75 protein-coding genes and 1 tRNA gene (1 of these 76 cut by a window edge) are annotated in these 83,655 nt (G+C 60.2%); 43 read left to right on the forward strand and 33 right to left on the reverse strand.

Features of this window, described 5'->3' with window-relative positions; translation table 11 throughout:
- The 5 genes in view from WA367_RS01815 to WA367_RS01835 are tightly spaced (at most 20 nt apart) and all read left to right on the forward strand, a layout consistent with a single transcriptional unit that may run on beyond the window.
- On the forward strand, window positions 1–751 hold the 3' portion of the coding sequence (locus WA367_RS01815) for an SDR family NAD(P)-dependent oxidoreductase (RefSeq protein WP_336055499.1). 8 nt of this gene lie to the left of the window's left edge; only the last 751 of its 759 coding nucleotides appear in the window; the start codon falls outside the window, past its left edge; it ends in the stop codon at window positions 749–751.
- 12 nt (window positions 752–763) lie between these two features.
- Window positions 764–1,819, forward strand: a complete 1,056-nt coding sequence (locus tag WA367_RS01820; protein ID WP_336055099.1) for an ABC transporter ATP-binding protein — start codon at window positions 764–766, stop codon at window positions 1,817–1,819.
- A 2-nt stretch (window positions 1,820–1,821) separates the two neighbouring features.
- On the forward strand, window positions 1,822–2,733 hold the full coding sequence (locus WA367_RS01825; RefSeq protein WP_336055100.1) for a MurR/RpiR family transcriptional regulator: 912 nt from the start codon (window positions 1,822–1,824) through the stop codon (window positions 2,731–2,733).
- A 4-nt stretch (window positions 2,734–2,737) separates the two neighbouring features.
- Window positions 2,738–3,796 carry a D-TA family PLP-dependent enzyme gene (locus WA367_RS01830; protein WP_336055101.1) on the forward strand — a complete coding sequence of 353 codons (1,059 nt, stop codon included), beginning with the start codon at window positions 2,738–2,740 and terminating at the stop codon, window positions 3,794–3,796.
- Between the two features lie 20 nt (window positions 3,797–3,816).
- Window positions 3,817–4,299, forward strand: a complete 483-nt coding sequence (locus tag WA367_RS01835) for a hypothetical protein (RefSeq protein WP_336055102.1) — start codon at window positions 3,817–3,819, stop codon at window positions 4,297–4,299.
- Window positions 4,300–4,339: 40 nt separating this feature from the next.
- On the opposite strand, the gene WA367_RS01840 is transcribed toward WA367_RS01835, so the two are convergent.
- Window positions 4,340–5,080 (reverse strand): SDR family NAD(P)-dependent oxidoreductase, encoded by a 741-nt coding sequence (locus WA367_RS01840; RefSeq protein ID WP_336055103.1) that lies wholly within the window; start codon window positions 5,078–5,080, stop codon window positions 4,340–4,342.
- Window positions 5,081–5,198: 118 nt separating this feature from the next.
- A complete protein-coding gene (locus tag WA367_RS01845) occupies window positions 5,199–6,266 on the reverse strand; it encodes an AraC family transcriptional regulator (RefSeq protein ID WP_336055104.1) in 1,068 nt (355 codons plus the stop codon).
- Between the two features lie 105 nt (window positions 6,267–6,371).
- Between WA367_RS01845 and WA367_RS01850 the strand changes: the two genes are divergently transcribed.
- Window positions 6,372–7,415: an efflux RND transporter periplasmic adaptor subunit gene (locus tag WA367_RS01850; RefSeq protein ID WP_336055105.1), complete on the forward strand. Its 1,044-nt coding sequence runs from the start codon at window positions 6,372–6,374 to the stop codon at window positions 7,413–7,415.
- 8 nt (window positions 7,416–7,423) lie between these two features.
- Window positions 7,424–10,477 (forward strand): efflux RND transporter permease subunit, encoded by a 3,054-nt coding sequence (locus WA367_RS01855; protein ID WP_336055106.1) that lies wholly within the window; start codon window positions 7,424–7,426, stop codon window positions 10,475–10,477.
- Window positions 10,478–10,538: 61 nt separating this feature from the next.
- Here the strand turns inward: WA367_RS01855 and WA367_RS01860 are convergent, their stop codons facing one another.
- Window positions 10,539–11,549 carry a LacI family DNA-binding transcriptional regulator gene (locus WA367_RS01860; protein WP_336055107.1) on the reverse strand — a complete coding sequence of 337 codons (1,011 nt, stop codon included), beginning with the start codon at window positions 11,547–11,549 and terminating at the stop codon, window positions 10,539–10,541.
- 236 nt (window positions 11,550–11,785) lie between these two features.
- Here WA367_RS01860 and WA367_RS01865 point away from each other — a divergent pair, with 236 nt between their 5' ends.
- From WA367_RS01865 to WA367_RS01890, 6 genes are all read left to right on the forward strand, one after another.
- Entirely contained in the window at window positions 11,786–12,811 is a 1,026-nt protein-coding gene (locus WA367_RS01865; protein ID WP_336055108.1) for a TRAP transporter substrate-binding protein, read from the forward strand.
- Window positions 12,812–12,889: 78 nt separating this feature from the next.
- Window positions 12,890–14,905, forward strand: a complete 2,016-nt coding sequence (locus WA367_RS01870; protein WP_336055109.1) for a TRAP transporter large permease subunit — start codon at window positions 12,890–12,892, stop codon at window positions 14,903–14,905.
- Window positions 14,906–14,907: 2 nt separating this feature from the next.
- Window positions 14,908–15,810 carry an L-threonate dehydrogenase gene (gene ltnD / locus WA367_RS01875; protein ID WP_336055110.1) on the forward strand — a complete coding sequence of 301 codons (903 nt, stop codon included), beginning with the start codon at window positions 14,908–14,910 and terminating at the stop codon, window positions 15,808–15,810.
- Between the two features lie 94 nt (window positions 15,811–15,904).
- Window positions 15,905–17,176 (forward strand): 3-oxo-tetronate kinase, encoded by a 1,272-nt coding sequence (gene otnK / locus WA367_RS01880; protein WP_336055111.1) that lies wholly within the window; start codon window positions 15,905–15,907, stop codon window positions 17,174–17,176.
- On the forward strand, window positions 17,173–17,823 hold the full coding sequence (gene otnC, locus WA367_RS01885; protein ID WP_336055112.1) for a 3-oxo-tetronate 4-phosphate decarboxylase: 651 nt from the start codon (window positions 17,173–17,175) through the stop codon (window positions 17,821–17,823). The genes otnK and otnC overlap by 4 nt, the downstream gene beginning before the upstream one ends.
- Window positions 17,820–18,575 (forward strand): hydroxypyruvate isomerase family protein, encoded by a 756-nt coding sequence (locus tag WA367_RS01890; RefSeq protein ID WP_336055113.1) that lies wholly within the window; start codon window positions 17,820–17,822, stop codon window positions 18,573–18,575. Before otnC ends, WA367_RS01890 begins: the two co-directional genes overlap by 4 nt.
- A 7-nt stretch (window positions 18,576–18,582) precedes the next feature.
- On the opposite strand, the gene WA367_RS01895 is transcribed toward WA367_RS01890, so the two are convergent.
- The 7 genes from WA367_RS01895 to WA367_RS01925 form a co-directional block, all read right to left on the reverse strand.
- Complete coding sequence (locus WA367_RS01895) at window positions 18,583–21,789, reverse strand: PAS domain S-box protein (RefSeq protein WP_336055114.1); 3,207 nt, start codon at window positions 21,787–21,789, stop codon at window positions 18,583–18,585.
- A gap of 167 nt (window positions 21,790–21,956) precedes the next feature.
- A complete protein-coding gene (locus WA367_RS01900) occupies window positions 21,957–23,837 on the reverse strand; it encodes a CocE/NonD family hydrolase (protein ID WP_336055115.1) in 1,881 nt (626 codons plus the stop codon).
- A gap of 4 nt (window positions 23,838–23,841) precedes the next feature.
- Window positions 23,842–25,413: an ABC transporter substrate-binding protein gene (locus WA367_RS01905; protein WP_336055116.1), complete on the reverse strand. Its 1,572-nt coding sequence runs from the start codon at window positions 25,411–25,413 to the stop codon at window positions 23,842–23,844.
- Window positions 25,410–26,453: an ABC transporter ATP-binding protein gene (locus WA367_RS01910; RefSeq protein WP_336055117.1), complete on the reverse strand. Its 1,044-nt coding sequence runs from the start codon at window positions 26,451–26,453 to the stop codon at window positions 25,410–25,412. The genes WA367_RS01905 and WA367_RS01910 overlap by 4 nt, the downstream gene beginning before the upstream one ends.
- Entirely contained in the window at window positions 26,450–27,421 is a 972-nt protein-coding gene (locus WA367_RS01915) for an ABC transporter ATP-binding protein (protein ID WP_336055118.1), read from the reverse strand. Before WA367_RS01915 ends, WA367_RS01910 begins: the two co-directional genes overlap by 4 nt.
- Window positions 27,418–28,317 (reverse strand): ABC transporter permease, encoded by a 900-nt coding sequence (locus tag WA367_RS01920; RefSeq protein WP_336055119.1) that lies wholly within the window; start codon window positions 28,315–28,317, stop codon window positions 27,418–27,420. Before WA367_RS01920 ends, WA367_RS01915 begins: the two co-directional genes overlap by 4 nt.
- Complete coding sequence (locus WA367_RS01925) at window positions 28,314–29,285, reverse strand: ABC transporter permease (protein ID WP_336055120.1); 972 nt, start codon at window positions 29,283–29,285, stop codon at window positions 28,314–28,316. Before WA367_RS01925 ends, WA367_RS01920 begins: the two co-directional genes overlap by 4 nt.
- A gap of 135 nt (window positions 29,286–29,420) precedes the next feature.
- Here WA367_RS01925 and WA367_RS01930 point away from each other — a divergent pair, with 135 nt between their 5' ends.
- Window positions 29,421–30,341 carry a LysR family transcriptional regulator gene (locus WA367_RS01930; protein ID WP_336055121.1) on the forward strand — a complete coding sequence of 307 codons (921 nt, stop codon included), beginning with the start codon at window positions 29,421–29,423 and terminating at the stop codon, window positions 30,339–30,341.
- A 119-nt stretch (window positions 30,342–30,460) separates the two neighbouring features.
- On the opposite strand, the gene WA367_RS01935 is transcribed toward WA367_RS01930, so the two are convergent.
- From WA367_RS01935 to WA367_RS01965, 7 genes are all read right to left on the reverse strand, one after another.
- The gene (locus WA367_RS01935) at window positions 30,461–31,291 is read right to left on the reverse strand and encodes an aldo/keto reductase (RefSeq protein WP_336055122.1); all 831 of its coding nucleotides are present in this window, start codon (window positions 31,289–31,291) and stop codon (window positions 30,461–30,463) included.
- On the reverse strand, window positions 31,260–31,943 hold the full coding sequence (locus tag WA367_RS01940) for an HAD family hydrolase (RefSeq protein ID WP_336055123.1): 684 nt from the start codon (window positions 31,941–31,943) through the stop codon (window positions 31,260–31,262). Before WA367_RS01940 ends, WA367_RS01935 begins: the two co-directional genes overlap by 32 nt.
- The gene (locus WA367_RS01945) at window positions 31,940–33,427 is read right to left on the reverse strand and encodes a xylulokinase (RefSeq protein ID WP_336055124.1); all 1,488 of its coding nucleotides are present in this window, start codon (window positions 33,425–33,427) and stop codon (window positions 31,940–31,942) included. Before WA367_RS01945 ends, WA367_RS01940 begins: the two co-directional genes overlap by 4 nt.
- Window positions 33,428–33,429: 2 nt before the next feature.
- Complete coding sequence (locus WA367_RS01950; RefSeq protein WP_336055125.1) at window positions 33,430–34,506, reverse strand: ABC transporter ATP-binding protein; 1,077 nt, start codon at window positions 34,504–34,506, stop codon at window positions 33,430–33,432.
- A gap of 74 nt (window positions 34,507–34,580) precedes the next feature.
- Window positions 34,581–36,020: an extracellular solute-binding protein gene (locus tag WA367_RS01955; RefSeq protein ID WP_336055126.1), complete on the reverse strand. Its 1,440-nt coding sequence runs from the start codon at window positions 36,018–36,020 to the stop codon at window positions 34,581–34,583.
- Window positions 36,021–36,048: 28 nt separating this feature from the next.
- Window positions 36,049–37,065, reverse strand: coding sequence for a carbohydrate ABC transporter permease (locus WA367_RS01960; protein WP_336055127.1), 1,017 nt, complete (start codon window positions 37,063–37,065; stop codon window positions 36,049–36,051).
- Entirely contained in the window at window positions 37,065–37,949 is an 885-nt protein-coding gene (locus tag WA367_RS01965) for a carbohydrate ABC transporter permease (RefSeq protein ID WP_336055128.1), read from the reverse strand. The genes WA367_RS01960 and WA367_RS01965 overlap by 1 nt, the downstream gene beginning before the upstream one ends.
- A gap of 296 nt (window positions 37,950–38,245) precedes the next feature.
- On the opposite strand from WA367_RS01965, the gene WA367_RS01970 reads away from it, so the two are divergent.
- Genes WA367_RS01970 through WA367_RS01995 form a run of 6 tightly spaced genes read left to right on the forward strand, consistent with a single transcriptional unit; the run spans window position 38,246 to window position 43,113 of the window.
- Entirely contained in the window at window positions 38,246–38,866 is a 621-nt protein-coding gene (locus tag WA367_RS01970) for a glucose-6-phosphate isomerase (protein WP_336055129.1), read from the forward strand.
- 12 nt (window positions 38,867–38,878) lie between these two features.
- Window positions 38,879–39,523 carry a bifunctional 4-hydroxy-2-oxoglutarate aldolase/2-dehydro-3-deoxy-phosphogluconate aldolase gene (locus WA367_RS01975; protein WP_336055130.1) on the forward strand — a complete coding sequence of 215 codons (645 nt, stop codon included), beginning with the start codon at window positions 38,879–38,881 and terminating at the stop codon, window positions 39,521–39,523.
- A complete protein-coding gene (locus WA367_RS01980) occupies window positions 39,520–40,479 on the forward strand; it encodes a shikimate dehydrogenase family protein (RefSeq protein ID WP_336055131.1) in 960 nt (319 codons plus the stop codon). Before WA367_RS01975 ends, WA367_RS01980 begins: the two co-directional genes overlap by 4 nt.
- Window positions 40,476–41,411: an NAD(P)-dependent oxidoreductase gene (locus WA367_RS01985; protein ID WP_336055132.1), complete on the forward strand. Its 936-nt coding sequence runs from the start codon at window positions 40,476–40,478 to the stop codon at window positions 41,409–41,411. The genes WA367_RS01980 and WA367_RS01985 overlap by 4 nt, the downstream gene beginning before the upstream one ends.
- Window positions 41,401–42,225 carry an MBL fold metallo-hydrolase gene (locus WA367_RS01990; protein WP_336055133.1) on the forward strand — a complete coding sequence of 275 codons (825 nt, stop codon included), beginning with the start codon at window positions 41,401–41,403 and terminating at the stop codon, window positions 42,223–42,225. Before WA367_RS01985 ends, WA367_RS01990 begins: the two co-directional genes overlap by 11 nt.
- 12 nt (window positions 42,226–42,237) lie before the next feature.
- Window positions 42,238–43,113: a MurR/RpiR family transcriptional regulator gene (locus WA367_RS01995; RefSeq protein WP_336055134.1), complete on the forward strand. Its 876-nt coding sequence runs from the start codon at window positions 42,238–42,240 to the stop codon at window positions 43,111–43,113.
- A gap of 88 nt (window positions 43,114–43,201) precedes the next feature.
- Here WA367_RS01995 and WA367_RS02000 read toward each other — a convergent pair.
- Window positions 43,202–43,291: transfer RNA gene (locus WA367_RS02000), tRNA-Ser, on the reverse strand.
- A gap of 270 nt (window positions 43,292–43,561) precedes the next feature.
- On the opposite strand from WA367_RS02000, the gene WA367_RS02005 reads away from it, so the two are divergent.
- The 11 genes from WA367_RS02005 (at window position 43,562) to WA367_RS02055 (ending at window position 53,087) form a co-directional block, all read left to right on the forward strand.
- Complete coding sequence (locus tag WA367_RS02005) at window positions 43,562–44,215, forward strand: 50S ribosomal protein L21 (protein ID WP_336055135.1); 654 nt, start codon at window positions 43,562–43,564, stop codon at window positions 44,213–44,215.
- A 90-nt stretch (window positions 44,216–44,305) separates the two neighbouring features.
- The gene (gene rpmA / locus WA367_RS02010; protein ID WP_036485495.1) at window positions 44,306–44,575 is read left to right on the forward strand and encodes a 50S ribosomal protein L27; all 270 of its coding nucleotides are present in this window, start codon (window positions 44,306–44,308) and stop codon (window positions 44,573–44,575) included.
- Window positions 44,576–44,694: 119 nt separating this feature from the next.
- Complete coding sequence (locus WA367_RS02015) at window positions 44,695–45,282, forward strand: GNAT family N-acetyltransferase (RefSeq protein ID WP_336055136.1); 588 nt, start codon at window positions 44,695–44,697, stop codon at window positions 45,280–45,282.
- A gap of 147 nt (window positions 45,283–45,429) precedes the next feature.
- Complete coding sequence (gene obgE / locus WA367_RS02020; RefSeq protein ID WP_336055137.1) at window positions 45,430–46,470, forward strand: GTPase ObgE; 1,041 nt, start codon at window positions 45,430–45,432, stop codon at window positions 46,468–46,470.
- Window positions 46,471–46,483: 13 nt separating this feature from the next.
- On the forward strand, window positions 46,484–47,638 hold the full coding sequence (gene proB, locus WA367_RS02025; protein ID WP_336055138.1) for a glutamate 5-kinase: 1,155 nt from the start codon (window positions 46,484–46,486) through the stop codon (window positions 47,636–47,638).
- A gap of 3 nt (window positions 47,639–47,641) precedes the next feature.
- The gene (locus tag WA367_RS02030) at window positions 47,642–48,931 is read left to right on the forward strand and encodes a glutamate-5-semialdehyde dehydrogenase (protein ID WP_336055139.1); all 1,290 of its coding nucleotides are present in this window, start codon (window positions 47,642–47,644) and stop codon (window positions 48,929–48,931) included.
- Between the two features lie 38 nt (window positions 48,932–48,969).
- Window positions 48,970–49,560 (forward strand): nicotinate-nucleotide adenylyltransferase, encoded by a 591-nt coding sequence (locus tag WA367_RS02035; protein ID WP_336055500.1) that lies wholly within the window; start codon window positions 48,970–48,972, stop codon window positions 49,558–49,560.
- A gap of 153 nt (window positions 49,561–49,713) precedes the next feature.
- Window positions 49,714–51,036 carry an MFS transporter gene (locus WA367_RS02040; protein WP_336055140.1) on the forward strand — a complete coding sequence of 441 codons (1,323 nt, stop codon included), beginning with the start codon at window positions 49,714–49,716 and terminating at the stop codon, window positions 51,034–51,036.
- Window positions 51,037–51,313: 277 nt separating this feature from the next.
- A complete protein-coding gene (gene rsfS, locus WA367_RS02045; protein WP_336055141.1) occupies window positions 51,314–51,688 on the forward strand; it encodes a ribosome silencing factor in 375 nt (124 codons plus the stop codon).
- A 228-nt stretch (window positions 51,689–51,916) separates the two neighbouring features.
- Window positions 51,917–52,396, forward strand: coding sequence for a 23S rRNA (pseudouridine(1915)-N(3))-methyltransferase RlmH (gene rlmH / locus WA367_RS02050; protein ID WP_336055142.1), 480 nt, complete (start codon window positions 51,917–51,919; stop codon window positions 52,394–52,396).
- Between the two features lie 88 nt (window positions 52,397–52,484).
- The gene (locus WA367_RS02055) at window positions 52,485–53,087 is read left to right on the forward strand and encodes a hypothetical protein (protein WP_336055143.1); all 603 of its coding nucleotides are present in this window, start codon (window positions 52,485–52,487) and stop codon (window positions 53,085–53,087) included.
- Window positions 53,088–53,149: 62 nt separating this feature from the next.
- Here WA367_RS02055 and ppa read toward each other — a convergent pair whose 3' ends face one another.
- The 5 genes from ppa to WA367_RS02080 form a co-directional block, all read right to left on the reverse strand.
- On the reverse strand, window positions 53,150–53,683 hold the full coding sequence (ppa, locus tag WA367_RS02060; protein WP_036485519.1) for an inorganic diphosphatase: 534 nt from the start codon (window positions 53,681–53,683) through the stop codon (window positions 53,150–53,152).
- Between the two features lie 142 nt (window positions 53,684–53,825).
- The gene (locus WA367_RS02065; RefSeq protein ID WP_336055144.1) at window positions 53,826–54,332 is read right to left on the reverse strand and encodes a GNAT family N-acetyltransferase; all 507 of its coding nucleotides are present in this window, start codon (window positions 54,330–54,332) and stop codon (window positions 53,826–53,828) included.
- A 71-nt stretch (window positions 54,333–54,403) separates the two neighbouring features.
- On the reverse strand, window positions 54,404–55,045 hold the full coding sequence (locus tag WA367_RS02070) for a TPM domain-containing protein (RefSeq protein WP_336055145.1): 642 nt from the start codon (window positions 55,043–55,045) through the stop codon (window positions 54,404–54,406).
- On the reverse strand, window positions 55,045–55,890 hold the full coding sequence (locus WA367_RS02075) for a TPM domain-containing protein (protein WP_336055146.1): 846 nt from the start codon (window positions 55,888–55,890) through the stop codon (window positions 55,045–55,047). The genes WA367_RS02070 and WA367_RS02075 overlap by 1 nt, the downstream gene beginning before the upstream one ends.
- Before the next feature lie 22 nt (window positions 55,891–55,912).
- A complete protein-coding gene (locus tag WA367_RS02080) occupies window positions 55,913–56,524 on the reverse strand; it encodes a LemA family protein (RefSeq protein ID WP_336055501.1) in 612 nt (203 codons plus the stop codon).
- Between the two features lie 103 nt (window positions 56,525–56,627).
- Here WA367_RS02080 and WA367_RS02085 point away from each other — a divergent pair, with 103 nt between their 5' ends.
- Genes WA367_RS02085 through WA367_RS02095 form a run of 3 tightly spaced genes read left to right on the forward strand, consistent with a single transcriptional unit; the run spans window position 56,628 to window position 58,431 of the window.
- The gene (locus tag WA367_RS02085; RefSeq protein WP_336055147.1) at window positions 56,628–56,888 is read left to right on the forward strand and encodes a hypothetical protein; all 261 of its coding nucleotides are present in this window, start codon (window positions 56,628–56,630) and stop codon (window positions 56,886–56,888) included.
- Entirely contained in the window at window positions 56,885–57,748 is an 864-nt protein-coding gene (pdxY, locus tag WA367_RS02090; RefSeq protein WP_336055148.1) for a pyridoxal kinase PdxY, read from the forward strand. The genes WA367_RS02085 and pdxY overlap by 4 nt, the downstream gene beginning before the upstream one ends.
- 41 nt (window positions 57,749–57,789) lie before the next feature.
- Entirely contained in the window at window positions 57,790–58,431 is a 642-nt protein-coding gene (locus WA367_RS02095) for a carbonic anhydrase (protein ID WP_336055149.1), read from the forward strand.
- 4 nt (window positions 58,432–58,435) lie between these two features.
- Here the strand turns inward: WA367_RS02095 and WA367_RS02100 are convergent, their stop codons facing one another.
- Together WA367_RS02100 and WA367_RS02105 are read right to left on the reverse strand one after the other, a co-directional pair.
- Window positions 58,436–59,650, reverse strand: coding sequence for a multidrug effflux MFS transporter (locus tag WA367_RS02100; RefSeq protein ID WP_336055502.1), 1,215 nt, complete (start codon window positions 59,648–59,650; stop codon window positions 58,436–58,438).
- Between the two features lie 85 nt (window positions 59,651–59,735).
- Window positions 59,736–60,206, reverse strand: a complete 471-nt coding sequence (locus tag WA367_RS02105; protein ID WP_336055150.1) for a MarR family winged helix-turn-helix transcriptional regulator — start codon at window positions 60,204–60,206, stop codon at window positions 59,736–59,738.
- 136 nt (window positions 60,207–60,342) lie between these two features.
- On the opposite strand from WA367_RS02105, the gene WA367_RS02110 reads away from it, so the two are divergent.
- Entirely contained in the window at window positions 60,343–62,397 is a 2,055-nt protein-coding gene (locus WA367_RS02110; protein ID WP_336055151.1) for a M3 family metallopeptidase, read from the forward strand.
- Window positions 62,398–62,400: 3 nt separating this feature from the next.
- Here WA367_RS02110 and WA367_RS02115 read toward each other — a convergent pair whose 3' ends face one another.
- Genes WA367_RS02115 through WA367_RS02125 form a run of 3 tightly spaced genes read right to left on the reverse strand, consistent with a single transcriptional unit; the run spans window position 62,401 to window position 65,531 of the window.
- On the reverse strand, window positions 62,401–63,477 hold the full coding sequence (locus WA367_RS02115; protein WP_336055152.1) for an ABC transporter substrate-binding protein: 1,077 nt from the start codon (window positions 63,475–63,477) through the stop codon (window positions 62,401–62,403).
- Entirely contained in the window at window positions 63,474–64,859 is a 1,386-nt protein-coding gene (locus WA367_RS02120) for a sensor histidine kinase (protein WP_336055153.1), read from the reverse strand. The genes WA367_RS02115 and WA367_RS02120 overlap by 4 nt, the downstream gene beginning before the upstream one ends.
- Window positions 64,860–65,531: a response regulator transcription factor gene (locus tag WA367_RS02125; protein ID WP_336055154.1), complete on the reverse strand. Its 672-nt coding sequence runs from the start codon at window positions 65,529–65,531 to the stop codon at window positions 64,860–64,862. It lies immediately after the preceding gene.
- A gap of 105 nt (window positions 65,532–65,636) precedes the next feature.
- Here WA367_RS02125 and WA367_RS02130 point away from each other — a divergent pair, with 105 nt between their 5' ends.
- From WA367_RS02130 to typA, 5 genes are all read left to right on the forward strand, one after another.
- The gene (locus WA367_RS02130; RefSeq protein WP_336055155.1) at window positions 65,637–66,623 is read left to right on the forward strand and encodes a Bug family tripartite tricarboxylate transporter substrate binding protein; all 987 of its coding nucleotides are present in this window, start codon (window positions 65,637–65,639) and stop codon (window positions 66,621–66,623) included.
- Between the two features lie 80 nt (window positions 66,624–66,703).
- On the forward strand, window positions 66,704–67,135 hold the full coding sequence (locus WA367_RS02135; protein ID WP_336055156.1) for a tripartite tricarboxylate transporter TctB family protein: 432 nt from the start codon (window positions 66,704–66,706) through the stop codon (window positions 67,133–67,135).
- A gap of 13 nt (window positions 67,136–67,148) precedes the next feature.
- The gene (locus tag WA367_RS02140) at window positions 67,149–68,666 is read left to right on the forward strand and encodes a tripartite tricarboxylate transporter permease (protein WP_336055157.1); all 1,518 of its coding nucleotides are present in this window, start codon (window positions 67,149–67,151) and stop codon (window positions 68,664–68,666) included.
- 136 nt (window positions 68,667–68,802) lie between these two features.
- Window positions 68,803–70,368, forward strand: coding sequence for an alkaline phosphatase D family protein (locus tag WA367_RS02145; protein ID WP_336055158.1), 1,566 nt, complete (start codon window positions 68,803–68,805; stop codon window positions 70,366–70,368).
- 96 nt (window positions 70,369–70,464) lie between these two features.
- On the forward strand, window positions 70,465–72,288 hold the full coding sequence (gene typA / locus WA367_RS02150; RefSeq protein WP_336055159.1) for a translational GTPase TypA: 1,824 nt from the start codon (window positions 70,465–70,467) through the stop codon (window positions 72,286–72,288).
- 1,456 nt (window positions 72,289–73,744) lie between these two features.
- Here the strand turns inward: typA and WA367_RS02155 are convergent.
- From WA367_RS02155 to ccmA, 5 genes are all read right to left on the reverse strand, one after another.
- Window positions 73,745–74,329 carry a DsbE family thiol:disulfide interchange protein gene (locus WA367_RS02155; RefSeq protein WP_336055160.1) on the reverse strand — a complete coding sequence of 195 codons (585 nt, stop codon included), beginning with the start codon at window positions 74,327–74,329 and terminating at the stop codon, window positions 73,745–73,747.
- Window positions 74,326–74,496 (reverse strand): heme exporter protein CcmD, encoded by a 171-nt coding sequence (ccmD, locus tag WA367_RS02160; protein WP_336055503.1) that lies wholly within the window; start codon window positions 74,494–74,496, stop codon window positions 74,326–74,328. The genes WA367_RS02155 and ccmD overlap by 4 nt, the downstream gene beginning before the upstream one ends.
- Complete coding sequence (locus tag WA367_RS02165) at window positions 74,490–75,254, reverse strand: heme ABC transporter permease (protein ID WP_336055161.1); 765 nt, start codon at window positions 75,252–75,254, stop codon at window positions 74,490–74,492. Before WA367_RS02165 ends, ccmD begins: the two co-directional genes overlap by 7 nt.
- A 79-nt stretch (window positions 75,255–75,333) precedes the next feature.
- Window positions 75,334–75,999 carry a heme exporter protein CcmB gene (ccmB, locus tag WA367_RS02170; protein WP_336055162.1) on the reverse strand — a complete coding sequence of 222 codons (666 nt, stop codon included), beginning with the start codon at window positions 75,997–75,999 and terminating at the stop codon, window positions 75,334–75,336.
- Window positions 76,000–76,198: 199 nt separating this feature from the next.
- The gene (gene ccmA, locus WA367_RS02175; protein WP_336055504.1) at window positions 76,199–76,804 is read right to left on the reverse strand and encodes a heme ABC exporter ATP-binding protein CcmA; all 606 of its coding nucleotides are present in this window, start codon (window positions 76,802–76,804) and stop codon (window positions 76,199–76,201) included.
- A gap of 281 nt (window positions 76,805–77,085) precedes the next feature.
- Between ccmA and acnA the strand changes: the two genes are divergently transcribed.
- The 3 genes from acnA to WA367_RS02190 all read left to right on the forward strand — a co-directional run.
- On the forward strand, window positions 77,086–79,782 hold the full coding sequence (gene acnA, locus WA367_RS02180) for an aconitate hydratase AcnA (protein WP_336055163.1): 2,697 nt from the start codon (window positions 77,086–77,088) through the stop codon (window positions 79,780–79,782).
- A gap of 160 nt (window positions 79,783–79,942) precedes the next feature.
- Window positions 79,943–80,695 carry a DUF1223 domain-containing protein gene (locus tag WA367_RS02185; protein WP_336055164.1) on the forward strand — a complete coding sequence of 251 codons (753 nt, stop codon included), beginning with the start codon at window positions 79,943–79,945 and terminating at the stop codon, window positions 80,693–80,695.
- Between the two features lie 188 nt (window positions 80,696–80,883).
- A partial coding sequence (locus WA367_RS02190; protein WP_336055165.1) for an Ig-like domain-containing protein occupies window positions 80,884–83,655 on the forward strand: 2,772 nt, incomplete at its 3' end.

Here is an 83,655-nt window from a genome sequence, read left to right on the forward strand (position 1 = left end):
TCTGAGAGGAAAAAGGATCGTGGTGACGGGCGCCGCCGGTGGTATCGGCAGCGCCATGATCGATGTTCTGGCCGGGTTCGCGGCAGAAGTCGTGGCCTGCGACCTCAAGGCAGAGGATGTTGCCGGCCCGAAGGTGAGCGAGGCTCATGGCTTCGACCTTCTTGATGATAATGCGGTAGAGGCCGCAGCGAAGGCGATATGCAGCAATGGTACCCCTGACGCGGTGATCTCCAACGCTGGTTGGACGCGGGCTGAAACGCTGGCCGACGTAACACCGCAGGCGCTTAGTCACGAGCTTGATCTCAATCTGCGAAGTGCAGCGCGGCTTTCGCAAGCCTTTCTGCCTGCCATGCGCAATCGTAAGGGCGGAGCGGCTTTCGTGTTTATCTCTTCCGTCAACGCGCTATCGCACTACGGCAACCCAGCCTATGCAGCCGCAAAAGCCGGTCTCAATGCATGGATGCGTGCCATTGCCACCGAAGAGGGCCGACATGGCATTCGTGCCAATGCCATCACGCCGGGTTCCGTGCGCACAATGGCCTGGGATCATCGCATCGAGCGTGATCCCTCAATCCTTGAAAAGGTGAAGCGCCTCTATCCGCTCGGGCGCATGGTCATGCCGGAGGAGGTGGCGCGCGCGGCTGCATTCCTGGCTTCACCGCTTGCCAGCGGCATTACCGGCACGGTCCTTCCCGTCGATGCCGGGATATCCGCCGGAAATCTTCCATTTCTTGAACAGATAGCCGGATGAGGAGCGCCTTTCATGGCTGAACTCGTACTCAAAGACATCTCCAAACGTTACGGCACGCTCAAGGTAATCGAGAGCCTTTCGCTGTCGATCACTGACGGCGAGTTCGTGGTGCTTGTGGGGCCGTCCGGTTGCGGAAAATCCACGCTCTTGCGCATGATTGCCGGGCTTGAGGAGATATCGGGCGGCGACCTGATCATCGGGGGAGCCCGGGCAAACGACATTCCGCCGCAAAAGCGCGACACTTCAATGGTGTTTCAGTCCTATGCGCTGTTCCCGCATATGACGGTTCGGGAAAATATCAGCTTCGGTCCGCGTGTGCGCGGTGAGCCGAAAGATGACACGGAGCGGCGTATCAAGCGCGCTGCAGAAATTCTCAATCTTGGCGATTATCTCGACCGCAAGCCGGGTCAGCTTTCCGGTGGCCAGCGCCAGCGCGTTGCGATGGGGCGCGCCATCGTGCGTGACCCGAAGGTTTTCCTGTTCGATGAGCCACTTTCCAATCTGGACGCGAAGCTGCGCATCCAGATGCGAACGGAAATCAAGGCGCTGCATCAGAAGCTGGGTACCACCATCGTCTATGTCACGCATGACCAGATCGAAGCCATGACCATGGCTGATCGCATCGTGGTCATGAATGGCGGGAATATCGAGCAGGTAGGCACGCCGCTTGAGCTTTATGATCGGCCGGCGAACAAATTCGTAGCCGGCTTCATCGGTTCGCCCGCAATGAGCTTCCTTGAAGCGCGCACAGATGGCGCGGTGGCAGTTTTGGGCGACGGCTCACGGTTGCCGATTGCAGCGCGCGAACACGATCGGTCGGTGACCGTCGGTATCCGCCCCGAGTGCTACCAGCGCGACAGTGCCGGTCCGCTATCGCTTTCGGTGGAAGTGGTCGAACCGACGGGACCGGAGATCCACATCTTCGGCAAGATCGCCGGGGAGGATGTGCGCGTGGTTCTGCGCGATCGCGATCTTCCTCGCCCCGGCGAAGAATTGCGCCTGTCGGTCCCTGTCGAACATGTGCATCTATTCGACCGTGATAGCGGCGTGCGGCTTCAGGCGGGATGACGATGGCGAAGGGCATGCAGGACGAGAACTCCCGCACGGTGGATATCATCGCCCGGCTTCAGGATCGACTGGAGCGCGGGCGTGGAGCGGAAATCCGTCTTGTGGAAAGCATTCTCGCCGATCCGCATTTCGCTGCCCATGCGCCCATTGCCCAGATTGCCGAGCGTGCCGGCGTCAGCGAGCCGACGATAACACGGCTGGCCCGTGCGCTTGGCTTTCCCGGAACGCGTGAGATGCGCTTTCACCTGGCGCAGGCGCTGGCTATTGGAGGCGCATATCTGCGCGAGCCGAGTGCGCCGCCGGAAGATCTTCCGATGACCGCCCAGGTCGTCGCCAAAATCTCGTCGGGCGCCCATGCCGCGCTTGATCTCATGTCCATGGCGCTGGCCGAGATCGATCTGGAACCGATGGCCCGCCGCATCAGCAAGGCCAGCCAGATTCTCATCTATGGTACGGGCGGCAGCTCCTCCTTTGCCGCGGTGGAGTTGCAGAACCGCCTTTTTCGGCTCGGGCTTCACGTGACAGCGCATACGGATCCGCAACTGCAGCGCATGAGTGCTTCGGTGCTGGAGCCGCGCGCGGTTGTCATCGGGTTTTCGGTCTCGGGACAAGCGTCATCGGTCACGGACGCAGTGAATATCGGCCGCCAATATGGCGCAAGTGCTTTGGTCGTCACCTCCCCCAACACACCGCTGGCTGAGGCTGGCGATGCGCTTCTGCCACTGACCTTCAAGGAAGACGGCAATCTCTACAAGCCGTCCTCAACGCGCTACGCGCTTCTGGCTGCGGTCGACATCATTGCGATGACGACGGCGCAGACAATCGGGCCCAAGGTGCTGGAACCGCTGCGCCGGGTCCGCCACAGTCTTGCCAGCCAGAACATCCGCAACCCTGATCTACCCATCGGAGACTGATGCCGTGCGCATAACCGACCTGGAAACGCCAGCGGTCGTCATCGATCGCGCCAAGGTGGAAGCCAATCTTGCCCGCGCGCAGGCCTATGCGGACAAGCATGGGATGAAGCTTCGCCCGCACATCAAGACGCACAAGCTGCCGCTCTTCGCCCGGCGCCAGGTGGAGCTTGGAGCAATCGGGATCACCTGCCAGAAGCTGGGTGAGGCGGAGGTCATGGCCGATGGTGGCCTTGATGACATCTTCATCCCCTACAACATTCTGGGAGAGGTCAAGCTTCAGCGGCTGGCGGACCTGCATGACCGCATACGTATCTCGGTGACGGCAGACAGTGCCACGACGGTCGAAGGCTATGCCAAACATTTCACCGATCCAGCGCACCCGCTTCCGGTCCTGATCGAGTGTGACACGGGCATGGGTCGGTGCGGGGTGCAAAGCGTCGATGAGGTCGCTGCACTGGCAAGGCAGATCTCCAACGCTCCGGGTTTGAGTTTCGAAGGGCTGATGACCTATCCGCCACGCGGCAAGGTGACAGAGGTCGAAAGCTGGCTTCAGCAGGCAAAGAGCGCGCTTGAGGCGGAGGGATTGGCAGTCAATGTCGTGTCCAATGGCGGCACGCCCGACATTTACAGTGTCGGAGGGGTAACCACTGCCACCGAGTATCGTCCTGGTACCTATATCTATTCCGACCGGATGCAGGTGGCATTCGGGCATGGTCGGCTGGAGGACTGTGCGCTCACCGTTCTGGCCCAGGTCATCAGCCGGCCCACCGAGGATCGTGCAGTGATCGATGCTGGTTCCAAGGCGCTGGCAGCCGATACCGCACCTGTACCCGGTTACGGCCATGTCGTCGGCTATCCCGAAGCAATCATCACCACGCTCAGTGAAGAGCATGGCGTCATCGATCTCACCCAGTGCAGCAGGAAGCCCGCAATTGGCGAGAAGCTGCACATCATTCCCAATCACGTCTGCGTCGTTTCCAACCTGTTTGACGAGGTCAATCTGGTTGAAGGCGACGAAGTGACGGAAACACTGCCTGTCGCCGCGCGTGGACGGCTGAGCTGAACTCAAAAAAGGACGACACGATGAGCTACGACAAGAATCCGTTTCCCGAAGGTGATGCCGATCGTCACTATTTGTGGGAGATGCTCGTTCACCGCGATATCGATGCTTTTCTCGCACAAGACTGGTCGATGGTTGAGGGTGATTTCGCCTATGACCGCTTCTTCGGCATGCATGCGCAGTTCCTGAAGAATCCGGATTCCTGGCGCCTGCAGTTCCCTGATGTGGACAGCTACCGGGATGTCTGGCTGCAGCAGGCAAAGCGCACGGCAGAGACGGAATTTGCCGAGCCGCTGCGTGACGCCCTTTTCCGGGCGACAAACATGCGCGACATCGACATCAATGGAGACCGGGCGGTGCTTCACAAGAAGTTCGACGGAACGGTTGCCAAGGCCGATGGCGGCATCGATCGCATCAATTGGCAGACGCTCTATTTCTGCGCGCGCATTGATGGTCAGTGGAAGATCACCGGATTTGTCGGCTACATGCCGCATCCGCTGAGCTGAGATCGAAGCCGGCGCATTCGCGCCGGCATTCCCTTAACCATCAGTAGGTTGCGCGACCGCCGGAGAGATCAAAGACCGAACCGGTCGTGAAGCTGTTTTCTTCCGAGCATAGCCAGGTGATCATGGCTGCGGCCTCATCCACTTCCAGGAACCGGCCACGGGGGATCTTGGAGAGCATGTAGTCGATATGCTCCTGGCTCATCTGGTCGAATATGCGCGTGCGCGCAGCCGCCGGCGTCACGCAGTTGACCGCGATGTTCTTTCCCGCGAGCTCCTTGCCAAGTGACTTGGTCAGTCCGATCACGCCAGCCTTGGATGCAGAATAGGCGGATGCATTCGGATTGCCTTCCTTGCCGGCAATGGAGGCAATGTTGACGATGCGCCCATAGTCGTTTGCGACCATTGAAGGCACGACAGCTCGATTGACATGGAAAGTGCCAATGAGGTTGATCTCGGTGATCTTGCGAAATTCCTCGACAGGATAGTCGGCAAGCGGAGCGTTGGAGCCCGCGACACCTGCGGAATTTACCAGAATGTCGATCCTGCCGAGCGCCGCTAAAGTCTCTGTTGAAGCCTTTTCGACGCTCGACCAATCGGCAATATCGACCTCGACAGCTTGTGCATGCTCGGAGAGGTCGTTTGCAGCGCGTCTGGCCAATTCGCCGTCGCGATCCCAGATCGACACTCTTGCCCCGGCTGCCACGAGCCTTCGCGCAACAGCAAGACCTATGCCCTGCGCGCCGCCGGTTACAATTGCAGTCCGACCGTCAAATCCCCCCATTCGCCTTCCTCCTCGCAGTTCAAAATGGCAGCGGGGACGTACCCCGCTCAGGAGGTCATGCCAGCGATGGTCCAGACAGCCCAGCCTCCAGGTTACGATTGTTTATGACCCAGAGCGATCAGGCATCCAGTTTGCGGCGAAGGGCCGTGGGCGCCATGCCGAACCAGCGACGGCAGGAGCGGGTAAAGCTAGATTGATAGGGAAAGCCGAGCATCAAGGAAATCTGGTTCAGCGAAAACCGGGTTTCGCGCAGATATTTTAGAGCCTGCTCGCGCAGCATCTCGTCCTTGATGTCGTCGAAGCTGGTGCCTTCTTCGCGCAGTCTGCGGTGCAGGGTGCGCGGATGCACTGCGAGGATGGCTGCAATATCGTCGCGATTGGCCTGCGGGGTGCCGAGTACCGGCTTCAGTACCGTGCTCACCTGCTCCCTGAAACGGCTGGATGGGGTGGGATAGTGCCGCGCCAGATAGTCCTCCACGAACTGGCTGAATTCCGGATTTTCGATGGGAACCGGAGTGTTCCACTCGCTGGCCGGAAGATGAAGCGCGGTCACGGGAGCATTTTCGTGTACCGGTACGTGGAAATGACGCTGGAACAGTCTGTAATCATTCCCCAATTCTTGCTGAAAGCTGACGAGCTTTATCTTGGTGCCATCGGGATCCCGCACCCTGCCGCTTTGGTAGATCAGGCCGAGGAAAATCATGGCCACCTGTCGCTGACGTTCGGGCGCCATGCCGTCGACTTCAATCCCCACGCTGATCATTTGCGGATTGACGGGACTTGGTCGGTGAATGCGCAGGCGCAACGAAGTGCCCTGGATAAATATGAAGCGCTCCACGATACGCGTCGCTTCGGCCGGTGAGCGTGCATTATGGGCGGCTATACCCAGTATTCCCAGCACCCCGAAATGCTGGTGCTGGGCGATTTGCAAGCCAAGGTCAGGGCAGTTCGCCAGACGAGAGCTTTCTTCCAAAAGGTCGCAGACGGCTTCCATGGGCAACATGGCATCTTCAGCCTTCAACAGTGCCGGGCGGATGCCGAATTGGTTGAGCAACCTATCGGGTTTGAAGCCGAGTTCGCTCATCACCTCGCGGTAACCTGTCAGTGCTGCTGCCCGTATGAGATGCGCCATGTCCTCAAAAGACAAATTTTTGTCTCCTAATGTCAAGACGTGAGGCAGCATCATCCCTACATGTGCCCGGCGAAACCGCGCGGCGCTGGGCATTAAGCAGTGTGCGCGCATTGTTGTCGTTCTTTTTGAAAAGATCCCGAAACGGAGTTTCAGCAGGTCATGCGACCCAATTTTTCACGCCTCGCGCTGGCGGCTTTTTTCCTCGTTTGCGTGCCCGCCGTCGGTTTTTCCGATACGCCTTATGTCAAGATCGAGAAGGTCGCCCCGGTAGGCAACGGCCTGCATCGCGTTTTCTTCGGCCATGTCGTGGCCCGCGAAACTGTTGATCTTGCATTCCAGGTTGGCGGGCAGATCATTGAATTTCCGGTTGAGGAAGGTGCCGTCGTTCCCAAGGGCGAATTGGTGGCCAAACTCGATCAGGAAAGCTTCGAGCTGGCACTGGCCGAGGCGGAAGCCCAGGCAGCCCAGACGCAACGCACTCTAGAGCGCTACCAGAAACTGGTTGGCGGTGCGATTTCCCGCACAGAGCTTCAGGATGCGGAAACGCAGGTCGAGCTTGCGCACATCAAGGTACGCAATGCCCGCCGCTCTCTTGAAAAAGCGACCCTTTCGGCACCCTTTGATGCGCTGGTTGCGTCGCGTCTCGTTCCGAATTTCTCCACCATCAATGCAGGTACGCCCGTTGTGAGGCTGCACGACATGTCGGAACTGCGCATCGAGATCGACGTACCGGAGACGCTGTTTCAACGTGCTGGCGATGATGCCAGTCTGGAAGCTGTTGCCCAGTTTCCTTCAACGGACAAAACCTTTCCGCTTGAGGTGCGTGAGTTCAATGCCGAAACCGCCGCTGTCGGCCAGACCTACAGCATCACGCTCGGCATGGCGCCGCCGAAGGGGCTGAAAATCCTTCCTGGAAGTTCCGCAAAAGTTACCGCAAGCCTGCGCACCAATGGCAGTCATCTCGAGATACCCGCTTCCGCGGTGGTTCTCGACAATGAGGGCAACCCGAGCGTGATGGTGTTCGCCGAAAGCGAAGACAATCAGGGTACGGTTACTCGGACACCGGTCGAGATCAAGGCCACGGACAGCGGAATGGTCGAAGTCATCTCCGGTCTCGAAAGCGGGCAGGAAATCGTTGCCGTGGGGGCGTCCAGCCTCTCCGATGGCGACACCGTCCGCCGCTTTGTCGGCTTCGAGGAATAGGCACGATCATGGATATCGCACGCATTTCCATAGATCGACCGATCTATACGTGGCTTCTCATCCTTATCTGCCTTTTCGGCGGCATATGGGGCTTCTCGTCGCTTGGGCGGCTTGAGGATCCGGCCTTCACCATCAAGACCGCCGTGGTCGTCACCACCTATCCCGGTGCTTCCGCAAAGGAAGTTGCTCAAGAAGTGTCCGAACCTATCGAGTCGGAGATCCAGAAGCTCGGTGAGGTGAAGGAAATCGAGACCATGAACCAGCCAGGGCTGTCCTGGCTATCGGTCACGATGAAGGACGAATATGACGGTACGGAGCTTCCGGCGATCTGGACGAAGCTGCGCAACCGTGTTGCCGACGCGCGCCTTCCAGCGGGCGCATCACAGCCTTTCGTCAATGACAGTTTCGGCGATGTGTTCGGGCTCTATTATGCCGTCACCGCTCCGGGATATTCCGATGCGGAGATCAACGATCTTGCCGACTTTCTGCGGCGCGAAGTGCTGTCGGTGGAGGGCGTTGCCGATGCCATCGTGTCCGGCGTTCCCGAAGAAGCAATCTATGTCGAACCTGATCTGGCTCTGACCACCACGCTTGGCATTCCGCCAGCAGCCATACAGGGCGCGATCAGCAGTGCCGACGAAGTTGTCGACAGTGGCGAAGTCCAGCGCGAAAACGGCCGCATCCTGATCCAGAGACCAGATGGGTCCAGTTCGGTTTCCGAGATTGCCGCCTTGTCGGTCGGCGTTGGCGGGCAGGTCGTGAATCTGACCGATTTCGCCAATGTCTACCGCGCGCGTGAAAGCGATCCGGGTCTCATCATTCGCCACAATGGCGTGGATGCCTTCACGCTGGGTGTCGCCGGTATCTCCAGCGAGAATATCGTGGAGGTTGGTAAACGCGTCGATGGAAAGCTTGAAGAGCTTCGGGCAGAAATTCCACTTGGCGTCTTAATCCAGCCAATCTACCAGCAGCACGAGGTTGTCGAGAAAGCCTCCAACGATTTCCTGCTCAATCTGGCAATGTCGGTCTCCATCGTGATCGCGGTGCTGGCAGTTTTCATGGGCTGGCGCGCGTCCATCGTTGTTGGTGTCACACTTCTTCTGACCGTGGTCGGAACATTGTTCTTCATGGCGATCGGCTCCATCGAGATGGAGCGGATTTCTATGGGGGCCCTGATCATCGCGATGGGCATGCTTGTCGATAACGCCATTGTGGTGGCCGAAGGCATGCAGATGGCGATGGCAGGCGGACAGTCCTCGCGCGAAGCGGCCTCGGATGTCGCGCGCAAGACGCAGATCCCGCTTCTGGGCGCAACCGTCATCGGCATCATGGCTTTCGCAGGTATAGGTCTGAGCCCCGATGCAACAGGCGAGTTCCTGTTTTCGCTCTTCGCCGTGATTGCCATCTCCCTGCTGATGTCCTGGCTGCTTGCCATCACCGTGACACCGCTTCTCGGCCACTATTTCTTCCGACGGGGCACGGCCGGTGGCGGTGACAGCTATGATGGCGGGCTCTTCCGTGCCTATGCAGGTGTGCTGCGGCTCAGCCTGCGGCTGCGCTGGCTTGTCGTCGTCCTTCTGATGGCGACAACGCTGCTTTGCTACATGCTGTTCGGGCAGGTGAAGCAGCAATTCTTCCCCGACAGCAATACGCCGCTGTATTTCGTGCACTACAAGTTGCCGCAGGGCGCTTCCATTCATCAGACCTCTGCTGATCTGCAGAAGCTGGAAGAGTGGTTGGGCAAGCGCGAGGATGTGGTGGCGATGACGGCCTATGCAGGCGAGGGGGCGGCGCGCTTCATGCTGACCTATGCCGCAGAAGATCCCAATCCCAGCTATGGACATCTGATCGTGCGTGTCTCTTCGCTTGAAGTCATCGAAGAAGAGATGGATGAGCTGGAGGCCTATGCCGATCTGACACTGCCGCAAGGCGAGATACGGGTTCAGCGGCTCGCCTTTGGCCCTGGCGGCGGTGCGCCGATCGAGGCGCGCTTTTCCGGGCGCGACCCGGCAGTGCTGCGCGCACTCGCCCAGGAGGCGATGGAGCGGATTAGTGCCGCATCGCCCAACATTATCGATCCTCGTCTTGATTGGCGCGAGAAGGAGCTGGTCCTGCGTCCGATCTATGCGGAGGAGCGCGCTCAGGAAGCGGGTGTCTCCCGCTCGGATGTGGCGTCGATCCTGCGCTTTGCAACCGATGGCTTCCAGGCGGGCACATTCCGTGAAGGAAACAGGCAAATCCCGATCATTGTGCGCGCGCCTCAAAATGGCGAAATGACGCTTAGCGATCATGTCATCTATTCCGACAGCGCCAAAGGCTTCGTGCCTATGGCGCAGGTGATAGAGGGCTTCCGCTTCGAGGCCCAGGATACGCTCATCCAGCGTCGGGACCGCATCAATGTCGTCACCGTGGGAGCGGATATCCCGCGCGACATGACGGCGGCGCAGGTGTTTGCGGAAGTGCGTGGCGCCATCGAGGCGATGGAGCTTCCCGAGGGCTATCGGATGGAGTGGGGCGGCGAGTTCGAGAACTCGACCGATGCACAGGCTTCGCTTGGCAAGCAATTGCCGCTCAGCCTTTTGATCATGGTGCTGATTTCGGTGCTCTTGTTCAATGCGCTTCGCCAGCCAATCATCATCTGGTTGCTCGTGCCGATGTCGGTCAATGGCGTGGCTCTTGCATTGCTGGGTTCGGGCATGCCCTTCACCTTCACGGCACTTCTGGGTCTGCTGTCGCTTTCGGGCATGTTGATCAAGAACGGCATCGTGCTGGTGGAAGAGATTGACCTGACGCGGGAGGCCAAGCCGGACATGCCGCTGAAGGATGCGATTGTCGAAGCGTCGACTTCGCGTTTGCGCCCGGTCTTCCTGGCGGCTGCGACCACCATTCTTGGCATGCTGCCGCTTCTGGGGGATGCGTTTTTCAGGTCTATGGCGGCGACCATCATGGGTGGTCTGGCGTTTGCCTCGGTGCTGACGCTCATCGCCGCGCCGGTCTTCTACTACATCTTCTTCAAGCGCGGTGCGGAGAAAGCTGCTGCACCGGTTCCTGCAGTGGCTTGATATGGCGAAGAACGGGCCGGGTGCTCCCTTCGAGCATCCGGCCCGTGTGCCGATTGCCGGATCAGTTCTTTTCCAGCGCGCCCAGCGTGATTGACGGCTCCAGAATGATCCGCTGGCCGCCCGTGCTGCCATTGCCCTTGACCGCTTCCAGAATGATGCCTGCTGCTGCTTCGCCTATGGCACGCCGCGCGGTGCGTGAAGTAGCGATCCGTCCAGGGAAGCCTTCAATGATATCCAACCCGTTGAAGCCTGCGAGCGCGACCTGATCGGGCACCGCCACGCCCTGTTCGAGGCAGTAGCAGATACCGCCGGCCGCAAGGTCGTCATTGGAGAAGTAGATGCAGTCGAGATCGGGATGGCCGGTAAGCATCTCTTCGGCAAGCTTTCTGCCGGTCTGGATCGACGACAGGCCTGGCGCGGTGACCTCACCGATCAGAGGCAGATCATGTTCCTGGAGCGCTTTCAGAAACCCCTCGCGTCTTTTCGCGCCGCGCGTGTCCTTGTCCAGATTGGAGCCGGCATAGCCAAAGCGCGTCCGGCCGGCAGCGATGAGAGCCATCGCGATGTCATAGCCAGCCTTGGTGTGTGAAAAACCCACGCATGCGTCCAGTGGGGTGCCGTCGCAGTCCATGGTCTGGACGATCGGAATATCTGCACCGATCAGAAGTTTGCGCGTAGCCTCTGTCTGCTCCAGCCCGGTTATGATGAGGCCGGCTGGACGCCAGGACAGCATGCTGCGGATGATTTCATACTCCTTCTCGGTGTCATATTCGGTGACGCCGAAGACGGGCTGGAAACCGGTGCCGCGCAAGGCGTGCGAGACGCCGGACATCACTTCGGGAAATACAACATTGGCGAGTGCCGGCACGACGACGCCGATCAGCTCGGCGCTGGAACTGGAAAGGGAGGCGGCGAGGTGGTTGCCGTAATAGCCGATCTCACGCGCGGCAGCGAGAACGCGTTCAACGCTTTCCTTTGACACGTCCTTTTCGCCGCGCAATGCGCGCGAAGCAGTCATTTTGCTGACGCCCGCTGCTGCAGCGACATCAACAAGCGTTTTTCGCTTTTTCATCGGGTGATCCTGCTGACCGGATTATCGCGACCGGCCTTCCCGTAGGTTTTCCTTTTCCTATGCCTCAAATCAGCTGTGACGCGCAATGCGTGTGGTGTTTGACAAAGGGGATTTCTTCTGCTCATGATACCGATACCGGTATCGATACCACTCTTTGCGCAACCGGTAAACTCTTCGACAGATCAGTCGGAGGGGAGGACTGAAAACACACCGCTCATGCGGTGACGGGAGGAACTATGAAACTGAAGCTTTTTGCATCCATCCTTATGGGCAGCGCCCTGATGGCGGTCTCCGCCCCTGCAGTGGCGCAGGAATATGAATGGACGTTCCAAACCTCTGCACAGGCTGGCGACAACTTCTTTCCAATGCAGCAGGCATGGGCGAAGAGCGTCGGCGAGGCATCGGACGGCCGCATCGAGATCACCGTGGTACCGGTAGGCACGGTTGTTGCACATAACGAAACCCTCGACGCTGTAGGTGCTGGCATCCTGCAGGGTCACATTACTGATCCGTCCTATTTCTCCGGCAAGGACCCGGCATTCGCCATGCTCGGCAATCTCGTCGGTGCCTGGTCGGCGCCTGAGCAGATGTTCGGCTATATGGAAAATGGTGGCGGCAAGGAACTCTTCAACGAGCTCGTCAATCCCTACGGCCTCCAGTTCCTCGGTGCTTCGGCAACGGGCGTCGAATCCTTCATCTCCACCAAGCCCATCCACGGCGTGGAAGACCTGAAAGGCGTCAAGATGCGCGCCCCTGAGGGCATGGTGCAGGAAGTTTTCGCTGCCGCGGGCGCTTCGCCGGTGAACCTGCCGGGTTCGGAAGTTTACACCTCGCTTGAGAAGGGCGTGATCGACGCCGCGGATTACACCGTCTTCTCCACCAACCATGCCCAGGGCATGCATGACTTTGCGAAATACCCGCTCTATCCGGGCTTCCACTCCATGCCGGTCATCGAGATCTCGATGAACAAGGCGATTTATGACGAATTGCCGGATGACCTGAAGAAGGTTCTGAACGATTCCGTTCCGACCTTTGCCCGCGACATGGTCGCCCAGCTCCGCGAGCAGGACGAGAAGGCTGTTGCCGAAGCGGAAGCTGATCCGGAGATCACCGTCATCAACTGGTCGGACGAAGAACGCGCCAAGTTCCGCAGCATCGCCAAGAGCCAGTGGGCCAACTGGGCAGAACGCTCCGAAATGGCAAAGAAGGCCTATGAGAGCGTCACATCCTACCTCACCTCGGAAGGGCTGCTCGAAGAGTAGGCATACCGAAGCTTGCGGGGAGGCTTCATCAAGGCCTCCCCGAACTTATTCTCAGTAGTGGCTCTGGGAGGAGCAACGGTGTCTCAGGAAAAACTCACCGTCGATGATGTCGGCATCGCCGATCAGATTGAAGTGCTAAAATCCGCGCTTGAAGACGACAAGGGCGGTCCGCAGAACCTGCTTGACAGGAGCATCATTTCCTTTGGCGGCGCTGTCAGTTTCCTCTTTGCCATCGCCACGGTCATTTCGATCTACGAAATCGTGGTGCGCTACTTTTTCAATGCGCCCACGATCTGGGCGCATGAAACGGTCATCGCTCTAGTGGCAGTCTGCTATCTTTATGGTGGCATGCAGTGCTTTGCCGCCGACAAGCATATCCGTATCGGCCTGATCTATTTCAGCACAAGCGGCGGCACGCGCCGAATGCTGGACTTCGTCAACGCGCTCCTGGCGCTGTTTTTCGCACTCGCAATCGCCTACGCAGCCTACACGATGGTGGAGAAGTCCTGGTGGACACCGCAAGGGGATCTTCGCCTGGAAAAATCCGGTTCCGCCTGGAATCCCATTACACCCGCATTGGTGAAGATGGCTCTTCTGATCACTGCCGGGTTCCTTGCAATCCAGTCGATCGGGCAGCTTTGGACCGCGTGGCGGGGTAATGGCTTTCGTCAGAGTGCTGGCGAGCCACCGAACAAGCTGGCACTGATCGGGATCGCCGTCGTTTTCGGCATTCTCCTCATTGGCGGCTATGTACTGTTTACCGAAGGCCGCAGCCTCGGCATCCAGACCGGCTCGCTGATGCTGGTCGGCAGTATCATGGTGCTGATCCTGACCGGTATCCCGCTTGCTTTCGTTACTGGACTGATCGCGCTTCTCTTCACGATCGCTTGGTTCGGCACTATGGGCGTGCCGCTGGTCTCCAGCCGCATCTATTCCTTCGTGAACGAATATGTGCTCGTCGCCATCCCGATGTTCGTTCTGATGGCATCGCTGCTCGACCGCTCGGGCATGGCGCGCGATCTTTATGATGCGATGCGGCTTGTCGCCGGCCGGCTCAAAGGCGGCGTTGCAATCCAGACGCTGATTGCGGCGGTGTTCCTGGCGGCCATCTCTGGCATCATCGGTGGCGAGATCGTGCTGCTTGGACTGATCGCGCTGCCGCAGATGCTGCGCCTTGGCTACAACCGCGCGCTTGCGATCGGAACGGTCTGTGCTGGCGGGTCGCTCGGCACGATGATACCGCCCTCGATCGTGCTGATCGTTTATGGTCTCACCTCCAGTGTCTCCATCGGCGATCTGTTTCTTGCGACGGTGACACCGGGCCTGATGCTGGCCTCGTTCTATATCATCTATATCTATACCCGCTGCACGCTGGACCCCGATCTTGGCCCCGCCATCTCGCAGGAAGAGCTCGACATTCCGCTGTCGGAAAAGGTCGCCAAGCTGAAGGGCGTCGTCCTGCCGGTCTTCGTGGCTTTCACCGTGCTCGGCTCGATCTATGGCGGTATCGCGTCAGTCACGGAAGCGGCTGCCATGGGTGTGGTCGGCGTATTCGTCTCCGCTCTCATTCGCCGGGAAGTGACCTGGGCCCTTATCCGCGACAGCCTGCGCCAGACGCTTGAGACCTGCGGCATGATCATCTGGATCGGCCTTGGTGCGGCAGCGCTGGTGGGCGTCTATAATCTGATGGGCGGCAACCGTTTCATCGAAGGCGCGATCCTCAACAGCGGTGCCACGCCGCTCGTGATCGTGCTCATCATGATGGCCATTCTGGTCGTGCTTGGCCTTTTCATGGACTGGATCGGTATTGCACTTCTGACCATGCCGATCTTCGTGCCGATCATCATCAAGCTTGGCATGGACCCGGTCTGGTTCGGCATCCTCTTCGCAATGAACATGCAGGTCAGCTATCTGTCGCCGCCATTCGGGCCAGCAGCGTTCTACCTGAAATCGGTGGCGCCCAAGGATATGAGCCTTTCGGAAATCTTCCGTGCGCTCATCCCCTTCATCGCCATCCAGGTGGTGGCACTGGCGATCGTCCTGTTCTTCCCCGAGGTCGCACTCTGGCTGCCCAACTGGGTTAAAGGAAATTGACAATGAGTAACCGGCAAAAGGTGGCCGTCATCGGCCTTGGTTCCATGGGCTATGGCATGGCTCAGTCGGTCCTGCGCGGCGGCCACCGGGTTTGGGGCAGCGACATCAATCAGGACCGGGTTGCGCGCTTCCGCTCCGAGGGCGGCGAAGCGGAAGAGCTGGAACTGGTGGCGAGCGAGATCGATGTGGTGGCAGTCGTCGTGCTCAACGCGCAGCAGACCGAAACGGTGCTGTTCGGCGAAAACGGCATTGTTCCCCGCCTTCGCGCCGGTGCCGTGGTGCTGGCCTGCGCGACGGTTCCACCGGCATTTGCCCGCGAGATGGCAAAGAGGTGTGAGCAGCGTGGCGTGCACTATCTTGATGCGCCCATTTCCGGTGGTGCCGCGAAGGCTGCCAGCGGTGCGCTATCCATCATGGCATCGGGCACGCCCGAAGCTTTCGACGCGGCAGCAGCGGTACTCGACGCCATTGCAGAGCGCGTGTTCGAGCTCGGCCACACCGCCGGTGCAGGCAGTGCAATGAAGGCGGTCAACCAGCTTCTGGCCGGAGTTCATATCGCAACCATGGCTGAGGCTTTGACCTTCGGAATGACGCAGGGCATCCAGCCGGAAACCTTTGTCGAGGTCATCAGCAAATGCGCAGGCACGAGCTGGATGCTGGAGAACCGCGCACCGCACATCGTCGAGGGTGATTACACGCCTCGAAGCTCCATAAATATCTGGCCCAAAGACCTTGGAATCGTGCTGGATATCGCTAAATCCGCCGATTTCGATGCGCCCATCACGGCAACCGCGCTTGATCAGTTCAAGGCCGCGGCAGAAATGGGTCTTGGCTGGGACGATGATGCTGCGGTCGCCAAGGTCTATGCCCGCAAGTCCGGTCTGACGCTTCCCGGCGAAAGCTGAACACCATCGAGCTGAGAAGCCTGAGCAATTTCATTTGTGACATGTGCCGCGCAGAGGCTGCGCGGCATTCGACTTGATTGGGAGAAAAGGGACCATGAGCACGCTTTTGGGCTGCATCGCAGACGACTTCACCGGGGCGACGGACCTTGCCGGACTTCTTGCCCGCAGCGGAGTGCGTGTGTCCCTGCGCATAGGTGTTCCGACAGAGCCGCCACGCGATGTGGCAGAATTCGAGGTCATCGCACTGAAGTCACGTACAGCACCGGTGGACGAGGCGGTGGGTGAGGCACTGGCCGCACTGCGCTGGCTTCAGGCCGCAGGAGCGCCGCGCTTCTTTTGGAAATATTGCTCCACCTTCGACAGTACCCCTGAAGGCAATATCGGACCCGTTGCCGAAGCGCTGATGAAGGAGCTGGGTGTGGACCAGACCATCTACTGCCCTGCCTTCCCGGAAAACGGCCGCTCCATATTCATGGGCAACCTGTTTGTCGGGCGTCAGCCACTTGCCGAAAGCCCGATGAAAGACCATCCGCTGACGCCAATGCGCGACAGCAATCTGATGCGTTTGCTTGAGCCGCAGGTGACGCGTCCGGTAGGCTTGGCGGATCGGCTGACGGTAGCGGCAGGCGCTGACGTGCTGCACAACGAGCTTGATCGTCTGAAGGCTGAGGGCGTGGCGCATGTGGTGGTCGATGCCGTGGCCAATGATGATCTTGCGATCATTGCCGAAGCCTGCCGCGATATGACGCTTCTGACCGGCGGCAGCGCCGTCGCTATGCCGCTACCTGCGCTCTACCTGCAGGATGGTACCCTTTCCCGGGATGCGATCGGCGGGGCGAAGCCGCAGCTTGGCCGTCAAACGGTGGTGCTTTCAGGCAGCTGCTCGGCCATGACCAACAAGCAGGTCGCGCATTACCAGAAAGCGGGAGCGCCGGCATACAGGCTCGACCCGCTTGTGCTTGCCGAGGAAGGACCAAAAGCCGCGCTTGACTGGCTGGGACAGCAGGATCTGGCCAAGGCGCCCATCCTTTACGCAACTGCCGAGCCTGAGAAGGTGAAAGCATCGCAGGAAAAGCTTGGGGTGGCAAAGGCAGGTGCGCTGGTGGAAGAGGCGCTGGCGCATTGTGCCGTCGCTGCGCGCGATGCAGGTGCAAGGCGCATCATCGTGGCAGGCGGCGAGACGTCCGGAGCGGTGACGAAAGCGCTGGGCGTATCCCAGCTTGATATCGGCGCGGAAATAGCGCCCGGCGTTCCGTGGACCTATTGTCAGTCGAACGGCCAACAGATTGCGCTTACGTTGAAATCGGGCAATTTCGGCAGCGAAAGCTTTTTCAGTGATGCACAGGGAGTGCTTGATCAGTCATGAGCAGGGAAGCCCAGCTGCGAGAGCAGATCTGCCTTCTGGCAAAGTCGATGTTCGATCGTGGCCTGACCGGTGGCAGCACCGGCAATATCTCCGCACGCACGGAGGATGGCGGGCTTCTCGTCAGCCCGACCGGCACGAGCTTCGGGCGGCTTGATCCTGCGCGCCTCAGCCGGTTCGATGCGCAAGGCAATCTGATCGGTGGTGACAAGCCCACCAAGGAAATGCCGCTTCATTCGGCGTTCTACGAAACCCGCTCCACCGCAGGGGCCGTGGTGCATCTACACTCCTGTCACTCGGTGGCACTTTCCATGATGCCGGATGTGGACGAGGACAATTTCCTGCCACCGCTCACGCCTTACGCGATCATGAAGCTTGGCAAGGTCAAGCTTCTGCCCTTCTTCCTGCCGGGTGATCCGGCCATGGGCGAGGCAGTGCGAGGCCTCGCCGGCAAGCGATCTGCGGTGATGCTCGCCAATCACGGACCGGTGGTGGCGGCCAAGGATGTCGAGGCTGCCTGCAACGCAATCGAGGAGCTTGAGGATACGGCGCGTCTTGCCATGATGACGCGCGGCCTCAATCCGCGGGCGCTTTCCGATGAGCAGGTGCAGCAGCTTGTAACAAAGTTCGATGTGGAGTGGGACGCATGAGGTTCTCCGCCAATCTCGGCTTTTTGTGGAAGGACCGGCCGCTGCCTGATGCCATCCGGGCCGCGAAAGCGGCGGGCTTCACTGCCGTGGAATGCCATTGGCCCTATGATGTTCCCGCAGCCCAGGTTCTCGCCGCGCTGGAGGAGACCGGTCTTCCAATGCTCGGGCTGAACACCAGTCGTGGGGACGTGGAGGGCGGCGAAAACGGGCTTTCCGCGCTTCCCGGGCGCGAAGAGGATGCACGCGCGGCCATCGACGAGGCGCTCTCCTATGCCAGCGCCATCGGTGCCGCCAATATTCATGTGATGGCAGGTTTTGCTCAAGGCGAAGAGGCGGAAAGGACATTCCTCGCCAATCTGGACTATGCGTGCCGTAGCGCGATTGCCCATGGCATCACGATCCTGATCGAGCCTCTCAACCACTATGACGCGCCTGGCTATTTTTTATCGACGACCGAGCAGGCGCTGAGGCTGATCGAGACGCTGGGCGCGCCCAATTTGAAGCTGATGTTCGATTGCTACCATGTGCAGCTGATGGAAGGTGACGTGTCGAACCGCCTCAAGAAGCACCTGGCGCATATCGGCCACATCCAGTTCGCATCCGTGCCGGACCGGGGTGCGCCCGATCATGGCGAACTATTCTATCCCTATCTTTTCGCAACCATCGAAAAACTCGGCTATGACGCGCCTTTGGGTGCCGAGTACAAACCTACCGGCAGCACCGATGAAAGCCTGGGGTGGATGACGCGCTAAGGCGGCTTCAGGCAACCGTATCTTCTGCAATCATCGTCTGGATGCGCTCGGCCAGAATATTGATGTCGAAGGGCTTGGTGACCACCTGCATCCCATGTTGCAGATGACCGTGGTTGAACACGGTGTTCTCAGCATAGCCGGTGATGAACAGCACCTTGAGCTCGGGTCGGCAGAGGCGTGCAGCCTCGGCCACCTGGCGTCCGTTCATGCCATTGGGCAATCCGATATCGGTGATCAGCAGGTCAAGATGCTGGTCGGAGTCGATGATCTTCATGCCGGAGGGGCCGTCACCGGCTTCGAGAGCCGTGTAGCCGAGCTCCTCCAGAACATCGACCACCAGCATCCGCACCAGCGGCTCATCATCAATGACGAGAACGGATTTCGCCACCTCTGCCTCGGGCTGGCCCAGGGGCTGAGGCATCTCGTCGACTTCCTCATGCTCGCCAACATGCCGCGGCAGATAAATTTCCACCGTGGTGCCCTCGCCAAGGGCTGAGCTGATCTTCACGTCGCCGCCGGACTGGCGCACGAAGCCGTAGATCATGGACAAACCAAGCCCGGTTCCAAGGCCGATGGGCTTGGTCGTGAAGAAGGGGTCGAACGCCTTCTCCATTACCTCGCGGCTCATGCCGGTACCGGTATCCCTCACCGCCAGAAGTACATATTGGCCCGCATCGAGTTCGCATCGCCGAGCGGTCGTGGCGTCGAGCTTCTGGTTGCTGGTTTCGATCGTTATCTCTCCGCCATCCTGCATCGCATCGCGCGCATTGATGCACAGGTTGAGAAGGGCGTTTTCGAGCTGGTTGGGGTCGACAAGCACGTTCCACAAACGTCCATCGGTTACAGTGGCAACCGAAATGGAGGGACCGACACTGCGCCGGATCAGGTCCTCCATACCGCCAACCAGCTTTCCCATATTGGTCGGTTTCGGGTCGAGTGTCTGGCGGCGCGAAAAGGCGAGCAGGCGATGGGTGAGGGCTGCGGCGCGTTTTGTTGCGCCTTGCGCGCCGTCCAGCAGGCGCTCGATATCGGCGTGTCGGCCCTGGTTGAGACGCTTGGTCATCAGCTCAAGCGAGCCGGATATGCCTGCAAGCAGGTTGTTGAAGTCATGGGCCAGCCCGCCTGTCAGTTGGCCGACTGCTTCCATTTTCTGGCTTTGGCGAAGCGCTTCCTGCGCTTGTTCAAGCTCTGCAGCCGCCTCGCGTTCCCGCGTTATGTCGCGACCCGTTGCATAGGTGACCTCCCCTGTAGGCGCAGCCACCCAGGAAATCCAGCGAACCGAACCATCCTTGTGCCGATAGCGATTGACGATGCGCGGCTGGCCACCTTGGGCAGCCAGTTCGTAGGCATCAACAGTCTCCCGATGATCTTCCTCGACGACGAATTCGTTGACGTGATGGCCCACAAGCTCGTCCTCGCCATAACCGAGCACCGCTTGCCAGGCCGGGTTGACCCGACGGAAAAAGCCTTCAAAGTCGATCACGACCATCAGATCCGGCGATGTTTCCCACATCCGGTCGCGCTCGGCCGTGCGCTCGGCGACTTCGGATTCGAGATTCTCGTTCAGTTCGGTCAGTCGCAGTTCTGCAGCGCGGCGGCCGGAGATATCGTTGAACAGGATGGCAACGCGATGCTCTTCAGGGTCGCCGGTCCGGAACGCATAGACATCAAACCACCGGCCCAATGCCTCCGATCCCTGTTCGAAGCGTTCCGCAGCGCCTGTGCGTGCCACGCGGGCATAGGTCTCGAACCAGAATTCCTCAAGCGTCGGTGCGGCTTCCCTTAGCCACTGACCGAGGATTTCCTGCGGAAAGCCCGTATGCTTGTAGAAGGCAGGGTTTGCCTCCACGACGCGATAATCGATCCGTCCCTGGTCATCCGACAGGTTGACTTCGACGACGCAGAAGCCCGAATCGATCGAGTTGAACAGGGTCCGGTAACGCTCTTCGCTCTTGCGAAGCGCGATCTGGCTGCGGCGCTGCTCGGTCAGGTCGAGCATAGCGCCGATCATCCGGGTCGCACGGCCTTGCTCGTCCCGGATCACATGGCCCCGGTCGAAAACCTCGGCAAAGGTTCCGTCGGCTCGGCGAAAGCGATATTCATCGCTCCAGCTTTGCGCCGTACCGTCGATCGCCGCATGAATGCTATCATGGATACGCTGGCGATCTTCTGGATGAATCTGCTCAAGCCACCACTCGCCCGTGGGCTCCACCTCGTCCAGCTTGTGCCCGTAAGCGGTTTCGAGAGCCTCGTTCCAAAGCACGTAGTTGGTGGCGAAGTGCCAGTCCCAGATCGCATCATTGGTGGCACGTATGGCCAGCCGGTAGCGTTCATCCGTCTCGCGTGCAGCCGCCTCGGACTGCTTCTGTTCCGTGATGTCGCGAAAGAAGACTGCGAGGCCTTCTTCCACCGGGTAAACCCTTGTTTCAAGCCAGGCTTCGCGGCCATTCGCCAGACATCGATGGGTCATGGACGCGGTATGCCGCTCGCCCATTGCGCGCTTGTAGAATGCGCCCAGATCGGTTGCCTCTATCTCCGGGAAACAATGGAAATAGGACTGGCCCAGGAGCTCGTTGCGGGGCCGCTGCATGTGACGCACGAATTCGGAATTTACGTCCAGAATGCGAAAGTCGGAGTTCAGCAGAAGAAATCCTTCTGCCATGCCATCCAGAACGCCCTTCGCGCGCGCCTCGCTCTCGCGCAACCGACGCTCGGCCAGAACCTGTGCGGTGGTCTCGTTCAGTGGACAGAAAAAGCCAAGCACCTCGCCATGGCTGTCGCGTACGGGCGTGTAGGAGAAGCTGAAATGGGTTTCCTCGGGGTATCCCCTTCGGTTCAGGACAAGCTTTATGTCGTCCATGTGGACAGGCCGGCCAGCATAGGCCTGGTTCACGATGGGTATGAGGTCGTGTCGTATCTCGCGCCAAACCTCCAGAAAATCACGACCCAATGCCTTTGGATGCTTGGAGGCCAGTATTTCCGAATAGGCATCATTGTAGATGAGTGTGCGATCCTCACCCCAAACCAGAAACATTGGCTGGGTGGATGCCAGCATGATGCCGATAAGGGTCTTGAGGGCCGTTGGCCATTGATGTGGAGGGCCAAGATGGGAAGCGGTCCAGTCGTGACGGCGGACCAGCTCGCCCATCGCACTGCCGTCAATCAGAAAGTCGGCGCTGACCGACCCCAAAACGCCGCTTCCGCTATCGCTCATGCACTGTCGTCCTTCCCCTCATGGCGCCCGCGAAACGATCTCACCCGACGGTATCAGCCTTCAGCAGATTTAACGCTCAACCAGCGTTAGACAATAGGCTTTTCCCGCGCAAGGATTAACGGTTTCCAGCGCTGAGGGACGGGTCTTGATCGTCAACGGCAGTCCGTTCAGGCGCAGAGGCAGTACATCTCGATGGAAGATGGATGGTCGCGCTCGAGATGAATGCGATTGCGCGCGATATTGCTGGTGCGGGATGTCCCTTCAGGAGCACCGGTATTCGGATTCACATCATATTTGGGGAAGTTGGATGACGATATGTCGAGCCGGATCTTGTGGCCTTTGCAGAAACGGTTGGCGGTGGCGAAGGGTGTAATCTCGATCTCGAAGACCCCTTCGTCTGGTGAGACGAGTTCCGGGTACTCAAATGAGTTGCGGTAGCGCACACGGAAGATCCCATCCGTTATGTTGAGTGCGTAGCCGCGCGGGTAATCCTGCGACGGCGGATAGACATCAATCAGTTTCGCCGTGAAATCGGTGTCTGGAGCGTTCGTTGAGACAAAGAGACGGACGGTAACAGGGCCGGCGATGCAAAGGTCTTCTCCGAGAGGTTCGGTCTCGAAAGTCAGCACGTCCCTTCGGGCGCTCAGCGGCATGCCGGGATTCTTGCAGCCGTAGAAATTTTCCCGCTCGACCTGATCGAAGCCGCCGCCCCGGAATATAGGCTCGCCCGATGTCAGCGATCCACCAATGGTGGGCACGGGGTCGCGCGGGTCGAAATCATATTCAAGGTAGCGGCAGTCGGTCGATGGCGCTTCTTCTTTGAGTGCCATGTCCGGATGCAGGTAGAAGCGGCGTGGTGACGCTTCGGCAGGGGGCCAGTCCGTGCTGCGCCTCCATTCGCCACCATGCATCAGATGTCCAGCTTCGGTCTTCGCACCCCCGCCACCTCCCATCAGGAAGTAGTGTACGGGTGTGTCCAGCGCTTCAGCGGGAACATCCTTCTGCTTCAGCCATCGCTCAAACCAGCGCAATCGCAGTGTCAGCCAGTCCTGATCGACATGTCCGTCAAATGGCGCAGCAGGGCCGAAATCAACATCTCCGAACACTCTCTGGGAGCGATTACCGTGTGTCCAGCACCCCATGATGAGGATCAATGGGCGATCGCTCTTCTTGAGGCCCGCATGGTTTTCCAGCGTGGTGTGCACATAGGCATCATACCAACTCGACATCAGGATGGTCGGCACATTGTCCATCTGGTCATAATAACCTGCAGCCCAGATGCCGACTTTTTTCCAGAACGCGTTGAAGCTGCCATTCTGCCACTGGTCGAGGAGGTAGGCTTCATAGTCCGGGTCCCATCTGACCGGGCTGCGTCCCTTGGTCCAGGGCATCTGCGCAAACCAGCCGTGAAGGTCTTCCGCTTCGATGGCAGACCTGATCCGGACGTCGTTTTGCGCGAGCGGCGCTTCCATCGCGCGGTTATATGCCCAGGTTGCCTGCTTGAGCTCGAATGCGCCGCCCTGGCGGATGCCGCAGGTGAATGCGTTCGAAAACCCTCCGGAATCGATCGCCATGCAGGCCAGACCCGGCGGGTTGAGGCAGGCCATGGCCATCTGGGTGTGCGCGTCGTAGGAAAGCCCCATCGTGCCGATGCGCGAATTGTTCCAGGGCTGCGCCTCGATCCACACCATAGAGTCATAGCCGTCTTCACCTTCATTCAGATATTTCGTGAAGGTACCCTCGGACCCATATCGCCCGCGGCAGTCTTGCCAGATGACGATATAGCCCTCGCGCACGAGGCGGATTGCGAGGTCCTGCCGAGAAGCCGGTTTCGGGTTGGCCAGAGAAAGCTCGGTGCGTGGCGTTCCAGCCTTGTCATAGGGCGTGCGCTCGAAAATGACCGGCAGGGGTTCGGCCAATGGCACGCCACCCTTTGCCGGTCGATAGATATCCGTTGCCAGCCTGACGCCATCGCGCATCGGGACCATAACATCCCGATGTACGACCACATCGTCATGGAGTGCGATATGAGGCGTCAGTTCTGGCATGGGGTCAGTCCGTCTTCGTTACGTCTTGGGCAAGCGTGTATTCGGACAAGCCGCCATTGATGGTGATGCCTTCACGCGCGCCCCAGAAAACCTTCTGCCAATAGAGCGGAACGATAGGCGTTTGAGCGAAGGCTATGCGTGTCGCCTCGGCCAGCAGTTCGTTGCGCTTCTGCGGATCGAATTCCTGAAGCGCCACAGCCAGGGCCTTGTCGAATTCTTCGCTGGAGAACCTGACGCGGTTGAAGGCACCCGTGCCTGCTTCCTTGTCATAGGTCTGGATCAGGCTCGAAAGGTTGGGAGCCGAGGTGGGCGTGGATGAACCGAGCGAGAAGACGAATGCGCCGTAGTCGCCCGCACTCGCTGCCTTGGAGTAGACATTGTAGGGCAGAGCCTCCACACCCATGACCTTCAGGCCACCACGTGTGAGCATTTGTCCAAGGGCCTGAACGAGATCACCGTCTCCGGGGAAGCGGTTGTTGGAGGAATAAAGTTTCAGCGCGAATCCGTTCGGGTAGCCTGCCTCCGCCAGAAGCTCTTTGGCCTTCTCGATATCCGCTTCGTCAGGTGTCAGGTCGTCGGCATGTCCGCCCAGAACGGCCGGAACAAGCTGACCTGCCGGCACACCTGCACCCCCAAGGATACGATCGACAACAAGCTGCCGGTCGATCATAAGCGAAATCGCCTTGCGCACACGAGGATCGCGGAAAGGATTTTCCGCAAGCGGCTCGCCGTCGAGGTCAAACACCCCCGGTGCCTGGTCGAAGCGCTGGGACAGACCCAGATAGATCACGCGTCCCGATGCGGCAGACACGACATTGATGCCGTCCTGGCTCTCCAGCCTGGCAACATCAGCCGGCGGCACCGCGTCGATTAGGTCGACAGAGCCGGAGAGGAGCGCAGCAACACGTGCCGCATCGTTGGAGATGAAGCGGACTTCAACCTCCCTGAACTCCGGCTGATCGCCCCAGTAGCCGTCAAATGCCTCGATCGAAAGGCTCTCACCAGGCTTGAACGAGACGAATTTGTAGGGGCCCGTGCCCACGGTCGCATCGCCGGAATTGAAATCCTCTGACGTCTTCCCCTCGGCTGCGGATTTCGAGATGATGAAGACACGGCCGATGTCTTCGATCAGGGAGGGGGCAGGCTCCTTGGTCTTGATGCGAATGGTCAGGTCATCGACCTTCTCCATGCTGTCGATGGAAGAGACCATGTCCGAGAATGGCGCGGGGCTGTTGGGAACCTCGTCGGTCCGTTCCAGCGAGAAGATCACGTCATCGGCGGTCATTGCCGAACCGTCGTGGAATTTCACGCCGTCGCGCAGCTTGATCTCCCATGTGGTCTCGTCCACTGCATTCCATTCGGTGGCAAGCCCCGGGCTGATCTGCAGGTTCGCATCCTGTTCGATCAGGCGGCCGAACATCAGCTGCGCGGTGCCCTGATTGTTGCCGGTGCGTGAGAATTGCGGGTCGATTGAAGATGGTTCTGCTGCCCGGCCAATGGTCAGGTCAGCTGCGAATGCCGGTATGGCGACTGTCGCCATGAGAGCCGTAACGGCTGCGATACTGTAGCGCTTCATTGGTTATTCTCCCTCCGAGGTGGTTGTTGTTGTGGTGGCAGGTCATTGAGATGGCATGCGCTTTCGTGGTTGCCGTGCACGCGCTGCAGAACAGGGCGCTCGACGCGGCAACGATCGAAGGCGTGTGGACATCTCGGGTGGAAGTGGCAGCCCCTGGGCGGATTGACCGGAGAAGGGATCTCACCGCGGATGGTGGAGAAGCTGCGGTTGCGGCGGTCGATGCGCGGAATCTCATCGAGCAGAGCGCGGGTATAGGGATGGTTCGGTTCTTCGAAAATGCGTTCGACCGAAGCAGATTCCACAACCCGCCCCAGATACATGATCACGACGCGGTCACTGATATGCTGCACGACAGAAAGGTCGTGGCTGATGAAAAGCAGCGTCAGGCCAAGGCGCTGGCGCAGTTCCATGAACAGATTGATGATCTGCGCCTGGATCGAAACGTCGAGAGCGGCAATGCTTTCATCGCAGACAAGGAAATCGGGATTGACGGCCAGAGCTCTTGCGATGCCGATCCGCTGGCGCTGTCCGCCGGAGAACTGGTGGGGAAAGCGCTGTGCCATTTCGGGTTGAAGACCGACAGTCTCCAGAAGTTCGGCCACGAGTCTTGCCTGTCCAGCCTTGTCGACCAGACCATGGAAGCGAGGGGCTTCTCCAATGATGTCGCCGACGCGCCGCCTGGGGTTCAGTGATGACATCGGGTCCTGAAAGATGATCTGTGTCGCCAAGCGCATCTCGCGCTTCTTGCGGCCCTTGAGCGCTGAAAGGCTTTCGCCGTCGCGGAGTACGTCACCTTCGGTTGCTGGCAGCATGCCTGCCATGATGCGGCCCAGCGTGGATTTCCCGCATCCGCTTTCACCAACGAGCCCGACAACCTCGCCGCGCCTGATTTCAAGATCAACCTGATCGAGTGCGTGAACAACCGGCGGGGCCTGCATTGCGCCAAGAGCAATGGCCGCGCGTTCGGCAAAGTCGGTGTTTTTCTGGAACCGCTTGGTTACCTTTACCGCCTGGGCGAGCGGCGCTTCGTGACTGCTCATGATTCCGCTCCAAGTGGGTGGAAGCAGCGCCACTCGTGGCCGTGATGCTTCGAGATATCGGGTGCCAGACGACAGTCTTCGGTTGCGCGCGCGCAGCGCGGGCGGAAGGAGCAACCTGCGGGTCGGTTGAGTGCCGACGGTGCGGAACCCGGTATCTGGTGCAGCGGCACGCCGCGCCGGTTGGCCATGGGAGTCGAGGCGATAAGGCCTTTGGTATAAGGATGGCGGGAGTGATCGAGCACATGGTCGACAGGCCCCTGTTCCACGATGCGGCCCGCATACATGACCGCAATCTTGTGAGCGAGGCCGGCGACCACCCCCAGATCGTGGCTGATCCAGATGAGCCCCATGCCGAGTTCGCTGCACAGTTCCTGAACCTGCGCCAGGATCTGGCTCTGGATGGTGACATCCAGAGCTGTGGTCGGTTCGTCGGCAATGATGAGATCGGGTCCGTGAAGCAGCGCGGTGGCTATGGCAACGCGCTGGCGCATGCCGCCGGAGAATTCGTGCGGATAGGCATCCAGTCGTTCTTCCGGGGAAGGGATACCCACCTTGCCAAGGGCGTCGCGCGCGCGTTGCCGGGCTTCGCTGCGGCTTACCTTGTCATGCGCGCGCACCGTTTCAATCATCTGCGTGCCGATGCTCAAGACCGGGTTCAAGGTCATCATCGGGTCCTGGAAGATCATCGCGATACGATTGCCGCGGATGTGACGCTTCCTCTTCGGGTCGAGGGTGAGCAGGTCTTCGCCCTTGAAGCGGACGGAGCCTCCGACAACTTCACCGGGCGGGTCGAGCAGTCCCAGCAATGAGAAACCCGTTATCGATTTGCCCGACCCGCTTTCGCCCACGAGCCCCAGGACCTCACCGCGCGCAACCGTGAAGGAGACGCCGTCCACCGCTTTCACCAGACCAGCCGGTGTGGCGAAATGGGTCTGCAGGTTTTCCACTTCAAGCAGGGGGGTGCTCATTGAACCAGCCTCGGGTTGAGCGTTTCGCGAAGGCGGTCGCCTACCAGATTGATGCTGAAAACGAGGACCAGCAGGAGAAGGCCGGGAAACACGCTCATCCAGTAGATGCCCGCGAGAAGCACCTGGTATCCGTTGGCGATCAGAAGACCGAGTGACGGTTCGGTGATGGGCAGCCCGATCCCGAGAAAGCTCAGTGTGGCTTCGGCTGCGATGGCGCTAGCCACTTGTATGGTGGCAATCACGATGAGCGGGGGCAGGCAGTTCGGCAGAATTTGTGCGAACAGGATGCGGGGCGAGGAAAGGCCCAGACATTTGGCCGCTTCCACATAGTCCCGGCTGGATTCCACCAATGCGGCCGCTCTCACGGCACGGGCAAAATAGGCCCATTGCACGAAAACCAGCGCGAGGATGACCTTCCACGTGCCCTGGCCGAAAACCACCAGGATCATCAGCGCCACCAGGATGGTCGGGAAGCCAAGCATCAGGTCCACGAAGCGCATGATGAAGCTGTCGAGGCGTCCTCCTGCATAGGCTGCAATCAGGCCGAGCGAGGTGCCGACGGCCAGTGCGAAGAGGCCCGATATCAGGCCGACGCCAAGGCTTGTGCGCAGCCCGTACATCATGGCCGAGAGCATGTCGCGCCCCTGGGTGTCGGTACCAAGCCAATAGGTGATGCCGGTTGATCCCTCGCTCAGAGGTGGCAGTTTGCTGTCGAAGAAATCGATCTGCGCCAGGTCGTAGGGGTTCTGCGGTGCCAGAAGAGGCGCCAGCATCGCTGCTGCGATCAGCAGCAGGCAGACTGCCAGTGCTACCGTCGCCTTCGGGCTCATCAATATGCCCCTGATGGCGCGTGCAAAAAGGCTCTGTCCGCGCAGGAACGAAGGAGCTTTGCTCATTGTGCGCTTACCCGAATGCGTGGGTCGAGCAGCGAGTAGAGCGCGTCGACGCAGAAATTGATGACGATGAACATGGTCACCACGATGAGGATGTATGAGACGATGATCGGACGATCGAGTGCGTTGATGGAGTCTATGATCAGCTTGCCGATGCCCGGCCATGCAAAGATCGTCTCGGTCACAACGGCGAAGGCGACCAGAGAACCGAACTCGATGCCGATGACGGTGATGATGGGTATGAGGATGTTTTTCATCACATGGACGAAAAGGATCCGGGGAGACGATATGCCCCGTGCGCGCGCGAATTTGACGAAGTCGAGCGGCATGGTCTCCTGAACACCGGTGCGGGTCAGGCGGATGACGAGTGCGGTCTGGGCCAGCGCCAGGTTGATGGCTGGCAAAAGGAGGTGTTTGAGGCCGTCCCAGGTGGCGAAACTCGTCTCCACGCCAAGTATCGTGCCCGTCTCGCCGCGCCCCGTCGACGGTAGCCAGCCGAGCGTCACGGAGAAGATCATTATCAGCATCATGCCCTGCCAGAAATTGGGCAGGGAAAAGCCCAGGATCGACCCCGTCATAATCGTCTCGTCGGTCGCCGAGCCTGCCTTCACGCCAGCCCACAATCCAAGTGGAATGCCGATGACGAGCGAGAGAACGAGTGCCGTGAATGTCAGCTCGAGCGTGGCAGGCAACCGCTCAAGAATGACTTCGGTCGCCGGGCGATTATAGACAAAGGATCGGCCGAAATCGCCTTGCACGGCATCAGTGACGAAGCCGAGATACTGAACGGGGAGGGGTTCGTTCAGCCCGAGCGATTCTGCGACCTGCTCACGTTCGGCGATAGAGGCATCTGCGGGCAGAAGTATTTCGAGTGGATCACCAATGGCAAAGACGCCGGTGAAGACGATCACCGAGGTCGCGATCAGCACGATGACTGCCTGCATCAGCCTGCGTATCAAAAAGGCGGTCATTTATTCCCCCAATCCGGACCGTGGCGACGGCGCGCCCGATCTCTCTCCTGTCGAGCAATTGCATAGGCTGGAAAGATGATGCAATAATATGATGAAAATCGCTTGATATATGAAATTTATGCATAGGAAACATTGATGCGGCTTTCGCTTTTGCAAACCTATCAGGCGATTGTGGAGACCGGCACCACTCAAGGTGCCGCCGACAAGCTCAACCTTTCGCAATCGGCTGTGAGCCGACGGCTCACACAGCTTGAGGAGATGTTGCGCATCAAGCTCTTCATTCGGGACAAGACGCGACTGATCCCTACCCGCGACAGCAAGATCCTGCAGGCGCAGATGCAGCTTCTGCTTCAGCGCAACGAGAAGCTTCTCTCATTGGCCAGTGAACTGCGTCAGGGCAATTCACCGGCGATCAGACTTCGAATAGCGTTCCCGGCCAGCCTCACGCTTTCCATCGTGCCTGCGATCATCAAGCAGTTTCTGGAGCGCTCGCCGCTGGTGCAGGTGGAGCTTCACAGCGGCTCCTATGACACGATCGAACGAATGCTTCTTGATGAGCGCGCGGAACTCGGCTTTCTCCGAATGCCGGTGGAACGGTCGGGGTTGGCGGAGAACCCGCTGATCAGCGTGAACACCGTTTGCGTTATGCCGGAGGGGCATCCCCTTTCCAGCCAGGATGTCGTGGACGTGAAGGATCTGGTCGGCGAGCCGCTGATACTTCTTGGCAGGATGCGTGCGCCAAGGCATGAGATTGATGCGCTGTTTTCCCAGGCCCGTCTGCGCCCGAATGTCAAACTGGAGGCGCATTCCGTTCTCTCAGCCTGTGGTATGGCAGCGTCGGGCCTCGGCATAACCCTGGTCAACGAACTGATGGCGCGTGACTATGCTCACATGCCGGTCGAAATCAGGCCGCTGAAACAGAGCATAACCCACTCTTTCGCGATGGCTCATCCTCTGGACCTGCCACTTGGCGAGGCAGCGCGTCAGTTCGAGGAGACGACCGCGGATTTTCTGCGGACGCATTTTTCGCGCTTCGCAAGGTTTCCCGATCCTTGATCGTCAGAAAGCACCTTTCCGGAAGGAAGCCGGCACGTTCGGTCATCTGCAGCCGCATGCATTGATCGAGCAATAAACCCCACTCCGCAATTGCGGAGCGGGGGCAGGCGGACCGTCTGCTATTCGACTTCAAATGCCTGTGGGTCAGGCCCGCATCTCTCGCCGGCTTCGAGTGCTGCAATGGCGGCCATCTCCGCGTCGCTCAGTGCGAAGTCGAAGATGTCGAGATTCATTGCCAGATGTTCCGGTCTGGTGGAGCGAGGGATCACCGAATGGCCGAGCTGGATATGCCAGCGCAGAATGACCTGCGGAGCGGACTTGCCGGTTCGTTCACATACGAGGCGGATCGCTTCGCTATTGAAGTTCTTCCCATTGCCGAGCGGGGTCCACGCCTGTGTCAGCACATTGCGCTTCTCGTTGGCCAAGCGCACTGCAGGGTTCTGGAAGGAGGGGTTGATCTCGATCTGGTTGACCGCCGGGACGACACCTGTCGCGTCAATGACACGGTCGAGATGGTCCGGGTTGAAATTGGAAACGCCAATTGAGCGCAGTTGCCCGTCGGCGCGCGCGTCGATCAGCGCCTTCCATGTTTCGATGTAGAGGTTCTTTTCCGGGCAAGGCCAGTGGATGAGGGCAAGGTCGAGATAGTCCACGCCAATTCGGGAGAGCGAAGCTTCGATCGCTTTGCGTGCCTTGTCGTATCCCTGTTCGCTGTTCCACACCTTGGAGGTCACGAAAAGCTCGTCCCGAGCAATGCCGGACTGGCGGATACCCTCACCCATTCCGGCTTCATTGCCGTAGATGAATGCGCCGTCGATCAGGCGAAAGCCGAGATCGGTCGCCGAAGCAACTACGCCTGGCACCGCCGCTTCATCGATCTGCCATATGCCGATGCCCAGTTGCGGGATCGAATGGCCATCATTCATGCGGATCGTGGGGATGGCGGTCATCGGAAACTCCATTGGCTAGAAAATTCAGGATGAAGGGCTCGGGAGAGCTTTGAGGCGGAACAAACCTGGCGCCCGCAGGCGGGGCGAGCGTTTCGTCTTGCGGGTGAAAAAGTACCGTCATTCCGGCCGCAAGCCCCGCGCGCGTGCCAATGATACTGTCCTCAACGACAAGACAGTCTGTCGGCTGCAGACCAAGCTTGCGGGCCGCAAGCAGGTAGCAGTCAGGAGCAGGTTTCCCTGCAGCGACATCGTCCCGGCATACCGTTACCGAAAGTGCCGAGGAAAGCCCGCTGCATTTCAGGCCGAAGCCGACCTCAAGACGTGTGGAGTTTGAAACGATCGCCATGGGAACGCCTTTGCGCGCCAGTCGCATGGCAAGACCGGCAGATGGCTCGCGGCGCGTGATTAGATCTGAGGCGCGTTGAAAGTGCTGCCATTTGAGACCGGTCCAATGCTCGAATGTGAGGGCGGTTCCGGTCATGGCGGAAAGCGCTTCAAAGACACGGTCCCCGCTGGCGCCCAGAAGCTGATCGTGAAATCCGTCTTCGATCTCCACGCCCAACTCGGCAATGGCGCCCGCGAATGCGGCTGCATGCACCGGCTCACTGTCGACAAGCGTTCCATCCAGATCCCACAAGACGCCAAAGCTCATGAAAGCCGGTCCAGCTGCTCGTTGAGTGCGCTTGAGGCTTCATAAATGCCCGCGTAGATCGGCATCATCCGGTCGTAGATCTCTACCCATTGCGGGTTTGGAGCAATCTCACCGGAGAACCTGACCATCCGCCTTGCGGCAGTCTCGAGATCGGGCGCGTCTCCGCTCGCACGGGCCATCAGCATTGCGGCGCCGATAACGCCGCATTCAAGTTCTTCCGGCACGAGGTAAGGGACATTGTACATGCTGGCCTTTATGCGCAGCCATAACGCGTTCTTTGCTCCACCACTTGCGGCAACGATGCGCTCCGGTCGGCCATGATTGCCCTGTAGCTTGTCGAGCCTCATGCGCACCGAAAACGCTACACCCTCAAGCACTGCCCGATGAAGGTCGCTAATGCCGTGGGCGGCGGTGAGACCGAAGAACTGCGCGCGCGAACTTGGCCGAAAACGTTCGCCGGACAGGTACGGGAGGAAGAAAAGCTTGTTGGCACCCACCGGTGCCTGTTCGGCATCGAGTGCAATCTGCTCGTAGCTGCGCTCATTGGTGTGGAAGGCCCTGCGCGCCCACCGTACAGCATCGCCACCAGCATCCAGCAGCGTCATTGCGCCCCACAGCCCGTTTGCGGCGATGACATTGGAAACCTCCGCGTCGATCACCGCCTCGTCATGCATCAGGGTGATGATGGTGGATGTTCCGGTAACATCGGATCCCATCCCGCTTCGGGTCACACCTGAACCGATCAGCGCCATCGGGTAGTCGCCGGCGCCGACCAGGACGGGAATGTTGGAGGAAAGACCGATTTGTTCTGCCACCTCGGCGCGCAGATGACCCAGAATGTCGCCGGGTTGGCGTAGCGGGGGAAGAAGCTTCTGCGGGACCCCCGTCAGGTCGCAAAGGGTTTTCGACCACTCCCGTGTTTTCCAATCCATGAGGAATGAGAGAGAGGCTTCGGTATGGTCCTGCGCCCGCTCGCCCGTCAGGCAGAAATTGATCCAGTCCTTGGGCATCAGGAGGGTTGCTGCACGCTCCAGCGCATGCCGGTCGTTCTCGGCCAGCCAGGCGATCTTGAATGCCGGCCATGCGGTAGCAGGACGGTTTGCGGCAATGGGCAGTATCTTCTCGAGGGGAACCCGGTCCTCGAATTCGGACACCTGCGGCGCAGTGCGCTTGTCGTTCCATAGCGGGACGGCTTCACGCGTCAGATTGCCAGCCTCATCAATGAGAACCGTGCCGTGCATCTGCCCGCACACACAGATTGCAGCCACCCGTGCATGTGCGTTTTCAACCTTGCGAAAAACGTTTGAAATCGTTTCGAGAGTGCCGGTCCACCAGTCCGACGGGCGCTGTTCCGCCCAGCCGAAACGGGGAACGATCTGCTCATGTTCCTTGTGCGAGAAGGCGAGGATGCGGCCATTGCGAGCCACCAGCGCGGAACGCAGGCCTCCGGTGCCGACATCAACTGCAAGATAGAGGTCACGCATGTTCAGAGGCTGTGTTCGCTTTCAATGTCGAAAAAGTGGGCTTTGGACATGTCGATCTGCACCGTACAGGAATTCTGCGGCGTCACGTCGAAATGTGGTTCGACCTGCGCGACAAGTTTCTCCTGCCCGACATGGCCCAGCACGAGTGTATGGGCCCCAAGCGGCTCGAGCGTATCGCATGCGAAGGTAAAAGGTGCCGGGCGTTCGCCGCCATTCATGTGTTCGGGGCGAATGCCGAGAGTGACGCGCTCCCTTGGGCCGACACGCTGAAATGTTTCCGGGGGCAATTCAAGCCGCTGTCCGTCGAGCCAGGCTGCGCCTTCGCGGGTAGAGACCTCGAAGAAGTTCATGGCAGGTGACCCGATGAAGTTCGCCACAAAGCGGTTTGCCGGTCGCTCATAAAGGGCAATGGGTGCATCCACCTGCTCGATCACGCCTCCTCTCATGACAACGACGCGATCAGCCATTGTCATGGCCTCGACCTGGTCATGGGTTACGTAGACGGCGGTCGTGCCAAGTCGCTTCTGCAGAAGCTTGATCTCGGTGCGCATCTCCACCCTGAGCTTGGCATCAAGATTGGACAGTGGCTCGTCAAACAGGAATACCTCCGGGTGGCGCACCAGTGCCCGCCCGATCGCGACACGCTGCCGCTGACCGCCCGACAGGTTTTTGGGCTTGCGGTCTAGATAAGGTTCCAGGCCGAGAAGACCTGCCGCTTCGCCCACTCTTCTCGCTATTTCCTCACGCGGTGTGCCGTGAACCTTCATGGCATAGCCGATATTCTCGCGGACACTCATATGCGGATAGAGCGCGTAGTTCTGAAAGACCATCGCACAGTCCCGCTCGCCTGGACGCATGGCGGTGACATCGCGACCTGCAATGCGAATGGAGCCGCTCGAAACGCTTTCCAGCCCGGCCAGCATGCGTAGAGTTGTCGTCTTTCCGCACCCCGAGGGGCCTACAAGAACTATGAACTCGCCCTTCTGGATGGCGAGGTCGAGCGGAGGGATAACCTCTACCGGCCCGAACGACTTGGTGATCTTCTCGAAGGAGATATGCGGCTGGGTTGGGGAAGTCATGGATACGCAACAACCTTAGAAAGAGGTTCTGGAAATGGCCCGGCCACCTGGCCGGGCCATTTCGTGCTGTGGAGTTATTCGACAGGAGGCAGGCCCATCGAGGCACGGTAGGCCGCAAGCTGGCTTTCACGGCCGAAATCGTCCGTCAGCTTGTTCCATTCCTGGGCAATGCTATCCAGCGCTTCCTGCGGCTCAACCTGTCCGGCCAGCGCCTTGGACAGTTCGATCTCCAGAACCTCTGTATAGGAGAAGAAGCCCGGCAGACGCAGGTCAAATGCAACATTGGGGCTGTCGAGGGTCGCCCGCTGCGCACCCAGATAGCTTGCAGCCTCTTCTTCCGTGAAGATCTCCTTCCAGTTCTCCAGGTTCTCGTAGTGGCTGAGGCGGTATGGATTGACGGCGGTGTTCGCAGTCACAATAGCCCTGCCGGAAACCTCGATGCTGGTTACCTCCTCCACGAAAGACCATGCAGCTTCCTGATTGTCACTGTCGGAAGGAACAGCAAGCTGCCAGCCGCCGAATGCAAGGAAAGGCGAGGCGACAGGTTCATCAAACTTGTCCCAGCTTTCGGTCTTGTGGTTCCAGATTTCCTTGGCACCGGGCAGCACCGCTGTGCGTACATTTCCGGCAATCGCTCCTTCAGTTGCACCCAGTACCCCTGAGTCTGCCCAATCGATGTTCATGGCAACGCTGCCGCCGGAATATAGCGGACGAACGTCACCCGAACCGTTGTTCAAGGCGCCGGGCGGGTTGAACTGAAGACCCTTCATGTAGTCTTCGAGCGCCTTCAGCCAACCGGGATTATTGATCTGGGCGTCCATGGTCTCGGGATCGAAGAACATCGACCCGGGATTGGCCGGGTTGTTGGTGTAGCTGGCGGCGTGGCTGAAGAAGTACCAGAATTGCTGGCCGCCACGCTTGTAGGCTTCCGCAGTGCCGTAATCGACCTTGTCGCTTTCAGTGAAGAATTCGGCAATGTCGTAGTACTGGTCCCAGGTCACCGGAGCGGCGAGATCGTAGCCGTATTTCTCCTTGAAGGCGCTCTTGTTGGCCTCATCCTCAAACAGATCCGCCCGATAGTTGAGCATGTGCATGTCGCCGTCCATCGTGGCAGACTTGACTTCGCCGCCCCACGACATCAGGCGCTCGCGATAGACCGGATGAATGTCGTCCCAGCTTTCACCCGACTGCATCGCTTCGGGCATGACCGACAGATAGGGCGCGAAATCGGGTACCCATGCAGGGATGAAGCCGATCACGTCAAAATCGCCGGTCTGTTGGCTCATGGCCGTCAGAAATTTCGGATAAAGCTCGGAGAATGGAAATTCGACCAGCTCCACCTTGCCGCATGTCTTCTCCGACCATGTTTCTGCGGCAATCTGCAGCGCAGAGGCAATGAAGGGGCCGTTCTGCGTGGACACCGTCAGCGTGACGTCCGAGAAATCCGGTGAACATTCTGCGTGGGCCAGGCTGGCTATCGGCACGAGTGCCGTTGCAAGCAGTAACTTCTTCATGGATGTACTCCCTCCCTTGATATGGCCGCTACTTGATGGAACCGGCCAGAAAGCCCGAACGCATCATGCGTCCGAGAAACACAGCGACCGCTATCATCGGGACGATCGAGATGAGCGCGGCCACGGAAATTGCCCACCATTCATCGCCGCGGCTCGAATTCTGACCGGCCATGAGTATGGGAAGCGTCTGCCATTTCGAGGATGTCAGCAGCAGAGCGAAGAGAAACTCGTTCCAGATAAAGGCCAGCACGATCATCGATGTGGCGATGAGGCCTGGCTTCGACATGGGAAGCACGATCTGAAAGAAGATGCGCAGGCGGCCAATGTCATCGACCATCGCGGCTTCCTCGACCTCTACCGGAACATTTGAAAAGAAGTCGCGCATGAGCCAGACCGCAAAGGGCAGGCCAAAGGCGGTATATGCGGCAACGAGACCGGGGAAGCTGTCGAGAAGCCGTACACCCACCTTGTTCATCTCCGCGTAGAGCAGGAACAGCGCGAAAGCCGAGACAACGGGCGGGAACATGCGCTGTGAGACGAACCAGAAGGTGACGTCGTCGTTCTTCAGAACCGGCCCTGGCAGATCAAGCCCGTTAAGCAGGATCGCGACCGGCAAGGCCACCAGCATGACAACCAGCAATGCCATGGGTACGCCAAGCCCGATCACGTGCTTGAGCACGACGAAACCACCGATGGAGAGCACACCGAATGCAAGCCCCGCCAGAAGGCGGATGCGAAACTCGAAGCGGACCAGGGAATAGGCTGCCATGGCGCCCAGCAGGACGGACAAGGCGGTCGAAACGACAGATACCGCGATCGAACTCAGGATCGGGCCGGCAAAGTCGCCCCTGATGCCCGAGAAGGCATCGATGAATGCCTGCAGGGTTGGCTGGAAATCGATGAAGGGAAGGTAGGTTGCGCCCTGGCTGACGGCCAGTGGAGGCTTGAATGCCGTTACCAGTACCCACCAAAGCGGAAACAGGCAGAAAATGAGCCAGACGAGGGCCAGAACCAGGCCGAGGCTGCGGAAATGATGGCGCTGCATCACTGGTACCTCCTCATCATGCGTTGTGCTGCGGCGAGGTAGAGTGTCCCGAAGACGATCACCACGATGAGGAAGAGGAAGCTCAGTGCCGAGGTCATCCCGATATTGAACTTCTTGAAGCCCTCATTGTAAGCGAAAAGGGTCAGCGTTTCGGTGGACGTGCCGGGGCCCCCGCCTGTGAGCACAAATACCGTGTCGATGATCTTGAAGCCTTCGATCAGCCGGATGAAGATGACGGCGACCGAGAGAGGCAGCAGCATCGGGAAGGTGATGTCCCGGAAGCGGCGCCAAACGGAAATATTGTCCACCTGCGCTGCTTCAAAAACCTCGTTCGGCAGCCCCTGCAGGCCGGCCAGCATCAAGAGCACGACAAATGGCGTCCACTGCCAGACCTCCACGGTAACCAGGGTCGCCAGCGCGAAAGCCGGTTGCGTCAGGAATGGCAGATTTTCGAGCCCGAACAGGCTGAACATCTCGTTGACCGGGCCGAGAACCGGGTGGAAAAGCATGCGCGCGATCAGTGCCACGCTCACCGGTGCAAGAAACATGGGTAGCAAAAAGCTTACCCGGTAGAGGCTCGCGCCCGGAACATTGTGGTGCAGCGTCAGAGCCAGCGCAAAGCCCAGCACATACTGGATGGCGACAGATATGAACACGATGACGGCGGTGACCTGTACCGAACCCCAGAAGCGGGCAGACGCGAGAATATCGGCATAGTTGTCGAGGCCAACGAAACGCGGCGGCAATGGCGGCACAATCCTGATCGACTGGAAGGACACCACGAGCGCATAGATCAGCGGGAACAGTGTGACCGCCAGCACCAGCAGAAATGCCGGGAACATGAACACGTGTTTGATCCTGTCGTGCCGTGCGCCGACGCTCATTTCAGCTCCTCCCTTTATTCTGGATCGACCATGCAGCAGCTCAGGAGGCAAATCAAGCCAAAAATGTAGTATAGCTACGTTTTTGCGTCGGCGGCATTCAAGATCGGCGTTCTTGCCTGACGAATCGCGATTCGGGGTATTCTGCCAGAAAACATAGCTGAATAGCGCTCTGATGTAAGGTTGCGAAGATCATTTCGGTGGCCTGCTCACGAGACTTGGGTGTTGCGAATCCGAATCTCATATTGCAATCCGCTTCATATTTTGTAGTTTACCTACTAAATTTTTGAGAGGATCGCATGTACCAATCACCTTCTTCGCACCGCATTGATCCGAACACCGGGGAGATGAGCGGTGCTTCCGGGCGCTACGAGAAGCGGCTCAACCAGCTTGCGGGCATCTATGGGGATGAAGAGGCGTTCGCCGCCGCCAGCGCGAGGGACGGTGAGCGTGTGGTCTATTATGTTCACGAGAAGCGTCCCCAGCAGGAGCGCGGCGATCTCATTTTCGGGACAACCTTCATGGAGCCCGGACGCATCGGCGATGAGTTCTTCATGACCCGTGGGCATATCCACGCCTGCGCAAACCGTCCCGAGACCTATTATGGCGAGAGCGGCAACGGTGTCATGCTGCTGGAGAATCCGGAAGGCGAAACGCAGGTCCTGGAGATTGCGCCGCGAGAGCTTGTCTACGTCCCCCCGATGTGGATCCACCGCTCGGTCAATACCGGTACCACGCCCCTTGTCATGAGCTTCTGCTATCCGAGCGATTCCGGGCAGGATTACGAGATCATCGCTCGCTCGGGTGGCATGGCGAAACGGATCGTGGCCCGCGGCAATGGCTGGGCTGCGGTCGACAATGAGAGCTATCGGCCAAGAAGCGCCGAAGAGATCGCCCGCGTCAAAGCCAGCATCGCCTAGGAGTAATAATTCATGAGCATTTTCGACACCCTATCGGAACATGGCGTCGTGCCGGTCATCGCGATCGACGATGCGAAGCAGGCGGTTCCCCTGGCCGACGCATTGCTGGAAGGTGGACTGCCCGTTGCCGAGATCACCTACCGAACATCTGCTGCACGTGACGCGATTGCAGCTATGGCCGAAGAGCGTCCGGAACTGGTGGTTGGCGCAGGTACGGTTCTTACCGAAGAACAGGCGGACAGCGCGAAGGCTGCGGGAGCCCGCTTTGCGCTTTCACCGGGCATTGATGCGGCAGTGCTGGCACATGCGGCCAGCATCGGGTTGCCTTTCGCTCCTGGCATCATGACTCCGTCGGAGCTGCAGATGGCACTTCGTCATGACTGCAAGATGGTCAAGTTCTTTCCGGCCGTTCCCGCGGGTGGACCTGCGATGCTGAAGAATATCGCCGCGCCCTACGCTCATACGGGGATTGGTTTCAATCCGACCGGTGGTGTGACATTGGCCAATCTGGCCGACTGGCTTTCCATGCCCGCCGTGCGCGCCGTTGGCGGCACCTGGATCGCAAAGCGCGAAGACATCATGGCGGGCAATTGGGCTGCCATCAGCGAAAATGCGCGTGCGGCTGTTGCCCGCGTAAAGGAAATCAGGAGCGCATGATGCGACTGGAGCCAGCAACGCGTCCCACCTTCTACTTCATTGGGGTCACGACCGGGAAATCGTCCATCATGAAGGTTTTTCCGCGATGGGCGGAATTCCTTGATCTTGGCGATGTGGAGATGAAGGGTATCGACCTCGTGCCTCATGACACGCGCGAGAACTACCGCGCTGTGGTCGACTTCCTGAAGTCCGACCCGCTTTCCCTGGGCGCTCTTGTAACCACTCACAAGCTCGACCTTTATGCTGCCTGCCGCGACATGTTTGATGTCATAGACCCACATGCCGAGCTGATGGAGGAGACGTCCTGCCTTTCCAAGCGGAACGGCGAGCTCGTCTGCCACGCCAAGGATCCGATTTCGTCCGGTCTGGCCATCGATGGTTTTGTCCCCGCCGGTCACTTTGAGAAAACCGGAGCTGAACTGTTTTCGATGGGTGCCGGAGGGTCCACCATCGCACTCACCTGGCACATGATGCAGAAGCAAAGAGGCGCTGACCGGCCAAGTCGTATCGTCGTGACGAACAGGAGCCAGCCCCGGCTCGATCATATCCGCAAGATCCATCAGATGATCGGTTGCGACATTCCTTGCGACTATGTCCTTGCCCTTGAACCGGAAGACAATGACCGGGTCATGGAAACGCTGAAGCCGGGTTCGCTGGTTATCAACGCAACCGGTCTTGGCAAGGACGCGCCGGGGTCTCCGCTAACATTCGACGGACGTTTTCCCGATCGCGGGATCGTCTGGGAACTGAACTATCGTGGTGATCTGGTCTTTCTCGAACAGGCGCAAGCGCAGGAAAGGGAGCGCGGCCTGCAGATCGAAGACGGCTGGACCTATTTCATCCATGGCTGGACCCAGGTCATCTCGGAAGTATTCGACATAGACATTGCCACAGGCGGCGATCAGTTCAACGAGATTTCCCGCATTGCCGCAGAAGCCACGGGGCGTGGGCAATGAACAGGATTCTCATTACGCCGCGCTCCCTGTCTCGAAGCGGCCATCCCGCGCTGCACCGCCTTGAAGAAGCCGGCTACGAACTGGTGATGCCGACGCCGGGCAAAACGCCCCGCGAAGCCGATCTCCTTGCGGCAATACCCGGTTGCGTGGGCTGGCTGGCGGGGGTGGAGCCTGTTTCGGAAGCCGTGATCGATCATGCCGATGCGCTGCGCGTGATCAGTCGCAATGGAACGGGCGTTGATAATCTGCCAATGGCCATCTTGCAGCAGCGAGGCATACGGGTGCAGCGGGCCGAGGGCACCAATGCGCGCGGGGTTGCGGAGCTTGCGCTGTCACTCTCTCTGGCGGGCCTGCGCGACATCGTGTCGACCCATTGCGGTCTTCAGGAAGGCAAATGGCCACGCCGGATCGGCAGCGAAATCAGAAATGCTGATGTGGGCGTGATAGGTCTGGGCGCGATCGGTGTCGAATTTGCACGGTTCTGTCTTGCCTTGGGTGCCCGTGTGCGCGGTTTTGATCCATTCGCGCCCGAGGACAGACTGATGGATCCTTCATTCAGGCGCTGCAGTCTGGATGAGGCGTTGGACGCGGCGCAAATCGTCAGCCTGCATGCCCCAATGGCAAAAGATGGAAGTCCGCTTCTTGGGGAATCTCAGCTTTCGCGTCTCGCTCCGGGGGCAGTTCTGGTCAATACCGCGCGCGCCGGTCTCGTGGATGATAACGCGCTGCTTGCGGCACTCGAGGCAGAAAGGATTGCAGTCTATGCCACGGATGTGTTCCACACGGAGCCGCCGGAAATGACGCGGTTGCTGCGCCACCCTCGCGTTATCACCACCACGCATATCGGAGGCTTTACCAGACAATCTGTGGAGCGATCCACCGTGCGTGCCGTAGACAATATTCTTCAGGTTCTGGTCTCGCATGCGGCTTGAGCGCGGCAAGGGCTTCCCCCCACTCGGCACACCCTCGCTCTACTGGCTGGGGCAAGCGGGGTTCTGGATTGATACGGGTCGGCACAGGGTGATCATCGATCCCTATCTCTCCGACAGCCTGGCGCGCAAATACAGGGGGCGCAAACACCCCCATGAGCGGATGATGCCACCGCCGGTGACGGTCGATGAGCTGCCGGAGCCCGATCTTGTGCTCATCACCCATGCCCATACGGATCATCTGGACCCCGACACGCTCGGTCCGCTGCATGAGCGGTTTAACAAAGTGCCTGTCGTGGTGCCTGCTGCGATCGAACACGTGGCGCAGGAGCGCATCGGTCACGGTGCCAGGCTCGTTGCGGTTGACGCGGGAGATCGGCTGAAGCTTGCTGAAGGGCTTGAGCTGTCAGTGTTTCCGGCAGCGCATGAAGAGCGCGAAGTGGATGAGGAAGGCCGGCACCTGTTCGTCGGTTACGGTCTGAGGACAGACAACTTCTCCCTCTACCATTCCGGGGACAGTGTTCCGTTCGCCGATCTGGACGCTCAGATCCGGCGATTCGCCCCGCAGATTGCCCTGTTGCCGGTTAATGGCCGCGACAAACAGCGTCGCGCCGATGGCATTCCCGGGAATTTCACGCTGGATGAGGCGATCCACCTGTCCCGCGATTGCGCCTTTCTCGTCCCGCATCACTTCGGTATGTTCGCCTTCAATACAATCGACGCCGATCTGATCGATGCAGCTGCCGGCATGGTTACATCGCCCGATCCTGCCATTATCAGACCCGTTGCCGGCGATCATATCCGCATCGTCACCTGAGGAAGCCCGAGAATGGACCAGAACACCCGCGGACTGGACGACAATCTGCTTGAAACGATTGTCAGGCTGGAGGACCAGCTGCGGAAATCCGACCGCCGCGTCGCGCGCGTTCTTCTGGACAATCCGGCTGACGTCCTTTCCATGACGCTTGGGCAGCTCGCCAAGACTGCAGGTGTCAGTGAGCCGACCGTCATTCGCTTCTGCGCGGCCATAGGGTGTGACGGCTTTCGTGATCTGCGGGTCAAGCTGGCGCGTTCGATGGCTTTCGCACGCACCACCTCGCACACCGCGATTACCGCCGAAGACGATCTGGGCACCGTCATCACGAAGGTGTTTGACTACAATCTGTCCAATCTGAACTGGGCACAAAGCAAGCTCAATGAGACCTCTGTCCTGGAGGCGGTTGATGTTCTGTCCGAAGCCAGGCGCATCGAGTTTTTCGGCTTTGGCGCGTCAGGCATTGTCGCAAGCGATGCGCAGCAGAAGTTTCCGCTTTTCGGAGTGCCATGCGGGGCTCCCGCCGATTCGCATCAGATGTATATGACAGCCGAAATGCTTGGCCCGGGTGACGTTGCGGTGGGCATTTCCAATACCGGCCATACCAGAGAAGTGGTCACCTCTCTTGCCGTGGCCAGAGCCAATGGCGCGCGTACGATCGGGATTACCGGCCAGAGCAGCCCAATGCTTACCCATTGCGATGTTCATCTCATCGTCGAAACGCTGGAGAACACGGATCTCTATACGCCCACCGTCTCCCGGCTATCTCATCTCGTCGTGATCGATATTCTCTCGACGGCGGTCAGCCTTCGCCGCGATGAAGATCATCACGAGCGCATCAACAAGATGAAGTCCCGCCTCGCGCATCTGCGTTCCAATCCGTTCATCTGACACTCGAAATGCGTCCCGACGCGACATGGCGTGATGCTGAACCGTAGCTACGGGCGATATGCTCAACGGTGCTGGACTGGCGGGCTACTGGCGGAGAGGGAGGGATTCGAACCCCCGATGCCCTTGCGAGCATGCCGCATTTCGAGTGCGGTGCTTTCAACCACTCAGCCACCTCTCCGTCTCAAGGGGTCGCCCATGGAAGCGGGCGATGGTTGTGCGGGCGCCTAGATAGCGACGAATGGCACAGCTTACAAGGCCAAATATGCGCGGTGGGGCGAGTTTGTGGGCGGCGTCTGCTTGACCTTGTGGCATATCTCGTCTATGCACCGCGCGATGCGGCGTAAGGGTCTTCCCGTGCGCCGCTTATTTCGTGAACCAAGACTGATAAAAAGACGGCAGGCGCAGCATTCGCGCGTCATAGCCGGACCGGACACCGAAAGGCAAAAAAATGTTCGCAGTCATCAAGACCGGTGGCAAGCAGTACCGCGTTGCTGCCGATGATGTATTGAAAATTGAAAAGCTCGACGGCGAGCCCGGCGACATCATCCAGATCGGCAATGTTCTTGCCGTGGGTGAAGGCGAAGACGTGACTTTTGGCGCGCCCTTCGTAGATGGCGCAACGGTTGCCGCAGAAGTTGTCGAGCAGGGCCGCGGCCCGAAGGTCATCGCTTTCAAGAAGCGCCGCCGTCAGAATTCGCGACGCAAGCGCGGTCATCGTCAGCTTCTGACCACCGTGCGGATCTCCGAGATCCTGACCGGTGGCGCAAAGCCGTCGAAGAAGGCTGCCGCGAAGCCTGCTGCAAAGGCTGAAGACAAGGCTGCCGCACCGAAGAAGGCTGCTGCGCCGAAGAAGGCTTCGCCGAAGGCTGAAGCTGCCGCACAGCCGCTCTTCTCCGCACCTGAGGGTGAGGGCGACGACCTGACGAAGATCAAGGGCATCGGCCCGGTTGCCGCAGGCCAGCTCAAGGAGCAGGGCATCGCGACCTTCGCGCAGATCGCCGCACTCAGCGACGACGACGTGGCACGCATCGACGAAGCCATGCCGTTCTCCGCAGAGCAGATCAGCGACTGGCGCGAGCAGGCCAAGGAACTGACCAAGTAAGGTCAGGCTTCAAGGCTAGTAGATTGATTTCGGGCGCATCAGCGTCCATAAGGGAAATGAAGCGCCCCTGCGGCGCAAAGGAGTAAGACCATGGCACACAAAAAAGCTGGCGGTTCTTCGCGTAACGGTCGCGATTCAGAGTCGAAGCGCCTTGGCGTAAAGAAGTTCGGCGGCGAGAAGGTCGTTCCGGGCAACATCATCATTCGTCAGCGCGGCACCAAGTGGCATCCCGGCACCAATGTCGGCATGGGCAAGGACCATACGCTCTTCGCACTCGAAGGCGGCAATGTGTCTTTCGCCAAGAAAGCCAACGGCCGAACCTATGTATCGGTAAACCCGATTCTGGACGCAGCGGAATAGCCGGTTTCCGCGACATATAACACCGGCGACCCATCTCGGGGCCCGGTGTCGAAACATCCGGAAAAGTTCAGGGGAGATGGGTTGCCATCTCCCCTTTATTTTTACCCGGAGGAAGAGGAATGGTTCTCGAAAGTGAAGAGAGTGAAGACGAAAGTTACAGCATAGAATGCCCGGTCCTGGTGACCGATCGCCTGGTCCTGCGTCCACCCCACAGGGATGACGTCGAGGAGCTTTCGGAGCTGGCCAATGACCGCAAGGTGGCGGAAATGCTCTCACGCATGCCCTATCCCTACACGGTCAGCGATGCGGAAAGCTTCGTGCGCAACTACCGCTCCCGCAATCGCGGCGGCTGCAATTATGCGGTAGCGCTGGCAGAAACCGGGGCGTTCATTGGCTGCGCCGGTCTCGATACCCGCGAATACGGGCTGGAGCTTGGTTACTGGATCGGCGAGCCCTATTGGGGACGCGGCTATGCGACGGAGGTGGCGCATGCCCTGGTGGATCTGGCGTTTCGCGCGACCGAAATCGACCGGCTGAATGTCTCGTGCCGCGTCATCAATTCGCCCTCGCGCCGGGTCATCCACAAATGCGGTTTCCAGTATGTCGGCCAGGGCATGATGGACTCGGTGGTTGCCGGCAAGGTTCCGGTGGAGCGCTATCAGCTTGACCGCAAGACCTGGGTCAGCCTCAGAAGCTGGGGCGCATGACTGAGTTAGATTGAGGGCGAAAGCGGTAAACAGGACTGCTTTCGCCCTTCCTTAATCCGCCTCGCTTTATCCGGCAGGCATTTCGCTTCCCCCAACGATCATGTAGACCGTTCGGGCTGAGCATGACGAACAAGAATTGGCCGAACGATGAAATTTCTGGATCAGGCAAAAGTCTTTATCCGCTCGGGCGATGGCGGGGCAGGTTCCGTCTCCTTTCGACGCGAGAAATATATCGAGTTCGGCGGTCCGGATGGCGGTGACGGTGGCCGTGGCGGCGATGTATGGGTCGAAGCCGTCGAAGGTCTGAACACGCTGATCGACTACCGCTACCAGCAGCATTTCAAGGCTCAGACGGGCGTTCACGGCATGGGACGCAACCGCACCGGTGCAAAAGGCAGCGACGTCGTGCTCAAGGTGCCGGTGGGAACGCAGGTTTACGAAGAAGACAACGAGACGCTGATCTGCGACCTGACCGAAGTCGGCCAGCGCTATCTTCTTGCCAAGGGCGGCAATGGCGGTTTCGGCAACCAGCATTTCAAGTCTTCCACCAATCAGGCACCGCGTCGCGCTAATCCCGGTCTTCCCGGCGAGGAAGCATGGATATGGCTGCGCCTCAAGCTGATCGCGGATGCAGGGCTTGTCGGTCTGCCCAATGCGGGCAAATCCACATTTCTCGCTTCTGTCACGGCGGCAAAGCCGAAGATCGCCGACTATCCCTTCACCACGCTCCATCCCAATCTGGGTGTGGTGCGGATCGACGCTCGTGAATTCGTTCTGGCGGATATTCCGGGGCTCATTGAAGGTGCACATGCCGGTGTGGGTATCGGTGACCGTTTCCTGGGCCATGTGGAGCGCACGCGCGTGCTTCTGCATCTTGTCTCCGGACGCGAGGAAGATGTGGCGGGTACCTACCGCACCGTGCGCGGGGAGCTGGAGGCCTATGGGCACGGGCTGACGGACAAGCCGGAAGTGCTCGCGCTCAGCCAGGCCGATCTGCTTGACGAGGAAGAGCGCGCCGAAAAGCTCGCCGAACTCGAGAATGAGGCGGGTATCAAGCCGCTGGTTCTGTCATCCGCCACCCGCGAAGGCGTGGAGGAGGTGCTGCGCGCCCTGATGGGCGAGATCGAAACTGCCCGCTCCGCCGAGCAGGAAGCGAATGCCGAGCCGGACCCAAGGTGGCAGGACTGAGGGAGCTGACGCGATGGACAGGCGCTCCCTCACGCAATATCGCCGGGTCACGGTAAAGGTTGGTTCGGCACTTCTGGTCGACCGCAAGAGCGGGCTTCGGCGCGAATGGCTGACTGCTCTTGTCGATGATATCGCCTGGCTCTCCCGTGCAGGCGTAGAAGTTCTCGTGGTTTCTTCAGGTGCCATTGCACTTGGGCGGACCGTGCTTGGCCTTGGCTCGCGCAAGCTGAAGCTTGAGGAAGCCCAGGCTGCTGCCTCTGCCGGACAGATTGCGCTCTCCAGCGCCTGGGCCGAAGCGCTCTCGCGCCACGAGCTCATTTCCGGTCAAGTGCTGGTCACGTTGGGCGATACCGAAGAGCGCCGGCGATATCTCAATGTTCGCGCGACCATCTCCACGCTTCTCAAGATGAAGGCGGTGCCGATCATCAATGAGAATGACACGGTGGCCACCACGGAAATCCGCTATGGCGACAATGACCGGCTGGCCGCGCGCATGGCGACCATGATGGGTGGCGACCTGCTCGTTCTTCTTTCAGATATCGATGGGCTCTACACCGCGCCTCCCGCGCGTGACCCCGATGCGCGGCTGATCCCGTATGTTGAGGAGATCACCCCGGCAATCGAGGCGATGGCGGGCGAGGCAGCCTCTGAGCTTTCCCGGGGTGGAATGCGCACCAAGCTTGATGCCGGAAGGATTGCGACCGGCGCCGGAACCGCGATGATCATCGCTTCCGGCCTGAAGCTCAATCCCTTGCGGGCCATCGAGCAGGGTGAGAATTGCAGCCTGTTTGCGCCAAGCAAGACCCCGGTGCGCGCCTACAAGACCTGGATTGCAGGACATCTTGAGCCGGCGGGCGTCATTACTGTCGATGAGGGCGCCATGCGGGCACTAGGGGCAGGCAAGAGCCTGTTGCCGGCCGGCGTGACTTCCGTGGCAGGGGCTTTTTCGCGCGGCGACACGGTTGCGGTGGTGGGGCCTGATGGGCGCGAATGCGCTCGCGGTCTGGTTGCCTATGACGCGGCGGATGCCGTAAAGATCGCGGGCCTGAAGACGGCGGAGATTTCCGAGGCCATTGGCTATGAAAGCCGCGGCGCCATGATCCATCGCGATGACCTGGTGCTTGCGGCCTCGCTGGTGCGCGGCGCGGCAGGAATGGTGGAGAGCTAGACGATGCTGAAGGTGAAAGAGGCCGCGACCGTGGATGTCGTGCAGATCATGTCAGATATGGGTACGCGCGCCCGCGCTGCTGCACGACCGCTGGCCATCGCCTCGAGTGATCAGAAGAACAAGGCCCTTCTTGCCATGGCGGAGGCGCTCGAGGCGCGGGTCCCCGAAATTCTTGCCGCCAATGAAAGGGATCTCGAGCGCGGCCGCGCCAACGGTCTTTCCGCGGCACTCATGGACCGGCTCATGCTGGACGAAAAGCGTATTGCAGGAATTGCCGCGGGCATCCGTTCGATTGCCGCGCTCGATGATCCGGTTGGAAGCGTCATCGCAGAATGGGAACGGCCCAACGGCCTGCAAATCGAGCGCGTTCGCACGCCCCTGGGTGTCATCGGCGTCATCTATGAAAGCCGCCCCAATGTCACAGCGGATGCCGGAGCGCTTTGCCTGAAAGCAGGCAATGCCGTCATCCTTCGCGGCGGGTCGGATTCTGTGGAATCCTCCTCAGCCATTCATGCCTGTCTCGTGGAAGGGCTTGAAGCGGCCGGGCTTCCCGCCGATGCGATCCAGCGCGTGCCGGTGACGGACCGGGCTGCGGTCGGCGAGATGCTTTCGGGGCTGCAGGGCAATGTGGATGTCATCGTGCCGCGTGGTGGCCGCAGTCTTGTGGAGCGGGTGCAGCGCGATGCGCGCGTGCCGGTTTTTGCGCATCTGGAAGGCATCTGCCATCTCTATATCGACGGGTCGGCCAGTCTCGACATGGCGCGCGAGATCGCCGTCAATGCGAAGATGAGGCGTACCGGCATTTGCGGTGCCGCCGAGACACTTCTTGTCGATCGCGCGGCAGCCGGGACGCATCTGGTGCCGGTTCTGGAGGCCTTAGCCGAGGCCGGCTGTGCCATCCGTGCCGAAAGCGAAGTGCGGAAGCTCTACCCGGCTGCAGAGGCTGCGAGCGAAGAAGACTGGCGGACCGAATATCTCGACGCGATCATCTCGGTGCGGCTGGTGGATGGTGTCGGTGGTGCCATCGAGCATATCGAGACCTATTCCTCTCATCACACCGAAGCCATCGTGGCGGAGAATGAGCGCGCGGTGGAGCGGTTCTTCAACGAGATCGATTCTGCCATCCTGCTCCACAATGCCTCGACCCAGTTTGCCGATGGCGGCGAGTTCGGGATGGGAGCGGAGATCGGGATCGCCACCGGCAAGATGCATGCGCGCGGGCCGGTCGGTGTGGAACAGCTCACTTCGTTCAAATATCGCGTGCGCGGCAACGGGCAGACCCGTCCCTCATGACGGTGCAACAGGGCAATGTTCCCGGGCATTATCTGCGCATGCCCCATGTGGAAAGGGGCATGGCGGTCGGTCTTTTTGGCGGATCATTCAATCCTCCCCATGCGGGCCATGCTCTGGTGGCCGAGACGGCCATGCGGCGGCTGCGCCTCAACCAACTCTGGTGGATGGTCACGCCCGGCAATCCGCTGAAGGATCACAGTATCCTGGCGCCCCTAGAAGAGCGCATCGCGCTTTCGGAAGTGGCGGCGGAAGACCCGCGCATGAAGGTGACTGCCTTCGAAGCCGCTCATCGGGTGCGCTACACCGCCGATACCGTGGCGCTGGTGCAGGCGCGCAATCCCGGCGTCAACTTCGTCTGGATCATGGGCGCGGACAGTCTGCGCGACTTCCACAAATGGGAGCGCTGGCAGGAGATCATGCGTTCAATCCCAATTGCGGTATTCGACAGGCCGGGGGCGACGCTCTCCTTCCTCTCTTCCAAGGTGGCAAAAACCTTCGATCACGCGCGGATCGACGAGGAGGACGCGCCGCTGCTTGCGCGGTCAAATCCACCCGCATGGACCTTCATTCATGGTCCGCGCTCGCCCTTGTCCTCGACCATGCTGCGACGGCAGGCCGCGAAGGGTTGAGAAGAAAAATCTGCGGACTTGCCTGTCCCGTCATCACAATGACTCGATGCGTGGTTTTTAGCCTGCGCCAGATGCGGCCTGGACACGCAACTGCGAGTTCTTATTTGACCTGAACCGAGCCCGGCCCATCTGTTGATCGAAAAAGGGTTCAGCATGAACGATCAGGCACAGACATTTCAGCCCATGGAAGGCGAATATGGCGGTGACGCGCTGCCGACACCGGCCATCGCTGTAACATCCATTATCCTGTCATTGGGCGTTCTGGCGATTGCCAACGGGCTGATGTTTGCCTTCATTCCCTTGCGCTTGTCTGCAGAAGGCTTCAGCCCTACCTGGGCCGGTTCCATCCTCACCGCGCTCGCCGCAGGCGGCATGGCAGCGTGTTTCATGACCGGGCATCTGGTGCGCCGTGTCGGACATGCCCGCGTGTTCATGACACTGACCGCTATCATTATTCTTTCCAACGCCGTTATTGGCATGGAAACGAACCCGTATCTGTGGCTTGTTGCGCGCATGCTCTACGGCTTCGCGATGAACGGGCTCTTCATCGTGGCTCAAAGCTGGCTCAACGATGTGCTGGAAAACGACATTCGCGGCCGCGTTCTGGCGATCTTCTACGTCACCTATGTGGTTGCGCTTGGTGTCGGCTCCTATGGCATCAGCTATATCGACATTTCCGGCAATACCGCGCCTGTCATCGGTGTCGTATTCGCCGCCATCTCCATCATTCCGGTAGGTCTCACGCGCCTGCGCCCGCCACCTCCGCCCGAAACCGCGTCCATCGCGCTCAATCTTGCCTGGCAGGTGTCACCCGTTGGTGTGGCAGGCATGCTGGCCGTGGGCGGGCTTTCGGTCATGGTGGCCGGCTTTGCACCCATCCATGCGGCGGCAACGGGCCTGACACAGTCGGAAATCGCTCTTCTGATGTTCGCCATGCCCCTCGGCACCATCCTGATCCAGGTGCCATTCGGTTGGCTCTCGGACCGGATGGACCGACGCTACATGATGGTTGCCGCAGGCGCGCTTGTCTTCCTTGGCGGTCTCCTGGCGGCGCGAGCCGATGGCGGCAGCATCATGCTGCTTCTTGCCGTCTACATGATCTGGAGCGGTGCGACCGAAACCATCTTCTCGCTTTCAAGCGCTCATGCGGGGGATCGCGCGCAGAAAAAGGACCTTGTCTCGGTGTCTTCCACGCTACTGTTTGCATGGTCGCTGTCCGGCTTCATCATTCCCGGAGGAACGACTGTGCTGACCGCGGTGGTGGGAACACAGGCCTTCATGTATGTCGCGATCTTCGTCGCGCTGCTTCTGGTCGCCTTCATCATCTGGCGCATCCGTATCGCCGAAGCGACACCGGCTGATGAGACGGTGGACTTTGCTCCGCTTCCTGCCCAGGCGCCGCTGCCTGCAGAACTCGCCTATGAGTATGAGGTGGGGGACGAGGAAGAGTTTCGGGCTGCTGCCGAAAGCCGATGAGTTTTCGACAGCGGCCTGTCTTGAAACTGACAAGGTGGACTGCCTATCTTAAAGAGGCAGAACCTGAGCAGTGACCGGAACGGTAACGCTACCCAGGAAAATGCCGGAAAATGTGAATGCATAGCCGGCAACTGAACGGTGGGGATGACCGTTTTTGCTTTCGAAACGAACTGTTTTGGTTCATGCTGACGCATCGCACCGGTGAACGGCTGCGAAACGTTGTTCTTGTTGGAAAGGAAAGACACTGAGAACAGCACTTGAAAAGAAGGCCAATTCCATGCCTTCGCCGGCAGAGGCCAGCGGTAATTCCGCTTCTCGCGCCGTTGAAATCGCCCTTGCAAGTCTCGAAGACTCAAAGGCGGAAGAGATTGTTTCCATTGACATTCAGGGCAAGTCCGCGCTGGCAGACTACATGGTCGTAGCCTCCGGTCGCTCGCATCGTCACGTTGCGGCGGTCGCGGATCACCTCATCAAGGCGCTGAAGGAAGCCGGGCTCGGCACCGCACGCGTCGAGGGCCTTTCGGGCGCCGACTGGGTGTTGATCGATTCGGGCGACATCATCGTCCATGTCTTCCGTCCCGAAGTTCGTGAGTTCTACAACATCGAAAAGATGTGGTCGGCTCCCGACATGGAAGACGAGACGCTGCACTAGAGACAGTTCGCGGGCTTTTCGGTTCGCGTTCTACTGCGCCATGTCCGTGCCGCGTTTTCGGCGGCAGGAAAACGGGCTGTCTCTGCGGCCGGAAGCGAAAAGCGCCGGCTGCGGGAGCGCTCGGATTTCTTCATGGTGCAACTGCCGCATCAGAGCGGTGGGGTAGACCCTTTTTGCATCCAACGCCGTTAGACGCTATTGCCTGCAACACGAATTGCAGAGGCATCCATGCGCGTATCCATCCATGCCGTCGGCCGAATGAAAGCGGGGCCCGAAAAGGAGCTTGCCGACCGCTATCTTGAGCGGTTCCGCAAATCCGGGGGCGCTGTCGGTCTTGAAGGTGGCGGCGTGGCGGAGACCGTCGAAAGCCGTGCGCGCAGTCCAGAAGAACGCAAGCGCGAGGAAGGCCGCAAGCTTGTCGAGCAGGCAGGTGCTGCTCCGCTCATCCTGCTAGATGAAGGTGGGCGCAATCTCTCCTCGCGCGAATTCGCGCAGCTTCTTGCCGATCTGCGTGATCGTGGTGAGAAACAGCTCACACTGGCCATCGGCGGCCCCGACGGACATGACCCCGAAATGAAGGCGCGCGCGGAGCGCGTGATCTCCTTTGGCAAGGCGACCTGGCCACATCAGCTCGTGCGCGTCATGCTTGCCGAGCAGCTTTATCGCGCGGTCACCATTCTGTCCGGCCATCCCTATCACCGCGACTGAACGCCGTCATTGTGCGGCAGTCCTGCGCTGCTATCATGGCTTCCGACAGATCGCCGGCACCTGTGCGGGCCCATGATGGAGGTGTGAGATGAGACGCATTCTGGCAGGGCTGCTTGCAACGGCCGCGTTCAGCAGCACTTCGAGCGCGCAAGAATTTTCCAGCGTCTACACGGACCTTGATGCCGAGCAGAACTGCGTGGTTTATGATCAGGCTCCCGACGGCGAAGGCGACTGGAGCCAGCTTCTGTGCGAGGGCTATAAGGGCTATCCCGTCTTCCTCTCCTATTCCGACGCCCGCGAATCCGTGTTCTACGGCATCCCTCCGCAGGGCGAGAACCAGCCGGTCTGGGAAAGCTTCACGCCCTTCAACAGCGTCGGCAACAAGATCGAGTGGCGTCTGATGTCCTATGGCGGGAAAACCATCCCGCTTGCCACGATCCATCGCTGGACTGTCGTGTCCGATCTCGATGAGGAAATGGAGGTGCTGGTCGTTGAAAAAGTCGGCCAGCCGGACGCACGGGAAGGCTGCGCGGTCGGCTATGTGGCGGCGACGGGCAATGAAAACGCCAATGATGCCGCGCGGCGGATTGCCGACAATCAGGTCTTCGATTTCGCATGTGGCGCGGACCAGCCGGTCGTGGAATTCGGGGACATTCCAGTGCCGCCCATGACAGGCTTTGGCGACCAGTGACCTCATAAAAAAGCCGGCGCTGGGGCCGGCTTTTCAAAACTTTCTTGGCAGAGTGCCTGCTATCAGGCCTTGGCCTTCGCGCGATCGATCGCCTCGGTGATAAGGCGGCGTGCGGCGGAGGAATCCATCCAGTCGCCGATCTTCACCCACTTGCCGGGTTCCAGATCCTTGTAATGCTCGAAGAAGTGCTGGATCTGCTTGAGCGTGATGTCCGGCAGGTCCGAATAGTTCTTCACGTCCTCGTAGCGGCGCGTGAGATGCGGCGAGGGGACCGCGATGATCTTCTCGTCCTGACCGGAATTGTCTTCCATCACCAGAACGCCGATCGGGCGCACATTGATCACGCAGCCGGGCATGAGCTGGCGCGTGTTGCAGATGAGGACATCGATCGGGTCGCCGTCATCCGAAAGCGTGTGCGGCACGAAGCCGTAATTGCCCGGATAGGTCATGGGAGTATAGAGGAAGCGGTCCACGACCAGCGTTCCGGCTTCCTTGTCCATCTCGTATTTGATCGGCTGCCCGCCAACGGGCACTTCAACGATCACATTCACGTCTTCGGGAGGATTGTCGCCAATGGAGATGGCTTCGATACGCATCGCACTCTTCCATGCTGGTTGACCTTGCGCGGGAGGGTTAGCGGTTCTCGCAGCGTCAGGCAATGCGCAGAAGGGCGCAATTGCGCAATTTTGAAGGGAAGGATGCGGGTTTTTCCGAAGGAAGGCCGCTCAGGCGGACAGCCTATTCCCAGACATAGGCGATCTTGCGCAGCGCCTTGGAGTCGAAGACCTCCACGCCTTCGGCGAAATCACGCCCGCCTGCGCCTTCGTAGAAGGACCGCGCGCCTTCATTCTCCTCGAGTGCCCAGACCACCAGGCCGTCAAAACCGTGGGCGGCCAGCATCTCGCGGGCGGCATTGAACAGGCGGCGCCCAAGGCCGATGCCCTGATATTCCGGCGCGAGATAAAGCTCGTAGATCTCGCCGTCCTGCTTCAGCTCACGCGCGCGGTTGCGGCCAAGTGTGGCATAGCCCGCGATCTCGCCGCCGATCTCCATCACCAGCACCGTTGCCGAGCGCTTGATGGCATTGGTCCACCATGTCGGGCCGCGGCGCCCGATCATGGCGTTCAGAGCCTTGTGCGGAATGATTCCGGCATAGGCACCACGCCACGCACGATCATGGACCGATGCTATCGCGTCTGCATCTTCCACGCCTGCCCGTCTGATGTCGATCGTCAGTGTCTTCATGATTTGTTAACCATAGCTGCGTCGCGGCGCCGATGGCAAGCGGGGTGGATGAAACTGCCGATCAATGCAGATCAGATTTCCGCGAGGTGATCGGACAGCTCATTGGGATCATCCGGCTCGGGCGGAAAATGAAGGGCGAGTTCTTCTCCAACCAGTGCGATCGCCGCGGAGAAGGCCTGCGCCATGTGCCCCTGCGAGGCTTGTCCGACAAGCCTGTCCACCGCTTCATTCCATCGTTCCTGCGGCACCTTCGAGGCGATGCCGCTATCGGCAAGTACCTCGGCGTAATGCTCTTCCATGGACAGGAAGATCAGCACCCCGGTGCGCTGGCGGGTGAGATGGATATTGCGTCCGACGAATTGACGGCGCGCATTCTCATGCGCTCGGCGGTAGCGAAGGCTGCGCGGCACGAAGTGGATTCGAATGCGCGGCCAGGCGAGAAGCACGCCGAAACCTGTCAGCACCGCAGTCATCTGGGCAAGGACAAACTGGTAAAGCGGCAGGCTCAACCAATAGAGGTGTAACGCGATCGCGGCGACAAGGCTCAAGCCGATGATCGCGATGGTCAGGAAGAACGCTGCCGGCAGAAGATAGCTGTCGCTGCGTTGGGCAAGAACGCAATGGATTTCGCCGCTGGTGCGTCGTTCCGCATCCTCAATCGCCTTGCGTACGGCTTCGTGCTCGGCTGCGGTGAGATATCTTGTCGCCGTCATTACCAGCTCCCCGAAGCTCCACCGCCGCCGGATGATCCGCCACCGCCGGAAAAACCACCTCCACTCGACCAACCGCCGCCGCCGGCAAACCCGCCGCGCGACCCTGCGCCCCTGCGGCGTTGCGGTTTGGGATTGGTGTCGATCTCCATGCCCAGCCACTGGTAGCGACCGGGTCCGATCTTCCGGCCAAATATCGGCGCGAGAAGCGCCAGGCCCATGCCGCCGAAGAAGAGAGTGGCCCAGACGGCGATGAAGAGGACGAGTGGCCAGACCGGCTCTGATTGTTCTTCAGCCACACGCTTCGCGCGCGCTTCCAGCTCGGCGCCATTGCCTTCCAGCACCATGATGATGTCATCCACGGCCTTCTCGATGCCCTCGGCGAAAGCACCGCGGCGGAAGGCGGGCACCATCGTGTTTTCGATGATGAGTTTGGAATGCAGATCGGTGAGCGTGCCTTCCAGGCCATAGCCGACCTCGATACGCATCTTGCGATCATCGGGGACGACGAGCAGCAGAACGCCATTGTCCTCGCCGGTATGCCCAAGTTCCCAGCTTCTGAAGAGCCGGTTAGCAAAAGGCTCGATCGCGCCGCCATCGAGCGAGGGAATGGTGGCGACGACAATCTGGTCGCTGGCGCGTTGCTCGAAGGCCTGAAGCCGTGCAGTCAGCCGTGTCTCGGTTGCAGCGTCCAGCAGACCGGCATTGTCCACCACGCGGCCCGTCAGTGCGGGCAAATCCTGCGCAAATCCCGCAATGCCGGTGACGCAAAGAACCGCCAGCGCCAGCGTGAGCAGGCGCAGATATTGCTTCCAGCCCATGCTCAGCTGCGTGGAAACGGTCAGCATCACCTGCGCCCCGGTTTTCAGCCTAGCCGCCGCTGCCAAAGTCAACGGTCGGCGCAGACTGGTTCTCCTCTGCGATTGTAAAGGTAGGCAGCGGTTCGGCGTCGGTGAACCAGAACTTCGCCCAAAGCATGCTGGGAAGCGTCTTCAGCGAGGTGTTGTAGAGTCGCACGGCCTCGATGTAATCGCGTCTGGCGACGGCGATGCGGTTCTCGGTGCCTTCCAGTTGCGCCTGCAGCGCCAGGAAGTTCTGGCTTGCCTTCAGGTCCGGATAATTCTCCGCGATGGCCAGCAGGCGGGAAAGCGCTCCGGAAAGCTGTGACTGGCTTTCCATGAAGGTCTTGAAGGCTTCCGGGTTTTCCAGAAGGCTCGCATCCACCTGGATCTGCGTCGCCTTGGCGCGCGCCTCGACGACGCCTTCCAGCACTTCGCGCTCATGCGCGGCATAGCCCTTCACGGTCTCGACCAGGTTGGGGATGAGGTCGGCGCGGCGCTGATACTGGTTCAAAACCTCGCTCCAGGCCGCCTTTGCCTGTTCCTCGCGTGTGGGAATGGTGTTGAACCCGCAGGCGGAAAGCAGCGGCATCGCCAGCATGAGCATGAGAATGGCGCGCATGACGGATGCACGCATGGACATGGCCTGGATCATCTTTTCCCCTCTACAGCCGGTTCGACCGGCGCGAAGATTAGTGCTATTGCGCTTATAAGGAAATGCGCTCGTGTTCGGAGATACGTGAAGCATGGGGAAGGGGCAATTCGAAGAGGATGAGCGCCAACGCGAGGCGCGTCAGATCCTGGATCGCGTTGGACGGGAAAGCGACCCGCAAAATGCGATCAACCGTTTCAGCGGGCGTGTGCAGGACCATTTCAGTGCAGCCGATGCACCGAAAGGCGATCCGGTCGAGCTCTGGGGTCGTCGCATTGGCCGCATTCTCGCGCTGATCGCGCTTGTGTTTGCAGTGCTGTGGCTTATCAACCAGCTGATGGGAACGCCCGCATGAACGCGCAGAAGAACAAGACGGTGCTTGCCATTTCCAGCCATGTCGCGCGTGGGTCGGTGGGTAATCGTTCTGTGGTCTTCGTCCTCGAATATCTGGGACATCCCGTATGGTCGGTTCCTACCATCATGCTGCCCTGGCATCCCGGTCATGGCCGCTCCACGCCCATTCGCCCCGATGACGAGGCTTTCTCCCGTTTTCTCGAGGAGTTGGGAACCGCGCCGTGGCTCGGCGAGATCGATGCGGTCATAACCGGTTATTTCGGCTCGCCTGCCCAGGCAGTCGCCGTTGCCGGGCTCGTCGCCAAGGTCAAGGCTGCCAATCCCGATGCACTCTATCTGTGCGATCCCGTGATTGGTGATGATGGCGGCCTCTACGTGCTCCCCGAAACGGCGGCTGCCGTGCGGGATATTCTCCTGCCCACCGCCGATCTTGCGACACCAAACCGGTTCGAACTTTCATGGTTTTCAGGGCGCGCCATGGGTGACACCGAGACCGTAATCGAGGCTGCACGCACACTCGGTCCGCAGCGTGTGCTCGTTACTTCGGCGAATGCCGATGCACCGGAGAACATCGCCAATCTCTATCTCTCGAGGGATGAAACGCTGCTTGCAGAGCACCGCCGCATCGATCATCCGGTTAAGGGTACGGGTGACCTGACCGCCAGCCTGTTCCTTTCGCGGCTTCTCAACGGATTGCCTCCAAGGGAGGCTCTGAAGGAGACGACGGCGGCGGTCTACGAGATGTTTGCCAATGCGGCGGCTCGCGGTGCTGACGAACTCATGTTGGAAACGGATGCGAGAATCCTATGTGCTCCGACAGCGCTTGTCAGCCTGCGTGAACTTTCACCCGCACCCGCCTGAACCCTTGCCTTGGCTACCAAAAATAATTATCGGAAACCGCCATGACACATCTACCAGAACGCCTCCTTTCCGGTTACCGCAACTTCATGTCCGGCCGCTATCCCGGCGAGAGCGAGCGCTATGAGCGTCTTGCCCGCGAGGGGCAGAAGCCGCAGACGATGGTCATCGCCTGCTGTGACTCCCGCGCAGCACCGGAAACGATTTTCGATGCCGGTCCGGGCGAGCTTTTCGTCGTGCGCAATGTGGCCAATCTCGTCCCGCCCTACGCGCCGGACAGCGAGTTCCACGGTACGTCTGCCGCTCTGGAGTTTGCGGTGCAGGCTCTCAAGGTGAAGCATATTGTTGTCATGGGCCACGGTCGCTGTGGCGGGATCAGCGCCGCGTTGGGAGGCCTGTCCGAGCCGTTGTCCCCGGGTGACTTCATCGGCAAATGGATGTCGCTGGTTGCACCGGCAGCCGAAGCCATTTCGAATGCTGACCTTCTGACTGCTGCGGAACGCCAGACGGCGATGGAGCGCGTATCTGTGCGCAATCAGGTGGAAAATCTGCGCAGCTTCCCGATCATCAAGGAGCGCGAGGACAAGGGCGAAGTGTCCCTCCACGGCGCATGGTTCGACATCTCCAAGGGCGAATTGTGGGTCATGGATCCGGAAAGCGGCGACTTCGAACGTCCCGCCGTCTAATATTTCAGGCGCTTGTATCCGGGATCGAGCGGACGGCAGAAGCCATCGCCGGTTCCGGCAGACGGCGCCAGATGAGCCACGACATGATGGCCGTGGCTCCCATGGTGGGAATGATGACGCTCATGGCGAAGACGGCGTCGCCGATCATTGCCGACATGGTTCCCCCCAAAAGCCCTCCGCCCATCTGCATGAAGCCGGCCACTGCCGAAGCCGATCCCGCAATGCGCGGGAACGGCGCAAGGGATGCGGTCATCATGGCCGGCATCACGAAGGCAATGCCGAAGGCATAAAACGACACCGGCACCATCACACGCAGGAAGCTGGGCTCAAAAAGGTTCAGGACAATCAGCATGGCGATGCTGCCTGTCGCAATGCAGGTGAGGCCGATCGGTACGAGCCGGTAGGCGCCCAGTCTTCGCATCAGATACCGCACGGTGAGGGAACCGGAAAAAAAGAAGCCGGACTGCATCAGCATGCCGAGGCCGAATTGCGATGGCGTCAGCCCCACCCGATCCATCAGGATGAAAGGCAGGACGGTGGCAAGCGTGTAGAGCACACCGGTCGAGCCTGCAATGACCAGCGCCGAGCTCATGAAATAGCGGCTCGTAAGCAAGGTGCGATAGGAGTTCAGGAGCGCCTTGGGCGAGATGCGCGAGGGGTCGCGAATAACGGTCTCGCGCAGCGCGAACTGGATGGTCGTGATTATCGCCAGGCCCGCGAGCAGCATGACCAGAAAGATCGCATGCCAGCCAAAGAACTCCATTGTCAGCCCGCCAATGGTGGGCGCCAGCGCTGGACCGACCGCGAGAATGATGCCCATCAGGTTCATGATGCGGGCAGACTGCTCGTGGGTGAAAAGATCACGCACCACGGCGCGTGACACGGCTACGCCCACAGCCGCACCAACGCCCTGGATGAAGCGTGCAAAGATCAGCCACTCGATCCCCGGTGCCAGCAGGGCGATGAGGCTTGCCACGACATAGATGCCGATAAAGGCGAGCGTGACCGGCTTGCGGCCGAAGCCATCAGACAGCGGCCCACAGAAAAGCTGGGAAAAGGCAAAGCCTGCAAAATAGGCAGTCAGCGTAAGCTTCACGGCAGAAGCGGTGGTCCCGAAAGCCTGCACGATCTCCGGCATTGCGGGCGTGTAAAGCGCCATCGACACCGGCCCGATTGCCACGAGCATTGCGCCCAGCATGCCCACGCGCCTCTCGCTCATGACGGGGGCGGTGGCCGAACTTATCTCAAGGCCGCTGTCTGCTGCCTCACCATCGACGGGCTTGACCGTGCGGTCAGGCGTCATGTCATTCATCTGGGTGGAGATTGCTCCGGATCTGGCGGAGAAGTTTCATCAGCTTCTCCCAATCGCGGTCATTGATCTTGTCGCGCGCCATTTCACGCACTTCCGCACCTTTCTCGGCGATCGTTCGAAGAACGTCATAGGCTTCGTCCGTCAGCCGCACGAGCTTGGCGCGGCGGTCTGTCGGATCAGGAATACGCTCGATCAGCCCCTGCTTTTCAAGCCGATCGAGATAGGCGCTGAGCGTCATCGCCTCCAGCCCCAGCGCTTCCGCAAGAACCACCTGCCGCACCTCACCCGCACGTGCCGCATGAACCAGAGCGCGCGCTTCACCAGGAGTTACGGAGATGTCACCGTCTGCAAATTTTCGATCAAATTCCCGGCGCTGAAGCCGTGCAATATCGTGGATGAGGAAACTGAAATTCTGCGGATCGAAGGGAGGAGCTTTCATGAGCGCTACATCGTAAGGTGCCATTACTAAGTTATGCTTATAATATAAGGTTATAGGGCAGGGGAAGGGTGCGGCAAGGCGTGGCTTTGCAAAAACTTCATGTTGTGCCAGCCCGGTGCGAGCGGATAAAGCTCGGGGCAAGATATCAAGGAGCATCTCCATGAGCGATACCGCTTTCTCCGCAGCCGAAGACAATGCATTGACCTGCTGGACCGGCCCTCATGGTCTGCCGGACTTCACGCAGATCGAAGATGAAGCGTTCGCTGCGACTTTCAAGGCGGCACTGGACGACCACAGGCGCGAAATCGAGGCCATTGCAAACAATCCTGACGCCCCGGACATTGGGAACACGCTTCAAGCGCTTGAGCTTTCCGGCGAGGCACTCGACCGCGTTGCCTCCATCTTCTGGTGCAAGGCCGGTGCGCACACCAATGACGTGATCCAGAAGCTGGAGCGCGAGATCTCGCCGAAAATGGCCGCTCATTTCTCCGCGATCGCGATGAATGAGAAGCTTTTTGCGCGCATCAACACGCTCTACGAGAAGCGCGAAACGCTGGGACTTGATGGCGAAACGCTGCGCGTGCTGGAAAAAAGCTGGAAAGGCTTCGTGCGCGGTGGCGCAAAGCTTGGTGCAGACGACAAGAAGCGTCTCGCGGCCATCAACGAAGAGCTTGCCGGTCTTGGCGCTCAATTCGGCCAGAATGTGCTGGGCGATGAAAGCGAATGGGCGCTCTTCCTCGATGAGGGCGATCTTGTCGGCCTGCCGCAATCGCTGAAGAGCGCCATGGCCGAGGCTGCCGAAAGCCGCGGGCAGACGGGGCGCTTCGCCGTCACCCTGTCGCGTTCGATCGCCGAGCCGTTTCTGTCCTTCTCGGACAGACGAGACCTGCGCGAAAAGGTACTGAAGGGTTTCACCGGCCGGGGCGCAAATGAAGGTGAGCGCCATAATGGCGAGATCGTGCGCCGCATGCTCCAGCTGCGCGCCGAAAAGGCAAAGCTTCTGGGCTATGAAAACTATGCCGCTCTCAAGCTCGACGACACCATGGCCAAGACGCCTGAACGCGTGATGGAGCTTCTGGAGCCTGTCTGGCACAAGGCGCGCGAGAAGGCTGCCGAAGACCAGAAGGCACTTGAAGAGATCGCTGCCGAAGAGGGCGCCAATCACGCCATCGCACCCTGGGACTGGCGCTACTATGCCGAGAAGCTTCGCGCGCGCCGTTTCGACTTCGATGAGGGTGCCCTGGAGCCATATCTGGCGCTTGAGAACGTCATTGCAGCCGCCTTCGATGTGGCAGGTCGCCTGTTCGGCCTGCGTTTCGAGGAGATGAAGGATATTGCCGCCTGGCATGAGGATGTGCGGGTCTTCCGGGTCCTCAATGGTGACGGCAGCGAGCGGGGTCTGTTCCTGGCCGACTATTTCAACCGGCCCTCCAAGCGGTCGGGTGCATGGATGAGTGCGCTTCAGTCCTCGCACGGGCTGGGCGAAGGACAGAAGCCGATCATCTACAATGTCATGAATTTCGCCAAGCCGCCGAAGGGCAAGCCCGCGCTGCTGTCGCCTGACGATGCGCGCACGCTCTTCCACGAATTCGGCCATGCTCTTCACGGGCTGTTGTCCGAAGCGCGCTGGCCGTCCGTTTCGGGCACTTCCGTCTCGCGCGATTTCGTGGAACTGCCCTCGCAGCTTTACGAACACTGGTTCACCGTGCCGGAAGTGCTGAAGAAGCATGCCCGTCACGTCGAGACGGCTGAGCCCATGCCGCTCGACCTTCTGGAGAAGATGCGCGCGGCACAGACCTTCGATGCTGGTTTCGCGACCGTGGAATTCGCCTCATCGGCACTGATGGACATGGCATTTCATGCACGTGCGGAAGCGGTAGAAGATCCGCTTGCATTCCAGTCTTCCGAGCTTGCGCGTCTGGAAGCGCCGGAGGCAATTCCCATGCGTCATGCAACCCCGCATTTCCTGCATCTCTTTGCAGGGGACGGATATTCGGCTGGCTACTATTCCTATATGTGGTCGGAAGTTCTCGATGCGGACGCATTCGCCGCATTCGAGGAGGCGGGCGATCCGTTCCACGCGGAAACGGCGACCAAGCTTCTGGAGCATATCTATTCCGCGGGCGGCACGCGTGACCCGGAAGAGCTCTATATGGCCTTTCGCGGGCGCATGCCGACACCGGAACCGATGATGAAGAAACGCGGCCTGACCTGAAGCCTAGCGCCTGGAGGTCGGGCCGGGCAGTGCCGCACGCCACTGGCGCATGAAAATCTCTCGCTTCGCCTCGTCCAGGCCGACAAGGAGCGCCGGGGTCATGGATATCGGGCGGAAGGTTTCCAGATCATCCGCCTTCTGCCCTGTCAGCCGCTCCAGCCGTTCCGCACCATCGATGGGCGAAAGCAGCCGCATGTCATTGGAGAGGATGTCGCGGCCCTGGGATGAAAGCATGAAGTCGATGAAGCGGGACGCCGCCAGCGGGGAGCGCGCCTGGCGCGGCACAAAGGCCGCGCGGGCCATCACCAGCGTGTAATCGCGTGGCAGGACAATGCCGATCCGGTCGTCCTCCTCGATATAGTCGAGTGCGTAGGAGCCAAGCACGTTATAGCCGATGAGAAGCCGCCCATCGGCCACCCGCTCCAGAATCTCGAAGGTGCAGCAGTAGAGTTTCGCATTGTTGCGGCCCAGACTTTCCACCACACGACCCCAGGTCCCGGCCTGCAGCGCGTCCTGAAAGGCGAAGAAATAGCCAAGGCCGGAACTTGCTATGTCGTAGGTGCCGATACGCCCGGTGTAGTAGGTGCTGGAGCGCAGCAGATCGATCAGTTCGAAGCGGCTTTGTGGTGCGCCCTGTTCGCGAAACCATGCGCGGTTATAGACCATGACCGCTGGCTCGAAGGTGAAGCCGAACAGTTCGTTGCGCCAGCGCGCCCAATCCGGCAGCCGTTCGGCCTCCGCCAACAGCAAGGGCTTTGCGCAGCCGTCATTCACCAGCTTGAGCTGCTGGTCGACCGCGGAGGAAATGACGACATCGGCGAGAAACTCGCCTGACATGCAGGCCTCTTCCTGTCGTGCCGCGATCTCGTTGGAGGTCAGCTCGTGATAGGTCACCGCAAGACCGGGATTGCGCAGCTGAAACGCTTCCACCATGGGGCGGAAGACCGCCAGATCCGTGGTGCTTTCGATAACCAGTTCTTCGACAACCTGTCCGCCATCGGCGGGTGGCAGATCGAACTGTCGCGCCTCGCTGATGCTTGCTGCAAGCGCCATCGCTATCAGGGGGGCCAGTCGCTTCAATGTTCCACCCTTGGCATTTCCAGACCTATCTCGAAGCCGTTCCCGTTTCTGCATAGAATGCGTGCCTGATGCATCTGCGCGACCGAGGCGGTGATGGAAAGACCAAGCCCCGCGCTTTCAGGGCTTATTCCATCGCCAATGAAGCGCTGTCCGATGCGGGCACGCTGGCTCTCGGCCATACCCCTGCCAGCATCGCGTACCAGTATCACGGCGCGATCTTCCGCTTCCGTCGTGACAGTGACGCCGATCGGATGGGCACCATGTTTGACCGCATTTGACAGCAGGTTCTTCACGGCTTCACGCAGGCTGACCGCATCGCCCTTCACCATCACCTCGTCGTCGGGGAGGGATACCGCGATGGGCTGGTTGGCAATTGCGCGGATCTCGCGTTCCGCCTCGACGGCCACGCGGCGCAGATCGATCGCTTCCAAGGTAGCAACATCTGCCCGGTGGGAAATCAGTGCGTGGCTGAGAAGCTGGTCGGCGAGGCGGCCAAGCCCGACACTTCGCGCGTAGAGGCGGCGGTGAAGGCGCTCGAGGCGCTGCGGGTCCTTCTCACCCAGCGCAAGCTGCGCCTGGGCACGCAGTGCAGTTATGGGCGTGCGGATCTGATGGGCTGCGTCAGCCACGAAGTTCTGCATCGCCTCGATGCGCTGGTCGAGCCGGCCCATGAAACGGTTGATCGCCGAAACGAGCACGGCAACTTCCCGAGGCGCGGCAACATCAAGCGGGGAGAGGTCATTGGCCTCGCGCGCGAGAATCGCCTTCTCCACCCGTGTCAGCGGTCGAAGCGCAATTTGCAGCACAAACATGGAGATGAAGAAGAGAACAACCGCGGCTACCGCGATTATAAGGGCTGCCTGCGTGGTGATGCTGCGTGCAAGCGCGCCGCGTTCGGCGGTGGTTTGCGCCACGATGATGTCCACCTTGCCTCTCATGGAGCGCTCCGCAAGCTGCCGGGACATCAAGACCGCGCGCACCGGTACGCCCTTGAAGCTCGTGGCATAGATGGTGGGCTCTCCGGCCTTGCGCTCATCAGGCAGGGGCAGATCCTCATAGCCGGTCAGGTTGCGACCTTCGGGACCGATCACGCGGTAGAACACCCGGTCCTCCCGCGCCAGCGAAAGGAGTTCGAAAGCGGATACGGGAAGGTCGACGCCGACTTCACCCTCGCTGACATAGACGCGCTCGGCAATCTGGAGAGCCGCGCCGCGCAGCAGTCGGTCGAAGGTTTCATCACTGGCTGCCTGACCGAAACGGCTTGCGGCAAGGATCGTGGCGATCACCGCAACAACAAGAATAATCAGCATTGCCAGACCAAGTCGGAAGGCAATGGATTGGGTCTTCTGCGAAAACGGGGCGGATGATTGCAGGCTCACCATTCAGGTCCCGCGCTTGATCGCCTGATAGCCGAGGCCGCGCAATGTCTTGATCTCCAGGTCAGCTCCTTCCAGCTTCTTGCGAAGGCGCGCGACATACACCTCCACGGCGTTCAGCCCAGCCTCTCCGGTAAGGCCGTAGAGCCTTGAATAGAGATCGTCCTTGTCGAGAACGCGCCCGAGATTGGAGATGAAGGCTTCCAGAAGAACAAATTCGCGTCGGGTCAACTCGACCTCGCGCGCATCCAGATCCACGGTACGCGCGGAGAGATTGCAGCGCAGGTTTCCGATCTCTGTCACTGCATCGGCCACCCCGTGCTGGCGGCGGCTGACCGCACGCGCTCTGGCCTCAAGTTCGCGCAGGTCAAATGGCTTCACAAGATAGTCGTCCGCACCGAAATCGAGTGCGTCGATCTTGTCATCGACATGCATGCGCGCGGTGAGGACCAGCACGGGGACCATGTTCTTCGCCGCACGCAGCTGCTTGAGGAGATCAAGGCCGGAGCCATCGGGCAGGTTCAGGTCGAGAATGACCAGGTCGAAGGGATCAAGGCCCAGAAAATGCTCCGCGTCCTCACGCGTTGTCGCATGTTCGCAGACATGACCCTGGCGCTGAAAATGCGCGAGGATCGCGTCCGCCACGTCCTCCGTATCCTCGACCACCAATATGCGCACGAATTGTTGCCCTCCCGAATCTGACAGCTTGATGACAGCTTGCCGCCTTATCGTTCGCGAACCTTCGCACGAAAAGCGTGCGGCAGGAATATGGGAGGTTTATCCATGAAGAAACTCGCTGCAGCAGGTGCTGCAACCCTTTTCGCTGCGCTGGCATTCGCTGGTCAGGCCATTGCGTTCGAGCCGAAGCAGACCGAGTGCATTGCACCGGCCAATGCCGGCGGCGGCTGGGACTTTACCTGCCGCCAGGTCGGCAAGACGCTTTATGACCTCAAGCTCATTTCGTCACCCATGCAGGTGACCAATCTCGCCGGTGGCGGCGGTGGCGTTGCCTATGCGGAGGTTACCTCCAAGCGCAATGACGACAACAATCTCATCGTCGCGGCTTCCTCGGCCACCAGCACGCGTCTTGCACAGGGTGCATTTCCGGGCGCCAGCAAGGACCAGGTGCGTTGGGTGGGTTCCATCGGTGCAGACTACGGCGTGATCGCCGTTGCCAAGGACTCGGAAATCAACACGCTGCCGGAACTGTTCGAGAAGGTGAAGAACGATCCGAAGTCGGTTTCTTTCGCCGGCGGTTCTGCCGTGGGTGGCTGGGACCATCTGAAGGTTCTCATCGCCGCAAAAGAGTCCGGGATCGATGATGTCCGCTCCGTCAAATATGTCGCCTTCGAAGGCGGCGGCGAGGCCGTGACCCAGCTTCTGGGCGGCCATGTGCAGGCATTCTCAGGCGATATTTCCGAGACCAAGGGTTTCGTCGATTCCGGTGATCTGAAGGTTCTTGCAGTCCTGGCCGACGAGCGCCTGCCGGGTGAGGAGTTCAAGGATTTCCCGACCGCCGTCGAGCAGGGCATCAATGCCACGGGTGCCAACTGGCGTGGTTTCTACGCTCCCGGCGAGATGAGCGACGAAGCCTATGACTTCTGGGTCAACACCATCAAGACGACCTATGAAAGCGACGAGTGGAAAGAGGTCATGAAGAACAATGGCCTGATGCCGCTGGCCAAGTTCGGCGATGAATTCGAGTCCTTCGTTGCCAAGCAGATCGCGGACACCGAAGAGCTCAGCCGCGAAATCGGCATCCTGCAATAACAGCACCCGAAAAGGGGCCGTCGGTCGCGCATCGCCCCCGATGCGCGGCCGGCAACTCACACCATACCGGGAGGTAAACCATGAGCGATCGCGTTCTTGGCGGGACGTGCCTCGTCCTTGCGCTGCTCTACATCCTTTTTGCCACGCAGATCCGCGTCGGCTTCATCTCGGACCCGATGGGCCCGAAGGTTTTCCCGATCGTGATCGGGGTCGCACTCGCCCTTGGCTCCCTCTATGTGCTCTTCCGCCCGGATCCTGAGCCGCTTTGGCCTGCCTTCGGTCGGGTTGGCGAGATCGTGCTCGCCGTTCTGGTCATGGTTCTCTACACCTATGCCCTGCCGCATGTCGGCTTCACGATTTCCACCACATTTGCAGCCGGTATCCTGAGCTGGCGTCTGGGCGCCAGTCCGCTTGCCGCCAGCATTGCAGGCGTGGTGATCGCCGTCAGCATCTTCGTGATTTTCCGCACGATCCTCGGCCTTTCACTCGCGCTCGGCCCGATGGGCTTTTGAGGAGACCTGAATCATGGACGTTTTCTCCAGTCTTGCGGACGGCTTTGCCGTCGCACTCACCTGGCAAAATCTCGGGCTCGCGCTTGTCGGCTGCTTTCTTGGCACGATCATCGGCGCGCTGCCGGGCCTTGGGCCATCCAATGGCGTGGCCATTCTCATTCCGCTGGCCTTCACGCTGGGACTGCCCGCAACGCCTGCATTGATCCTTTTGACCTCGGTCTATTACGGCGCCATGTATGGCGGACGCATATCGTCGATCCTCTTGAATATCCCCGGCGACGAGCCTGCGCTCATGACCACCCTCGACGGTTATCCGATGACCAAGCAGGGCAGGGCCGGTGAAGCGCTCGCCCTGTCAGGCATTGCCTCCTTTGTTGGTGCGTTCTTTGCCACCTGGGGCCTGGTCTTCCTTGCGCCTCAGCTGGTCAAGGTTGCCCTGCTTTTCGGCCCGGCTGAATATTTCGCCCTCTTCACGCTCGCCTTTGCCACGCTTGGCGGCATTGCTGCACGCAATCAGGCGAAGGCGGTCATGGCAGCTGCGCTCGGTCTTGGCGTGGCCATGATCGGGGTGGACCACCAGACGGGCGTGCCGCGTCTGACCTTCGGTGAAATCCATCTCTATGAAGGCATCCACTTCCTGATCGCGATTGTCGGCCTGTTTGCGATCTCCGAGGTTTTCCTATTCCTCGAGCATGCCAATGGAACGGCACCGAAAGCATCGGATACGAAGCTCAACCGCATCACCGCACCGCTTTCCATGCTGAAGAAGACGAGCGGCACCATGGCGCGTTCCACGGTGGTGGGCTTCATCGCCGGCGTCCTGCCGGGAGCGGGCGCTTCGCTCGGCTCATTCGTGTCCTACACGATCGAAAAGCGCATGGCCGACAAGGAAGGCACATTCGGCACGGGTGATCCGCGCGGTGTTGCAGCTCCGGAAGCCGGCAACAATGCTGCTGCCGGCGGAGCGCTGGTGCCGATGCTTGCACTTGGTGTTCCGGGTTCAGGCACGACCGCGGTTCTGCTTGCCATGCTCATGGCGCTCAACATCACCCCGGGACCGTTGCTCTTCACGCAGCAGCCGGATGTGGTCTGGGGCCTGATCGCAGCTCTCTTCATCGGCAACATCATGCTGCTTCTGCTCAATGTGCCGATGGTGGGTCTGTTCGTGCGCGTGCTGCAGGTGCCGACGAAATATCTGATGCCGGCCGTGGCGATGATCTCCTTCGTGGGCATTTACGGCCTGTCCGGCTCGACCTTCGACCTGATGGTGATGATCATCTTCGGTGTCGCGGGCTATCTCCTGCGCAAGCTCGACGTGCCGCTGGTGCCGGTCATACTTGGCATCCTGCTCGGCAACGAGATGGAAAAGAACATGCGCCGTGCGCTGACCATATCGGATGGCGACTATTCCATCCTGTGGGGTTCGCCCATGGCGATCGGCATCTGGTGTCTGGCCATTCTGGGCTTCATTGCCCCGCTGGTGGTGGGCCGTTTCTTCCGCCCGAAGAAAGACGCGACCGTCGCACCATAACAAACCGCGTCCTGTCGCCCGCGCCATACCGGTGCGGGCGACATATCCTTGTCAGATAGCTGTCATGGCAGCATCAACTTCCTGAAACAGTCTGCCCTCAGAGTGCGCGCTTGCCATTCAACCGAGGGAGACTGTCATGAAACCTTACGCAGTGCGTACCCGCCGCCAGTTCCTGGCGCAAAGCAGTGCTGCCGCACTTGTTGCGACCTCCAGCCTTGCTCTTCCATCGATTTCCCGCGCAGCCTCGCGCCCCGAATTTACCCATGGTGTCCAGTCGGGTGACGTGGACATGACCACCGGCATGATCTGGACGCGCGCGGATCGTCCCGCCCGTGTCGAGTTCGAGGTCGCGACCACCGAAAGCTTTTCCAATGCGCGCCGCCTGCCCACGCTCGACGCCCTGCCTGAAAGCGATTTCGCCGTGAAGCGTCTCCTGACCGATCTCACGCCCGATCAGGACATCTTCTACCGTATGCGCGCTGTCGACCTCACCGACACGAATGCTGCTTCGGAATGGATGGTCGGTCAGTTCAAGACTGCACCTTCGGCACGCCGCGACATCCGTTTTGCCTGGTCGGGCGACACCGCCGGTCAGGGCTGGGGCATCGACGAGACCGGCATGAAAACCTACGGCACCATGGCCGGTCACCGCCCCGACTTCTTCATCCATTCCGGCGACACGATCTATGCCGATGGTCCGATGCAGGATGAAGTCACGCTCAAGGACAACAGCGTGTGGAAGAACACGGTCCTGATCGACGAGAAGCGCAAGGTTGCCGAAACACTTGCCGAGTTCCGCGCCCAGTGGAAATACAACATGATGGACGAGCATGTGCGCGCGATGAATGCCGTCTGCCCGACCTTCTTCCAGTGGGATGACCATGAGGTCGTCAACAACTGGTCGGCTGCCAAGGATCTTTCCGAAGACGATCGTTACACGGAAAAGAATGTCGCGCTCCTGCAGGCGCGTGCGGCCCGCGCCTTCCACGAGATGACGCCGATCCGCTTCACGCCCGCCGAGCCCGGCCGCGTCTATCGCAAGATCGCCTATGGGCCGATGCTCGACATCTTCTTCCTCGACATGCGTTCCTATCGCGCAGGCAATTCGGACAGCATGCAGGAAGAGCAGAGCGAGGAAACGCGCTTCCTGGGCGACGAGCAGATCCGCTGGCTCAAGCGTGAACTCGCCAATTCCCGCGCCACCTGGAAGGTCATCGCCTCCGACATGCCGATTGGCCTCGTCGTGCCCGATGGCGACAAGATCGAAGCCATTGCCAATGGCGACGATGCAGGCCCGAAAGGCCGCGAATTCGAGATCGCGGACCTGCTGCGCTACATCAAGAATGCAGGCATCGAGAATACGGTATGGTTCACGGCCGACGTGCACTATACGGCAGCGCATTACTACAACCCGGACAATGCCGCCTTCCAGGACTTCAAGCCATTCTGGGAATTCGTCTCCGGGCCGCTTCACGCGGGCACGTTCGGTCCGAACAAGCTCGACAACACCTTTGGCCCGGAACTGAAATATGTGAAGGCGCCGGCAGAGGATCAGGGCGTCAATCTTCCGCCCTCGGAAGGCTTCCAGTTCTTCGGCCTTGTCGACATCGAGGCTGCCACCGAACAGATGACCGTTCGCCTCATGGATCGTGACGACAACGAGCTATACAAGGTGACCCTCGACCCGGTCAGATCGGCCTGACCCTTTCACTTCGGTGAAAAAACCTGTATGAGCGCGGCCAACGTAACTTGGCCGCGCTTGTTTGCATCGCAGCCCGCCTGACCCCAAAGAGACAAAATGAACCTGCGCAATATCGCGATCATCGCACACGTTGATCATGGAAAAACCACCCTTGTCGACGAGCTGATGAAGCAGTCGGGCTCTTTCCGCGAGAACCAGCGCGTTGCCGAACGCGCGATGGATTCGAACGATCTGGAGAAAGAGCGCGGCATCACCATCCTTGCAAAAGCCACCTCGGTGGAATGGAAGGAAACCCGTATCAACATCGTCGACACGCCCGGCCACGCCGATTTCGGTGGCGAGGTGGAGCGCATCCTGTCCATGGTGGATGGTGCCGTGCTTCTGGTCGACGCTGCCGAAGGCCCGATGCCGCAGACCAAATTCGTGGTCGGCAAGGCGCTCAAGGTTGGCCTCAAGCCGATCGTTGCGATCAACAAGATCGACCGTCCGGATGCACGTCACGAGGAAGTCATCAACGAGGTCTTCGACCTCTTTGCCGCTCTCGATGCCACCGACGAACAGCTCGACTTCCCCATCCTTTACGGTTCGGGTCGCGATGGCTGGATGAATTACAGCCCGGAAGGTCCGAAGGATGAGGGTCTCGGACCGCTCTTCGATCTGGTCCTGAAGCATGTGCCCGAGCCGACTGTCGAGGAAGGTCCCTTCCGCATGATCGGCACGATCCTGGAAGCCAACAACTTCCTCGGCCGCATCATCACCGGCCGCATTGCAGCCGGTTCGGTCAAGCCGAACCAGGCAGTCAAGGTTCTTCATCACGACGGCACGCTTCTGGAAACGGGCCGTGTTTCCAAGATCCTCGCCTTCCGCGGGCTTGAGCGTCAGCCGATCGAGGAAGGCCGCGCGGGCGACATCGTTGCCATTGCCGGTCTTTCGAAGGGCACCGTCGCCGATACGTTCTGCGACCCGTCCATCAGCGAGCCGATGCAGGCGCAGCCGATCGATCCGCCGACCGTCACCATGAGCTTCATCGTCAATGACTCGCCGCTAGCCGGTACCGAAGGCGACAAGGTGACGAGCCGCGTCATCCGTGATCGCCTTCTGAAGGAAGCAGAAGGCAATGTGGCGCTGAAGATCGAGGAAGCACCGGACAAGGATTCGTTCTACGTGTCGGGTCGTGGCGAGCTTCAGCTTGCCGTTCTCATCGAGACCATGCGCCGCGAAGGCTTCGAGCTTGCCGTTTCGCGTCCGCGCGTCGTCATGCACAAGGATGAAGCGGGCAACCTGCTCGAGCCGGTCGAAGAGGTCGTCATCGACGTCGACGAGGAGCATGCCGGTGTCGTCGTGCAGAAGATGTCGGAGCGCAAGGCCGAGATGGTCGAGCTCAAGCCGTCCGGCGGTGACCGTCAGCGTCTTGTCTTCCATGCGCCGACACGCGGCCTGATCGGCTACCAGTCCGAGCTTCTGACCGATACACGCGGTACGGCGATCATGAACCGCCTGTTCCACGAATATCAGCCCTACAAGGGCGAGCTTCCGGGCCGCAATAATGGCGTCCTGATCTCCAACGACAATGGCGAGGCCGTGGCCTACGCGCTCTTCAATCTGGAAGATCGTGGCCCGATGGTCATTGATGCCGGCGTCAAGGTCTATCAGGGCATGATCATCGGCATTCACTCCCGCGACAACGATCTGGAAGTGAATGTGCTGAAGGGCAAGAAGCTCTCCAATGTCCGCGCCGCAGGCAAGGATGACGCCATCAAGCTCACCCCGCCGATCCGCATGACGCTGGAGCGCGCGCTTTCCTGGATCCAGGACGACGAGCTGGTGGAAGTCACGCCAAAGAACATCCGCCTGCGCAAACTCTATCTCGACCCGCATGAGCGCAAGCGCTTCGAGAAAAGCAAAACCGCAGCAGCGTGATTGATACGGGGAAGGCCATGCCTTCCCCGTTTTGCTTCCGGCAGCGTTATCGCGAAAACAGGCAAGCCAAAATCACGAACCTGGAGCAGCGTTTTTACCTCCACGTCATCCCGGAAGCCGTTAGGCTATCCGGGACCCATTGGCAGATGATAGCAGACCGCGGCCCTGTCCTCGCCCAAGCGCCCGCCAGCACCTTCAGCCCCTTCTGCGGAAACCGGCCGCGCCCCTCAATAGGTCCCGGCTCTCGCTCCGCTCGGTCGGGATGACGCCTCGGGTCGGTCTCTCCTCCACCTCGTCATCCTCGGGCCTGACCCGAGGATCCATGCCGGAACGGCGAGGATAAAACCCGACCGCCCCAGCACGCACTCCATCTCCGCCTCCAGAACCCTTCATCCCCCGCAAAGCCCTGAATCTCATGGCCAAACCATGCAATGACGGCGTTGATGAAGGCCCTCCCTATTCGCTATTCACCACTCACTATTCACCCTCTTTATCCCCGCCATCGCCACCCGCACTACACTCCAGCTATCGCCCTCACGGGAACCCGGATGCGCACCGGGCAGTCGGGGAGGGCGGCGGCAGCCTCCCCTTCGGGTTCGGTACCCGAAGCATGTGAGGGCCTGCGACAGGTCGGCGGCCGGTAGCATCGGGTGACAGACGATGCGAAAGCTGCGGAGAAGCCGCGAGGGCAGTGCTTGCCCGGCAAAGACCACCTGAAGAAGGTGCAGCCGGGGTCAACAAGCGGGGCCGGAGTGACCGACCGACAGCGGGACAGCGGCCGGACGGGCGGCCTCAGGGTCGCACATATAAAACTCAGACTGGCGTCACTGTGGCCGCCCGTCTTCCCGGTTCTTTGACAATGACCAGACGCGGTTTCGCGGGCGTGGTGATGATGGGGTGTGGGTTGTTGAGAGCGCGGTGCCAGGAACACCCCCCTCTGCCCTGCCGGGCATCTCCCCCTCAAGGGGGGAGATTGGCTAGAAGGGATGCCTCGCCTACCCAGAAAAGTAAGGCGTCGACATCACCGCGAATAATCTCCCCCCTTGAGGGGGAGATGTCCGGCAGGACAGAGGGGGGTGCGAAGGAGCGCGAACATATCCGCTTCACAAAAAGCCCATATCGAACCGCCGTCATCCTCGGCCTTGTGCCGAGGATCTGCCGCATCCCAACGACCCTGTGCCAAGCAAGTTGAGCGGACAGCAGATCCTATCGACAAGCCATAGGATGACGAACCTGGAGCGGCGCACTCCTCCACGTCATCCCGGAAGCCGCAGGCTATCCGGGACCCATTGGCAGAGCGTCATAGAACACGGCCCGGTCCTCGCCTAAACGTCTGCCGCAGCCACCTGCCCCTTCTGCGGATACCGGCCCAGCCTCTCAATAGGTCCCGGCTCTCGCTGCGCTCGGCCGGGATGACGGAAGCGGGGCTACCGCGTTGCTCCTAGCTTTACAGGTTTCACTCGCTGCTGGCTTCCAACTCCGCCAGCACCTCCTCCACACGCGGCATCAGCTCGCTTCGAATGCTATCACCGGTGAAGGGGCCAACATGTTTGTAGCGGATGGTGCCGTCGGGACCGATGAGGAAGGTTTCCGGCACGCCGTAAACACCCCATTCGATGGCGGCGCGGCCGGTGCGGTCGACGCCGATGGCATCATAGGGATTGCCAAGTTCGCCGAGAAAGCGGCGGGCGTTTTCGGGTTTGTCCTTGTAGTTCAACCCGACCATGTAGACCCGATCGTCGCTGGCAAGTTCCATCAGGAGCGGATGCTCCGCGCGGCAGGGCGCGCACCAGGAGCCCCAGACATTGACGAGGCTGACCTTGCCTTCGAAAACGGCCGGGTCAAGGCCCGGCAGATCAAGGCCTTCGAGTGGTTCCAGCGTAACCTGCGGCACGGGCTTGTCGATAAGCGCGGATGGCACGGTCGAGGTGTCGCGGCCCGACAGAAGCTGCATCAGGAAAACGCCCGACAGCGCCAGAAATGCCGCAAGAGGCAGGAGCATCAGCCAGCGGCGCGGTCTGCGGATATCCGCTTTACTCATTCTGCGTTTTCCTTGGCCTTTGCGCGCCGACGCACACCGCGTGCTTCGAGTTCGGCGATCTCGCGTTTGCGGGCGCGCTGATCGGTGATGATCCAGACGATCAGCCCGCCAATCAGGAGCGCTGCTGCGCCATAGGCGATGGCCACATAGGCTGCATGGCTCATGATGCTTGCCTCTCGGCCCGGCGTGCGGACATGCGACGCATCGCGACAACTCGACGACGCCAGATTTCGGCGCGCATGGCCATCAGGTGCAGCGTCAGGAAGAGCGCGGTGAAGCCCAGGGCGCAGATGATGAGCGGCCACAGCATGCTTGGATGGATCGTCGGACCATCGAGCCGCATCACCGAAGCCGGCTGATGCAGCGTGTTCCACCAGTCGACGGAGAACTTGATGATCGGAATATTGATGAAGCCGACCAGCGTCATGATTGCCGCAGCCTTGGCGGCCTTGGCCTGATCGTCCATGGACCGGGTCAGGGCGATGATGCCGAGATACATCAGGAAGAGAACGAAGACTGATGTCAGTCGCGCATCCCATACCCACCAGGTGCCCCACATGGGTTTGCCCCAGACCGAGCCGGTGATGAGGGCAAGCGCGGTAAATGTCGCGCCGATTGGGGCTGCTGCCTTTAGAGATACGTCAGCCAAAGGGTGCTTCCAGACGAGTGTGCCCAAGGCCGACGCCGCCATGGTGGTGTAGCAGAACATGGCAAGCCAGGCGGCAGGCACATGCACATACATGATGCGCACGGTGATGCCCTGCTGGTAATCTTCAGGCGCCTGAAATGCCAACCACAGGCCCACAGCCAAGAGCGCGGCGGCTGCGGTACCGAGCCAGGGCAGAAGCCGGTCGGTCAGCGCGATGAAGCGCGTGGGGTTGGCCAGTGCCATCCAGCGGGAAGGTTGTGCGGGCGCATTGTTCATGGCCGCCTAGATAAACCGCCTGAAACGCCTTCGCAATCGAACGCGATGTCGCGCGTTGCCTGAAAGTCTCACAATCGCGTCAATCCGCATTGCCCTTGAGCGCCAGGCTGGCCGCGAAGGGGCCGATGACGGCAAAAAAAAGCGTCAGCGCGGTGAGGATCAGGAAGGGAGGCAGAAACGGGTCGGGATCGGCAACGGCACCACGGCTTGCCGCAACGCCGAAGATGAGCACCGGTATGGTCAGCGGCAGGATGAGCACCGAGACGAGGAGGCCGCCGCGGGGGAGTGCCACCGCGAGCGCCGCACCGACCGCACCGATAAAGGTGATGGCGGGGGTGCCCACCAGAAGCGTGAGCGCGGCGGCGGCGATACCAAGCGGTTCGATATTCATGAAGAGGCCAAGCAGTGGCGAGACGATCACCAGCGGCAACACGCTTGCAGTCCAGTGGCCGAGGCATTTCACGAAGATCGCCAGTGCCAGCATGTGGCGGTGATCATTGATGAGGATCAGATCCAGCGAGCCATCCTCCCGATCTGCCTGGAACAGACGGTCAAGACCGAGCAGGCTTGCGAGCAATGCGCCGATCCAGAGGATGGCCGGTCCGATCCGCGCAAGCAGGTTGAGGTCGGGGCCGACGCCAAAGGGGACCACGGCCACCACGGCGAGGAAGAAGAGAATGCCGGTCAGCGCGCCCGAGCCGGTGCGAAAGCTTAAGCCGATTTCGCGGAGGTAGAGCGCTAGCATGGGAGGCTCATGTGGGCAGGTCGGCGCTCTGTCACACCCCCCTCTGTCCTGCCGGACATCTCCCCCACAAGGGGGGAGATTGGCTTGCTTTCACCTCCCATGTTCCTTTTGTAGGGGACACGGCGATGCCACAGTCGATCTCCCCCCTTGTGGGGGAGATGCCTGGCAAGGCAGAGGGGGGTGACCTTGGCACCCACCATCAAACCCCTCCCATCCGCAACTCCTGCATTCCGTCCAGCCCCAGCGGCAGATGGGTCGCAGCGACAATCATCCCGCCATCTTCCAGATGAGCCTTCATGAGTTCTGAGAACTGGCGTTCGGATGCGCGGTCGAGGCCGGCGGTAGGCTCATCGAGAAGCCAGACAGGACGGTAGCTGACCAGCATGCGGGCAATGGCCACGCGCCGACGCTGGCCGGTTGAGAGATAGGCAAAAGGCAAGTGGCCAATTTCGGCTAGGCCAACCATGTCGAGTGCTTCCCATGGCTCCAGATGCGGGCGGCCGCAATAGTCTTGCCAGAAAAGGAGGTTCTCCTCGACGCTTGCCGCATCCTTCAATCCGTTGCGGTGGCCGAGATAGTGACAGGCGGCTGCCAGGTCCGGCCATTCCTCACCGCCGCCATGGAGCCGAATCACGCCATGCGACTTTGGTAGGAGGCCGGCGAGAACACGCAGCAGTGTGGACTTGCCTGAACCGTTCGGGCCGGTGATCAGAAGGGCTCTGCCTTCTGCCAGCTGGAACGAGATTTCGCTGAAAACCCGTTCATCTCCGCGGTCTCCAGCCAATTCCTCCACTTCAAGCTTCAGGGCGGTCGATGCGGCGGACAAGGCGGATTCCATGATTTGAGAGTTTGAGGCGAAAATGCGCAATGGCAGTCTAGAACTCTTCTACGAAATTCTTTATATCCCGGGCAACCACGCCAGCGGTCGGCGTGTAACTCTTTGTGCCGATACCCGCGCGCGCGCCGCCTTGAACGGCCGGGACGCTTGGGGGCGGACAGCGGAAATGACCGTACCCGCACCTTTTGCGCGTGATGCCTTGAGGAGTCCGTTCCCGTTTCGGATGAACAGACTGTAAAGGATCGCTCGTGACCAAATCACTCGACAGTTTCAATTGCCGCCGCACCCTGAAAGTGGGTGACAAGGAATATGTCTATTTCGACCTCAAAGAGGCCGAAAAGAACGGCCTGGATGGCGTGTCCAAGCTTCCCTTCTCCATGAAGGTGCTGCTTGAGAACCTGCTGCGCAACGAAGACGGCCGCACGGTCAAGAAGGCCGATATCGAGGCGGTGAAGAACTGGATCGAGGACCGCGGCACAGCCGGTCACGAAATCGCCTACCGCCCGGCGCGCGTCCTGATGCAGGACTTCACCGGCGTTCCCGCCGTTGTGGATCTGGCCGCCATGCGCGATGCCATGGCCAATCTTGGCGGCGATCCGCAGAAGATCAATCCGCTGGTGCCTGTCGATCTGGTCATCGATCACTCGGTCATCGTCGATGAATTCGGCAATCCAAATGCTTTCGCGCGCAATGTGGAGCTTGAATACAAGCGCAATGGCGAGCGTTACCGCTTCCTGAAATGGGGTCAGAAGGCGTTCAAGAATTTCCGCGTCGTGCCGCCCGGCACCGGCATCTGTCACCAGGTCAATCTCGAATATCTCGGCCAGACCGTCTGGACCAAGGAAGAGGACGGTGCGGAAGTCGCGTTCCCTGATACCTGTGTGGGTACCGACTCCCACACCACCATGATCAACGGCCTCGGCGTGCTTGGCTGGGGTGTCGGCGGTATCGAGGCAGAGGCGGCCATGCTCGGCCAGCCGGTTTCCATGCTGCTGCCGGAAGTCATCGGCTTCAAGCTGACGGGCAAGATGAAGGAAGGCGTGACGGCAACCGACCTCGTGCTCACCGTCGTGCAGATGCTTCGCCAGAAGGGCGTGGTCGGCAAGTTCGTCGAGTTCTTCGGCGATGGTCTTGACCACATGACGCTGGCCGATGCTGCTACCATCGGCAACATGGCGCCTGAATATGGTGCGACCTGCGGCTTCTTCCCCGTGGATTCGGAGACGCTGAGCTATCTCAACATTTCCGGCCGCGACAAGGATCGTGTGGCGCTGGTCGAGGCTTACACCAAGCAGCAGGGCATGTTCCGCGAGACGGGTTCTGCAGACCCTGTGTTCACCGACACGCTGGAGCTTGATCTCGGCGATGTCGTGCCGTCCATGGCAGGCCCGAAGCGCCCGGAAGGCCGCATTCCGCTCGAGAAGATCGCATCCGGTTTCGCCGAATCGCTCGAAAAGGAATACAAGAAGGACCCCTCCACGCTGGAGAAGCGCTGGAAGGTTGAGGGCGAGGATTACGATCTGGGCCATGGCGACGTTGCCATCGCCGCAATCACCTCCTGCACCAACACCTCCAATCCGAGCGTTCTCATCGGTGCCGGCCTTCTGGCCCGCAATGCCAACCGCCTTGGCCTGAAGCAGAAGCCCTGGGTCAAGACTTCGCTGGCTCCCGGCTCGCAGGTGGTTGCCGAATATCTGGAAAAGTCCGGCCTTCAGAAGGAGCTCGACCAGATCGGCTTCAATCTGGTCGGCTTTGGCTGCACGACCTGCATCGGCAATTCCGGTCCGCTTCCCGCGCCTGTCTCCAAGACGATCAACGACAAGGACCTGATCGCCGCTGGCGTTCTGTCGGGTAACCGCAACTTCGAAGGTCGCATTTCGCCTGACGTGCAGGCCAACTATCTGGCATCGCCGCCGCTGGTCGTTGCCTATGCGCTCGCCGGATCCGTCACCAAGGACCTAACCAAGGAGCCGATCGGTCAGGACAGGCAAGGCAACGACGTCTATCTGAAGGATATCTGGCCTTCCAATCAGGAAATCCAGGAATTCATCCAGAAGCATGTCACGCGCGAACTCTTCGAGCAGAAGTATGCCGAGGTCTTCGAGGGTGACGAAAACTGGCGCGCGGTTCAGGTGCCGGAAGGCGAGACCTATGCGTGGGACGACAAGTCGACCTATGTGCAGAACCCGCCCTACTTCGCCGGCATGAGCAAGGATGTTACCCAGGTGTCCGACATCAAGGGCGCACGCATCCTCGGCCTCTTCGGCGACAAGATCACCACCGACCACATCTCTCCGGCAGGCTCCATCAAGGCGCAGTCGCCTGCGGGCAAGTATCTGATGGACAATGGCGTGGAAGTCGTGGACTTCAACCAGTACGGCACGCGCCGCGGCAATCATGAAGTGATGATGCGTGGCACCTTCGCCAATATCCGCATCCGCAACTTCATGCTGGGCGAGAACGGCCAGCAGGGCGGCTACACGATCCACTATCCTTCCAAGGAAGAGATGTCGATCTACGACGCGGCCATGCGCTACAAGCAGGAAGGCGTGCCGCTCGTCGTCATCGCCGGTGGTGAATACGGCAATGGCTCGTCTCGCGACTGGGCGGCCAAGGGCACCAATCTTCTCGGTGTCCGTGCGGTCATCGCGGTCAGCTATGAGCGTATCCACCGCTCCAACCTTGTTGGCATGGGCGTCATTCCGTTCGTGTTTGCCGAGGATGGCGTGGACTGGAAGTCGCTCGGCCTGAAGGGTGACGAGCAGGTGACGATCGAGGGTCTGGAAGACCTGAAGCCGCGCGCAACGCTCAACGCCAAGATTGCCTATGCGGATGGTTCGGAGAAAACCGTTCCGATCCTGTGCCGCATCGATACGCTGGATGAACTGGAATATTTCCGCAATGGCGGCATCCTCCAGTATGTGCTGCGTGATCTGGCTGCATAAGCCGGGTCGCTAAAGCAAGACAATCAGGCGCCGCGCTTTCAGATGAGAGCGCGGCGTTTTTCGTTGAAGGCATTTTCACCGCAACGTGACTTCCAAAGGAGCAGTTCTCACCGATAGAACTGATTGGACGGCCAACAGATCATCAGGAGACAGTTGCGGCATGAGCTTTGAACGCGGAATTAGAGCAAGAGGCTCCCTGGCCGCGCTCATGCTGGCTGCATATTTTTCCGCCGCTCCGATTCACGCTCAGGAGCGCCCATCGGCCGTTCTCGAGCTTTTCACGAGCCAGGGCTGCAGCTCCTGTCCCAAGGCCGATGCGCTCCTGAACGATCTGGCGGAAAATCCTGGCCTTCTGACCCTCTCCTATCATGTCGATTACTGGGATTATCTGGGTTGGAAGGATGAGCTTGCCTCGCCGGAGAACAGCCGGCGGCAGCGTGAATATAATGCCCGCGCCGACGGGTCGGTCTATACGCCGCAACTGATCTTCAACGGCGAACAGGCCCTTGTGGGGTCTGATCGCGGTGCAATCGCGTCTGCGATAAGGGACCAGGGCAACACGCCATTGCCGGTGGCGGTCGATCTGGAAGTGCGCGGAAATGTTCTGGCGCTCACGATCGGGGCCCAGGAAAATGCCGCACCCGGTCGCACCGAGATATTGTTGCTTTCTGTCGAGCCGCAGCGCGAAGTCAGGATCGAGGCTGGCGAAAACGCAGGCGAGACCATCCTCTACCGCAATATCGTGCGCGACCATCGCATCATCGGCATGTGGAAGGGCAAGGAGATGCAGCTGGAACTGCCGCTCGATGAAGTTGGCGGTTCAGCGGCCGAGGAATGCGTGGTCCTGGTTCAGAAGGTGGACCAGAACGGACATCCTGGACCCATTCTTGGTGCCGCTCGCACCCGGCTGTAGGCATCTGCCTGGACTTGCATGGCGAATGCCCAAGCGAGCGCTGCGCCATTCTCCGTTGAAAATTTACGCATAAGCGCCTGCTCTGGCAGGGTAGGCGCATATTGGCCGCGTTGGCGGCATCGTTATTTTTCGAGTGGGGGCGTTTTTCAGGCCGGGCTTTTCCGGGGCAATTTGAAGGACGTTCTTCCATGGATATTCGCGCGCAATTCATTTCATCCGATCATGCGCTTGCGCAGGAAGTGATCTTCCAGGGTGCTGCACCGACGCTTGATGCGCGGGCGATCTCGAAGATCCGGCTTGATGCGTCTTCCAGCCAGATCGCCAATTACCGGCGGGTGGGCGATGATCTTGTGATCGAGCTCACCAATGGCGAGCAGATCATTCTGGGCGGCTGGTTCGAGGATGACGAGGAACGCGGCGAACTGCAGATCATGCATGAGGATGCAAGCTGCCATGTGGCGGTGAGCTTTGCCGACGAATATCCCGGCCTCCTGCAGCCGCAGGTGAGTACCGGTGCCTGCAGCAATACGGATTTTGGCGGCGGTGCGGGTCTTGCCGGCATTGCCGGCCCGCTTGCCATTGGCGGCTTGCTTGCCGCCGGTGCGGTCGGTCTGGCTCTGGCGCTCGATGATGATGACGACAATGGCGGCGGCAATGGAGGCGGCGGTCAGCCGGGCACAAAGCCGGTGGTCAATCCGACCAATGGCAGGGAAGCCACCGGCACGGCCAAGCCCGGTACGATTGTCGAGATGGACCGGGACGGCGACGGCATTCCCGATGCCTCGGCCATTGCCGATGATGACGGGAACTGGGTGATCCCGATCGAGCCGCCGGCAGAGCATGGCGATGAACTGGAATTTGTCGGACGGGATCCCGAGACAGGCACTCCATCCGACCCGGTGCGGGAAGTGGTGGATGCGCTGGCACCCGATGCACCCAAGGTCAATCCGACCAATGGCAAGGAACTGTCGGGCACGGGCGAACCCGGTGCGACGGTGATCGTAGATGACAATGGCGATGGCATTCCCGATCACACGGCGGTGGTGGGTGATGACGGCAAATGGGTCATTCCCTTCGACCCGCCGCTTGAGGACGGGCGCGAGCTTGATGTGAGCCTGAAGGACCCGGCCGGCAATGAATCGGAGAAGGTGCCGGTGGTGGTGGACGGGGAAGCGCCCGACCTGCCGCAGGTCAATCCGACCGACGGACGGGAACTGTCGGGCACGGGCGAGCCGGGGGCGACCATCATCATTGACGACAAGCGCGATGGAACGCCGAACTATTCCACGATCGTGGGGCCTGACGGGTCGTGGTCCATCCCCTTCGATCCGGCCTTGCCCGACGGGCGCGAGCTTGATGTGAGCCAGCGGGATGAAGCGGGCAACGAGTCCGGCAAGGTGCCGGTTGTGGTCGATGCGCAACTGCCTGATGCACCGGTCATCACCGATCTGGTGGAGGATACGGGTACAGTCGGCGACTATATCACCAGTGACACGACGCCCACGGTCCATGGCACGTCCGAGGAAGAGGACGGGACGGTGGTGAATGTCTATCTGGGGGATGAGCTTGTGGGAACGGCCATCGTGTCCGGTGGTGTCTGGGAGTTCACCTCTGCCGCACTTGCCGACGGCGACTATGTGGTTACGGCCACCCAACTCAGCCCGCGCGGCACGGAAAGCCAGGCGTCCGCTCCGCTGGCCTTCACCATCGACACCAATGAGGGCGGCACGGTGCCGACCGAGGCGCCTGTGATCACCGGCATCGACACGGATGGCGGGATCGATCCCGAGGACGGCATCACCAATGATCCCACACTCTTCTTCGAGGGTACCGCCGACCGGCTGGCCACGGTCTGGGTCTATCTGGACGGCGCGCTTCTGGGCTCGGTGCAGGCCGATAATGACGGCGTGTGGCGCTATGACCATACGGGCACGGTGCTTGATGACGGCACTTACGAACTGACCGCGGAACAGCAGGATGCGGCGGGCAATGCCAAGTCTGCCATGTCCGCGCCATTCGCGGTGGTGGTCGACACCAATGGTGCAGGCGAAGGCACGCCGGTGCCCGCCGAACCGCCAACGGTCACGGGCATTCTGGATGACAATGGTCATGCCGATGATGACGGCATCACCAATGACACGACGCTGCACTTTCTCGGCGAGGCGGAACCGCATGCGCTGGTGACGGTCATGCTGGACGGCGTCGTCATCGGCTCGGAGATTGCGGGCGCGGATGGCGTCTGGCATCTCGACCACAGCGCGACCTCGCTTGCAGACGGTACCTATCAGGTAACAGCCACGCAGCAGGATGCGGCGGGCAATCCGGTATCCGCGCCTTCCGATCCCTTCACGGTGGTGGTGGACACCAATGGCGGCGGCGAGGGCGGCGAGACGCCTTCACCGGCACCGGTGGTGAGCGGCATCGAGGTGGATGGCGGGCTAGATCCGGCCGATGGCATCACGGATGAGACCATGCTGTTCTTCCTCGGCACGGCCAAGCCGCATGCGCTGGTGACAGTGCTGCTGGACGGTGTGGAACTCGGAACCGCGACTGCCGACGAGGCAGGCGCCTGGCGCTATGACCACACCGGCACGACGCTTGCCGACGGCACCTATCAGGTGACGGCCACCCAGCAGGATGCGGCGGGCAATCCGCCTTCACCCGTCTCGGACCCCTATCGCGTCATTGTCGACACCAATGAAGGGGGCACGGTGCCGACCGAGCCGCCGGTGATCACGGGCTTTGAGGAAGACAGCGGCGTGGTGGGCGACGGCATCACCAATGACAACATGATCGCCTTCACCGGCACCTCGACGGAAACAGACGGCACGGTGGTGACGGTGACGCTTCTGGATGAGGGTGGTGCAACAGTTGCAACCCTGACGGCAACGGTTGCCAACGGCACCTGGACGACGGGCGAAAGCCCGGCGCTGCCCGACGGCAACTACACCGCAACGGCA

Source organism: Nitratireductor sp. CH_MIT9313-5 (assembly GCF_037029545.1).
GTDB lineage: Bacteria > Pseudomonadota > Alphaproteobacteria > Rhizobiales > Rhizobiaceae > Chelativorans.

Coding starts and splice junctions, on each gene's coding strand:
- WA367_RS01900 (WP_336055115.1), bottom strand. CDS start 23,837: ATGCCAGAACTGACGCCTCATATCGCACTCCATGACGATGTGGTCGTA.
- WA367_RS01845 (WP_336055104.1), bottom strand. CDS start 6,266: ATGATGCTGCCTCACGTCTTGACATTAGGAGACAAAAATTTGTCTTTT.
- WA367_RS02145 (WP_336055158.1), top strand. CDS start 68,803: ATGAAACCTTACGCAGTGCGTACCCGCCGCCAGTTCCTGGCGCAAAGC.
- WA367_RS01940 (WP_336055123.1), bottom strand. CDS start 31,943: ATGAGCTTTGGCGTCTTGTGGGATCTGGATGGAACGCTTGTCGACAGT.
- ltnD (WP_336055110.1), top strand. CDS start 14,908: ATGAGTAACCGGCAAAAGGTGGCCGTCATCGGCCTTGGTTCCATGGGC.
- WA367_RS02105 (WP_336055150.1), bottom strand. CDS start 60,206: ATGGCACCTTACGATGTAGCGCTCATGAAAGCTCCTCCCTTCGATCCG.
- WA367_RS01955 (WP_336055126.1), bottom strand. CDS start 36,020: ATGAAGAAGTTACTGCTTGCAACGGCACTCGTGCCGATAGCCAGCCTG.
- WA367_RS01945 (WP_336055124.1), bottom strand. CDS start 33,427: ATGCGTGACCTCTATCTTGCAGTTGATGTCGGCACCGGAGGCCTGCGT.
- WA367_RS02075 (WP_336055146.1), bottom strand. CDS start 55,890: ATGCTGACCGTTTCCACGCAGCTGAGCATGGGCTGGAAGCAATATCTG.
- WA367_RS01970 (WP_336055129.1), top strand. CDS start 38,246: ATGTACCAATCACCTTCTTCGCACCGCATTGATCCGAACACCGGGGAG.
- WA367_RS01980 (WP_336055131.1), top strand. CDS start 39,520: ATGATGCGACTGGAGCCAGCAACGCGTCCCACCTTCTACTTCATTGGG.
- WA367_RS01865 (WP_336055108.1), top strand. CDS start 11,786: ATGAAACTGAAGCTTTTTGCATCCATCCTTATGGGCAGCGCCCTGATG.
- WA367_RS01960 (WP_336055127.1), bottom strand. CDS start 37,065: ATGCAGCGCCATCATTTCCGCAGCCTCGGCCTGGTTCTGGCCCTCGTC.
- WA367_RS01820 (WP_336055099.1), top strand. CDS start 764: ATGGCTGAACTCGTACTCAAAGACATCTCCAAACGTTACGGCACGCTC.
- WA367_RS01950 (WP_336055125.1), bottom strand. CDS start 34,506: ATGACTTCCCCAACCCAGCCGCATATCTCCTTCGAGAAGATCACCAAG.
- WA367_RS01895 (WP_336055114.1), bottom strand. CDS start 21,789: ATGAGCGATAGCGGAAGCGGCGTTTTGGGGTCGGTCAGCGCCGACTTT.
- WA367_RS02035 (WP_336055500.1), top strand. CDS start 48,970: ATGCCCCATGTGGAAAGGGGCATGGCGGTCGGTCTTTTTGGCGGATCA.
- rlmH (WP_336055142.1), top strand. CDS start 51,917: ATGCGCGTATCCATCCATGCCGTCGGCCGAATGAAAGCGGGGCCCGAA.
- pdxY (WP_336055148.1), top strand. CDS start 56,885: ATGAACGCGCAGAAGAACAAGACGGTGCTTGCCATTTCCAGCCATGTC.
- WA367_RS01995 (WP_336055134.1), top strand. CDS start 42,238: ATGGACCAGAACACCCGCGGACTGGACGACAATCTGCTTGAAACGATT.
- WA367_RS01985 (WP_336055132.1), top strand. CDS start 40,476: ATGAACAGGATTCTCATTACGCCGCGCTCCCTGTCTCGAAGCGGCCAT.
- ppa (WP_036485519.1), bottom strand. CDS start 53,683: ATGCGTATCGAAGCCATCTCCATTGGCGACAATCCTCCCGAAGACGTG.
- typA (WP_336055159.1), top strand. CDS start 70,465: ATGAACCTGCGCAATATCGCGATCATCGCACACGTTGATCATGGAAAA.
- WA367_RS02070 (WP_336055145.1), bottom strand. CDS start 55,045: ATGACGGCGACAAGATATCTCACCGCAGCCGAGCACGAAGCCGTACGC.
- WA367_RS01850 (WP_336055105.1), top strand. CDS start 6,372: ATGCGACCCAATTTTTCACGCCTCGCGCTGGCGGCTTTTTTCCTCGTT.
- rpmA (WP_036485495.1), top strand. CDS start 44,306: ATGGCACACAAAAAAGCTGGCGGTTCTTCGCGTAACGGTCGCGATTCA.
- WA367_RS01910 (WP_336055117.1), bottom strand. CDS start 26,453: ATGAGCAGTCACGAAGCGCCGCTCGCCCAGGCGGTAAAGGTAACCAAG.
- WA367_RS01935 (WP_336055122.1), bottom strand. CDS start 31,291: ATGACCGCCATCCCCACGATCCGCATGAATGATGGCCATTCGATCCCG.
- ccmB (WP_336055162.1), bottom strand. CDS start 75,999: ATGCTAGCGCTCTACCTCCGCGAAATCGGCTTAAGCTTTCGCACCGGC.
- WA367_RS01925 (WP_336055120.1), bottom strand. CDS start 29,285: ATGACCGCCTTTTTGATACGCAGGCTGATGCAGGCAGTCATCGTGCTG.
- WA367_RS01990 (WP_336055133.1), top strand. CDS start 41,401: ATGCGGCTTGAGCGCGGCAAGGGCTTCCCCCCACTCGGCACACCCTCG.
- WA367_RS02015 (WP_336055136.1), top strand. CDS start 44,695: ATGGTTCTCGAAAGTGAAGAGAGTGAAGACGAAAGTTACAGCATAGAA.
- WA367_RS02100 (WP_336055502.1), bottom strand. CDS start 59,650: ATGAGCGAGAGGCGCGTGGGCATGCTGGGCGCAATGCTCGTGGCAATC.
- WA367_RS01975 (WP_336055130.1), top strand. CDS start 38,879: ATGAGCATTTTCGACACCCTATCGGAACATGGCGTCGTGCCGGTCATC.
- WA367_RS02030 (WP_336055139.1), top strand. CDS start 47,642: ATGCTGAAGGTGAAAGAGGCCGCGACCGTGGATGTCGTGCAGATCATG.
- WA367_RS01920 (WP_336055119.1), bottom strand. CDS start 28,317: ATGAGCAAAGCTCCTTCGTTCCTGCGCGGACAGAGCCTTTTTGCACGC.
- WA367_RS01905 (WP_336055116.1), bottom strand. CDS start 25,413: ATGAAGCGCTACAGTATCGCAGCCGTTACGGCTCTCATGGCGACAGTC.
- WA367_RS02185 (WP_336055164.1), top strand. CDS start 79,943: ATGAGCTTTGAACGCGGAATTAGAGCAAGAGGCTCCCTGGCCGCGCTC.
- WA367_RS02085 (WP_336055147.1), top strand. CDS start 56,628: ATGGGGAAGGGGCAATTCGAAGAGGATGAGCGCCAACGCGAGGCGCGT.
- WA367_RS01855 (WP_336055106.1), top strand. CDS start 7,424: ATGGATATCGCACGCATTTCCATAGATCGACCGATCTATACGTGGCTT.
- WA367_RS01890 (WP_336055113.1), top strand. CDS start 17,820: ATGAGGTTCTCCGCCAATCTCGGCTTTTTGTGGAAGGACCGGCCGCTG.
- WA367_RS02055 (WP_336055143.1), top strand. CDS start 52,485: ATGAGACGCATTCTGGCAGGGCTGCTTGCAACGGCCGCGTTCAGCAGC.
- WA367_RS01825 (WP_336055100.1), top strand. CDS start 1,822: ATGGCGAAGGGCATGCAGGACGAGAACTCCCGCACGGTGGATATCATC.
- WA367_RS02065 (WP_336055144.1), bottom strand. CDS start 54,332: ATGAAGACACTGACGATCGACATCAGACGGGCAGGCGTGGAAGATGCA.
- otnK (WP_336055111.1), top strand. CDS start 15,905: ATGAGCACGCTTTTGGGCTGCATCGCAGACGACTTCACCGGGGCGACG.
- WA367_RS02110 (WP_336055151.1), top strand. CDS start 60,343: ATGAGCGATACCGCTTTCTCCGCAGCCGAAGACAATGCATTGACCTGC.
- WA367_RS02130 (WP_336055155.1), top strand. CDS start 65,637: ATGAAGAAACTCGCTGCAGCAGGTGCTGCAACCCTTTTCGCTGCGCTG.
- WA367_RS01860 (WP_336055107.1), bottom strand. CDS start 11,549: ATGAAAAAGCGAAAAACGCTTGTTGATGTCGCTGCAGCAGCGGGCGTC.
- WA367_RS02080 (WP_336055501.1), bottom strand. CDS start 56,524: ATGTCCATGCGTGCATCCGTCATGCGCGCCATTCTCATGCTCATGCTG.
- obgE (WP_336055137.1), top strand. CDS start 45,430: ATGAAATTTCTGGATCAGGCAAAAGTCTTTATCCGCTCGGGCGATGGC.
- WA367_RS01915 (WP_336055118.1), bottom strand. CDS start 27,421: ATGAGCACCCCCCTGCTTGAAGTGGAAAACCTGCAGACCCATTTCGCC.
- WA367_RS02155 (WP_336055160.1), bottom strand. CDS start 74,329: ATGAGTAAAGCGGATATCCGCAGACCGCGCCGCTGGCTGATGCTCCTG.
- WA367_RS02040 (WP_336055140.1), top strand. CDS start 49,714: ATGAACGATCAGGCACAGACATTTCAGCCCATGGAAGGCGAATATGGC.
- rsfS (WP_336055141.1), top strand. CDS start 51,314: ATGCCTTCGCCGGCAGAGGCCAGCGGTAATTCCGCTTCTCGCGCCGTT.
- WA367_RS01930 (WP_336055121.1), top strand. CDS start 29,421: ATGCGGCTTTCGCTTTTGCAAACCTATCAGGCGATTGTGGAGACCGGC.
- WA367_RS02140 (WP_336055157.1), top strand. CDS start 67,149: ATGGACGTTTTCTCCAGTCTTGCGGACGGCTTTGCCGTCGCACTCACC.
- WA367_RS01835 (WP_336055102.1), top strand. CDS start 3,817: ATGAGCTACGACAAGAATCCGTTTCCCGAAGGTGATGCCGATCGTCAC.
- otnC (WP_336055112.1), top strand. CDS start 17,173: ATGAGCAGGGAAGCCCAGCTGCGAGAGCAGATCTGCCTTCTGGCAAAG.
- WA367_RS01965 (WP_336055128.1), bottom strand. CDS start 37,949: ATGAGCGTCGGCGCACGGCACGACAGGATCAAACACGTGTTCATGTTC.
- proB (WP_336055138.1), top strand. CDS start 46,484: ATGGACAGGCGCTCCCTCACGCAATATCGCCGGGTCACGGTAAAGGTT.
- WA367_RS01840 (WP_336055103.1), bottom strand. CDS start 5,080: ATGGGGGGATTTGACGGTCGGACTGCAATTGTAACCGGCGGCGCGCAG.
- WA367_RS02135 (WP_336055156.1), top strand. CDS start 66,704: ATGAGCGATCGCGTTCTTGGCGGGACGTGCCTCGTCCTTGCGCTGCTC.
- WA367_RS02095 (WP_336055149.1), top strand. CDS start 57,790: ATGACACATCTACCAGAACGCCTCCTTTCCGGTTACCGCAACTTCATG.
- WA367_RS02005 (WP_336055135.1), top strand. CDS start 43,562: ATGTTCGCAGTCATCAAGACCGGTGGCAAGCAGTACCGCGTTGCTGCC.
- WA367_RS02165 (WP_336055161.1), bottom strand. CDS start 75,254: ATGAACAATGCGCCCGCACAACCTTCCCGCTGGATGGCACTGGCCAAC.
- WA367_RS02120 (WP_336055153.1), bottom strand. CDS start 64,859: ATGGTGAGCCTGCAATCATCCGCCCCGTTTTCGCAGAAGACCCAATCC.